Annotated in this window: 109 protein-coding genes, 1 pseudogene and 1 riboswitch (1 of these 111 only partly in view); of the genes and pseudogenes, 59 read left to right on the top strand and 51 right to left on the bottom strand. The window is 72.3% G+C overall.

Annotated features, from left to right (window positions below; genetic code table 11):
- Together IF00_RS0115775 and IF00_RS0115770 are read right to left on the bottom strand one after the other, a co-directional pair.
- Positions 1-1536, bottom strand: the 5' portion of a protein-coding gene (locus IF00_RS0115775; protein ID WP_030318513.1) for a M23 family metallopeptidase. Its footprint begins 156 nt before the window's first position; the window shows 1536 of its 1692 coding nt (coding positions 1-1536); the start codon lies at positions 1534-1536; its stop codon lies beyond the left edge, outside the window.
- A gap of 223 nt (positions 1537-1759) precedes the next feature.
- The gene (locus IF00_RS0115770) at positions 1760-2548 is read right to left on the bottom strand and encodes an esterase/lipase family protein (RefSeq protein WP_030318511.1); all 789 of its coding nucleotides are present in this window, start codon (positions 2546-2548) and stop codon (positions 1760-1762) included.
- 303 nt (positions 2549-2851) lie between these two features.
- Between IF00_RS0115770 and icmB the strand changes: the two genes are divergently transcribed.
- The gene (gene icmB / locus IF00_RS0115765) at positions 2852-3259 is read left to right on the top strand and encodes a coenzyme B12-dependent isobutyryl CoA mutase small subunit (protein ID WP_030318509.1); all 408 of its coding nucleotides are present in this window, start codon (positions 2852-2854) and stop codon (positions 3257-3259) included.
- A 99-nt stretch (positions 3260-3358) separates the two neighbouring features.
- Here icmB and IF00_RS0115760 read toward each other — a convergent pair whose 3' ends face one another.
- Together IF00_RS0115760 and IF00_RS0115755 are read right to left on the bottom strand one after the other, a co-directional pair.
- Entirely contained in the window at positions 3359-5047 is a 1689-nt protein-coding gene (locus IF00_RS0115760; RefSeq protein WP_030318507.1) for a DUF5691 domain-containing protein, read from the bottom strand.
- Between the two features lie 38 nt (positions 5048-5085).
- On the bottom strand, positions 5086-6432 hold the full coding sequence (locus IF00_RS0115755) for an SWIM zinc finger family protein (RefSeq protein ID WP_030318506.1): 1347 nt from the start codon (positions 6430-6432) through the stop codon (positions 5086-5088).
- A gap of 183 nt (positions 6433-6615) precedes the next feature.
- Here IF00_RS0115755 and IF00_RS0115750 point away from each other — a divergent pair, with 183 nt between their 5' ends.
- The 6 genes from IF00_RS0115750 (at position 6616) to sucD (ending at position 14574) form a co-directional block, all read left to right on the top strand.
- Positions 6616-7029: a hypothetical protein gene (locus IF00_RS0115750; RefSeq protein ID WP_030318504.1), complete on the top strand. Its 414-nt coding sequence runs from the start codon at positions 6616-6618 to the stop codon at positions 7027-7029.
- A 159-nt stretch (positions 7030-7188) separates the two neighbouring features.
- On the top strand, positions 7189-8346 hold the full coding sequence (locus tag IF00_RS0115745) for an ATP-binding protein (RefSeq protein ID WP_030318503.1): 1158 nt from the start codon (positions 7189-7191) through the stop codon (positions 8344-8346).
- The gene (locus tag IF00_RS0115740) at positions 8343-10703 is read left to right on the top strand and encodes a DUF5682 family protein (RefSeq protein ID WP_078944701.1); all 2361 of its coding nucleotides are present in this window, start codon (positions 8343-8345) and stop codon (positions 10701-10703) included. Before IF00_RS0115745 ends, IF00_RS0115740 begins: the two co-directional genes overlap by 4 nt.
- On the top strand, positions 10700-11911 hold the full coding sequence (locus tag IF00_RS0115735; protein WP_030318499.1) for a VWA domain-containing protein: 1212 nt from the start codon (positions 10700-10702) through the stop codon (positions 11909-11911). Before IF00_RS0115740 ends, IF00_RS0115735 begins: the two co-directional genes overlap by 4 nt.
- Before the next feature lie 580 nt (positions 11912-12491).
- On the top strand, positions 12492-13670 hold the full coding sequence (sucC, locus tag IF00_RS0115730; protein ID WP_030318498.1) for an ADP-forming succinate--CoA ligase subunit beta: 1179 nt from the start codon (positions 12492-12494) through the stop codon (positions 13668-13670).
- Positions 13671-13689: 19 nt separating this feature from the next.
- Entirely contained in the window at positions 13690-14574 is an 885-nt protein-coding gene (gene sucD / locus IF00_RS0115725) for a succinate--CoA ligase subunit alpha (protein WP_015035673.1), read from the top strand.
- 132 nt (positions 14575-14706) lie between these two features.
- Here sucD and IF00_RS0115720 read toward each other — a convergent pair whose 3' ends face one another.
- On the bottom strand, positions 14707-16065 hold the full coding sequence (locus IF00_RS0115720) for a transcriptional regulator (protein WP_030318495.1): 1359 nt from the start codon (positions 16063-16065) through the stop codon (positions 14707-14709).
- A gap of 119 nt (positions 16066-16184) precedes the next feature.
- Here IF00_RS0115720 and IF00_RS0115715 point away from each other — a divergent pair, with 119 nt between their 5' ends.
- Positions 16185-17735 (top strand): cell division protein PerM, encoded by a 1551-nt coding sequence (locus tag IF00_RS0115715; protein WP_051820282.1) that lies wholly within the window; start codon positions 16185-16187, stop codon positions 17733-17735.
- A gap of 15 nt (positions 17736-17750) precedes the next feature.
- Here the strand turns inward: IF00_RS0115715 and IF00_RS0115710 are convergent, their stop codons facing one another.
- Positions 17751-18521 (bottom strand): hypothetical protein, encoded by a 771-nt coding sequence (locus IF00_RS0115710; protein ID WP_030318491.1) that lies wholly within the window; start codon positions 18519-18521, stop codon positions 17751-17753.
- Between the two features lie 275 nt (positions 18522-18796).
- Here IF00_RS0115710 and purN point away from each other — a divergent pair, with 275 nt between their 5' ends.
- The 3 genes and pseudogenes from purN to IF00_RS43765 form a co-directional block, all read left to right on the top strand.
- Positions 18797-19426: a phosphoribosylglycinamide formyltransferase gene (purN, locus tag IF00_RS0115705; protein WP_030318490.1), complete on the top strand. Its 630-nt coding sequence runs from the start codon at positions 18797-18799 to the stop codon at positions 19424-19426.
- A complete protein-coding gene (gene purH / locus IF00_RS0115700) occupies positions 19401-20966 on the top strand; it encodes a bifunctional phosphoribosylaminoimidazolecarboxamide formyltransferase/IMP cyclohydrolase (RefSeq protein ID WP_030318489.1) in 1566 nt (521 codons plus the stop codon). Before purN ends, purH begins: the two co-directional genes overlap by 26 nt.
- Positions 20967-21164: 198 nt before the next feature.
- A pseudogene (locus IF00_RS43765) lies at positions 21165-22395 on the top strand (DUF2079 domain-containing protein); the annotation flags it as partial.
- A 122-nt stretch (positions 22396-22517) separates the two neighbouring features.
- Here IF00_RS43765 and IF00_RS0115680 read toward each other — a convergent pair.
- Positions 22518-23120: a hypothetical protein gene (locus IF00_RS0115680; protein WP_030318484.1), complete on the bottom strand. Its 603-nt coding sequence runs from the start codon at positions 23118-23120 to the stop codon at positions 22518-22520.
- Between the two features lie 250 nt (positions 23121-23370).
- Here IF00_RS0115680 and IF00_RS0115675 point away from each other — a divergent pair, with 250 nt between their 5' ends.
- The 5 genes from IF00_RS0115675 to IF00_RS0115655 all read left to right on the top strand — a co-directional run bounded on the left by IF00_RS0115675 (position 23371) and on the right by IF00_RS0115655 (position 27802).
- Entirely contained in the window at positions 23371-24231 is an 861-nt protein-coding gene (locus tag IF00_RS0115675) for a bifunctional methylenetetrahydrofolate dehydrogenase/methenyltetrahydrofolate cyclohydrolase (protein ID WP_030318483.1), read from the top strand.
- Positions 24232-24274: 43 nt separating this feature from the next.
- Positions 24275-24790, top strand: a complete 516-nt coding sequence (locus IF00_RS0115670) for a DUF3017 domain-containing protein (protein WP_425338330.1) — start codon at positions 24275-24277, stop codon at positions 24788-24790.
- Between the two features lie 246 nt (positions 24791-25036).
- The gene (locus tag IF00_RS0115665) at positions 25037-26089 is read left to right on the top strand and encodes a helix-turn-helix domain-containing protein (RefSeq protein ID WP_030318481.1); all 1053 of its coding nucleotides are present in this window, start codon (positions 25037-25039) and stop codon (positions 26087-26089) included.
- A gap of 200 nt (positions 26090-26289) precedes the next feature.
- Complete coding sequence (locus IF00_RS0115660; RefSeq protein ID WP_030318479.1) at positions 26290-27279, top strand: malate dehydrogenase; 990 nt, start codon at positions 26290-26292, stop codon at positions 27277-27279.
- Between the two features lie 112 nt (positions 27280-27391).
- The gene (locus IF00_RS0115655; RefSeq protein ID WP_245234541.1) at positions 27392-27802 is read left to right on the top strand and encodes a hypothetical protein; all 411 of its coding nucleotides are present in this window, start codon (positions 27392-27394) and stop codon (positions 27800-27802) included.
- Positions 27803-27870: 68 nt separating this feature from the next.
- Here the strand turns inward: IF00_RS0115655 and IF00_RS0115650 are convergent, their stop codons facing one another.
- Complete coding sequence (locus IF00_RS0115650; RefSeq protein ID WP_030318476.1) at positions 27871-28638, bottom strand: isocitrate lyase/PEP mutase family protein; 768 nt, start codon at positions 28636-28638, stop codon at positions 27871-27873.
- Entirely contained in the window at positions 28635-29150 is a 516-nt protein-coding gene (locus tag IF00_RS0115645) for a carboxymuconolactone decarboxylase family protein (RefSeq protein ID WP_030318474.1), read from the bottom strand. Before IF00_RS0115645 ends, IF00_RS0115650 begins: the two co-directional genes overlap by 4 nt.
- A gap of 46 nt (positions 29151-29196) precedes the next feature.
- On the opposite strand from IF00_RS0115645, the gene pdxR reads away from it, so the two are divergent.
- On the top strand, positions 29197-30684 hold the full coding sequence (gene pdxR, locus IF00_RS0115640; protein ID WP_030318473.1) for a MocR-like pyridoxine biosynthesis transcription factor PdxR: 1488 nt from the start codon (positions 29197-29199) through the stop codon (positions 30682-30684).
- Here the strand turns inward: pdxR and IF00_RS0115635 are convergent.
- On the bottom strand, positions 30681-31607 hold the full coding sequence (locus tag IF00_RS0115635) for a hypothetical protein (RefSeq protein ID WP_245234540.1): 927 nt from the start codon (positions 31605-31607) through the stop codon (positions 30681-30683). The two genes, pdxR and IF00_RS0115635, sit on opposite strands and share 4 nt — an antisense overlap.
- Before the next feature lie 91 nt (positions 31608-31698).
- On the opposite strand from IF00_RS0115635, the gene IF00_RS0115630 reads away from it, so the two are divergent.
- Positions 31699-31995: a hypothetical protein gene (locus tag IF00_RS0115630; RefSeq protein WP_030318469.1), complete on the top strand. Its 297-nt coding sequence runs from the start codon at positions 31699-31701 to the stop codon at positions 31993-31995.
- A gap of 14 nt (positions 31996-32009) precedes the next feature.
- Positions 32010-33194: a glutathionylspermidine synthase family protein gene (locus IF00_RS0115625; RefSeq protein ID WP_030318468.1), complete on the top strand. Its 1185-nt coding sequence runs from the start codon at positions 32010-32012 to the stop codon at positions 33192-33194.
- Between the two features lie 25 nt (positions 33195-33219).
- Here IF00_RS0115625 and IF00_RS0115620 read toward each other — a convergent pair whose 3' ends face one another.
- Both IF00_RS0115620 and rocD read right to left on the bottom strand, forming a co-directional pair.
- Positions 33220-33915 carry a polysaccharide deacetylase family protein gene (locus IF00_RS0115620; RefSeq protein ID WP_030318465.1) on the bottom strand — a complete coding sequence of 232 codons (696 nt, stop codon included), beginning with the start codon at positions 33913-33915 and terminating at the stop codon, positions 33220-33222.
- Between the two features lie 91 nt (positions 33916-34006).
- Positions 34007-35215, bottom strand: coding sequence for an ornithine--oxo-acid transaminase (gene rocD / locus IF00_RS0115615; RefSeq protein ID WP_030318463.1), 1209 nt, complete (start codon positions 35213-35215; stop codon positions 34007-34009).
- A 177-nt stretch (positions 35216-35392) separates the two neighbouring features.
- A riboswitch (ZMP/ZTP riboswitch) is annotated at positions 35393-35483 on the top strand.
- A 73-nt stretch (positions 35484-35556) separates the two neighbouring features.
- On the opposite strand from rocD, the gene IF00_RS0115610 reads away from it, so the two are divergent.
- Positions 35557-36837 (top strand): serine hydroxymethyltransferase, encoded by a 1281-nt coding sequence (locus tag IF00_RS0115610; RefSeq protein WP_030318461.1) that lies wholly within the window; start codon positions 35557-35559, stop codon positions 36835-36837.
- A gap of 21 nt (positions 36838-36858) precedes the next feature.
- Here IF00_RS0115610 and IF00_RS0115605 read toward each other — a convergent pair whose 3' ends face one another.
- Positions 36859-37656: a hypothetical protein gene (locus IF00_RS0115605; protein ID WP_030318459.1), complete on the bottom strand. Its 798-nt coding sequence runs from the start codon at positions 37654-37656 to the stop codon at positions 36859-36861.
- Positions 37649-38257: an RNA polymerase sigma factor gene (locus IF00_RS0115600; protein WP_030318457.1), complete on the bottom strand. Its 609-nt coding sequence runs from the start codon at positions 38255-38257 to the stop codon at positions 37649-37651. The genes IF00_RS0115605 and IF00_RS0115600 overlap by 8 nt, the downstream gene beginning before the upstream one ends.
- Before the next feature lie 56 nt (positions 38258-38313).
- Here IF00_RS0115600 and trpS point away from each other — a divergent pair, with 56 nt between their 5' ends.
- Together trpS and IF00_RS0115590 are read left to right on the top strand one after the other, a co-directional pair.
- Positions 38314-39327 (top strand): tryptophan--tRNA ligase, encoded by a 1014-nt coding sequence (gene trpS / locus IF00_RS0115595; RefSeq protein ID WP_030318455.1) that lies wholly within the window; start codon positions 38314-38316, stop codon positions 39325-39327.
- Positions 39328-39419: 92 nt separating this feature from the next.
- The gene (locus tag IF00_RS0115590; RefSeq protein ID WP_030318453.1) at positions 39420-40010 is read left to right on the top strand and encodes a 2'-5' RNA ligase family protein; all 591 of its coding nucleotides are present in this window, start codon (positions 39420-39422) and stop codon (positions 40008-40010) included.
- A gap of 62 nt (positions 40011-40072) precedes the next feature.
- Here the strand turns inward: IF00_RS0115590 and dprE2 are convergent, their stop codons facing one another.
- Positions 40073-40828: a decaprenylphospho-beta-D-erythro-pentofuranosid-2-ulose 2-reductase gene (gene dprE2, locus IF00_RS0115585; RefSeq protein WP_030318452.1), complete on the bottom strand. Its 756-nt coding sequence runs from the start codon at positions 40826-40828 to the stop codon at positions 40073-40075.
- A gap of 95 nt (positions 40829-40923) precedes the next feature.
- Positions 40924-41055 carry a hypothetical protein gene (locus tag IF00_RS47645; protein WP_280922613.1) on the bottom strand — a complete coding sequence of 44 codons (132 nt, stop codon included), beginning with the start codon at positions 41053-41055 and terminating at the stop codon, positions 40924-40926.
- Positions 41056-41288: 233 nt separating this feature from the next.
- Between IF00_RS47645 and IF00_RS0115580 the strand changes: the two genes are divergently transcribed.
- Positions 41289-42245, top strand: a complete 957-nt coding sequence (locus IF00_RS0115580) for a YihY/virulence factor BrkB family protein (protein ID WP_030318450.1) — start codon at positions 41289-41291, stop codon at positions 42243-42245.
- Here the strand turns inward: IF00_RS0115580 and IF00_RS0115575 are convergent.
- Positions 42169-43437, bottom strand: a complete 1269-nt coding sequence (locus IF00_RS0115575) for a D-alanyl-D-alanine carboxypeptidase family protein (RefSeq protein WP_030318449.1) — start codon at positions 43435-43437, stop codon at positions 42169-42171. The genes IF00_RS0115580 and IF00_RS0115575 overlap by 77 nt on opposite strands.
- Before the next feature lie 109 nt (positions 43438-43546).
- On the opposite strand from IF00_RS0115575, the gene IF00_RS0115570 reads away from it, so the two are divergent.
- From IF00_RS0115570 to IF00_RS0115560, 3 genes are all read left to right on the top strand, one after another.
- Complete coding sequence (locus IF00_RS0115570) at positions 43547-43792, top strand: SCO4848 family membrane protein (protein WP_030318447.1); 246 nt, start codon at positions 43547-43549, stop codon at positions 43790-43792.
- Between the two features lie 34 nt (positions 43793-43826).
- Positions 43827-45104, top strand: coding sequence for a metallophosphoesterase (locus IF00_RS0115565; RefSeq protein WP_030318444.1), 1278 nt, complete (start codon positions 43827-43829; stop codon positions 45102-45104).
- A gap of 192 nt (positions 45105-45296) precedes the next feature.
- Positions 45297-46850 carry an ABC transporter substrate-binding protein gene (locus tag IF00_RS0115560; protein WP_030318442.1) on the top strand — a complete coding sequence of 518 codons (1554 nt, stop codon included), beginning with the start codon at positions 45297-45299 and terminating at the stop codon, positions 46848-46850.
- A 61-nt stretch (positions 46851-46911) separates the two neighbouring features.
- On the opposite strand, the gene IF00_RS0115555 is transcribed toward IF00_RS0115560, so the two are convergent.
- The 3 genes from IF00_RS0115555 to IF00_RS0115545 are packed head-to-tail and all read right to left on the bottom strand — an operon-like array spanning position 46912 to position 48572.
- The gene (locus IF00_RS0115555) at positions 46912-47679 is read right to left on the bottom strand and encodes a TetR/AcrR family transcriptional regulator (protein WP_037638311.1); all 768 of its coding nucleotides are present in this window, start codon (positions 47677-47679) and stop codon (positions 46912-46914) included.
- A 10-nt stretch (positions 47680-47689) separates the two neighbouring features.
- On the bottom strand, positions 47690-48124 hold the full coding sequence (locus IF00_RS0115550; RefSeq protein WP_106975813.1) for a thiol-disulfide oxidoreductase DCC family protein: 435 nt from the start codon (positions 48122-48124) through the stop codon (positions 47690-47692).
- 13 nt (positions 48125-48137) lie between these two features.
- On the bottom strand, positions 48138-48572 hold the full coding sequence (locus IF00_RS0115545) for a hypothetical protein (RefSeq protein ID WP_030318437.1): 435 nt from the start codon (positions 48570-48572) through the stop codon (positions 48138-48140).
- A gap of 137 nt (positions 48573-48709) precedes the next feature.
- On the opposite strand from IF00_RS0115545, the gene IF00_RS0115540 reads away from it, so the two are divergent.
- Entirely contained in the window at positions 48710-49477 is a 768-nt protein-coding gene (locus IF00_RS0115540; protein WP_030318435.1) for an alpha/beta fold hydrolase, read from the top strand.
- Between the two features lie 10 nt (positions 49478-49487).
- On the opposite strand, the gene IF00_RS0115535 is transcribed toward IF00_RS0115540, so the two are convergent.
- Both IF00_RS0115535 and IF00_RS0115530 read right to left on the bottom strand, forming a co-directional pair.
- A complete protein-coding gene (locus tag IF00_RS0115535; protein ID WP_030318433.1) occupies positions 49488-50492 on the bottom strand; it encodes a hypothetical protein in 1005 nt (334 codons plus the stop codon).
- A 57-nt stretch (positions 50493-50549) separates the two neighbouring features.
- Positions 50550-51767 (bottom strand): MFS transporter, encoded by a 1218-nt coding sequence (locus IF00_RS0115530; protein ID WP_030318431.1) that lies wholly within the window; start codon positions 51765-51767, stop codon positions 50550-50552.
- 84 nt (positions 51768-51851) lie between these two features.
- Here IF00_RS0115530 and IF00_RS47640 point away from each other — a divergent pair, with 84 nt between their 5' ends.
- Positions 51852-52454 (top strand): MarR family winged helix-turn-helix transcriptional regulator, encoded by a 603-nt coding sequence (locus tag IF00_RS47640; protein WP_030318430.1) that lies wholly within the window; start codon positions 51852-51854, stop codon positions 52452-52454.
- A gap of 78 nt (positions 52455-52532) precedes the next feature.
- On the opposite strand, the gene IF00_RS0115520 is transcribed toward IF00_RS47640, so the two are convergent.
- The 6 genes from IF00_RS0115520 to IF00_RS0115495 form a co-directional block, all read right to left on the bottom strand.
- Entirely contained in the window at positions 52533-53045 is a 513-nt protein-coding gene (locus IF00_RS0115520) for a hypothetical protein (RefSeq protein WP_030318428.1), read from the bottom strand.
- Between the two features lie 111 nt (positions 53046-53156).
- Complete coding sequence (locus IF00_RS0115515) at positions 53157-53915, bottom strand: succinate dehydrogenase iron-sulfur subunit (RefSeq protein ID WP_030318427.1); 759 nt, start codon at positions 53913-53915, stop codon at positions 53157-53159.
- Complete coding sequence (gene sdhA / locus IF00_RS0115510) at positions 53915-55669, bottom strand: succinate dehydrogenase flavoprotein subunit (RefSeq protein WP_030318425.1); 1755 nt, start codon at positions 55667-55669, stop codon at positions 53915-53917. Before sdhA ends, IF00_RS0115515 begins: the two co-directional genes overlap by 1 nt.
- A gap of 25 nt (positions 55670-55694) precedes the next feature.
- Positions 55695-56174: a succinate dehydrogenase hydrophobic membrane anchor subunit gene (locus IF00_RS0115505; protein ID WP_030318423.1), complete on the bottom strand. Its 480-nt coding sequence runs from the start codon at positions 56172-56174 to the stop codon at positions 55695-55697.
- A gap of 8 nt (positions 56175-56182) precedes the next feature.
- Entirely contained in the window at positions 56183-56563 is a 381-nt protein-coding gene (gene sdhC / locus IF00_RS0115500; protein WP_015035721.1) for a succinate dehydrogenase, cytochrome b556 subunit, read from the bottom strand.
- A 192-nt stretch (positions 56564-56755) separates the two neighbouring features.
- A complete protein-coding gene (locus IF00_RS0115495; RefSeq protein ID WP_209439769.1) occupies positions 56756-57325 on the bottom strand; it encodes a 2-oxo-4-hydroxy-4-carboxy-5-ureidoimidazoline decarboxylase in 570 nt (189 codons plus the stop codon).
- A 228-nt stretch (positions 57326-57553) separates the two neighbouring features.
- Between IF00_RS0115495 and IF00_RS0115490 the strand changes: the two genes are divergently transcribed.
- The 5 genes from IF00_RS0115490 to IF00_RS0115470 all read left to right on the top strand — a co-directional run bounded on the left by IF00_RS0115490 (position 57554) and on the right by IF00_RS0115470 (position 63019).
- Positions 57554-59188, top strand: coding sequence for a beta-N-acetylhexosaminidase (locus tag IF00_RS0115490; RefSeq protein ID WP_030318419.1), 1635 nt, complete (start codon positions 57554-57556; stop codon positions 59186-59188).
- A 94-nt stretch (positions 59189-59282) separates the two neighbouring features.
- Positions 59283-59924, top strand: coding sequence for a DUF4328 domain-containing protein (locus IF00_RS0115485; protein WP_030318417.1), 642 nt, complete (start codon positions 59283-59285; stop codon positions 59922-59924).
- A gap of 66 nt (positions 59925-59990) precedes the next feature.
- Positions 59991-60572: a hypothetical protein gene (locus IF00_RS0115480; protein ID WP_030318415.1), complete on the top strand. Its 582-nt coding sequence runs from the start codon at positions 59991-59993 to the stop codon at positions 60570-60572.
- Positions 60573-61205: 633 nt separating this feature from the next.
- Complete coding sequence (locus IF00_RS0115475; protein ID WP_030318414.1) at positions 61206-61895, top strand: RNA polymerase sigma factor; 690 nt, start codon at positions 61206-61208, stop codon at positions 61893-61895.
- Positions 61895-63019: a hypothetical protein gene (locus IF00_RS0115470; RefSeq protein WP_051820280.1), complete on the top strand. Its 1125-nt coding sequence runs from the start codon at positions 61895-61897 to the stop codon at positions 63017-63019. Before IF00_RS0115475 ends, IF00_RS0115470 begins: the two co-directional genes overlap by 1 nt.
- A gap of 177 nt (positions 63020-63196) precedes the next feature.
- Here the strand turns inward: IF00_RS0115470 and IF00_RS0115465 are convergent, their stop codons facing one another.
- The gene (locus IF00_RS0115465; protein WP_030318410.1) at positions 63197-64099 is read right to left on the bottom strand and encodes a L,D-transpeptidase family protein; all 903 of its coding nucleotides are present in this window, start codon (positions 64097-64099) and stop codon (positions 63197-63199) included.
- Positions 64100-64222: 123 nt separating this feature from the next.
- Between IF00_RS0115465 and IF00_RS0115460 the strand changes: the two genes are divergently transcribed.
- From IF00_RS0115460 to IF00_RS0115450, 3 genes are all read left to right on the top strand, one after another.
- Positions 64223-65803, top strand: a complete 1581-nt coding sequence (locus IF00_RS0115460) for an acyl-CoA mutase large subunit family protein (protein ID WP_030318408.1) — start codon at positions 64223-64225, stop codon at positions 65801-65803.
- Between the two features lie 74 nt (positions 65804-65877).
- Entirely contained in the window at positions 65878-66543 is a 666-nt protein-coding gene (gene leuE, locus IF00_RS0115455; RefSeq protein WP_030318406.1) for a leucine efflux protein LeuE, read from the top strand.
- Between the two features lie 37 nt (positions 66544-66580).
- Entirely contained in the window at positions 66581-67402 is an 822-nt protein-coding gene (locus tag IF00_RS0115450; RefSeq protein ID WP_030318405.1) for a MerR family transcriptional regulator, read from the top strand.
- A 111-nt stretch (positions 67403-67513) separates the two neighbouring features.
- Here IF00_RS0115450 and IF00_RS0115445 read toward each other — a convergent pair whose 3' ends face one another.
- Both IF00_RS0115445 and IF00_RS0115440 read right to left on the bottom strand, forming a co-directional pair.
- Entirely contained in the window at positions 67514-68860 is a 1347-nt protein-coding gene (locus tag IF00_RS0115445) for a polysialyltransferase family glycosyltransferase (RefSeq protein WP_030318404.1), read from the bottom strand.
- Complete coding sequence (locus tag IF00_RS0115440; RefSeq protein WP_037638308.1) at positions 68857-69885, bottom strand: glycosyltransferase family 2 protein; 1029 nt, start codon at positions 69883-69885, stop codon at positions 68857-68859. Before IF00_RS0115440 ends, IF00_RS0115445 begins: the two co-directional genes overlap by 4 nt.
- Positions 69886-70104: 219 nt before the next feature.
- On the opposite strand from IF00_RS0115440, the gene IF00_RS0115435 reads away from it, so the two are divergent.
- The 11 genes from IF00_RS0115435 (at position 70105) to IF00_RS0115385 (ending at position 83373) form a co-directional block, all read left to right on the top strand.
- Complete coding sequence (locus tag IF00_RS0115435) at positions 70105-71394, top strand: DUF6716 putative glycosyltransferase (RefSeq protein WP_030318401.1); 1290 nt, start codon at positions 70105-70107, stop codon at positions 71392-71394.
- Positions 71394-72587: an acylneuraminate cytidylyltransferase gene (locus IF00_RS0115430; RefSeq protein WP_030318400.1), complete on the top strand. Its 1194-nt coding sequence runs from the start codon at positions 71394-71396 to the stop codon at positions 72585-72587. Before IF00_RS0115435 ends, IF00_RS0115430 begins: the two co-directional genes overlap by 1 nt.
- An 11-nt stretch (positions 72588-72598) precedes the next feature.
- Positions 72599-73492, top strand: a complete 894-nt coding sequence (locus tag IF00_RS0115425; RefSeq protein WP_030318398.1) for an N-acetylneuraminate synthase family protein — start codon at positions 72599-72601, stop codon at positions 73490-73492.
- Entirely contained in the window at positions 73489-74709 is a 1221-nt protein-coding gene (locus IF00_RS0115420) for a hypothetical protein (RefSeq protein ID WP_030318396.1), read from the top strand. Before IF00_RS0115425 ends, IF00_RS0115420 begins: the two co-directional genes overlap by 4 nt.
- A 116-nt stretch (positions 74710-74825) precedes the next feature.
- Positions 74826-76046, top strand: coding sequence for an amidohydrolase (locus tag IF00_RS0115415; protein WP_030318394.1), 1221 nt, complete (start codon positions 74826-74828; stop codon positions 76044-76046).
- A 303-nt stretch (positions 76047-76349) separates the two neighbouring features.
- Positions 76350-77408 carry a BMP family lipoprotein gene (locus tag IF00_RS0115410; protein WP_030318393.1) on the top strand — a complete coding sequence of 353 codons (1059 nt, stop codon included), beginning with the start codon at positions 76350-76352 and terminating at the stop codon, positions 77406-77408.
- A gap of 224 nt (positions 77409-77632) precedes the next feature.
- Positions 77633-79240, top strand: coding sequence for an ABC transporter ATP-binding protein (locus IF00_RS0115405; RefSeq protein WP_030318391.1), 1608 nt, complete (start codon positions 77633-77635; stop codon positions 79238-79240).
- On the top strand, positions 79237-80355 hold the full coding sequence (locus tag IF00_RS0115400; RefSeq protein ID WP_030318389.1) for an ABC transporter permease: 1119 nt from the start codon (positions 79237-79239) through the stop codon (positions 80353-80355). Before IF00_RS0115405 ends, IF00_RS0115400 begins: the two co-directional genes overlap by 4 nt.
- The gene (locus IF00_RS0115395; RefSeq protein WP_030318387.1) at positions 80352-81614 is read left to right on the top strand and encodes an ABC transporter permease; all 1263 of its coding nucleotides are present in this window, start codon (positions 80352-80354) and stop codon (positions 81612-81614) included. Before IF00_RS0115400 ends, IF00_RS0115395 begins: the two co-directional genes overlap by 4 nt.
- Positions 81611-82015 carry a cytidine deaminase gene (locus IF00_RS0115390; protein ID WP_030318385.1) on the top strand — a complete coding sequence of 135 codons (405 nt, stop codon included), beginning with the start codon at positions 81611-81613 and terminating at the stop codon, positions 82013-82015. Before IF00_RS0115395 ends, IF00_RS0115390 begins: the two co-directional genes overlap by 4 nt.
- An 80-nt stretch (positions 82016-82095) precedes the next feature.
- The gene (locus tag IF00_RS0115385) at positions 82096-83373 is read left to right on the top strand and encodes a thymidine phosphorylase (RefSeq protein ID WP_030318383.1); all 1278 of its coding nucleotides are present in this window, start codon (positions 82096-82098) and stop codon (positions 83371-83373) included.
- A gap of 92 nt (positions 83374-83465) precedes the next feature.
- Here the strand turns inward: IF00_RS0115385 and IF00_RS0115380 are convergent, their stop codons facing one another.
- Positions 83466-84116 carry an HAD family hydrolase gene (locus tag IF00_RS0115380; protein WP_030318381.1) on the bottom strand — a complete coding sequence of 217 codons (651 nt, stop codon included), beginning with the start codon at positions 84114-84116 and terminating at the stop codon, positions 83466-83468.
- Between the two features lie 65 nt (positions 84117-84181).
- Here IF00_RS0115380 and IF00_RS0115375 point away from each other — a divergent pair, with 65 nt between their 5' ends.
- Positions 84182-84457 (top strand): STAS domain-containing protein, encoded by a 276-nt coding sequence (locus IF00_RS0115375; protein WP_030318380.1) that lies wholly within the window; start codon positions 84182-84184, stop codon positions 84455-84457.
- On the opposite strand, the gene IF00_RS0115370 is transcribed toward IF00_RS0115375, so the two are convergent.
- The 3 genes from IF00_RS0115370 to IF00_RS0115360 form a co-directional block, all read right to left on the bottom strand.
- Positions 84454-85428, bottom strand: a complete 975-nt coding sequence (locus IF00_RS0115370; RefSeq protein ID WP_030318374.1) for a sigma-70 family RNA polymerase sigma factor — start codon at positions 85426-85428, stop codon at positions 84454-84456. The two genes, IF00_RS0115375 and IF00_RS0115370, sit on opposite strands and share 4 nt — an antisense overlap.
- Positions 85429-85512: 84 nt before the next feature.
- Positions 85513-86220, bottom strand: a complete 708-nt coding sequence (locus IF00_RS0115365; RefSeq protein ID WP_030318372.1) for a L,D-transpeptidase — start codon at positions 86218-86220, stop codon at positions 85513-85515.
- 78 nt (positions 86221-86298) lie between these two features.
- Positions 86299-87582, bottom strand: a complete 1284-nt coding sequence (locus tag IF00_RS0115360) for an MFS transporter (protein ID WP_030318371.1) — start codon at positions 87580-87582, stop codon at positions 86299-86301.
- 62 nt (positions 87583-87644) lie between these two features.
- Between IF00_RS0115360 and IF00_RS0115355 the strand changes: the two genes are divergently transcribed.
- Positions 87645-88658, top strand: a complete 1014-nt coding sequence (locus IF00_RS0115355) for a LysR family transcriptional regulator (protein WP_245234538.1) — start codon at positions 87645-87647, stop codon at positions 88656-88658.
- On the opposite strand, the gene IF00_RS0115350 is transcribed toward IF00_RS0115355, so the two are convergent.
- The 4 genes from IF00_RS0115350 to IF00_RS0115335 form a co-directional block, all read right to left on the bottom strand.
- On the bottom strand, positions 88644-89420 hold the full coding sequence (locus tag IF00_RS0115350; protein ID WP_030318368.1) for a dienelactone hydrolase family protein: 777 nt from the start codon (positions 89418-89420) through the stop codon (positions 88644-88646). The genes IF00_RS0115355 and IF00_RS0115350 overlap by 15 nt on opposite strands.
- A 92-nt stretch (positions 89421-89512) precedes the next feature.
- Complete coding sequence (locus IF00_RS0115345; protein ID WP_030318366.1) at positions 89513-90556, bottom strand: S66 family peptidase; 1044 nt, start codon at positions 90554-90556, stop codon at positions 89513-89515.
- A gap of 4 nt (positions 90557-90560) precedes the next feature.
- Positions 90561-91334, bottom strand: coding sequence for a GNAT family N-acetyltransferase (locus IF00_RS0115340; protein WP_030318364.1), 774 nt, complete (start codon positions 91332-91334; stop codon positions 90561-90563).
- A 219-nt stretch (positions 91335-91553) separates the two neighbouring features.
- On the bottom strand, positions 91554-91949 hold the full coding sequence (locus IF00_RS0115335; protein WP_030318362.1) for a hypothetical protein: 396 nt from the start codon (positions 91947-91949) through the stop codon (positions 91554-91556).
- Between the two features lie 277 nt (positions 91950-92226).
- On the opposite strand from IF00_RS0115335, the gene IF00_RS0115330 reads away from it, so the two are divergent.
- Both IF00_RS0115330 and IF00_RS0115325 read left to right on the top strand, forming a co-directional pair.
- A complete protein-coding gene (locus IF00_RS0115330; RefSeq protein WP_030318358.1) occupies positions 92227-93381 on the top strand; it encodes an adenosine deaminase in 1155 nt (384 codons plus the stop codon).
- Positions 93382-93556: 175 nt separating this feature from the next.
- Positions 93557-93922 carry a hypothetical protein gene (locus IF00_RS0115325; protein WP_030318356.1) on the top strand — a complete coding sequence of 122 codons (366 nt, stop codon included), beginning with the start codon at positions 93557-93559 and terminating at the stop codon, positions 93920-93922.
- A gap of 83 nt (positions 93923-94005) precedes the next feature.
- On the opposite strand, the gene IF00_RS0115320 is transcribed toward IF00_RS0115325, so the two are convergent.
- The 5 genes from IF00_RS0115320 to afsQ1 form a co-directional block, all read right to left on the bottom strand.
- Positions 94006-94206 (bottom strand): PspC domain-containing protein, encoded by a 201-nt coding sequence (locus tag IF00_RS0115320; RefSeq protein WP_030318354.1) that lies wholly within the window; start codon positions 94204-94206, stop codon positions 94006-94008.
- Between the two features lie 90 nt (positions 94207-94296).
- Positions 94297-94878, bottom strand: coding sequence for a VanZ family protein (locus IF00_RS0115315; protein WP_030318352.1), 582 nt, complete (start codon positions 94876-94878; stop codon positions 94297-94299).
- A 207-nt stretch (positions 94879-95085) separates the two neighbouring features.
- Complete coding sequence (locus IF00_RS0115310) at positions 95086-95694, bottom strand: hypothetical protein (protein ID WP_030318350.1); 609 nt, start codon at positions 95692-95694, stop codon at positions 95086-95088.
- Positions 95691-97220, bottom strand: coding sequence for a sensor histidine kinase (locus IF00_RS0115305; RefSeq protein ID WP_030318348.1), 1530 nt, complete (start codon positions 97218-97220; stop codon positions 95691-95693). Before IF00_RS0115305 ends, IF00_RS0115310 begins: the two co-directional genes overlap by 4 nt.
- Positions 97217-97894 (bottom strand): two-component system response regulator AfsQ1, encoded by a 678-nt coding sequence (afsQ1, locus tag IF00_RS0115300; protein ID WP_017239746.1) that lies wholly within the window; start codon positions 97892-97894, stop codon positions 97217-97219. Before afsQ1 ends, IF00_RS0115305 begins: the two co-directional genes overlap by 4 nt.
- A gap of 170 nt (positions 97895-98064) precedes the next feature.
- Here afsQ1 and IF00_RS0115295 point away from each other — a divergent pair, with 170 nt between their 5' ends.
- Positions 98065-98784: a SigE family RNA polymerase sigma factor gene (locus IF00_RS0115295; RefSeq protein ID WP_030318346.1), complete on the top strand. Its 720-nt coding sequence runs from the start codon at positions 98065-98067 to the stop codon at positions 98782-98784.
- A 144-nt stretch (positions 98785-98928) separates the two neighbouring features.
- On the opposite strand, the gene IF00_RS0115290 is transcribed toward IF00_RS0115295, so the two are convergent.
- A complete protein-coding gene (locus tag IF00_RS0115290) occupies positions 98929-99624 on the bottom strand; it encodes a uridine kinase family protein (RefSeq protein ID WP_078944699.1) in 696 nt (231 codons plus the stop codon).
- 60 nt (positions 99625-99684) lie between these two features.
- On the opposite strand from IF00_RS0115290, the gene IF00_RS0115285 reads away from it, so the two are divergent.
- Positions 99685-100083: a hypothetical protein gene (locus IF00_RS0115285; protein WP_030318342.1), complete on the top strand. Its 399-nt coding sequence runs from the start codon at positions 99685-99687 to the stop codon at positions 100081-100083.
- Here the strand turns inward: IF00_RS0115285 and IF00_RS0115280 are convergent.
- Positions 100016-101536 carry a DHA2 family efflux MFS transporter permease subunit gene (locus IF00_RS0115280; RefSeq protein WP_030318341.1) on the bottom strand — a complete coding sequence of 507 codons (1521 nt, stop codon included), beginning with the start codon at positions 101534-101536 and terminating at the stop codon, positions 100016-100018. The genes IF00_RS0115285 and IF00_RS0115280 overlap by 68 nt on opposite strands.
- 3 nt (positions 101537-101539) lie before the next feature.
- Positions 101540-102130 carry an NADPH-dependent FMN reductase gene (locus tag IF00_RS0115275; RefSeq protein ID WP_030318340.1) on the bottom strand — a complete coding sequence of 197 codons (591 nt, stop codon included), beginning with the start codon at positions 102128-102130 and terminating at the stop codon, positions 101540-101542.
- Positions 102131-102256: 126 nt separating this feature from the next.
- On the opposite strand from IF00_RS0115275, the gene IF00_RS0115270 reads away from it, so the two are divergent.
- Entirely contained in the window at positions 102257-102991 is a 735-nt protein-coding gene (locus IF00_RS0115270) for a TetR/AcrR family transcriptional regulator (protein WP_030318339.1), read from the top strand.
- Positions 102992-103033: 42 nt separating this feature from the next.
- Here IF00_RS0115270 and IF00_RS0115265 read toward each other — a convergent pair whose 3' ends face one another.
- From IF00_RS0115265 to deoC, 3 genes are read right to left on the bottom strand one after another with little or no spacing between them, the layout of a single operon-like run.
- Positions 103034-103930 carry an aldehyde dehydrogenase family protein gene (locus IF00_RS0115265; protein ID WP_030318337.1) on the bottom strand — a complete coding sequence of 299 codons (897 nt, stop codon included), beginning with the start codon at positions 103928-103930 and terminating at the stop codon, positions 103034-103036.
- Positions 103923-105359 carry an aldehyde dehydrogenase family protein gene (locus IF00_RS0115260; protein ID WP_030318335.1) on the bottom strand — a complete coding sequence of 479 codons (1437 nt, stop codon included), beginning with the start codon at positions 105357-105359 and terminating at the stop codon, positions 103923-103925. Before IF00_RS0115260 ends, IF00_RS0115265 begins: the two co-directional genes overlap by 8 nt.
- A gap of 5 nt (positions 105360-105364) precedes the next feature.
- A complete protein-coding gene (deoC, locus tag IF00_RS0115255) occupies positions 105365-106324 on the bottom strand; it encodes a deoxyribose-phosphate aldolase (protein ID WP_030318333.1) in 960 nt (319 codons plus the stop codon).
- 286 nt (positions 106325-106610) lie between these two features.
- Between deoC and IF00_RS42670 the strand changes: the two genes are divergently transcribed.
- From IF00_RS42670 to IF00_RS45020, 5 genes are all read left to right on the top strand, one after another.
- A complete protein-coding gene (locus IF00_RS42670; protein ID WP_030318332.1) occupies positions 106611-107945 on the top strand; it encodes a hypothetical protein in 1335 nt (444 codons plus the stop codon).
- Positions 107946-108126: 181 nt separating this feature from the next.
- Positions 108127-108774 (top strand): class F sortase, encoded by a 648-nt coding sequence (locus IF00_RS0115245; RefSeq protein ID WP_030318331.1) that lies wholly within the window; start codon positions 108127-108129, stop codon positions 108772-108774.
- A gap of 34 nt (positions 108775-108808) precedes the next feature.
- On the top strand, positions 108809-109555 hold the full coding sequence (locus tag IF00_RS0115240; protein ID WP_030318330.1) for a PH domain-containing protein: 747 nt from the start codon (positions 108809-108811) through the stop codon (positions 109553-109555).
- Between the two features lie 93 nt (positions 109556-109648).
- Positions 109649-110002: a DUF1508 domain-containing protein gene (locus tag IF00_RS0115235; protein ID WP_158710469.1), complete on the top strand. Its 354-nt coding sequence runs from the start codon at positions 109649-109651 to the stop codon at positions 110000-110002.
- Between the two features lie 78 nt (positions 110003-110080).
- Complete coding sequence (locus tag IF00_RS45020; protein ID WP_209439768.1) at positions 110081-110233, top strand: hypothetical protein; 153 nt, start codon at positions 110081-110083, stop codon at positions 110231-110233.
- 145 nt (positions 110234-110378) lie between these two features.
- On the opposite strand, the gene IF00_RS0115225 is transcribed toward IF00_RS45020, so the two are convergent.
- On the bottom strand, positions 110379-112031 hold the full coding sequence (locus tag IF00_RS0115225) for a phospho-sugar mutase (protein ID WP_030318328.1): 1653 nt from the start codon (positions 112029-112031) through the stop codon (positions 110379-110381).
- Between the last annotated feature and the right edge of the window lie 40 nt (positions 112032-112071).

Here is a 112071-nt window from a genome sequence, read left to right as displayed (position 1 = left end):
GCGGATCTTGGCGCTGCTGAGGTGGCAGTACCAGGTCTCGGTGCCGTCGGGCGCGGTCACGATCACCATGTTGCCGTAGGCGCTGTTGATCTGGGTGCGGACGGTGCCGTCCGTCGCGGCCATCACGGGCGTGCCGGTCTGCACGGGGAAGTCGATGCCGGTGTGCACGGACATCCAGTTGACGCCGGACTGGCCGAAGCGCGCGCTGAGCCGGTGGAGCTCCACCGGCAGCATGAACTTGGGACGCAGCGCCTCCTTGCGGGCCGCCTCCTCCTCGCGCTTCTTCTTGTCGGCCGCCTGGCGCGCCTTGAGGTCGATGCGCTCCTGGGTGCGGCTGGCGCGGTCGCCGAAGTCGCGGGCGTCGGCGCTGAGCGCGGCGAGCTGCGTGTCGAGCGCGTTGTTGGCGGCGACCTGCTTCACGGACGCCGGGTCGGCGGCGGCGAGCGCGGTCGTGTCCTCCTTCTTCGCGCCGTCGGTGCCGGCTCCGGTGAGCCCGCCGACGGAGGCGGCGGCGATGCCGGCGACTCCCATGACGCAGGCGGAGGGAACGGCGACGGTCAGCAGCGCGGAGCGCTTGGCGGGAGTACGGCGGCGGCCGCGGCTTCCGTTGGAGGAGCGGCGCACGGGGCGGCCGGCGAGGGGGGAGTCCGTACGGACCTCGACGGCGGGCTGGTCGTCGAAGCCGGCGGGGTCGGCGTCGTGGGCCTCGCGGGCCTCGTGACGGTCGCCGTCGTCCGCGTGGTCGTCGAGTTCGGCCCGGTCGTGGGCGGGCTCGGTGTCGTCGAGGTCCGCGCGGTCCTCGGCGGTGCCCGCCTCGGCCTCGGGGAGGTACTCGAACGCGAACTCCGCGGTGTGCTCGGGGCCCGGCGTGTACTGCTGGGGGACGACCGGTTCGGCTTCCGGGGCCGCCTGGTTCCACGCGGTGGCGTCGTAGGCGCCGGTGTCGGTCGCGAAGGCGGGGGCGGCCCACTGGCCGGTCGCGTCGTAGGACTCGTATCCGTACGCCCCCTGGGCGGCGTAGGCGCCCGCGTGGAGGGTCTCGTACTGGCCGGTGTGCTGGGCCTCGGTCCAGGCGGAGGCGTCCCACTGGCCGGTGGTGTCGTACGCGGGGTTGGTGCCGTGCTGGGTGGCCGTCGTGTCGTACTGCCCGGTCGTCGTCTCGTACTGACCGGTGGTGGTCCCGTAGGTGCCGGTGGTGTCGTAGGCGCCGGTGGTGTTCCACTGCCCGGTGGTGTCCCACTGACCGGTCGTGTCGTACTGGCCGGTGGCCTCGTACGACCCGGTGGGAGCGGCGTACTGCCCCGTCATGTCGTACTGGCCGGTCGTGTCGTACTGCGTGGCGTCGTACTGCCCGGTCGTTCCGTACTGCTCCGCCGTCCCGTACGTGCCGGTGACGTCGTATCCGCCGAGGGTCCACTGTCCGCTCTGGTCCGCCCCGCCGTCGCCGTAGGCGCCGAAGAGAGGGTCGGTGGCGAAACTGCCGGTGGGGTGGGCGCCGTCTCCGACGTACCCGGCGTGGGGGTGCTGGTCGTTCACCAACGTCTCTCTCGCCTCGGCAGCAGGACCAGTCCGGGGCGGGCCCGACGAGGGGTGTCCCGGGGGTAAGCAGTGGCGCGACTGTACCCGGCGGTATGCGCAGCCGACAATCTTCGGCGGTGTTCGAGGCCGTAGGAAACGGGCAATCGGCCGTGTTTCGCCAGCTCACGGAGAGAGCTTTGGCCTTGTGTTCGAGGAACGTTCGAAGAACGGTGTCGGAGTGTCACGCCACGGACGTGGCGCCCGGCTCCTCCTCACGCGCTCCCGGGGCCTCGGGACCGTCCGTGTCGAGGGCCTCCCGGACCCCGGTGGCCACCGTGGGGTGAACCGTCAGCGCGAGATGACCGATCCCGCTGACCCGCACGTTGTGCACGAGCAGGTCGGGGTGGTCGAGCCGCGCCGTCTCCACCGGAACCATGATCTGGTCCAGATCGCTCCAGAAACTCACGAACCGGGTCCGGCAGCCGGGCGACGGTCCGGCGAGCTCCCGCAGCACCTCCGAACCGGGCCGCATCTGCCGCACCAGCGGATGCGCGTCGGCGAGCGGGGCCACGCTCGTGCCGGAGTGAGGGGTGCCCAGCGTGACCAGGGTGTGTACCCCGCTGTCACCGCCGAGCCGCTGTACGTAATAACGGGCGATGAGCCCGCCCAGGCTGTGCCCGACGATGTCGACCTCGGCGTGTCCCGTCCGGGCGCGGATCTCGTCCACCCGGCGGCCGAGCAGCTCGGCGGCGGCCCGCAGGTCGCACGTGAGAGGTGAGTAATTGAGGGACTCGACGCAGTCACGGCCGTTCCGGGTGAGGGAGCGGCGCAGGACGACGAAGACCGAGCGGTTGTCGACGAAACCGTGCAGCAGGACGACCGGGCGCCGGCCGGGGGTGACCGACGGGGGAGGGGTGGGCGCGAGGCGCTCGGCCACGATCCCGGAGGGGTAGAGGACGAGATGCCCGGTGAGGATCGCGAGCTCCAGGGCGGTGGCCTTCATCAGGGCGGTGACCTTGGTGAACTCCATGGACGACCTCCCGTACGGCACGCGGGGCCGAACGGTACGCCGGTCCGCCGCGCCTCCGTGCCGCACGGACGGCGGCACGGAGGCGCGGCGACCTCGTCGCGGCTCCCTTCGCGACCGTGCCCCGCTTGCGGCTGGTGGGCCCAGGAGGAGGGCCCGAAAGCGGGGTACGACGCAGAGCGAACATGTCCCACGTGTGATTTCCCCCTCGCTCGCCGTCGCGAAACAGGCGGGTGCGGGATGCTGGGGATAACGTTCGTTCACGTCCCCGGCAAAGGCGCGCGGGGGTCGCATGTGGAGGCAGTGATGGGTGTGACCGGTCCGATCCGCGTGGTGGTTGCCAAGCCGGGTCTCGACGGCCACGATCGCGGGGCCAAGGTGATCGCACGGGCACTCCGCGACGCCGGTATGGAGGTCATCTACACCGGCCTCCACCAGACGCCCGAGCAGATCGTCGACACCGCGATCCAGGAGGACGCCGACGCGATCGGCCTGTCGATCCTCTCGGGCGCGCACAACACGCTGTTCGTGAAGGTCCTGGAGCTCCTCAAGGACCGTGACGCCGAGGACATCAAGGTCTTCGGCGGCGGCATCATCCCCGAAGGGGACATCGCGCCGCTGAAGGAGAAGGGCGTGGCGGAGATCTTCACGCCGGGCGCGACGACCGCCTCCATCGTCGACTGGGTGAACGCGAACGTCCGCGTCGCCGCGTAATCCGTTTCGGCGATACGCGCCTCAGGCTTCGAAGGGCCCTTCCGTACGGGAGGGCCCTTCGGCTTGCCGGGATCCGTGGGCATGCCGGGTCCTCGCGTTCTACCGAGCCGGTGCCGTGAGTTCGGCTCTCATCGCCTCGCGCAACCGCAGCGTGGAGACCAGGCGCTGGAACGCCTCGGACCAATAGCCGCCCGCACCGGGGGAGATGTCCTCCGCCTCCTCGGGCCGGGCCGTCAGGGACTCCAGCTGCCGGGCCGCCTCCGGGGCGAGGCAGCGCTCCGCCAGCCCCATCACCCCGCTGAAGCTCCACGGGTAACTGCCCGCCTCCCGCGCGATGTCGAGAGCGTCGATCACCGCCCCGCCGAGCGGCTCCGCCCACGGCACCTCGCAGACACCGAGCAGCTGGAACGCCTCCGACAAGCCGTGGGCGGCGATGAACGACCCGACCCAGCAAGCCCGTTCCTCCGGCGGCAGCGTCGACAGGAGCTGGGCCCGCTCGGCCAGCGACGACGTGCCGGGGCCCGTCGCGGGCGGGGTGGCCGGAGAGCCGAGCAGGGCACGCGACCAGGCCGCGTCCCGCTGCCGTACGGCCGCCCGGCACCAGGCCGCGTGCAGCTCGGCCTGCCAGTCGTCGGCGACCGGCAGCGCCACGATCTCCTCCGGGGCGCGCCCCCCGAACCTCGGCGGCCAGCAGGACAGCGGTGCGGCCTCGACGAGCTGGCCCAGCCACCAGGACCGCTCGCCCCGTCCGGCGGGCGGCGTCGCCGCGAGGCCGTCCCGCTGCATGGCCGAGTCGCACTCGTGCGGGGCCTCCACGGTGATCGTGGGCGACTCCGCCGTCCGGTCGAGACCGACGCAGGTGACCGCGCGGCCCGCCATCCGGCCCGCGAGCGCCGAGGCAGGCAGGGCCGAGAGCAGTTCGGCGGCGGTCGCGCGGACGTTGCGGCTGCGGTCACCGAGGGCCTCCTCCAGGAACTCCTCGTCCGTGCCGGACAGGCCGGTCCGCAGCGAGTCGAGGAACATCAGGCGGTCCTCCGCCCGTTCGGCGGACCAGGTGGACGCGAGGAGGGTGAGACCGGCCGCCGGATCCTCCGTCCGTACGGCGCCGAGCAGGGCGACCCGCTCGGCGAACAGGCCCTCGTCCCACAGGGCGCGCACACCGTCCTGGTCCCCCGGGTCCGGGAGGGAGCTGCCCGCGCCCGCGCCGCGCAGGGCGAACCGCCACTCGGGTTTGAGCCGGGCCAGCCACAGGCCGCGCGGCCCGGCGAGCCGAAGGGCCTGGGGCCGCAGGTCGGTGCGGGCCCGGGCCGCGTCGAGGAGGGCCGGCAGGGCGGCGGCCGGTGCCTGGTACCCGCGCTCGTTGGCGAGGGCAAGCCACTGGGGGAGGAGTTCGGTCAGGTCGGGCGCGGCCCCGCGCCGTCCGGCGGGCGAGGGCGCGGTGCGGCCGGCGAGCAGCTGGTCGAGCCGCCGCCGCGCTGCCCCGGGCAGGGGCAGGCGGTGGTCCTCGGGTGCGGGCTCCGGTGGCGGCGCGGCGGGCCCGGGCCGCAGTCCCGCCCTGCGCCGTACGGTGTGCAGCGCGGCCGCGTCGAGCAGGGCGCCCGGCAGATCGGTGCCCGGTAGGCCGGCGAGCCGGGCGGGCACCCGGCGGTCCGTACCGAGCAGGGCCGAGGTGACGAGCTCCTCCCAGACGCCGTCCTCTCCGCCTTCGGTCCCGCGGGCGTGGTCATCACGGACGCCGTCCTCCGTGAGAGGAGCGCCGGCCGTGGGGATCGTCGTGTCCGTCTCCATCGGGTTCCTCCGGTCGGACGGTGTTCCGTGGGCGGGGGTCATATGAGAGGGACCGTTTCTCCCGGGGTCTGCGGGGACCAGGCGGCGAGCGGGGTGAAGCCCCGGTGCCCGCACTCCCCGAAGACGGTCACCGGGGCCCCGCCGGACAGGGCGACCAGGCGCCAGAGCCCGGGACGGGACTGGGCGGCGGGGGTCAGTGGCAGCGCCTCCCGGCCGTCCGCGTCGGCGAGCTGCCAGCCGTACTCCGCGCGCGCGGGGACGACCCCGCTCAACGTCACGGGCCAGGAGTCCAGCCACGGATCCTCGCGCAGCGCCCGGCCGTACGCGTCGAGGGCCGCGCCCACCGGTCCGCCCGGCGGCGCGGCGGCGGGGCCCTCGACCGGGACGAACTGCTCGCCGGGCTCCGCGCGCAGTTGGCCGGAGCCCGCGTGCGGGGTCAGCTCGCCGTCGAGCACCGCGCCCACGGGGAGCGCCAGTCGGGGAGCCCGCCCCGCCGCGCCGAAGGACAGCAGGAGCGCCGTGCGCCCGCTCGCCGCGCCGTGCAGCCAGATGCGCCGGGTGGTCAGCCGGGCGTCGGCCGCGTCGTACTGCGCGAGTACGAGCCAGTGGTCGCGCACCGGGACGCCGTCGACCGGGGCGGGGAGACCGACCCGGGTCCGTACGGTCGTCGCGAACGGCGCGGGCAGCCGGTCGGCGGTGAGCCAGGCACGGTCGAGGAGGTGGGCCAGCGCGCACTCCTCCAGGAGTCGCACCGGCCAGCCGGGCCCCGAGCCCGGTATCGCCCCCAACTCCCTGACCCGGCCCGCGAGTCCCGGCGCCTGTGCGTCGACCATCCGGGCCGCCGTCTCCTCCCACAGCCCGTACCCCCGCTGCTCGGCCGCCGCCAGGCCGCCGCGCAGCAGGTCGGCGAGCCGCTGCTCCAACTCCTCGGCGCCCGAGGTGATCCGGGCGGCTCTGCGCTCGGCCCTGCGGCGCGCCGCCTCGGGATCCGCCGGGCCGTCGGCGTCGCCGCCCCCCGTCTGCCGGGCCGCGCTCCCGGCCCGTGCGCGGCGCGCCGCGAGCCACCGCCCGGCCCAGTCGGGCGCGGCGGTCTCCTCGCTCTCCGTACCGTCCGAGGCCTGGAGCAGCAGCAGGCCGAGCGCGTGCTTGCACGGGAACTTACGGCTGGGGCACTCGCACAGGTATGCGGGCCCCGTCGTGTCGACCACCGTCCGGTACGGCACGCGGCCGCTGCCCTTGCAGAGGCCCCAGACCGCGCCCTCGCCGCTGCCTCTGCCCGACCACGGTCCGGCCGTGCCGAGCTTGCTTCCCGCTCTGCGCGAGGCGTCGTCAGGAGCCAGTGCCAGCACCTGCTCAGCCGTCCAGCGCACCCCCATGGCATTCATGTCCTCGACGGTAGAGGCCGCCACTGACAACGCCTGAGGTCCGGGAGTCCGTGCTCGGGAGGAGGTCGGGAAGGGGCCGGGAGGAAGTCGGGAGGAGGCCGGGAGGGGAAGCCGCTTTACCCTTCCTTTACCATTCTCCTGGCGGGATCAACCGACTCGCCCGAACGTCCAGGGGGAACCCGTATGAAGCGCACCGCCCGCACCGCCGTCTCGGCCCTCGCCGTCGCCGGCCTCGCCCTCGGCCTCGGCGCCTGTTCCGAGGCTGCCGAGAAGGCCGTCGACCAGGTCGACAAGTCCGTGACCGAGACCTACGAGGTCACGTACGAGGTCACCGGCACGGGCATCGAGTCCATCGACTACCACGCGGGCGACGGCACCGCGATGGCGCCGAAGATCGAGTCGGAGAAGAAGCCGGCCACGCCGTGGAAGAAGACCGTGAAGCTGAAGGGCATCATGCCGCCGGCCGTCATGCCGGTCTCGCTCACCCCCGCCGACCTCACCTGCAAGGTCGTCTACCAGGGCAAGGTCATCAAGGAGGCCAAGGCCGAGCAGGCCATGGCCGGTGGCTGTGTCGCCGTCTCCCCGGTCGTCGGCTGACCCGGCGGGCCGGCTTTCGGACCGGCCTTCCCGGGCTGACCCTCCCTCAGCCCTCCGTCGACCCCCCCCAACAGCCCCTGACCAGCGGTGACATCCGATTGTCAGTGGCATGGTGCACGGTGGATCCCACAGCAGATCGAACGATCTGGAGGGGGATCCATGCCCGTGCCCGAAACCATCGCGCAGCCCCGTTCCGGTGTCGAGACGGACACCGGACCGGGAAGGCCGCAGACCGTGACCGAGGTCCTGCGGCCGCACGCCGAGCACGCCTTCGCCGACGAACTCGCCGCGCTCGCCGCCGCCGACGACCGGCCCCGACCCGCCCGCTGGCGCCTCTCGCCGTGGGCCGTCTCCACCTATCTCCTCGGCGGCACCCTCCCCGACGGGACGGTGATCACGCCCAAGTACGTGGGCCCGCGCCGCATCGTCGAGGTCGCCGTCACCACCCTCGCCACCGACCGGGCACTGCTCCTGCTCGGCGTGCCCGGGACCGCCAAGACCTGGGTCTCCGAGCACCTCGCCGCCGCCGTCAGCGGCGACTCGACCCTCCTCGTCCAGGGCACCGCCGGCACCCCCGAGGAGGCCATCAGGTACGGCTGGAACTACGCCCGGCTGCTCGCCCACGGCCCCAGCAGGGACGCCCTCGTGCCCAGCCCCGTGATGCGGGCGATGGCGCAGGGCATGACCGCGCGCGTGGAGGAACTCACCCGTATCCCCGCCGACGTGCAGGACACGCTCATCACGATCCTGTCCGAGAAGACCCTCCCTCTCCCCGAGCTCGGCCAGGAGGTGCAGGCCGTCCCCGGCTTCAACCTGATCGCCACGGCCAACGACCGGGACCGGGGCGTCAACGAACTCTCCAGTGCGCTGCGCCGCCGCTTCAACACGGTGGTCCTGCCCCTGCCCGCGACCCCCGAGGCCGAGGTCGACATCGTCGCCCGTCGTGTCGAGCAGCTCGGGCGCTCCCTGGCCCTGCCGTCCGTCCCGGACGGCGTCGACGAGATCCGCCGGGTCGTCACCGTCTTCCGCGAACTGCGGGACGGCGTCACCACCGACGGCCGGACGCGGGTCAAGTCCCCCTCGGGGACGCTCTCCACGGCCGAGGCGATCTCCGTCGTCACCGGCGGCCTGGCGCTCGCCGCCCACTTCGGTGACGGGGTCCTGCGCCCGGCGGACATCGCGGCGGGCATCCTCGGCGCCGTCGTCCGCGACCCGGCGGCCGACCGGGTCGTCTGGCAGGAGTACCTGGAGACGGTGATCAGGGAGAGAGACGGCTGGAAGGACTTCTACCGCGCCTGCCGCGAGGTGAGCGGATGACATCCGCCTCCACGGCCGGGGCCACCTCCACTGCCAGCTCCACTCCCACTCCCACTCCCACTCCCCGTTCCCCTTCCAACTCCTCGCCCGGCCACGGCCTTCCCGGCGGGCCGCTCGTGCTCGGGGTGCGGCACCACGGGCCAGGGTCCGCGCGGGGAGTGCGGGCCGCGCTGGAGGCGGCGGAGCCCGCCGTCGTGCTCGTCGAAGGCCCCGCCGAGGCCGACGCGCTCGTGGAGCTCGCCGGGGACCCCGACATGCGGCCGCCGGTCGCGCTGCTCGCCCACGCCGTGGACGACCCGGGGCGGGCCTCGTTCTGGCCGATGGCCGCGTTCTCGCCCGAGTGGGTCGCGATCCGCTGGGCCCTCGACCGGGGCGCCGCCGTCCGGTTCATCGACCTGCCCGCCGCGCACAGCCTGGCCGCCGCCGACCCCACCTGGGACGACGGGGAGGAAGAGGTCTCCGGCAGCGGCCTGCGGATCGACCCGGTCGCCGAACTCGCCCGGGTCGCCGGGTACGAGGACGCCGAGCGCTGGTGGGAGGACGTCGTCGAACTGCGCGGCGACGACGACCCCATCGCCCCCTTCCAGGCCCTCGCCGAGGCGATGGGCGCGCTCCGCGAGGCGTACGGCCACGGCGGGCATCCCCGTGACCTCGTCCGCGAGGCCCATATGCGGATCCGGCTGCGCGCCGCCCGCAAGGAGTTCGGCGACGCCGTCGCCGTCGTCTGCGGCGCCTGGCACGTCCCCGCCCTCACCCGGAAGACCACCGTCGCCGCCGACCGGGCCCTGCTCAAGGGGCTGCCCAAGGTGAAGACCGAGACGACCTGGGTCCCCTGGACCCACCGCAGGCTCGCCCGCCGCTCGGGATACGGCGCGGGGATCGAGGCGCCCGGCTGGTACGCACATCTCTTCGCCGCCCCCGACCGGCCCGTCGAGCGGTGGATGACCAAGGTCGCAGGACTCCTCAGGGCCGAGGACCACCTCGTCTCCTCCGCCCACGTCATCGAGGCCGTCCGGCTCGCCGAGACCCTCGCCGCCCTGCGCGGCCGCCCGCTGCCCGGCCTCGACGAGACGACCGACGCCGTCCGCGCCGTGCTCTGCGAGGGCTCCGACGTGCCGCTCGACCTCGTCCGGGACCGCCTCGTCGTCGGCGACGTCCTCGGAGGGGTCCCGGCCGGCGCCCCCGCCGTGCCCCTCCAGCGCGATCTGGCCCGCCGTCAGCGCACCCTGCGCCTCAAGCCCGAGGCCACCGAGCGCGAGCTCGATCTCGACCTCCGCAAGGACACGGACGGGGAGCGCAGCCGGCTGCTGCACCGGCTGCGCCTCCTCGGCGTCGGCTGGGGCGAGCCGGCCACCGGCCGGTCCGGCACCGGCACCTTCCGGGAGGCCTGGCGGCTGTGCTGGGAGCCAGAGCTGCACGTCCAGGTCGCCGAGGCCGGCGTCTGGGGCACCACCGTCGAGTCCGCCGCCACGGCCCGGGCCAGGTCCCGGGCCCTGGGGTCCGAGGCCCTCGCCGACATCACGGCCCTCGCCGAGCAGTGCCTGCTCGCCGGACTCACCGACGCGCTCCCCGTCGTCATGCGGGCGCTCGCCGACCGGGCCGCGCTCGACACCGACGTCGCCCATCTCGCCCAGGCCCTCCCCGCCCTCGCCCGCTCCCTGCGCTACGGCGATGTCCGGGGCACCGAGACGGCGGCGCTCGCCGAGGTGGCCGCCGGCCTCGCCGAACGGATCTGCGTCGGCCTGCCGCCCGCCTGCGCGGGACTCGACACCGACGCGGCCGCCGCCATGCGCGAGCGGATCGACGAGGTGCACCAGGCGCTCGCACTGCTCCCCGGGGCGGACGGACTGGCCGACCGCTGGGCCGGCGTCCTGCGCAGGCTCGCCGACCGCGACCGGATCCCGGGCATCCTCAGGGGACGCGCCGCCCGGCTCCTCCTGGACGAGGGCCGGATCGCCGAGGACGAGGCCGCCCTCCTCATGAGCCGCGCCCTCTCGCCCGGCACTCCGCCGTCCGACGCCGCCGCCTGGATCGACGGCTTCGTCGGCGGGGCCTCGGGCGGCGGACTGCTCCTGGTCCACGACGAGCGCCTCCTCGGACTGGTCGACGACTGGCTGACGGGCGTTCCGGCGGAGGCGTTCACGGATGTCCTGCCGCTGCTGCGGCGCACCTTCTCCGGATACGAACCGGGTGTACGCCGCTCCCTCGGCGAGCTGGTCGCTCGCGGCTCGCGGGCCGGCGGCCCGGGGCGCGCCACCCCCGGCGTCCCCGGCTTCGCGCCCACCCCCGACCGGGACCGGGCGGACGCCGTCCTGCCCCTCCTCCATCTCGTCCTCGGCACGGAGGCCCTCGTATGAGCACCGGCACGACCACCGACGTGACCACCGGCCCGGCCGGCGACACGAAGACGGGGGCGGCGGCGGACGACGAGCGGCTGCGCCGCTGGCGGCTCGTCCTCGGCGGCGCGGAGGCGGACGGCACCGGCCGCACGCTCACCGGCACCGACGCCGCCATGGACGGAGCCCTCACCGCCCTCTACGGCCGCAGGAACCAGGGCGGCGACCGCACCGGACGGGACCGCTCGGCCGGCCTCGGGGCCTCCGCGCCCTCCGTCGCCCGCTGGCTCGGCGACATCCGCACCTACTTCCCCAGCTCCGTCGTCCAGGTCATGCAGCGCGACGCGATCGACCGCCTCGGCCTCGCCACCCTGCTCCTGGAGCCGGAGATGCTGGAGGCCGTCGAGGCGGACGTCCATCTCGTCGGCACCCTCCTCTCCCTCCACAAGGCCATGCCCGAGACGACCAGGGAGACCGCGCGGGCTGTCGTGCGCAAGGTCGTCGACGACCTGGAGAAGCGCCTCGCCACCCGCACCCGGGCGACCCTCACCGGCGCCCTCGACCGCTCCGCCCGGATCAGCCGCCCCCGCCACCGGGACATCGACTGGGACCGGACGATCCGCGCCAACCTCAAGAACTATCTGCCCGAGCACAGCACGGTGGTTCCCGAGCGGCTGATCGGCCACGGGCGTGCCTCGCAGGCGATACGGAAGGAGGTCGTGCTCTGCATCGACCAGTCGGGCTCCATGGCCGCCTCCGTCGTCTACGCCTCCGTCTTCGGGGCCGTACTCGCCTCCATGCGGTCGATCGCCACCCGGCTCGTCGTCTTCGACACCACCGTCGTGGACCTGACCGACCGGCTCGACGACCCCGTCGACGTCCTCTTCGGCACCCAGCTCGGCGGCGGCACCGACATCAACCGCGCCCTCGCCCACTGCCAGTCGAAGATCACCCGCCCCGCCGACACCGTCGTCGTCCTCATCAGCGATCTGTACGAGGGAGGCATCCGCGACGAGATGCTGAAGCGGGTCGCGGCGATGAAGGCCTCCGGCGTGCAGTTCGTCGCCCTGCTCGCCCTCTCGGACGAGGGCGCCCCGGCGTACGACCGCGACCACGCGGCGGCGCTCGCCGCGCTCGGCGCCCCGGCCTTCGCCTGCACCCCCGACCTGTTCCCGGAGATCATGGCCGCCGCTCTGGAGAAGCGCCCGCTGCCGATACCCGCGGCCTGACCGGCTCCACGCCCGGGCCCCCCACGCCCGGCCCCGCGTCCGGGCCCCTCACGCCCGGCCCCGCGTCCGGGCCCGCCACGCCCGGCCACGCGCCCGGACCCCACACGACCGGGCCGCACGCGCTCTGCCCGACGCGCCCGGCCGGCTGCTCCCCGGCCCCGGCGCTCCCGTCCGGCCAGGTGGCGCGGATACGGAATTCGTCGTCGCCGGACCACCCGCACGGGTGCTCCGGGCCTCACTGAGTCCCATATCACATACGTCTCGAAACAGCCCTCACCCACACGCCCGGCGCGTCGTGAGGGGCCGGGAGGCCAGGCCCCGCCTGCCGCGCACCGTGCACACCGCCCCTCCGCACCCCCCGCGCCCGACCCCGTGGCCCCTACACCCTGTGACCTGTATCACCGCTCTGTTGTGATCTGCGATTTAGGGACCCACGGCCCTCGGCGATAACCTGCGAGACGGACATGCCGCGTCCACGGTCACCGTGTGCGCCTCCCTTGTGACAGTGCAGTCACGTTGCCCTTCGCGGCACGCCCACGCAGACAACGAACCGCGATCATCAGAAAAGGGACGGACGCGCGTGGACCTGTTCGAGTACCAGGCGAGGGACCTCTTCGCCAAGCACGGTGTACCGGTGCTGGCCGGTGAAGTCATCGACACGCCTGAGGCGGCGCGCGAGGCCACCGAGCGTCTTGGCGGCAAGTCGGTCGTCAAGGCGCAGGTGAAGGTCGGTGGCCGCGGCAAGGCCGGCGGCGTGAAGCTGGCCGCCGACGCGGACGAGGCCGTCGCCCGCGCGACGGACATCCTCGGGATGGACATCAAGGGCCACACGGTCCACAAGGTGATGATCGCCGAGCTGTCCCCGGAGATCGAGGCGGAGTACTACGTCTCGTACCTCCTCGACCGAACCAACCGCACCTTCCTGGCCATGGCCTCGGTGCAGGGCGGCATGGACATCGAGGAGGTCGCGGAGAAGACCCCCGAGGCCCTCGCGAAGGTCCCGGTCAACGCCGTCGACGGCGTGAACATCGAGAAGGCCCGCGAGATCGTGGCCCTGGCGAAGTTCCCGGCCGACGTGGCCGAGGGCGTCGCCGAGGCGATGGTGACCCTGTGGGACACCTTCGTCGCCGAGGACGCGCTCCTCGTCGAGGTCAACCCGCTGGTGAAGACCAAGGACGGTCGCATCCTGGCGCTGGACGGCAAGGTCTCGCTCGACGAGAACGCCGACTTCCGTCAGCCCGAGCACGAGGCGCTCGAGGACAAGGCCGCAGCCAACCCGCTCGAGGCTGCCGCCAAGGCCAAGAACCTCAACTACGTCAAGCTCGAGGGCGAGGTCGGCATCATCGGTAACGGTGCCGGTCTGGTCATGTCGACCCTGGACGTCGTCGCGTACGCCGGTGAGAACCACGGCGGCGTGAAGCCGGCCAACTTCCTCGACATCGGTGGCGGCGCCTCCGCCGAGGTCATGGCGAACGGCCTGGAGATCATCCTGGGCGACCCGGACGTCAAGTCCGTCTTCGTCAACGTCTTCGGTGGCATCACCGCCTGTGACGAGGTCGCCAACGGCATCGTCCAGGCTCTGGAGCTCCTCGCCTCCAAGGGCGAAGAGGTCACCAAGCCGCTGGTCGTGCGCCTCGACGGCAACAACGCGGAGCTGGGTCGCAAGATCCTGTCGGACGCGAACCACCCGCTCGTGCAGCGCGTGGACACCATGGACGGCGCGGCCGACAAGGCCGCCGAGCTCGCGGCTGCGAAGTAAGGGACGAGGTCAGAACACCATGGCTATCTTCCTGACCAAGGACAGCAAGGTCATCGTCCAGGGCATGACCGGTGCCACGGGCATGAAGCACACCAAGCTCATGCTGGGTGACGGCACCAACATCGTCGGCGGCGTGAACCCGCGCAAGGCCGGCACGACCGTCGACTTCGACGGCACCGAGGTCCCGGTCTTCGGCTCCGTCGCCGAGGCGATGAAGGAGACCGGCGCCAACGTCTCGGTCCTCTTCGTGCCGCCGGCCTTCGCGAAGGCCGCCGTGGTCGAGGCGATCGACGCCGAGATCCCGCTGGCCGTCGTCATCACCGAGGGCATCGCCGTCCACGACTCCGCCGCCTTCTGGGCGTACGCGCAGGCGAAGGGCAACAAGACCCGCATCATCGGCCCGAACTGCCCCGGTCTCATCACCCCGGGCCAGTCCAACGCCGGCATCATCCCGGGCGACATCACGAAGCCGGGCCGCATCGGCCTGGTCTCGAAGTCCGGCACGCTGACGTACCAGATGATGTACGAGCTCCGTGACATCGGCTTCTCGTCCGCCGTCGGCATCGGTGGCGACCCGGTCATCGGCACCACGCACATCGACGCCCTCGCGGCGTTCGAGGCGGACCCCGACACCGACCTGATCGTCATGATCGGTGAGATCGGCGGCGACGCCGAGGAGCGTGCGGCCGACTTCATCAAGGCCAACGTCACCAAGCCGGTCGTCGGCTACGTCGCGGGCTTCACCGCGCCCGAGGGCAAGACCATGGGCCACGCCGGCGCCATCGTCTCCGGCTCCTCCGGCACCGCCCAGGCGAAGAAGGAGGCCCTTGAGGCCGCCGGCGTCAAGGTCGGCAAGACGCCGACCGAGACGGCCAAGCTGGCGCGCGCCATTCTGGCCGGCTGAGCACAGCCTCACGGGCTGAAGCTGCCGGCAGCCGCGGGATTCCGCGGCCGCCGTAAACGAGAGGGCCCCGCCCTCGCCCGGGTGACCGGGCGGGGCGGGGCCCTCTCGTATGCGGCGGCGGTCGCCCGGTCGTCATTCGGCGGCCGGGATCAGCCGCTCCGGGCCCGGGTTCGGTTCGGAGCGCAGTCTGTCGCGGAGCTCCAGGTCCTCCGGGCGGAGCTTCTGCGGGCCGCCGCGGACCGGAACGCCGTTGACGGTCTCGCCGGGGGCGTTCACCGGGATGTAGCGGGTCGGCGCGGTCGCCGCCGTGAGGCCCGTGACACCGATGAGGACCGCCGTCACCGCCAGCACCGCGCGTGTCCACGTCCGTGTCCGGCGCTCGCTGCCGCTCCGGACCGTGCGGGCCGCCGGGAGGGCCGTCGTGGGCGCCTCCGTGACCAGCGCGCCGAGCCGATCGTGCAGGGCGTCGGGGTCGGTGAGTCCGGGGACCCGCTTCGCGAGGACCGTACGGGCGTGCAGCAGTCGGTTGGCCGCGGCGGGGGTGCTCGCCTCGGTCTCGGCGGCCGTCTCCGGCAGGTCGAGCCCGAGCCCGTCGTAGAGCAGCACGGTACGGCGGTACGGCGCCGGCAGTTCGAGGAGCGCGGTGAGCAGGGCCCGTCGGCCGGCCTCGGGGGGCGGGGCGTCCGGGTGCTTGTGGGTACGCCGCAGCCGGTGCCAGGGGGAGAGGGCGTACTCGTACGCCGTCGCCCGCACCCAGCCCACCGGGTCCGCGTCGACGGCGACCTCAGGCCAGTGCTCCCAGGCGCGGTGGAAGGCGTGCTCGACCGACTCCCGGGAGAGCCGCCGCCGGCCGGTCAGCAGATACGTCTGGTGGACGAGACCGGGCGCCGCGTGCGCGTACAGCGCGTCGAACGCCTCCTCGGGGGTGAGCCCCGGCACGGCGGGGGGCCCGGGGGGCGGCTCCTCCGCGACCCACGGGGCCTCGGCCGCGACCGGTTTCAGCCGTTCCTGTGGCTTCGGGGTGCCTTTGCGGGCCGGGCCCGCGGCGATGGCCGGGGAAGGGGAGGGGGCCTTCGGCGGCTTGGCGGCCCGCTTGGCCGCGGCCTTGGGGCGGACGTGCGCCGCGGGGGCGGGTGCCTGTCCCTGTGTTCTCGCCGGGGCTTGCGGCCGTGCGGGTGACGATGGCCCGTACCACGGCTTCGGGTACTGCTCCGAAGGGTGCGAGGGGTCCGAGGGGGCAGCGGGTGCCGCCTCCGCGGAGATCGGCGCGTCGTCCGGCCCGGACGTGCCGAGCAGCTTCGCGTACGCCTCGAGCTTGCGGCCCCGTGGTGCCGAACGCCCGGTCTCCCATGCCCTGACCGTGGCCTTCGTGACGCCCATGGCCTCGGCGACCTGCTCCTCGCTCAGGGCGAGGGCCTCACGCAACCTGCGCCGCTCCTTCGGGGGCGGCAGGGTGGCGGAGGATGCGGAATCCGCGGTGCTCCGGCTCATCGGCGTCGACCTCCCGCAGAGCTGCTGTGGGCGGAAAAGTACATAAACGTATATTGAGCGACACAGCGGAGGTTTGCCTGTTACGCGGCAAAAGCGCGTGTCGTTGGCAGCATGACCCCGTGACCCATGTGACCGAGACCGCGCACCCCCTGGTCCACGGCCGCCGCTCCGCCGCGCTAGCCACCGCCTGCGTCCGGGGCGGGGTCGCCGCCGGACTCGGACTCGGCGCCCTCGCGGTCCTCGTGACCGCCGGCTGGATCAGCTCCCCGTACCCCGACAGCGGCCCCGGCGGCGCCCTGCATCTGGCCGCCGGGCTCTGGCTGCTCGCGCACGGCGTGGACCTCGTCCGTACGGACACCCTGTCCGGACTGCCCGCGCCCCTCGGCATCGTGCCGATGCTCCTGGCCGTCCTGCCCGTCTGGCTCGTCCACCGGGCCGTCCGCGACACCCTCGACGTGGCCGACGGAAGCGACCGGCGGCCTCCCTCCGCGAGCGGCGCGGTCTGCGCCGTGGCCGGCGGGTACCTCCTGGTCGCCGCCGCGGTCGTGGTCTACAGCGAGAGCGGCCCGCTGCCCGCGGAGCTGCTCGGCGCCGGGCTCTGGCTGCCCGCCGTCGTGGTCGGCGCGGCCGGCACGGGCGTCTGGACGGCGTTCGGACGCCCTCTCCCCGAACAGCCCCAGACGGCCGCGGCCCTGCGGGCGGCCGGGCTCGGGCTCGTCACGCTGCTCGGCGGGGGCGCGGTCGTCGCGGCGGTCTCGCTGGCCTGGCACGCGGGCGAGGCGCAGGCCGCGTACGCGGGTCTCGCCGGGGAGTGGTCGGGGCGGGCGGCGGTGCTGCTGCTGGTTCTCGCGCTGCTGCCGAACATGGCCGTCTGGGGAGCCGCGTACGGACTCGGGCCTGGCTTCACCCTCGGCACGGGCGCGTTCGCGACCCCGCTGGGCCTTGCCGGTGACCCGGCCGCGCCGCCCTTCCCGCTGCTCGCCGCGCTGCCCGACGACGGGCGCGGCGGCTGGATCCACTGGGCGGCCGCGGCGGCCCCGCTCGCCGCCGTGCTGCTCCAGGGCGGCCGGGTGGGCCGCTCGGCGCGGACCTGGACGGCCCGGGACACGGCGCTGACGGCGCTGGGCACGGCCTGGGTCTGCGGTGCGGTGGTCGCCGTCCTCTCGGCCGCGGCGGGCGGCCCGCTCGGCACGGCCCGGCTGTCGGCGTTCGGCCCGGTGTGGTGGCAGACGGGCTCGGCGACGGTCCTGTGGGGTGCCTGTGTCGGGGTGCCGGTGGCCCTGGGCGTACGGGCCTGGGGCCGCCGCATCCCGCGCGCGAAGCCCCTGCCGGCGGAGGCTTCGGCGGCGCCGGTGCAGGCGGTGGCCGCCGAGCGCACGGAGTCCGAGGCCCGCCCCGCCCCCGCGGCGGGCCTCGTACCTCCGCCGGCCCCGTCCACCCCGGACGGCCCGGAAGGCGAGAAGGCCCAGCCGAAAACGCCCCCGAAGGCCCCCGCCGGGAGAACGGCCGGTGCGAAGGCGGCCGTCGCCGCCCCCGGGTTCGACGACGATCCGCCGTACGACGCCTACGACCCGTACGGTGACTCCGCCTTCGAGCCCTACGACTACCTCCCGGCGGCCTGGGAACCGGGCGCGCCCCCGCTCCCGCCCCCGGCGCCGTCCGCCGACTAGGCGATGACCGTCGCGCTACTCCCGGACCCCGAAGCCCGCGCGCAGCGGCTTCGGAAGGAGGTCGTTGCAGGCCAGCTGGCCGGCGTGGGTGAGGGCGTCGTCACGGCACTCGTAGAAGTCGCTGTAGACGAGCTGCATGGTGAAGCCCACGGCGACGATCATCAGGGCCACGCTCGCCGCGACCAGGCCGCTGATCGCGGCCGTCCGCATCGAGCGGAGCGGGGCCGCCGTGGCGCCCTGCCCCGAAGGCCGGCCGGGCTGCCCCGGCGCCTGGCCCGCGGGCCGGGACGCCGGCCCGGCCGGCGACTGTGAGGTCGGCGACAGCTCGTCGGCCGGCTTCGGCTTGGCGCGCAGCGAGCTGATCGCCCAGTAGGCGCCCAGGGCGCCGAGCAGCAGCGCCAGTTCCGGGATCTCGAAGATGGCGAAGAAGAAGGCCCACATGCCGGCGAGGATCGCGTACCGTGCGCGGCGCTGCGCCGGGTCCGTCGGGTCCCAGCGGAGTCCGCGTCCTCCGGTGCCGCCCTGGCCGGGCCCACCCTGTCCGGGTCCGCCCTCCGGGCCTCCCTGGCCGCCGCCCTGGCCCTCGGGCCCACGGCCGAAGCCGTCGTTCGAGCGGCCCGGCTGGCGCGGGCTCCAGCGGCCGTCCGACGGCCCCGACGACCCGGAGCCCCCGGACGATTCGTCGTCCGAGCCCTCCGGTCGCCGCGGCTGCCACGGCTGATCCGGCCTGCCCTCGGGCGGCGGCGCGAACGGGTTGTTGTCGTCCGTGGACTGGCGTTCCGGCATCTGCTGAACGTCTTCCCTCTGTCGTCGCGACCACGGCCGCACCCGTGGTCTCCGCTGCTGTCTCGTGTGCCGCCGTTCGTGTCTTCGACCGGTGCTGGTCGGGTGCGCGTCCGGCGTCGGACCTTGACGCTACCGCCCTGCTCCGCCCCCGTCCCGTGGGGGCCGTCCGGTGTGCCGGTATCGTTGCTGACGGTCGAGCCATTCGTAGGGTTCCCCGTATCGAGCGGCACGATTCGTTCGTACGACCGTACAAACACCACGGAAAGAGTGACCCAGTGGCTGCCGCCCGCCTCGTCGTCCTGGTCTCCGGTTCCGGTACCAATCTGCAGGCCCTCCTCGACGGCATCGCCGCGGACCCCGAGGGCTACGGCGCGGAGATCGTCGCCGTCGGCGCCGACCGCGACGGCATCGCAGGTCTGGAGCGCGCCGAGCGCGCCGGACTGCCGACCTTCGTCTGCCGGGTCAAGGACCACGCCACCCGCGAGGAGTGGGACCGCGCCCTCGCCGAGGCCACCGCCGCGTACGAGCCGGATCTCGTCGTCTCGGCCGGCTTCATGAAGATCGTCGGCAAGGAGTTCCTCGCCCGCTTCGGCGGCCGGGTCGTCAACACCCACCCGGCTCTGCTGCCCAGTTTTCCCGGTGCCCACGGGGTGCGTGACGCCCTCGCCTACGGCGCGAAGGTCACCGGGTGCACCGTCCACTTCGTCGACGACGGTGTCGACACCGGCCCGATCATCGCCCAGGGCGTGGTCGAGGTGCGGGACGAGGACGATGAAGCCGCTCTGCACGAGCGCATCAAGGAAGTCGAGCGCTCACTGCTCGTCGACGTCGTGGGGCGCCTCGCCCGGCACGGCTATCGCATTGAGGGACGAAAGGTTCATGTCGGTGAACACGGACACGGTTAAGCCCATCCGCCGCGCGCTGGTCAGCGTCTACGACAAGACGGGGCTCGAGGAGCTGGCCCGCGGTCTGCACCAGGCCGGTGTCGAGCTCGTCTCCACCGGCTCCACGGCCGGGAAGATCGCCGCCGCCGGTGTGCCGGTCACCAAGGTCGAGGAGCTGACCGGCTTCCCCGAGTGCCTGGACGGCCGCGTCAAGACCCTCCACCCGCGCGTGCACGCCGGCATCCTCGCCGACCTGCGCCTTGAGTCGCACCGCGAGCAGCTCGCCGAGCTCGGGGTGGAGCCCTTCGACCTGGTCGTCGTGAACCTCTACCCGTTCAAGGAGACCGTCGCCTCCGGCGCCACTCCCGACGAGTGCGTCGAGCAGATCGACATCGGCGGCCCGTCGATGGTGCGCGCGGCGGCCAAGAACCACCCGTCCGTGGCGATCGTGACCAGCCCCGAGCGGTACGCCGACGTCCTCGCGGCCGTCCAGGCCGGCGGCTTCGACCTGACCGCCCGCAAGCGGCTCGCGGCCGAGGCCTTCCAGCACACCGCCGCGTACGACGTGGCCGTCGCCTCCTGGTTCGCCGACGACTACGCGGCCGCCGACGAGTCGGGCTTCCCCGACTTCCTGGGCGCCACGTACGAGCGGAGCAACGTCCTGCGGTACGGCGAGAACCCCCACCAGGGCGCCGCGCTGTACGTCGACGGCACGGGCGGCCTCGCCGAGGCCGAGCAGCTGCACGGCAAGGAGATGTCGTACAACAACTACACGGACACCGACGCCGCGCGCCGGGCCGCGTACGACCACACCGAGCCCTGCGTCGCGATCATCAAGCACGCCAACCCGTGCGGCATCGCGATCGGCGCCGACGTCGCCGAGGCCCACCGCAAGGCGCACGCCTGCGACCCGCTGTCCGCTTTCGGCGGCGTCATCGCCGTCAACCGCCCCGTCTCGGTCGCGATGGCCGAGCAGGTCGCGGAGATCTTCACCGAGGTCATCGTCGCCCCGGCGTACGAGGACGGGGCCGTCGAGGTCCTCGCCAAGAAGAAGAACATCCGCGTGCTCAAGGCCGAGGGCGCCCCGAGCAACCCGGTCGAGGTCAAGCCGATCGACGGCGGCGCGCTCCTCCAGGTCACCGACCGCCTCCAGGCCGAGGGCGACGACCCGGCGAACTGGACCCTGGCGACGGGCGAGGCCCTGTCCGCCGAGGAGCTCGCCGAGCTCGCCTTCGCCTGGAAGGCCTGCCGCGCGGTCAAGTCCAACGCGATCCTGCTCTCCAAGGACGGCGCCTCGGTCGGCGTCGGCATGGGCCAGGTCAACCGCGTCGACTCCGCGAAGCTCGCGGTCGAGCGGGCCGGCGAGGAGCGGGCGCGCGGCTCCTACGCCGCCTCGGACGCCTTCTTCCCCTTCCCGGACGGCCTGGAGATCCTCACCGCGGCCGGCGTGAAGGCGGTCGTGCAGCCCGGCGGCTCAATGCGGGACGAGCTGGTGACCGAGGCCGCGAAGAAGGCGGGCGTGACGATGTACTTCACGGGGACGCGCCACTTCTTCCACTGAGCCGTGGCAGCGACGGGCGGCCCGCAGACACCCTTCCCGGGCGTCGGCGGGCCGCCCGTCGGCGTCGGCCGGGGCCGGCGGCCCACCCACCAGGTGCGGCTGGACACCCGGTGACCCCGTGCGGCGGCGGATCCGCCGATCGAGTGGATTCTGGTCTAATGGGTTGCTCTTTTGTCGACCACTGGTGGTGGGGGCGTGGTGTTGGACGTACAGAACAGGTCCGCCGAGGAGGCCGACACCGGCACTCCGGGCGCCACCGGCACCGAGTCGCCGGACGGCCTCGCGCCGGCCCCGCTCCGCCCGTACCTGATCCTCGCGGGCGTCCTGTGCGGCCTGTACTTCCTCTACTCCTGGGTGCAGTACGCGCACTTCCGCACCCCGTCCTGGGACCTCGGGATCTTCGGGCAGTCCGTCCGGGCGTACGCCGAGTTCCGGGCCCCGGTCGTCGACATCAAGGGCCCCGGCTTCCATATACTCGGCGACCACTTCAGCCCCGTCACGGCGCTCCTCGCGCCGCTGTACTGGGTCTGGTCCTCGCCGGTCTCACTGCTCTTCGCCCAGGCCGCGCTCTTCGCCCTCGGTGCCGTCGTCGTCGGCCGCACCACCCAGCAGATCCTCGGCAGCCGGGCCGCCGGCATCGGCCTCGCACTCGCGTACGGGCTCTCCTGGGGGCTCCAGGAAGCCGTCAAGTCCGACTTCCACGAGATCGCCTTCGCCGTCCCGATGCTCGCCCTGACCTGCCGGGCCCTGCTCCTCGGGCGCTGGACAGCGGCCGCCGCCTGGGCCGCCCCGCTCGTCCTGGTCAAGGAGGACATGGGCCTGACCGTCTCGATGGTCGGCGTGGTCCTCTTCCTGAAGGGGCAGAAGCGACTCGGCGCGGCCCTGGCGGGCTTCGGCGCGGCGGCGTTCGCGCTGACCGTCCTCGTCCTGATCCCGGCGGCGAGCCGGGTCGGCGAGTACGACTACTGGTCGAAGATCGAGAAGACCGGGCAGGGCACCGAGACCTCCTTCGGGCAGGTCATCGGTGACGCGCTCACCTCGGGCGAGCGCTGGGAGATGGTGGTCTTCCTGCTCGCGATCACCGGCTTCCTCGCCCTGCGCTCCCCGCTGATCCTGCTCGTGCTGCCCACGCTCGGCTGGCGCTTCCTCTCCCAGGACCCCAACCACTGGGGCATGCACTGGCACTACAGCGCCATCCTGATGCCGGTGGTCGTACGGGAAGGTCGTCATCCCGGTGGCGACGGCGGTCGCCCTGGTGCTCGCCGCGAACCTGCCGCTGCGGGAGCTGACGAAGCCGGAGACGTACCGGACGGACATCCGGGCCGAGCAGGCGAGGGCGGCGGTCGGCGCGGTGCCGGAGGGCGCGAGCGTGGAGGCGGACGTCTCGCTCCTCGCCCACCTCACGGCGGACCACCGGGTCTACTGGGTCCGGTACGTCTCCGGCTTCGTCAGCTCCCGCAGCGGCAGGTTCGCGGCGAGCACCAGGGCGACCGCCGTCGCCACCGGGATGACGACCTTCCCGTACGAAACCGGCCCCCAGCCATGTGTGGATCAGTACTGCTGCTTGTTGCGGTTGAACCAGGCCGAGCCGTCCGACTTCGCCACGAAGACGATGACCAGGACGGCCAGGGCGAGGCCCACGATGCCCAGGGGCAGCGAGAAGAGGCTGAACAGCACGCTGATCGAGGAGTAGACGATCGTGCCGACCCGGACGCCGTTGCCGCCGGAGCGGAACTTGGCGGCGAGCACCATGCCGACGGCGGCGAAGATCAGCGAGAAGACGCCGAGGCCGATCAGGATGCCCTGGCCCAGGTCGGCGAAGGCATCGACGTCGGCGGACGAGGCGCCGGACTTCTCCAGCTCGCTGTCGAGCGCGAAGGACATGCCGATCACGGCGAGGCCGCCGATGACGTTGAACGCGGCGCTGATCCACATCATGACGCGCGCGGCCTTCACACCACCGGGCATGTCCATGGCCACGCCCGGGTAGCCGCCCCCGCCGTACGGGGAGACCGGCGGAGCCGCCGGGTAGCCGTAGCCCTGCTGCGGCGGCACGCCCTGGGGGGCCTGCTGCGGGTAGCCGTAACCGGGCTGCTGGCCCTGCGGCTGGCCCTGCGGCTGGCCGTACGGGTTGTTCGGGTCACCGAAGCTCATCGCGGGTTTCCTCCGTGAATTTCCATGTGCGGGGACGACGCGGCCCGCGCGGAGGACTTTTCACGGGATGTGAGCGGATTCCCCCCGGCACTTTCCGCGGTACTTCGCCGATCATCGTGGTCGCAACGTCGACTTTTTGTCCAGTCGATACGCATCGGAGTTGTGCAAGTGCAACCCGTCGCTCCGTGTGATCGGCCGCCCGGCACGAGCGAATTGGAACAAGGCGGGGGTCATCCGGGAGGATGTCTCCATGAGCGCCCAGATTCTCGATGGCAAGGCCACCGCAGCCGCGATCAAGTCCGATCTGACCGTCCGTGTGGCGGCCCTCAAGGAGCGGGGCGTCACACCCGGACTCGGCACCGTCCTGGTCGGCGACGACCCGGCGAGCCACAAGTACGTGGCCGGCAAGCACCGCGACTGCGCGCAGGTCGGCCTCGCCTCGATCCAGCGCACGCTGCCCGCCACCGCCACCCAGGAGGAGATCGAGGCGGTCGTACGGGAGCTCAACGAGGACCCGGCCTGCACCGGCTACATCGTGCAGCTCCCGCTCCCCAAGGGCATCGACGAGAACCGCATCCTGGAGCTGATGGACCCGGCCAAGGACGCCGACGGTCTGCACCCGACCAACCTCGGCCGGCTCGTCCTCAACGAGCCCGCCCCGCTGCCCTGCACGCCGAACGGCGTCATCACGCTGCTCCGCGCGCACGGCGTGGAGATCAACGGCGCGGAGGTCGTGGTCGTCGGCCGCGGTGTCACCATCGGCCGCCCGATGCCGCTCATCCTCACCCGCCGCTCCGAGAACGCGACCGTGACCCAGTGCCACACCGGTACCCGGGACCTCTCGGCGCACCTGCGGAACGCCGACATCATCGTCGCGGCGGCCGGTGTCCCGCACCTGATCAAGCCCGAGGACGTGAAGCCGGGCGCGGCCGTCCTCGACGTGGGCGTCTCCCGCAACGGCGAGGGCAAGATCGTCGGCGATGTGCACCCGGGCGTCTCCGAGGTGGCCGGCTGGATCTCCCCGAACCCCGGCGGCGTCGGCCCGATGACCCGCGCCCAGCTCCTCGTCAACGTCGTCGAGGCCGCCGAGCGCGCGGCCGCGGCGCTCTGACGTGACCCCCGGGACCCCGGGCACAGCCGGGACCCCGGACGGGGTGGCCGACGGCCCCTCGAAGAACGGGAGCGCCCGGGCGTCGGGCGCGCGCGCCTCGGGCTCCGGCGCTGCGACCGGGGGTGCCCCGGCCGGTGGTACGTCGACCGGGGGTGCCCCGGCCTGGAAGCGGCCCGCGCCCAGCCTCACCACCGACACCGCGCGGCCCGAGGGCGGCGGCCGGGCGGCCTCCGGCGACGCCCCGGCGCCTGCCCGGCAGTGGCCGCTGCTCACCGTGCTCGGCCTTGCCGGGATCGGTCTGCTCGTGGTCGGGACGGACGTCGTCCCGCAGTCGTTCCGCATCGGCACGATGCTGGTCGGCGCGGCGCTGCTCGTGGGCGCCGCGCTGCGCCGGGTGCTGCCCTCGGTGGGCATGCTCGCCGTACGGTCCCGTTTCACGGACATGATCACGTACGGGGTCATGGGTGGCCTGATCGTGCTGCTCGCGCTCATGGTGCAGCCGTCGCCCTGGCTGAGGATCCCGTTCCTGGAGGACGTCCTCCATCTGACGGTCACATGACGGTCGCCTGAGGTCCGGACGACCCGGACGGCAGGTGGCGCGGCGCCCGCCCTCTCCCCCGTGGGAGGGCGGGCGCCGCTGCGAACAAGGGTCATGTACGTGCCAAGGTTGGTTCAAGGGCCGACAGGTCCCTGTGGCACGGAAGTGACCATTCCGGTACCTCGGCCGCGCATCCGGGGCGCGCATCGCCCCCGGACCTGCCATCCTTCGGTGGAGCAGGGGAGGCACGGGACAAGGGGGACCGCCATGCCTGGCTGGAAGGCGCTGCCGGAGGAACTCGATCCGGACGTCCGTGCGTTCACGGAACGCCTCCGTCGCCTCATCGACCGCAGCGGCCTCGGCGTCACGGCCGTCGCCGAGCGCACCGGGCACGAACGGTCCGCCTGGAACACGTACCTGAACGCCCGTCGGCCCGTCCCCCGGAGCGCCGTCGTGGCCCTCGCCGAGGTGACCGGCAGCGACCCGGCGGCCCTCGCGACCGACTGGGAGCGCGCGGAGCGCGCCTGGGCCCGCACCGCCGCGCCGGTCGAGGGTGGCGAGCGCGAGTCCGGGGACGGCGGCCACCGCAGCGGTCCCGGCGGTGACGACCGCACCCTGCAGATCCGGCGCGTGGACGGGCCCCGCCCCGCAGCGCCGCCGCCGGCCCCGGGCACGCCGGCCTCGACAAGCCCGCCCGCCCCCGGCGCTCCCGCTCCCGGCGCCCCCGTGCCCCCGCCCCGCGACCCCGTCCCCACCCCCGACGCATCTCCCGGGCGCACCCCCGACTCCCGCCGCCGCAAGGTCCTGCTCTCCGCCACCGGTGTCATCGGCGCGCTGCTCGTCGTCACCGCCGCCCTGCTCCTCGTCGACCTCGGTGGTTCCGGGAGCCGGGGCGAGGGCGACAAGGCGGCCGCCCCGCCCACCATGACCGCCCCGCCCACCACCCAGCGCGCCAGCCTGCCCCCGGGAGTGCGGTGCGCGGGACCGGACTGCACGGGCCAGGACCCGGAGGCCATGGGATGCGGCGGCCCCCTCGCCACCACCGTCGCCCGCGCCGTCGTCGGCGCCGCGCAGGTCGAGGTCCGCTACAGCGAGACCTGCGGGGCGGCCTGGGCCCGGCTCACCGGCGGCGCGCCCCGGGACACCGTGACGATCCGCGCCGGGGACGCCGAGCGGCGGGCGACCGTCGCCGCCGGCACCGACACGGTGGCGAAGGAGACCGACGCGTACACGCCGATGGTCGCCGTCACCTCGCGCACGGCCGCACGGGCCTGCGGGCAGCTCGCCGACGGCGCCGAAGGGTGCACCACCAGCCCGTGAACGCGCACGCGGACGGGTGACCGCGGCCGCGCGGACGGGCGGCAGTGAGCCGGACCACAAGGGGGTGGGGATTCAGCGGGGTCCGGGTCGGATAGCCTGACCGCTGGATATCTCTTCATGTCGAGACACCGATCGATCAAGAGAGCTATCCCGCACCAGGGGCAGGGACCCCCACCGCCAGCTGTCTTACGGAGATCGCCATGACCCGCACTCCCGTGAATGTCACCGTGACCGGCGCGGCCGGCCAGATCGGCTACGCGCTGCTCTTCCGCATCGCCTCCGGCCACCTGCTCGGCGCGGACGTGCCGGTCAAGCTGCGCCTCCTCGAGATCCCGCAGGGCGTGAAGGCCGCCGAGGGCACCGCCATGGAGCTCGACGACTGCGCCTTCCCGCTGCTCAAGGGCATCGACATCTTCGACGACCCGAACAAGGGCTTCGAGGGCGCCAACATCGGCCTGCTCGTGGGCGCCCGCCCGCGCGGCCCGGGCATGGAGCGCGGCGACCTGCTCGCCGCCAACGGCGGCATCTTCAAGCCGCAGGGTCAGGCCATCAACGCCCACGCCGCGGACGACATCAAGGTCCTCGTCGTCGGCAACCCGGCCAACACCAACGCCCTGATCGCCCAGCAGTCCGCCCCGGACGTGCCGGCCGAGCGCTTCACCGCCATGACCCGCCTGGACCACAACCGCGCGCTGACGCAGCTGGCCCAGAAGACCGGCGCCTCGGTCGAGGACATCAAGCGCCTCACCATCTGGGGCAACCACTCGGCGACCCAGTACCCGGACATCTTCCACGCGGAGGTCGCCGGCAAGAACGCCGCCGAGGTCGTCAACGACGAGGCCTGGCTGGCCGACACCTTCATCCCGACCGTCGCCAAGCGCGGCGCCGCGATCATCGACGCCCGTGGCGCCTCCTCCGCCGCCTCGGCCGCGAACGCCGCCATCGACCACGTCCACACCTGGGTCAACGGCACCGCCGCGGGCAACTGGACCTCCATGGGCATCCCGTCGGACGGCTCGTACGGCGTCCCGGAGGGTCTCATCTCCTCCTTCCCCGTCACCTGCACGGACGGCACGTACGAGATCGTCCAGGGCCTGGAGATCAACGACTTCTCGCGCGGCCGGATCGACGCCTCGGTGAAGGAGCTCTCCGAGGAGCGCGACGCGGTCCGCGAGCTCGGCCTCATCTGAGTCCCGGCTCCACGCGCCCGGCGCCCCCGAACCGTACGACCGACCGTACGGCTCGGGGGCGCCGTTTCTCATGCTCCGGAACGGGCCCCGAGCCGGCCGTAGGCTGGGGTGGTTGAACACCGGAGGCATCGGCGGCATCGGAGGAATCGTGACCGGGACCGGGGACACGGCGGGCGGCATCCACGTCACCAACGCCGGGGGCAACGTCACCATCGGCGACCACAACACCGTCACCAGCACGGTGTACGGGGCCCCGGCGGCCCGTGACCCGCAGCAGGAGGAGCTCCTCCGGGCCATCCGCCGGCTCCGTGCCGACCTCGCCGGGGTCGTCCCCACGGAGCAGACGGCCGTCCTGGACGGCGAACTCTCCGACGCCGAGGACGAGATCGAGAGCACGGGCCGCGCGGACGCGAGCCGGCTCACCCGGGTGCGCCGCGCTCTCACGGACGCGGGCGCGGTGACCGGGATCCTCGCCTCGGGCGTGGCCGTCGGACAGGCGGCAGGCGCGCTGCTCGGCGGCTGAGACGCGCGGGGCGCCGCACGGCGCCGAGGTGAGCGAAGTGCCGGCGCTGCGGCCGGGACGGGGAGGTCTCAACCCCTCGCGTTCTCGCGGATCCCCGTCGCCAGTGCGGCCAGGTCGTCCCGCGCGCGCAGGAGCAGGCCGGGGCCGAAGGTGATCCGGGTCGCGCCGAGCCGGCCGAGTTCGGCGAAGGCCGGGCCGCCGTGCGGGGCGGCCAGTGCGTTGAGCGGGAGGCCGCCCAGGGCGGCGCGCAGGGCCGGGAGGTCCGCGGCCGGGGCGGCGATCGGGTAGACGCAGTCCGCCCCGGCCTCCGCGTAGAGCAGGGCGCGGGCGATCGCCGCCTCCAGCGGTCCGGACGTCCCGCGGATGTACGTGTCCACGCGCGCGTTGACGAAGAGTTCGGGTCCCGCTGCGGCCCGTACCTCCGCCAGCCACTCGGCGTGCGCCCGCGGGTCCTTGAGCTCACCGCTCGGCCCGGTGTCCTCCAGGTTCACGCCGACGGCCCCGGACTCCCGTACGCGTTCCACCAGTTCGGGTGCCGGCAGCCCGTAGCCGCCCTCCAGGTCCGCCGTCACGGGCACGGAGACGGCCCGGACGATCCGGGTCACGGCGGCGAACATCTCCGCCGCGGGGGTCGCCCCGTCCTCGTACCCGAGGGAGTCCGCGATCGCGGCGCTCGGCGTCGCGAGCGCCGGGAACCCGGCCGCCTCGAAGGCGCGGGCGCTGACCGCGTCCCACGGGCCGGGCAGCACCAGCGGATCGCCGGCCGCCCGGTCCCGGTGGAGGCCGCGCAGGACCTGTGCCGCCGAACCCCCGGGCCCGCTCCCGGTGGTGCTCACGCGCTGCGCGGGGTGTAGTGGCCGGGCGTCATCCGGGTGGTGACGGCGATCCGGTTCCACGCGTTGATCACGACGATCGCGCCGATGACACGGGCGAGCTCGGTCTCGTCGAAGTGCTTCGCGGCGCGCGCGTACACCTCGTCGGGGACGAAGCCGTCGGTGAGGACGGTGACGGACTCGGTCAGCGCGAGGGCGGCGAGTTCCCGCTCGGTGTAGAAGTGCCGGGACTCCTCCCAGGCGGAGAGCTGCACGATCCGCTCGACGGTCTCGCCCTCGGCCAGCGCGTCCTTGGAGTGCATGTCGATGCAGAAGGCGCAGTGGTTGATCTGCGAGGCCCGGATCTTGATCAGGTGGTACAGGGTCGGGTCGATGTCCTTCGCAGCCGCCGTCTCCAGGCGCAGCATCGCCCGGTAGAACTCGGGGACGCGCTCGGCGAGGGGGAGGCGCGGGGCGTGCTCGTGGGCGTACTCGGTCGGCGCTGTGATGTCGAGGGTGTTCGTGTGCGTGGTCATGTCTTCACCGTACGAGCGAGGTGGCTCAGGAGTATGGTCCATTCGTATGGCGAACGAGTGGGCCACTTTCGGGGCCGATCTCCATCTGGAACTGCGCGGTCCGCGGCTGCGGGCCGGGCTCATGGACGCGCTCCGCGAGGCGGTGCGCAGCGGGCGCCTGGAAGCGGGCAGCAGGCTGCCGTCCTCCCGGTCGCTCGCCGTGGACCTCGGCATGGCCCGCAACACCGTGGCCGACGCCTACGCCGAACTCGTCGCCGAGGGCTGGCTCACGGCCCGGCAGGGCTCCGGCACCCGGGTCGCCCGCCGTGCCGAGCCCCGCCGTGCCGAGCCCCGTCGGGCGGAGCATCGCCGTGCCGAGCCCCGTCACCCCGAGGCCCGACCCGCCACCGTCCCCGCCGCCTCTCCCGCGCGCGCCCTGCCCCGGCCCTCGACGCCCGCGCACAACCTGAAGGCCGGCACCCCCGACCTGGCGTCCTTCCCGCGCGCCGAGTGGCTCAAGGCGTACCGGCGGGCGCTCACCGCGGCCCCCAACGAGGCCTTCGGGTACGGCGATCCGCGCGGCCGGATCGAACTGCGTACCGTCCTCGCCGAGTACCTGGCCCGCGCGCGGGGCGTGTACGCCCGGCCCGAACGGATCGTCGTCTGCGCGGGATTCGTGCACGGTCTGATGCTGATCGGACAGGTGCTGCGGAGCCGGGGCGTCCGGGACGTCGCGATCGAGTCGTACGGGCTCGGCCTCCACGCGGGTCTCCTCACCGGCTCGGGCCTCGGCACCCCGGTCCTGCCCTTCGACGAACGCGGCACCCGTGTCGAGGAGTCCGGCCCCCTCGGCTCGGTCGGAGCCGTCCTGATGACGGCCGCCCACCAGTTCCCGCTGGGCGGCGCACTGCCCCCGGACCGGCGTGCCGAGGTCGTCGACTGGGCGCGGGCCTCGGGCGGCTTCGTCCTGGAGGACGACTACGACGGGGAGTTCCGGTACGACCGGCAGCCGGTGGGCGCCCTCCAGGGCCTCGATCCCGAGCGGGTCGTCTACCTCGGCACCGCGAGCAAGTCCCTCGCCCCGGGGCTGCGGCTCGCGTGGATGGTGCTGCCCGAGAGCCTGGTCGGCGAGGTGGTGGCGGCGAAGGGGGTCGTGGACTGGGTGTCCAGCGCGCCGGACCAGCTGGCGTTCGCGGAGTTCCTGAGTTCGGGGGCGTACGACCGGCACGTACGGGCGATGCGGCTGCGCTACCGGCGGCGCCGGGACCAGCTGGTGGCGGCCGTGGCCGCGCACTCGCCGGAGACGAGGGTCAGCGGGATCGCCGCCGGCCTCCACGCCGTCCTGGCCCTGCCGCCCGGCACGGAGCAGGACGTGCTGCGGGCCGCCGCCTGGAACGGCCTCGCGGTCCAGGGCGTGAACCAGTTCCGCCGCCCGACGGTGCCGGCGACCCTGGACGGCCTGGTCGTCGGCTACGCGACACCCCCGGACAGCGCCTGGCAGGGCGCACTCCAGGCCCTGTGCCGGGTGCTGCCCCAGGCGCCCGGGGGCGCCTAGGAGGCATCCCGGCCCGGACCCGCGCCCGGACCCGCGCCCGTACCGGAGCCCGGCCCTGAGGCCCCGCCCACCCTCGATCCCGCCGCCCCCGCCTCCGCCGTCCGCCCGCTCGCGTCCACCTCCGGCGGTTCGCCGAAGCGGGCCAGGGTCAGGGAGCCCGCCACGGCGATCGCGAAGCCGGTGACCGCGAGCCAGCCGAGGCCCTCCCGGGTGGTGTCACCGAGCCAGGCCACCCCGATGATCGCGGGGCCGACCGTCTCGCCGAGCACCGCGCCCGCCGTCGCCGTCGTCACCGAGCCGCGCTGGAGCGCCGAGGTCAGCAGCACGAACGCCGCCCCGCCGCCCACCAGGAGCGCGTACCAGACCGGATCGGCGAAATCGATGCCGTCGATCAGCCGGACCGCCACCTCCACCACCCCGAAGCCGAAGCCCGCCCCCAGGCCGAGGACGAGGGCGCGGGGCTTCGCCGGCAGCCGGCCGCCCACGACGCCGAGCAGCAGCACCCCGAAGGCGCTCGCGAGCAGCGCCCAGGGCAGCCACTCGGGGCCGTCCTGGTGGCCCTCCTTCCCGGAGGCGAGGGCCAGCAGCGCGAGTCCGGCGCAGACCACGCCCACCGCCGTCCACTCCACCCGGCTGAGCCGCACCCGCAGCACCCGGGAGGCGATGACCGCCGTGACCGCCAGACTCGCCGCGAGGGCCGCGCCGACCACGTAGATGGGCAGGGTCCGCAGGGCCACGATCTGGAGGCCGAAGCCGAGGCCGTCCATGCTGAGGCCGGCGATGTACCGCCACTGCCGCAGCGCCCGCCACATCAGCGCGATGTCGACTCCGCCACCGGTCCCCGGTGTCGTGGCGCGGGCCGCCATCGCCTGGAGAACGGAGGCCGCGCCGAAGCAGACGGACGAGGCGAGCGCACAAATCATCCCGAGTAGCACGAAATGACTCTAGGCGCTGCGGCTGGAATTGACCGGCCTACACTGTGCGGTCGCGACTGCGAAGGGGAGGGCCAGGGACATGCGGAGGCTGAGGTCGAGCACGGTGGTGCTCGGCGGGATGGGTGTGCTCGCGGCGACGATCACCGCGTGCGGCTCCGACCCGGACAAGCGGTGTGTGGACCCGGTGACCCGGGAGACGCTGCCCAGCTACGAGTGCGAGAGCGGCGGCGGCGACGACGACAACGGCGGCACCACCCACCGTGGCTCGTACTACTACGGCGGCTCCATACGTGACAACCGTGTCAGCGGCGGCAGCTTCGACAAGAAGGCCGTCGACACCGGCGGCTTCGGCTGCTCCGGTTCCGGCGGCGGCTGAGAGAGGTCCGGCACATGCGACGGCACACCATCGAGCCCCGGCCCGGCTGGCAGGAGACGGTGGAGGAGCAGGGGCTCGTCTACCCGCTGACCCGCTACCCGGACGGTTCGCTGCGTCCGTACTGGGACGAGAGCGCGTACTACTCGTTCAGCCTGCCCGAGGTCGAGGCCCTTGAGGAGGTCGTGGAGGAGCTGCACGCGATGTGCCTCGCGGCGGCCGCGCACATCGTCGAGCGGGACCGGTTCGCCGAGCTGGGGATCACCGATCCGAAGCTCGCCTCCCTGGTCGCGGAGTCCTGGCGACGGCGCGCCGAACTCCCCTCCCTCTACGGGCGGTTCGACCTGCGGTACGACGGCACCGGCCCGGCCAAGATGCTGGAGTACAACGCCGACACCCCCACCTCGCTCGTGGAGGCCGCGAGCCCGCAGTGGTTCTGGATGGAGGAACGGTTCCCCGGCGCCGACCAGTGGAACTCCCTCCACGAACGGCTCGTCGACGCGTGGCGGAAGCAGGCCCGTCTGCTGCCGCCCGGTCCCCTCCACTTCGTGCACTCGGACGGCGACGAGCTCGGCGAGGACCTGATGACGGTCGCGTATCTGCGCGAGACCGCCCAGCAGGCCGGGCTGGAGACCGAGGCGCTCTCCGTCGAACGGATCGGCTGGGACCGGCTCTCGCGCCGCTTCGTGGACGACCGGCTTCGGTTCATCCGCAGCTGCTTCAAGCTCTACCCGTGGGAGTGGCTGACCACCGACCGCTTCGGCCGGCACGTGCTGGACACCCTCGACAACGGCGGCGGCACCGGCACCACCTGCTGGATCGAGCCCGCCTGGAAGATGCTGCTCTCCAACAAGGCGCTCCTGGCGATCCTGTGGGAGCTGTACCCCGGCCACCCCAACCTGCTGCCCGCCTACCTCGACGGACCGCGGGAACTCGCCACGACCGCCGGCTGGGTCGCCAAGCCGCTGCTCGGCCGCGAGGGCGCGGGCGTCACCCTGCACGAGGCCGGTACGGAGCCGTTCGTACGGGACGGGGAGCCCTGCTGCTACCAGGAGCTGGCCCCGCTGCCCGACTTCGACGGCAACCGGGTGGTGCTCGGCGCGTGGGTCGTCGAGGACGAGGCCGCGGGACTCGGCATCCGGGAGTCGTCGAGCCTCGTCACCGACGAGTACGCCCGCTTCCTGCCGCACGTGATCCTGTAGAGGGCCCGCCCTCCGGCCGCCCCCGCTACTCGGGGAGGTACTCCCTGAGCGGCGCCGGCCTCAGCCCCGCGGCCTCGGCCGCCGCCAGGGCCCGCGTCAGATCCTGCTCCAGGGTCTCGTTGAAGTGCAGCAGGATGATGTCGCCGGCCCTGAGGGCCGGCGTCGGCGGGGTCCACTGGCCCCAGGTGGTGAGGTCGTACGTCCAGGTCACCAGCGCCTTCGCCCCGCAGGCGCGGGCGGTGGCCAGGGTGGTGGCGTCGTACACGCCGTACGGCGGGCGGAGCAGCCGCGGGCCGTCGCCGAACTGCGCGAGGTTCCGGTCGCGCGCCCCGCAGACCTCCGCCTTCTGGCCCGCGGCGTCGAGGGTGGTCAGGTCCGGGTGGTCGACCGTGTGGTTCTCGACGCGGGAGGGGCCCTGGTTCAGCAGGGTGTGGAAGTAACCGGAGTCGTACGAGTAGGCGCCGGGCAGCAGGAAGAGCGAGGCGGGCACCCGGCGGTCGAGCAGCAGCTTCGCCGCGGCGGGGTCGTGGAACCAGCCGTCGTCGATGGTGATGAAGACGACCGGGTCGGTGGTCTCGATGTGCGAGACCACCGGGACGGGCTCGGGCCAGGCCGCCCTCGGGGCGGCGTGCGCGGGTCCCGTGACCGCGCCGAGGAGCGCGAGGGGGACGACGGCGGCGAGCGCGGCACGCACGGCGTGACGCAGACGGGGTCTCGGCATGGCGGCATCATTGGCCTAGACCAACTGCCGTGTCAATGGTCCGAGTTGCCCCGGCCCGGCCCGTGGTCGCCGTCCCCTCGAACGGACGTCGTCACTCCTCCGACAGCACGCCCCTCAGCTGTTCGAGACCCCAGTCCAGGTCCTCCTTGGAGATGACCAGCGGCGGCGCGATCCGGATCGTCGAGCCGTGGGTGTCCTTCACCAGGACACCCCGCGCCATCAGCTTCTCGGAGATCTCCCGGCCCGTGCCGTGCGACGGCGCGATGTCCACCCCGGCCCAGAGCCCGCGACCGCGCACCGCCTCCACCGCCCCGCCGCCCACGAGCAGCCCCAGTTCCGCGTGCAGGTGCTCGCCCAGCTCCGTCGCCCGCTCCTGGTACTCGCCCGTCCGCAGCATCGCGATCACCTCAAGGGCCACCGCGCAGGCCAGCGGGTTCCCGCCGAACGTCGACCCGTGCTCACCCGGCCGGAACACCCCGAGCACATCCCGGTCGGCGACCACCGCCGACACCGGCACCACCCCGCCGCCCAGCGCCTTCCCGAGGATGTACACGTCCGGCACCACGTTCTCGTGCTCGCACGCGAACGTCCGGCCCGTCCGGCCCAGACCCGACTGGATCTCGTCCGCCATGAACAGCACGTTCCGACGGCGGGTCAGCTCCCGCACCCCCGCCAGATAGCCCGCCGGCGGGACCAGGACCCCCGCCTCGCCCTGGATCGGTTCGAGCAGTACCGCCACCGTGTTCTCGGTGACCGCCGCCTCCATCGCCGTCAGGTCCCCGTACGGCACGATCTCGAACCCCGGCGTGTACGGACCGAAGTGGTCCCGCGCCTCGTGGTCCGTGGAGAAGCTGACGATCGTCGTCGTCCTGCCGTGGAAGTTGTTCGCCGCCACCACGATCTTCGCGTGCCCGTCCGGCACGCCCTTCACCTCGTACCCCCACTTCCGGGCGGTCTTCACGGCCGTCTCGATCGCCTCCGCGCCGGTGTTCATCGGCAGCACCGCCTCCTTCCCGCACAGCTCGGCGAGCCGGGTGCAGAACTCGGCGAACCGGTCGTGGTGGAAGGCGCGCGACGTCAGCGTCACCCGCTCCAGCTGGGCCTTCGCCGCGTCGATCAGGCGCCGGTTGCCGTGCCCGAAGTTGAGCGCCGAGTAACCGGCGAGCATGTCGAGATAGCGGCGCCCCTCGACATCGGTCATCCAGGCGCCGTCCGCCGAAGCGACGACGACCGGCAGGGGGTGGTAGTTGTGAGCGCTGTGCGCCTCCGCCGAAGCGATCGCGTCTTCTGTGCTCGACACGGGATCTCCGTTCGTCCTGCGGCTCGGGGGGTGACCCCGACGAGGGGATGTGGCCCCTGTTTCTATCGTCGCTCGGATGCCGGACCGGGAAACCTCGCGCGCGGCGCGCCCTTCGCGGGTCTCCTGCCGGTCGGGCCCGGCTCACGGCCCGACCGGCAGGACGCCCGCTACTCTGAAGACACGCACGGCGACTGGCGCACGGGGAAGCGACCCCGGGGGAGCCGTGCGCGGCAGACCACACGAGACGCCGCCCGCCTGGGCGTCACGGGACCGAAGTCCCGCGTGGCGCCGCGCCTCTCACGCAGTGCCCGGGGACCAGCCGACGCCCGGAGGACTCCACCATGACCACGCCGCAGCAGCACCAGTACACGCACCCCGCGCTCGCCGCCGCCGACCCCGAGCTCGCCGCCCTCGTCGGTGCCGAGGAACGCCTCCAGGCCGCGACCCTGCGCCTCATCCCCAGCGAGAACTACGTCTCCGCCGCCGTCCTCGAAGCCTCCGGCACCGTCCTCCAGAACAAGTACAGCGAGGGCTACCCCGGCCGCCGCTACTACGAGGGCCAGCAGAACATCGACCAGGTCGAGACCCTCGCCGTCGAGCGCGCCAAGGCCGTCTTCGGCGTCGACCACGCCAACGTCCAGCCCTACTCCGGCTCCCCGGCCAACCTCGCCGTCTACCTCGCCTTCGCCGAGCCCGGCGACACGGTCATGGGCATGGCCCTGCCCATGGGCGGCCACCTCACCCACGGCTGGGGCGTCTCCGCCACCGGCAAGTGGTTCCGCGGCGTCCAGTACGGCGTCCGCCAGGACACGGGCCTCATCGACTTCGACGAGGTCCGCGAGCTCGCCCTCAAGGAACGCCCCAAGGTGATCTTCTGCGGTGGCACCGCGCTGCCCCGCACGATCGACTTCGCCGCCTTCGGCGAGATCGCCCGCGAGGCCGGTGCCGTGCTCGTCGCCGACGTCGCCCACATCGCCGGCCTGATCGCGGGCGGCGCCCACCCGTCCCCGGTCCCACACGTGGACGTCATCTCCACGACCACCCACAAGACCCTGCGCGGCCCGCGCGGCGCCATGCTGATGTCCCGCGAGGAGCACGCCAAGGCCCTCGACAAAGCCGTCTTCCCCGGCCTCCAGGGCGGCCCGCACAACCAGACCACCGCCGCCATCGCCGTCGCCCTCCGCGAGGCGTCCCTGCCCTCCTTCCGCGACTACGCCCACGCCGTCGTCGCCAACGCCAAGGCCCTCGCCGACGCACTCCTCGCCCGCGGCTTCGACCTCGTCTCCGGCGGCACCGACAACCACCTGATCCTGATGGACCTCACCCCCAAGCAGGTCCCGGGCAAGATCGCCGCGAAGGCCCTCGACCGGGCGGGCATCGTCGTCAACTACAACACCGTCCCCTACGACCCCCGGAAGCCGTTCGACCCCTCGGGCATCCGTATCGGCACCCCCTCCCTCACCTCCCGCGGACTCGCCACGGAACACATGGACCAGGTCGCCGAGTGGATCGACCGCGGTGTCGCGGCCGCGGGCGCGGGCGACGAGCAGGCCCTCGCCGCCGTCCGCGCGGAGGTCGCCGACCTGCTGACCGCCTTCCCGGCCCCGGGCCTCCCGGTCTGACCCCGGGGCGGGGCCCGGCCGTCAGCCGCCGACCGACTCCGCCGTCCGCCGAGCCTCCTCACGGTCCGGTATGCCCTCCAGACGGAAGGTGAGCGCGCCCCCGTTCCTCGTCCAGAGGAGCGTGGGGCCCGCCGTGCGGACCTCATGGGTCCAGGCGGTGCCCGTCCCGTCCGTCATCGGGAACGTCAGCAGATGCGGGGCCGCGAACCAGTACCCCTGCGCGCCGTCCGGGAGATCGACCCACTCCGGCTGTGTCCGCACCTGCTTGGCGAAGCCGATGTCCAGCCGGGCCGGGAACTCGTCCAGCCGGACCGTCCGCTCCCCGTCGTGCCAGCACAGACTGATCACCGCCCGGCCCCGCTCGGCCGACCCCGTCACCGCCATCGCGTCCGGCGCCCCGAGCGCCCTCGGTATCAGCGGCTCGAAGCCCGCGAGCCGCCCGGCCTCCGCCGGCGGCACGGGCTCCGGGCACCCCGGCACCGCGCCCCCGGCCGGGACGTGCCGCCCGTCCGGGTCGTACCGCACGGCGACCCCGCCGAAGCCGAACCACTCCGCCACCGCCGCCCGCACCGGCGGGGTGAGCACCAGGACGATCAGCACCCCGGTCAGGCCCGCCACCAGCGCCCGCCACCGTGCCCGCGCCCAGCCCCGTACCGACGCCCACCCGTCCCGTCGACGGCGGACCGGCACCGGCGTCGGCACCTGCTCGGCGAGGAGCTGGGCGAGCACGCGCTCGGCCATCGACTCCCCGTCCACGTCCGGCACCCGCAGCCGCCGTCCCAGCTCCCTCAGCTCGTCCGGCAGACCCTCGTCAGCCACGCCCCTCACCTCCCTCCGGTCCCTCCGTCAGGCTCTCCCCGAGCACCCGCCCCAGCTTCCTCAGCGCACGGTTCAGCCGGGACTTCACCGTCCCCCTCGGCCAGCCGAGCGCCTGCGCCGTCTCCGTCTCGTCCAGCTCCAGGAGATAGCGGTGGATCACCACCTGCCGGTGGTCCTCGCTCAGTCCGTCGAGCGCGTCCAGGAGCCTTCTGCTCCGCTCCCGCTCCACCGCCGCGACCGCCGGGTCGGCCGACTCCGGTATCCGCGGCTCGCCCCCGAGCAGGCCCGCCTCCCGGTCGGCGACGGCCCGCTGACGGCCCGCCGACCGCACTGTGTTCCTGGTCTCATTGACGACGATCCGCAGCAGCCACGGCCGGAACGCCGAGCCGTCCTTGAAACGCCCGAGCGAGCGGTACGCCTTGAAGAAGGCCTGCTGCACCACGTCCTCGGCCTCCGGGCCCGCGCCGCACGCCACCGCGGCTCTCAGCGCGACCGCCGTGTGGGCGCGGACCAGCGCCGCGTACGCCTCCGGCTCCCCGGCGCGGACCCGTGCGATCACCGCGGCCTCGTCGTCGACCAGGCCCCCCTCCCGCGTCCTCACACTCTTGATACACCGGCAGTCCGGGATCGGTTCCCACACCTGAGAGAATGATGTGCATGGCCTCTGACAGTCCCCGCGTGCTCTCCGGAATCCAGCCCACGGCAGGCTCGTTCCACCTCGGCAACTACCTCGGCGCCGTCCGCCAGTGGGTCGCCCTCCAGGAGACCCACGACGCCTTCTACATGGTCGTCGACCTGCACGCGATCACGGTCCCGCAGGACCCCGCCGAGCTGCGCGCCAACACCCGGCTCGCCGCGGCCCAGCTGCTCGCCGCCGGTCTCGACCCCGAGCGCTGCACCCTGTTCGTCCAGAGCCACGTCCCCGAGCACGCCCAGCTCGGCTGGGTCATGAACTGCCTCACCGGCTTCGGCGAGGCCTCCCGCATGACCCAGTTCAAGGACAAGTCCGCCAAGCAGGGCGCCGACCGCGCCACCGTCGGCCTCTTCACGTACCCGATCCTGCAGGTCGCGGACATCCTGCTCTACCAGGCCAACCAGGTCCCGGTCGGCGAGGACCAGCGCCAGCACATCGAGCTGACCCGTGACCTCGCGGAGCGCTTCAACGGCCGCTTCGGCGAGACGTTCACCATCCCGGCGCCGTACATCCTCAAGGAGACGGCGAAGATCTACGACCTCCAGGACCCGGCGATCAAGATGAGCAAGTCGGCGTCCACGCCGAAGGGCCTCATCAACCTCCTGGACGACCCGAAGACCACCGCGAAGAAGGTCAAGAGCGCGGTCACCGACACCGAGACGGTGATCCGTTTCGACCCGGAGAACAAGGCCGGCGTCTCCAACCTGCTCACCATCATGTCCACGCTCACCTCCACCTCCGTCGAGGACCTGGAGAAGAGCTACGAGGGCAAGATGTACGGCGCGCTGAAGACGGACCTCGCCGAGGTCATGGTGGACTTCGTCACGCCGTTCCGGACCCGCACCCAGGAATACCTGGACGACCCGGAGACGCTGGACTCTGTCCTGGCCAAGGGAGCCGAGAAGGCCCGCGCGGTCGCCGCCGAGACGCTGGCGCAGACGTACGAGCGCATCGGCTTCCTGCCGGCCAAGCACTGAGACCGAGGACCCTGGCCCAAAGGGCGGTGCAGGCCGCACACTGGCGGCTGCACCACCCGCACACAAGTCGACCGACGACGGAGGAGAACGACGTGGGGACCGTAACGCTCGGCGTTTCGATCGCGGTCCCGGAGCCCTACGGCAGCCTGCTCCAGGAGCGGCGCGCCGGCTTCGGGGACCCTGCCGCGTACGGCATTCCCACGCACGTCACCCTGGTCCCGCCGACGGAGGTCGCCGAGGAGCGGCTGCCGGAGATCGAGGCGCACCTCGCGGGTGTCGCCGCCGACCACCAGCCGTTCCCCGTGCGCCTCAAGGGCACCGGGACCTTCCGCCCGCTCTCCCCGGTCGTCTTCGTGAAGCTGAAGGAGGGCGTGCCGCTCTGCAACCGGCTCCAGCACCGGATCCGGGACGAGGCGGGCCCCCTCGCGCGCGAGCTCCAGTTCCCGTACCACCCGCACGTCACCGTGGCGCACGGCATCTCCGAGGAGGGGATGGACCGGGCGTTCGAGGAGCTCGCCGGGTACGAGGCGGCCTGGACCTGCCGCTCGTTCGCGCTGTACGAGCAGGGCTCGGACGGGGTCTGGCGGAAGCTGTACGACTACGAGTTCGGCAGCGGCCGCCCGATCTCGGCGGTCCCCGCGCAGGGCGGCAGCCCCGTGGACACACCGACGCCCACGGCCTAGAGCCGGACTCGGGTACGCCGTACCGGCGCACGGCCGTGCGCCGGTACTCGGCGTTCGGTACGTCACACCGGAAGGCGCCGGAACAGCGGCCTCGGCACGTGCCGTACCGCCGCCATCACCATCCGCAGCGCACCCGGCACCCACACCGTCTCCGAGCGCCGCCGCAGCCCCAGCTCGATCGCGCTCGCGACCGCCTCCGGCGTGGTCGCCAGCGGCGCCTCCGCGAGCCCGGCCGTCATCTTCGAGCGGACGAACCCGGGCCGCACGACCATGACGTGCACCCCGGTGCCGTGCAGCGCGTCCCCGAGGCCCTGGGCGAAGGCGTCGAGCCCCGCCTTGGACGAGCCGTAGATGAAGTCGGCGCGGCGGGCCCGCTCGCCCGCCACCGACGAGAGCACCACCAGCGAGCCGTGTCCCTGTGCCTGGAGCGAGGCGGCGCACACCAGGCCGGCCGAGACCGCTCCCGTGTAGTTGGTCTGCGCGACCCGGACGGCGGCGACCGGGTCGGACTCGTCGCGCGCCTGGTCGCCGAGGACCCCGAAGGCCATCAGCACCATGTCGATGGCACCCTCGGTGAAGATCTTCCCCAGCCGCTCCTCGTGCGACTCGGTGTCGAGCGCGTCGAAGGGGACGGTGTGCACGTCCGCGCCCAGGGCCCGCAGGGAGTCCGCCGCCGCGGCGAGCGCGGGGGAGGGGCGTCCGGCCAGCCAGATGGTCCGGGTGCGGCGGGCGATCAGCCGGCGTGCGGTGGCGAGCCCGATCTCGGAGGTGCCGCCGAGGACGAGCAGGGACTGCGGGGCGCCGAAGGCGTCCTTCATGGGGGCTCCTAGAGGTCGAGGCGGCGGGAGAGGTCCGAGGGGGAGGGGGACCGGACGGTCACGTAGCGGGTGCCGGGGGACCCGGTCCGGGCCGGTCATGCCGAGGACGGCGTCGGCGACCTCGGCGTGACCGCGGGGCCGCCGCACGCGCGCGGGGGTCGGTGCGGTGCGCCCCAGCCGGTGATCGCTTCGCGGTCGTCGTCCAGGACGTGGGTCTCGACAGCCATGAGGGTGACCGTATAGCCGCGTCTGTCGCTTATGCCGGTATTGCAGAGCGGTTCGTCGAAATGGGTGATCAAAGGAGTGTCGGAAAAGAATCCCGAAGCCCTCGACGGACGGCGCCGCACGGGGTGCCGCTCGCGGCGTGCGGGATGTCGCTCGCGGGTACGCGAGCCCCGGCGGGGGATTCTCGTACTGCGCTCTCCGCGCACCCGAACGGATCGAGGGGCAGACGTACGACATGGACTGGCTGACCAAGCTCCCCGTCATCGGCCCCTGGGCCGCCCGGCTCATGCGGACCCATGCCTGGCGCTCGTACGAGACCCTCGACGCGGCCCACTGGACCCGGCTCGCCGCCGCGATCACCTTCCTGTCCTTCCTCGCCCTCTTCCCGCTGATCACGGTCGCCGCGGCGGTCGGGGCCGCGCTCCTCAGCAAGGACCAGCTCGACAAGATCGAGGAGAAGATCAGCGACCAGGTGCCCGGCATCTCCGACCAGCTCAACATCAGCGGTCTGGTCGACAACGCCGGCACCGTCGGGCTCGTCGCCGGCGCGATCCTGCTGCTCACCGGCATCAGCTGGATCGGGGCCATGCGGGAGTGCCTGCGCGCCGTGTGGGGCCTCGACGACGTCGAGGGCAACCCGATCCTGCTCAAGGGCAAGGACGCGCTCATCCTCATCGGCCTCGGCGGCGTGGCCCTCGCCTCGCTCGCCGCGTCCTGGCTCGGCTCCACCGCCGTCGGCTGGAGTGCCGACCGGGTCGGGATCTCCAGCGAGGGGGCGGGCGGCTACCTCCTGCAGGCGGCCGCCGTCCTGGTCGCCGTCGTCGCCGACTTCCTGATCCTGCTGTACGTCCTGACGCTGCTGCCCGACGTGCACCCGCCGCGCCGCCGGCTCGTCGTGGCGGCGCTGATGGGCGCGGTCGGCTTCGAGCTGCTGAAGCTGCTGCTCGGCGGCTACATGAGGGGCGTCGCCTCGAAGTCGATGTACGGGGCGTTCGGCGTGCCGGTCGCCCTGCTGCTCTGGATCAACTTCACCGCGAAGCTGCTGCTGTTCTGCGCCGCGTGGACGGCCACGGGTTCCCGAGAGGAGTCCGCGGCCGACGACCGGTCCGAGTCGACTACGGATTCACATCCGGGTTCCGGCGGGAACGGCGACGACGTCCCGCCGCCCCGGCCAGCGGCCAGCGGCGGTTGACCAGGAAGACGGCACCGGCGAGGAGCACGAGGACCCCGCCGGCCACGCCGAGCGCGATCCCGATGCCACCGGACCGCTCGTCGGAGGCCGCCCGGACGGTGTCGTCCGGGGCGTTCTTGCCGGGCGCCGGGGCGGCACCGTCGTCCGGGGCGGTCGTCTCGGTACGGGCGGACAGCGGCGGCACCAGCTCGCCGACCGGGGTGACCTTCCCGGCCGCGGCGAAGCCCCAGTCGAGCAGCCGGGCGGTCTCGCGGTAGACCGCGTGCTGCTCCTTCGACGAGGGGTTCATCACGGTGACGAGCAGCACCTTGCCGTTGCGCTCCGCGACACCTGTGAAGGTGGCACCCGCGTGCGTGGTGTTGCCGTTCTTGACTCCGGCGATGCCCTGGTACGGGGCGACGCCGAGGTCACCGGTGAGCAGCCGGTTGGTGTTCTGGATCTCGAAGGTCTCGCGCTTCTTGCCCGGCTTCTGTTCGCCGGGGAAGGCGGCGCGGGGCGTGGCGGCGTACTCGCGGAAGGCCGGCTTCTGCATGCCGCTGCGGGCGATCAGTGTCAGGTCGTACGCGGAGGAGACCTGGCCGGGGGCGTCGTAGCCGTCCGGGGAGACCACGTGCGTGTCGAGCGCCTGGAGCTCGGCCGCGTGGTCGTTCATCTCCTTCACGGTCTGGCGCAGACCGCTGTTCATGCTGGTCAGGACGTGCACGGCGTCGTTGCCCGAGCGGAGGAAGACCCCGAGCCACAGGTCGTGGACGGTGTAGGTCTGCTTCTCCTTGATGCCGACCAGGCTGGAGCCGGCTCCTATCCCGGCCAGGTCGGCGTTGGTGACGAGGTGCTTGAGCCGGGCGTCGGGGAACTTCGGCAGCAGGGTGTCCGCGAAGAGCATCTTGAGGGTCGAGGCCGGGGCCAGCGGCCAGTGCGCGTTGTGCGCGGCGAGGATCTGGCCGCTCTCGGCGTCCGCGACGATCCAGGAGCGTCCGGACAGCTCCTTCGGCAGCACCGGGGCGCCGGGCCCCAGCTGCACCTGGGTACCGGGGTTGCCGAGCAGCGGTCCTCCGAGCGAGGACATCGCGTTCGGGGGCTTGGGCTGCTTGTCCTTCTCGTCCTGTGTGTCCGCGTGCGCGGGCACGGCGACGACGAGTGGCAGGAACACAGCAGCAGTGACCGCCCAAGCGGTCTTCTTCGAAGCAGACACGGTCGTGAACGTACAGGTACGGAACAAGGATCCGAACCCCGGCTGGCGGTTCGGCCGGGCTCGTCCACCCGTCCGCGGGGCCAGTGGGACGGACGGTGATACTGGGGTCATGAAGTTCAGCCGTCGCGTCTCCTGGTTCCTGCTCGCGTTCGGGGTGTGGAGCTGGTTCATCTGGATCACTTTCGTCAAGAACCTGTGGAACGACGGGAGCGGCCTCGCGTTCGACGAGGCCGGTGACCCGACGGCCTACTTCTGGGTTCATCTGCTGCTTGCCGTCACGTCCTTTGTCCTGGGGACGGTGATCGGAGTGCTCGGGTTGCGTGGGGTGCGCGCCGCGCGCCGCGACATCGGTTAGAACCGCGCGAGCGGTAGAAGAGGGGTTCCGGGGCGTGGTCGTCTTCCTGCTGGTTCTGATCGTGGTGCTCGCGCTGCTCGGCGCCGTGCACTGGTACGTGTGGCGGCGCCTCGTGCGTGACGTCACGACGCGGGGGAGCCTGCCGCGCCGCCTGGGCACGGCCGCCGTCGTGGTACTGCCGCTGCTGTCGTTCGCGGCCCTCTCCTCGTCCCGCGCCGGCGCCCCGTTCGTGCTCCAGCAGGTGGTCGCCTGGCCCGGCTTCCTGTGGCTCGCGCTGCTGCTGTACGTGACCCTCGCCCTGGCCGCCGGCGAGGCGGTCAGGCCCCTCCTGCTCCGCCGGCTCGACCGCCGCGCGCGGGCCGAGGCACCCGCGGCGGCGCCGGTGGCGGCGCCCGTACCGGTGCCGGTCCCGGAACACGCGCCCGCCGCCCCCGAGGAGCCGGCCGACGCGACCCCGCAGTCCGCGCCCACGACCCCCGCCGAGGTCTCCCGGCGGCTCTTCGTCTCCCGGGTCGTCGGCGGTGCCGCGGCCGCCGCCGCCGTCGGGACCGTCGGCTACGGCACGTACGGCGTGCTGCGCGGCCCCAAGGTCAAGCGGGTCACCGTCCCGCTCGCCAAGATCCCGCGCGCGGCCCACGGCTACCGCATCGCCGTCGTCTCCGACATCCACCTCGGGCCGATCCTCGGCCGCGCCCACACCCAGCGCATCGTCGACACGATCAACGCCACCCAGCCCGATCTGATCGCGGTCGTCGGCGACCTCGTCGACGGCACCGTCGAGAACCTCGGCTCCGCCGCCGAGCCCCTCGCGCGGCTCCGTGCCCGCCACGGCTCCTTCTTCGTGACCGGCAACCACGAGTACTTCTCGGGCGCGGACGCCTGGGTCGACCACGTCCGCGAGCTCGGGCTGCGCCCGCTGCGCAACGAGCGGGTGGAGGTCGCGGCCGGCTTCGACCTCGCCGGCGTCGACGACATCGCGGGCGAGAGCGAGGGACAGGGCCCGGACTTCGGACGGGCGCTCGGCGACCGCGACCGGGCCCGCGCCGCGGTGCTCCTCGCGCACCAGCCGATCGTCGTCCACGACGCCGTCCGTCACGGCGTGGACCTCCAGCTCTCCGGCCACACCCACGGCGGTCAGCTCTGGCCCGGCAACTACCTCGCCGAACTGGCCAATCCGACCGTCGCCGGGCTCGAACGGTACGGAGACACCCAGCTGTACGTCTCGCGTGGCGCGGGCGCCTGGGGTCCGCCGGTCCGGGTCGGGGCGCCCTCGGACATCACCCTCGTCGAACTCGCTTCGAAACAGGCGTAATCGGGGCGAGGTCACTCCGCGCACCGAGCCCGATACGTGCTGCTCATCGACTTAAATTCGCATTTCCCGGACATATGCCTGTGGTGTGAAAGTTTTCTCTTCCACTTGTGAAATACGTGTGATGGGATGACGCCATCGCGACGTTTCCGGGGGCCGTCGCAGCTGGGGTGGACGAATAAAGGAAGCACGGCAATGCGGTCGACGGTCCGTCTGCGGATCCTCATCACTTGTGGAGTACTGGTGGCCGCCGGAGTGGGGGGCTGGCAACTCCTGCCCTCCGACGGCGGCCGGACCGATCCGATCAGCGTCGGCACAACCGACGAGGTCACTTCACTGGACCCGGCCGGCGCGTACGACGCCGGTTCCTGGGCCATGTACAGCAACGTCTTCCAGTCGTTGCTGACGTTCAAGCCGGGGTTCACGACCCCCGTTCCCGACGCGGCGGAGAGCTGCAAGTTCGAGGGCTCGAAGCTCACGACCTATCAGTGCACCCTCCGCGACGACCTCTCGTTCGCCAACGGGCGCAAGATCACGGCCGAGGACGTCAAGTACTCGTTCGAGCGGATGCTGCGGATCAAGACGGACGTCGGTCCGCAGCCCCTCTTCCCGACCCTGAAGAGCGTCTCGGCCCAGGGCCGTCAGGTCACCTTCCATCTGAGCAGCCGGGACGCGACGTTCCCGCTGAAGGTGGCCACGGGCGCGGGTTCGATCGTCGACAAGGACCGCTACCCGGCGAACACGCTGCGCGCGGACTCGGCGGTCGACGGCTCGGGGCCGTACGTCCTCAAGGAGTACAAGCCGGGCGAGTCCGCGCTCCTGGAGCCGAACCCGAACTACCACGGCGCCATCACCAAGGGCGGCGGCCCGGTGCTCGTGAAGTACTACGGCCAGTCCGCCGACCTCGCCGACGCCTGGAAGGCGAAGCAGGTCGAGGTGACGCACCGGCAGCTGCCGCCGGAGTTCATCTCGGCCCTGCAGCCCGAGGACGGGACCCGGGTCACCGAGGCGGAGAGCGCCGAGATCCGCAACCTCAACTTCAACGTGCGGCCCGGCTCGCCCATGGCCGGCAAGGCCGTCCGGCAGGCCGTCGCCGCGGTCCTCGACCGCCCGGCGATCACCACCGGCGCCTACAAGGGCACGGTCGAGCCGTTGTACTCGCTCATCCCGCAGGGCTTCGTCGGGCACAGCACCGCGTTCTACGACGTCACTCCGGCGCCCGACGCCAAGAAGGCGAAGAAGATCCTGAAGGACGCCGGCATCAAGACCCCGGTGAAGTTCACCTTCGGCTACCGCGCGGACGCCACGTACGGCGCCGAGACCGCCGAGATCAAGCGCCAGCTGGAGGAGACCGGCCTCTTCGAGGTCGAGACCGTCGAGGTCAAGTGGACGGAGTTCCAGAAGCAGTACGCGAAGGGAACCTTCGACGCGTACACCGTCGGCTGGCTGCCGGACTTCCCCGACTCCGACAGCTTCACCGCGCCGCTCGTCGGCACCGCGAACACCCTGCACAACGGGTTCTCCAGCAAGCGGATCGACGAACTGATCTCCTCGACACAGCAGTTCAGCGACCGCTCCCGGGCGACCTCCGACTTCAAGGCGATCCAGAGCGAGGTCGCGTCCGACGTGCCGCTCGTCCCGCTGTGGCAGAAGAAGGACTACGTCCTCGCCACCGAGGCGGTCACCGGCTCCCAGTACCTGACGGACGGTACGGGCATCTGGCGCCTGTGGGAGCTCCGCTGGATCTAGGTCCCGGCCGCGACCCTGGATCCAGGTGCCGGGTCCGCGACCCCGGATCCAGGTCCCGGGTCTACGACTCCGGTGTCCCGTCCGGCTCCGGCGGCTTCGGACTCGCCCTCTTCTTGGGCTTTCCCGAGGCCGCCATTCCGGCTGCGGTGGGCATGAAGTCGGAGAGCAGCTCGTGCGTCTCCTTGACCAGCGGGCGCAGGATCCGGAAGCGGGAGAGCGAGATCGCGCGGGCGGTGACCGGCGCGAGCCGCTCGACCAGCCGGCGGCTGTTGGCCGCGCCCTCGGAGCGGTCGTACACCCAGAAGAGGACCAGACCCATCTGCTGGAGCCACAGCAACTGCGGGAGAGCTTCCCTGAGTTCCGGGTCGACCTTCACGGAGGCGCCGGAGATGACCCGCCGGTGGACCTCGATCGCGGCCTCGCGCGGGCCCTCCGACTCGGGCGAGAAGGGGCTGAGCGGGCTGTCCGGGTCGGCGGCGTTCTTGAAGAACTGCGACGCGAACTCGTGGTACGGCTCCGCGATGTCGAGCCAGCCGAGGTAGACCCCCCGGATCCGGGCCGTGAGGTCCTTCTCGCCACCGGTCAGGATGGGCTCGACGGCGGTCTGGTGCTCCTCGGCGATCCGGTCGTAGAAGCCCTGGACGAGGTGTTCCTTGGACGAGAAGTAGTAGTACGCGTTCCCCACGGAGACCCCGGCCTCCTGGGCGATGGCCCGCATCGTCGTCTTGTCGTAACCGCGCTCCTTGAACAGCCGGAGCGCGGTTTCGAGGATGAGCGTGCGGGTCTGCTCGCTCTTCGGGGCCTTCTTGTCTTCCTTCACGTCCGTCACACGGACGAGCCTAGCCGGGCGGACCGGGCACTTCGCAGCGCCCGTCCTCGCAGTGCCCGGCCTCGGACGGCCCGGCTTCGTGGTCCGGCCCCTTGAGGGCCTCGCGCCACTTCGCCGCCCCCAGGACGGTCATCCGGGCGAAGGGCAGGCCGGCCGGGGTGGCCAGCCAGTGGGCCTTGGCCCGGTGGTCGGCGAGCGCCCAGAGGCAGACGATCCAGGCGGAGGTCTCCCGGTAGACCTGGCCCCGGTCCCCGACCACGGTGATCTCCCGCAGGGTCGCGGTGTGGTCGAGCTCCGGGAAGCGGCGCCGGGCCTCCTGCGACCCGGCCGGTACGAGGTCGAGCGGGACGAGCTGCCGCTGGCGCAACAGCCAGTGCCTGAGGTGCACACAGAGAGGGCAGTCCGCGTCGTACAGCACGGTCAGACGTCCCACGGGGGTCGGCACGGCGGCGCCCCTCTCAGTGCTGGGGCGCGGGCGGGGTCCAGGGGCCGCCCTTGGGGGTCGCGGTCCAGCCCTGCGGCCCGACCGGCGGTACCTGCTCGCGCTCCATGACCCCGCGGCGCCGGATCTTGTTGAGGACGTAGACGTTCCCGAGGTGCATGACGCCGAGGACGAGCAGGACGACCCCGAGCTTCACGGAGAGGGCCTCGAAGAGCGCGCGGGCGTCGAGGACGGCTTCGTCCTGGCTCAGGTAGAGGGCGACGAAGCCGAAGTTGACGAGGTAGAAGCCGACCACCAGGAGGTGGTTGACGGCCTCGGCGAGCTTTTCGTTCCCGTGCAGGACGTCCGCGAGGAAGATCCTTCCGTTACGGCTGAGTGTGCGGGCGACCCAGATGGTCAGGGCCACGCTGATCAGCAGGTAGACGATGTACGCGACGACAGTGAGGTCCATGCCCCACCCTCCCTTGAACACGTTCAAAAGCTGTTGGTCATGACTGTAGACCTCTCTTTGAACGTGTTCAAGTCGTGTGCGGGGACGTATGGAAACCCACTCGCCACACGCCGGACCCGACGCCTAGGGTCAGCCGGATGACGCTCTCTCATGACCTGGCGGGCCAGGGCCCCTCGACCGTTCTCCTGCTGCACTCCGGGGTCTGCGACCGCCGGATGTGGGACGGCCAGTTCCACGCCCTCGCGGAGGCCGGCCACCGGGTCGTCCGCTGCGACCTCCGCGGCTTCGGCGACACCCCCGTCGACGCCGCGCACACCCACGCCGACGACGTGCGCGAGCTCCTCGACCACCTCGGCGTCGAGCGGGCGGCCGTCGTCGGTTCCTCCTTCGGCGGCCGGGTCGCCCTGGAACTCGCCGTCCGCCACCCCGCGCACGTGTCCGCCCTCGCCCTGCTCGCCTCCGGCATCCCCGGCTTCACGCCCGGCGACGAGCTGCGCGCCTGGGGCGGCCGCGAGGACGAGCTGCTCGAAGCGGGCGACCTCGACGCGGCCGTCGAGCTCAACGTCGACACCTGGCTCGGCCCCGAGGCCGGCCCCGAGGTCCGCGCGCTCGTCCGGGAGATGCAGCGGCACGCCTTCGAGGTCCAGCTCGCCGTCCCCGAGGAGTTCCACCCGGTCACGCCCGAGGTCACCGCCGACGACCTCGCCGGGATCGAGGTCCCCGCCCTCGTCGCCGTGGGCGCCCACGACCTCCCCGACTTCCGGGCGGTCGCCGACGACCTCACCCGCCTCCTGCCCGGCGCCCGCCGTGTCGACCTGGACTGGGCCGGGCACCTCCCCGCCCTGGAGCGCCCGGACGAGACGGCCCGGCTGCTCGCCGCCTTCCTGGCGGAGGCGGGACGCTAGCCCCCCGCTGTCAGCGACCGGCCGGGGCCGCCACGGCTTCGAGGGCCCTGGCGATCTCCTTGGCCAGGGCGCGGTTGCGGACCGTCCCCGCCAGCCTGCCGAGCCGTCGCGCGGCCTCCTCGCGCCGGCCGCCCTCACAGGCGCCGAGCACGGCGACGGCGGCGGTGGCGAGGGGCCGGCTGCGACAGGCGGTGCCCGAGCCTCCCGCGCCCGTCCCCGCGTGCAGCGCGACCGCACCCACGAGCGGGACGACCCAGTCGGCGTCGATGTCGAGTGCCGACCAGAGCAGCCCGCGGGCCAGGGACGTGTTGGTGTCCCCGGCGACGTCCCGTCTGACCATGACCAGCGGGGCGAGGTCGCTCACACGGTGCTCGGGCTGCGCGGCGACGCCCTCCAGGAGCCGCCGCACCAGCTCCTCCCCGCGCCCCGCCCCCGCGAGCAGGGCCGCCGCGCGCCGCCGCCACGCGCGCGTGGGGCGCGTTCTGTCCAGGAGTGCGCAGTGTCCGAGGAGAAGGGCCGCGCCGGGACCCGTGAGCAGGTCGCCGTGGGCGGCGCGCATCGCCGGGCCGTACGCGTCGAGCCCGTCGAGGAGATGGTGGGGGAGCCTGCCGGGCACGATCGCCGGCTCCCGCCGCAGCAGCGCGTCCATCCGGTCCCGCAGCGCCGCGAGTTCGTCGCCCCGCCCGAGGGACGGCGAGTCGGCCGACCGGCGCAGTGAGCCGACCCGTGCCCGGTCGAACTCCTCGGCCTGCTCTGCCGCCGCGAGGGCGACCGGCACCAAGGCCAGAAAGGCGCCCTGGAGTTCGTGCGGCGCGACCAGGGCGTCCTTCCCGACGAGCCGCGCCAGCAGGACGTCCGACTCCGCCGTCGTCCAGCCCAGCTCCCGCCCGGACAGCTCCGCGAGGGCCGCGACCGCCTCGTGCTCCGCGCCCCGGCAGACCCGCAGATGGAGCGCGAGCGCGGTCTCCCGGCGCTTCCGCGCGTCCGGGGCGCTGCCCGGTCCCGTGTTCCCCATGCGTACGACGCTAGAGGACGCCGCTGCCGCGGGCGCTGCCACCGTCCCCGCCGGGGCTCAGCGGAAGCGCCGCACCCCCGGCACGAGCGCCGTCGCGGCGCAGCAGCCGCCCACGGCGACGGCCGCGACGAGCAGCGGCACCTCCGGCCCCCAGGCCGAGGCCGCGAGCGGCGCCAGCGCGTACCCCAGGGGCATCGCGGCCAGCGAGAGCAGCCAGTCGTACGAGGTGACCCGGGCCAGCGCGTGGGCGGGTACGGCCCGCTGGACGGCGGTCTCCCAGACGGGGGAGAGGAAGCCGAGGCCCGCCTGTGCGATCCCGTAGGCCGCGATCGTCAGCGGCGCGGGCGCGGCGACCGCGAGCAGGACCAGCGGCAGCGCGTACGTGGCGAGCCCGAGGTTCGCCGTGAGGACCGGGCGCCGGGGCGTGACCCGGTCGGCGAGCAGCGCACCGAGGAGGAAGCCGACGGCGCCGACCTGGAGCAGTACGACCCAGGTGGTGCCGCCGCCGAGCCGCTGCACGGCGATGGCGGGTCCGAGGGTCATCAGGACGGCCGCGGCGCCGTTCCAGGCGCTGTGGCCGATCAGGCTGGTCCAGTACCAGTCGCGGGACCTTACCTCCTGCCAGCCCTCCGCCAGGTCGGCGCGGAGCGAGCGGCGCGGGATCGGTACCCGCTTCACCTTCACGGCCGTCAGCATGAGCGCGCTGACGGCGAAGGTCGCCGCGTCGAGGACGAACGCCCAGCCGGGGCCCACGGTCAGGACGAGGGTGCCGGCGAGTGCGGGGCCGCCGAGCCGGCTGGCGCTCTTGGCGACGCTCATCGCGGCGTTGGCCCGGTGCAGCGACTCGGCCGCCACCGTCCCCTTCACCAGCGGCGCGTTGGTCGGCATGGCGAAGGCCCCGGCCGCGCCGCCGAGCGCCTCGGCGACCGCCAGGACGGCCAGGCTGGGCGTACCGCCGAGGAGTTGGACCCCGACGACCAGCTGGGTGCCGCAGCGTAGGAGATCCGTGGTGAGCGCGACGGTACGGGCGTCGAACCGGTCGCCGACCACCCCGCCGAGCGGCAGCAGGAGCAGTTTGGGCACCATCGCGCAGCCGAGGACCAGGGCCAGGGCCGAGGTGGATCCGGTGGCTTCCAGGACGGCGAGGGCGAGGGCGGCGGGGATGGCGGCGTCGCCCAGGAGGGAGAGGAACCGGCCGGTGAAGAGCAGCCGGAAGGAGCGGGTGCGCAGGGGGTGCGGGACGGGCGGCGGCGCCGTGGTGGTGGCAGCGGTCATGACCCAAGATTATTTCGGTACCGAATAATTCGTCAACGAAATACTTCTCGGGTGGGTTCCCGCCCGCCGACGTACGATCACCCCATGGCGCAACCCGAGGAACGGCGTACTCCGAGCGAACCGCGGACCCCCAGCGAGCCGAGTGCCGCGCGTGAGCCGAGTGCTGCCCATGAGGCGAGTGCCGCGCGTGACTGGACCGACGAGCACGTCGCCCGCTGGCAGCCCGTCCTGCCCGACCTCGACCCCGTCGTCGAAGGCGCCGTCACCCGGATGAAGAAGCTCTCCGTCCACCTCCGCCGGGTCAGGGAGCAGTCCCTCGTCGACTTCGACCTGGAGCGCCACGAGTTCGACACCCTGCACAAGATCGCCGGCCGGGGCGGCAGCGCCGCGCCCTCCGAGCTCGCCCAGGACCTCGACCTGGCCCCCGCCTCCGTCTCCGGCCGCCTCGACGCCCTGGAGAAGCGCGGTTTCGTCCGCCGTACCCAGTCCACCACCGACCGCCGCCGGGTCGTCGTCGAACTCACCGAAGCCGGCCGTGAGACCTGGCTCGGCGCCATGGACGTCCTCGGCCACGAGGAGTACCGCCTGCTCGGCGTCCTCTCCCCGCAGGAGCGCGTCCTCCTCAACGCCATGCTCCGGCGCGTCATGGTCGAGGCGGAGTCGACGGAGCCGACCCGCCACTGGTAGCCCCCAGGCCCCCGTCGGGGACGGTCCCGGACACGAAGAAAGGGCGCCCGCGGGCGCCCCCTCATCGAGGACGAACGCTCACATGCTGAGCGAACGCGCGTAGTTGAGCTGGCCCATCACCCAGTGGATGGTGTCCGGTCCGCGCGCCGGGATCATCGTCGCGTGGTGCTTGCCGCCGCTGGTCACCGTGACCTGGATGAAGCCGGTGGTCGTCTTCTCCTTCATCAGGAGGAACAGCAGGCCCAGCAGGCAGAAGATGAAGAAGATGACCGCGAGCACGATCGCGACGGTGGGCATCTTCTCCTCGGTCCGCGACATGTCCATCGCGTTCCACACCGAGCCCTTGAGCGGCATCGCGCCGGCCGGCGTGATGATCTGGTCGCCCACCACGGTGATGTCACCGAGGCTCAGCAGCGGCGTGCCGCCGCCCTGCGGCACGCCGGGCACCTGCTGCGGCGGCACCGGCACCCCGCCCGGCAGGGTCGGCTGGTACGCCGGAGGGTGCGGGTACCCGTAGGCGGGCTGGCCCGGCTGCTGCTGCCCGGGGCCCCACTCGTACTCCTCCGACCGGTAAGGGTTCGGCTCGCTCATCAGTCCCCGTCCTTCGCAAAGAAAAAGCCCGCTCCTGCACGCCGCAGCGTACAGAAGCGGGCCGGAACACCGAACCATGAGCCGGGAAACCCGGCCCCCGGAAACCAGTGATCAGAAGCGACGCGTGATCAGCGCGCGCTTCACTTCCTGGATCGCCTTGGTGACCTCGATGCCACGCGGGCAGGCGTCCGTGCAGTTGAACGTCGTGCGGCAACGCCACACGCCGTCCTTGTCGTTCAGGATCTCCAGGCGCTGCTCGCCGGCCTCGTCACGCGAGTCGAAGATGAAGCGGTGCGCGTTGACGATCGCGGCCGGACCGAAGTACTGGCCGTCGTTCCAGAAGACCGGGCAGGACGACGTGCACGCGGCGCACAGGATGCACTTGGTGGTGTCGTCGAAGCGCTCGCGGTCCTCGGCGGACTGCAGACGCTCGCGCGTCGGCTCGTTGCCCTTGGTGACCAGGAACGGCATGACGTCCCGGTACGCCTGGAAGAACGGCTCCATGTCGACCACGAGGTCCTTGAGGACCGTGAGGCCCTTGATGGCCTCGACCGTGATCGGCTTCTCGGGGTTGATGTCCTTGATCAGCGTCTTGCAGGCGAGCCTGTTCTTGCCGTTGATCCGCATCGCGTCCGAGCCGCAGATGCCGTGCGCGCACGAGCGACGGAAGGTCAGCGTGCCGTCGACGTCCCACTTGATCTTGTGGAGGGCGTCGAGCACACGCTCCTTCGGGTCGATCTCGATCTGGAAGTCCTCCCAGACCGACGCGTCCGACACCTCGGGGTTGAAGCGGCGGATCCGCATCGTGACCGTGATGTACGGGGAGGCGGCGGACTCCGCCTCGACCTTGTCCAGTACGGGGGTAGCCATCAGTACTTACGCTCCATCGGCTGGTAGCGGGTCTGGACGACCGGCTTGTAGTCGAGACGGACGGTCTCGGAGCCGTCCTCGCCGACCTCGCGGTACGCCATGGTGTGGCGCATGAAGTTGACGTCGTCGCGGTTCGGGTAGTCCTCGCGGTAGTGACCGCCGCGGGACTCCTTGCGCGCCAGGGCCGAGACGGCCATGACCTCGGCCAGTTCGAGCAGGTTGCCCAGCTCGATGGCCTCCAGGAGGTCCGTGTTGAAGCGCTTGCCCTTGTCCTGGATGGACACGTTCTCGTAGCGCTCGCGCAGCTCGGCGATCTTCTCGACGGCCGTCTTGATGGTCTGCTCCGTACGGAACACCATCACGTTGGCGTCCATCGTCTCCTGGAGCTCACGACGGATGTCGGCCACCCGCTCGTTGCCCGTGGAGTTGCGCAGCTTCTCGATCTGCGCGACGACCAGCGACTCCGGGTTCTCCGGAAGCTCGACGAAGTCGTGCTTGGCGGAGTACTCGGCGGCGGCGATGCCGGACCGCTTGCCGAAGACGTTGATGTCGAGCAGCGAGTTGGTGCCCAGACGGTTGGCGCCGTGCACGGAGACACAGGCGACCTCGCCGGCCGCGTACAGGCCCGGGACGACGGTGGTGTTGTCCGCGAGGACCTCACCCTCGACGTTGGTCGGGATGCCGCCCATGGCGTAGTGCGCGGTGGGCTGGATCGGGATCGGGTCCGTGTACGGCTCGATGCCGAGGTACGTACGGGCGAACTCGGTGATGTCCGGGAGCTTGGCGTCGAGCTGCTCCGGCGGAAGGTGCGTCAGGTCCAGGTAGACGTGGTCGCCCTCGGGACCGCAGCCGCGGCCCTCGCGGATCTCCGTGTAGATGGAGCGGGAGACGACGTCACGGGACGCGAGGTCCTTCATGACCGGCGCGTACTTCTCCATGAAGCGCTCGCCGTCCTTGTTGCGGAGGATGCCGCCCTCACCGCGGGCGCCCTCCGTCAGCAGGATGCCCATGCGCCAGATGCCCGTCGGGTGGAACTGGAAGAACTCCATGTCCTCCAGCGGCAGACCGCGCCGGTAGCAGGCCGCCTGGCCGTCACCCGTCAGCGTGTGCGCGTTGGAGGTCACCTTGAAGAACTTGCCCGTGCCGCCGGAGGCGTAGATCACGGCCTTGGCCTGGAAGATGTGGATCTCGCCGGTGGCCAGCTCGTACGCGACCACACCGGCGGACTTCTTGACGCCGTCGACCTCGGTGATCAGCTGGTCCAGGACGTAGAACTCGTTGAAGAACTCCACGCCCTCCTTGACGCAGTTCTGGTACAGCGTCTGGAGGATCATGTGGCCGGTGCGGTCCGCGGCGTAGCAGGACCGGCGGACCGGGGCCTCGCCGTGGTTGCGGGAGTGACCGCCGAAGCGGCGCTGGTCGATGGTGCCGTTCGGGGTCCGGTTGAACGGCAGGCCCATCTTCTCCAGGTCGAGGACGGCGTCGATGGCCTCCTTCGCCAGGATCTCGGCGGCGTCCTGGTCGACCAGGTAGTCACCGCCCTTGACCGTGTCGAAGGTGTGCCACTCCCAGTTGTCCTCCTCCACGTTCGCCAGCGCGGCGGCCATGCCGCCCTGCGCGGCGCCCGTGTGGGACCGGGTGGGGTAGAGCTTCGTCAGCACGGCGGTGCGGCTGCGCTTCGTCGACTCGATGGCGGCGCGCATGCCGGCGCCACCGGCGCCGACGATGACGGTGTCGTACTTGTGGATCTTCATGACGTGGATTACCTCAGCCCCGTGCCTAGCGGATGTTCGGGTCGAAGGTGAAGATCACCAGCGTGCCCAGAAGGATGGTGAACACCGTGGCGGTGTACAGCAGGCCCTTGAGCCACAGGCGCGTGTTGGCCCGCTCCGCGTAGTCGTTGATGACGGTACGGAGGCCGTTGGCGCCGTGCAGCATGGCGAGCCAGAGCATCAGCAGGTCCCAGACCTGCCAGAACGGGGACGCCCAGCGGCCGGCCACGAAGGCGAAGCCGATCTTGGAGACGCCGCCGTCCAGGAAGAGCTGGATCAGCAGGTGGCCGAGGACCAGGACGACGAGGACCACGCCCGAGAGGCGCATGAAGAGCCACGCGGCCATCTCGAAGTTGCCGCGGGTCGCGCGCGGGGTCTTGCCCGTGCGCTTGCGGGGGGCCTCGATGTACGGCGCGGGGTTGTCCACGTCGTAGTGGGCGCCGCCCTCGACGGGACCGATCGCGGTGGAGGTGGTGTCAGCAGACATATCTGGCGTCAGCTCCCGAACAGTTCACGTGCGGCGTGGCCGAGGACGGGGTACAGCGAGCCCGCCATCAGCACGACCCAGATGCCCACGACGGTCCAGAGCATCTGCTTCTGGTAGCGCGGGCCCTTGGACCAGAAGTCCACGGCGATGACACGGAGACCGTTCAGCGCGTGGAAGAGGATGGCAGCGACGAGGCCGTACTCGAGGAGAGCGACGATCGGCGTCTTGTAGGTCGCGACGACCTCGTCGTACGCCTCGGGAGAGACGCGGACGAGAGCGGTGTCCAGCACGTGTACGAACAGGAAGAAGAAGATGAGGACGCCGGTGACTCGATGAGCCACCCAGCTCCACATTCCTTCCCGGCCGCGGTACAGCGTTCCAGCCGGCACGGAAAAACCCTCCGGGAGCGGGGATCAGGGTCGGCCGGCTTCTCTGTCGGTCTGACCCGGCCGGGTACGGTCCACCGGCCCCGGTCATCGTAGCGACGACTTGTCGGTTCGCTCGCGCGGGGTCCATCGGTGTGATCAAACAGGCACGGACGGACTATCGCACAGGCCGGAATCGCCGCATTCCGGACGGATTCACGGCCCGGAGTGTCGCGGTGTGAGGGCTTCCGCGAGTCGGAATGCCAGCCGGGCGCGGGCGAGCCGCCTCAGTTCGTCGGCGGCGACCACGCGTTCCTCCTCCGGTTCGTTGCCGAGACGTGACCGAATGCCTGCCAATACCTGGTCGAGACGCTCTCCGGGCCGCACTCCGTCGAGGCTGATCACGAACGCGTGTCCGAAGCTGCTCTCGTACGCGGCGTGGGCGGCCCGCAGCGCGGTCCGCGCGGCCGGCGGGGCGTCGGGGTGCGGCAGGGCCGAGGACTCGGCGGCAAGGGCCTCGTCGAGGTCGGCGCGGCTCAGGTCGTACCCGGCCTCGTCGGCGGCGGCGAGCAGCGCGTCGACGGTGGGGTACGGACGGTGCGCCGCCACCCGTTCGGCCCAGCGGAGGCTGTGGCAGCACGACAGGAGCAGGGCCTCGGCCTCGGCGGGCGAGGCGGCGTTGAAGCCCGCGAGGCCGCGGAGGGAGGGCCCCTGGTTCTGGGCGGGTATGGCAGGCGTGTCCGTGGAGCCCGGCTTGCGGCAGGGGACGTGGGTGTCGCTGGTCAGCGTGGGCTCCGGTACTCCGGGACGGGTGGGGCGATCCGCGCGTGGGACGGGCGCGATGGGGTGGGTGTGACGCAACGTTACCGACGGGACGGGGGAAGTGTCCGACGGATGCGCGAATTTCACCCGGAAGGGAGAGTTTCGGAACAGGTGATGGACGCATGCGTTCCGGTCGCGTCGTCGTCGTGTCCCCCGATTGGCCGGACCGCCCGCCGTACGGGAGGATTCCGAATGATGCGGTACTCCATACGAGGGCCCCACAAGGGCCCGGCACTCCTGGCGACGGCGGTGGCACTGGCCACCGTGGCGGCCTGCTCCGGCGGATCACCTTCCGGCTCGGGCACGTCCTCCGCCCCTTCCGGCACGGCCTCCGGCACGTCCGCCGGCGTGGCGCCCACCAGCGCGCCGCCCAGCCCGACGCCCACCCCGACCCGGACCTACCCGCTCTCCACCGCGCCCCGCACGGTCCCCGCGGTCCGCGACCACGAGGCCGCCCGCGGACCCGGCTGGAAGCCCGCGGCCCCCGCCGGGGTCGTCGTCGCGGCGAACAGCACGGGCCTCGCCGACGAGGGGAGGCTCCTCGCCGGGGAGCTCGGCATCCCGTACCGCGGCACCGTCGCCGCCGGGCCCGGGGACGTCGAGCTGGCGCTCGGCGGGACCGGAGCCCGCGAGTCGTACACCCTGACCGTCCGTGACAACCGGGTCCGGATCACCGGCCCCGACGAGGCCGGGGTCTTCTACGGCACCCGCACCCTCAAGCAGTCGGTGAAGGGCACCGGCGCGATGCCCGAGGGCGTCGTCACCGACGCGCCCGCGAAGCCCCAGCGGGGGCTGAACGTCGACATCGCCCGCAAGTACTTCGGCGCCGGCTGGATCGAGGACCGGCTCCGCGAGATGGCCGACCTCAAGCTCAACCAGTTCGGTCTGCACTTCTCCGACGACCAGGGCTTCCGGATCGCCTCGGACTCCCACCCCGAGATCGTCTCCGCCCAGCACCTCACCAAGGCCGAGGTGCGCCGGATCCTCGCCCTCGCGCAGAGCCTGCACATCACCGTCGTGCCCGAGATCGACTCGCCCGGACACCTCGGCGCCGTCCTGCGCGCCCACCCGGACCTCCAGCTGCGCAACGTCCAGGGGACCCCGCGGCAGGGCGCCATCGACATCTCCAAGCCGGCCTCGGCGCGGATCGTCGACGATCTGCTGCGCGAGTACTCCGCGCTCTTCCCCGGCGGCTGGTTCCACGTCGGCGCCGACGAGTACCAGGCGCTGACCGTCCGCAGCCCCTCCGCCTCGTACCCGCAGCTGGCCACGGCGGCCCGGCAGAAGTACGGGCCCCAGGCCGGCGTCCAGGACCTCGCGGAGGGCTGGCTGAACGACCGCGCCGCCGTCGTCCGCGAGGCCGGGAAGACGGCCAAGGCCTGGAACGACGGCTTCTTCCGCGGCGGCGTCGTCACCGCCGACAAGCGCATCGAGGTCGAGTACTGGACCGGCAAGGAGATCGGCGCGCGTCCGCCCGCCGAGTACCTGGCCGAGGGCCGCAAGGTCGTGAACCTCAACGACGAGTACCTGTACTACGTCCTCGGCGAGCCCAACCAGTTCACGTACCCCACGGGCCGCCGCATCTACGAGCAGTGGACCCCCCTGGTCCTGCGCGGCACGACCCCGGTCGCCGCCCGGTACGCCCCCCAGATCCTGGGCGCCCGGCTCGCGGTCTGGTGCGACCTGTCGGCGGCCCAGACCCAGACCCAGGTGGCGAACGGCATCCGCATGCCCCTGAATGCCCTCGCCCAGAAGGTCTGGGACGCCAAGACACCGACCCTGACGTGGGAACAGTTCAGGACGCTGGCGACGCAGGTACGCGGCTGACCTGCTGCTTTTCTGTGGACGCATGGCCTCCGGGTCGCGTACGTTCCCCCGGCGGCGGCCACCGGGCCGCCGCACGTTCCTTGGGGGGAACCACGTGCTCACGCTCCAGAATCCGAACGGCCTCTCGCGCGCCGTCGTGGCCCTGCTCGCGGGAAACATCGTCTTCGACGTCCCGCTCGCGCTGATCGACATCCGCAGCCTCGCGGCCGGAGACACGGACCTCTCCGACCCGGCCGTCATCGGATCGGTCGACCTGAACGAGGCCTACGTCGTGTCGTTCCTGGTGTACCTGGCGACCGTGGTCGTCTTCATCGTCTGGTTCCACCGGCTGAGGACGAACGCCGAGGTCTGGGCCGCGGACCTGCAGAGCAGGAAGCCGGGCTGGGCCATCGGCGGCTGGTTCGTCCCGATCGGCAACTGGTGGATTCCCCGGGGAATCGCCGCCGACATCTGGCGGGCCAGCCGCACGGAGCCGTACGCCGCCGACGGCAAGGGGGAGCTGACACTGCTCAACGGCTGGTGGGTGTGCTTCATCGGCGGTTCCATGGCGGACTGGATCTCCATGCAGCTGTACAAGCGGGCCGAGACCGTCGAGGCCTACGACACCGCGACCGTCTGGTCCCTCGCGGGCTACGCCCTCGGCATCGTCGCCGCCGTCCTCGCGATCCTCTTCGTGCGCCGTCTGACCTCTATGCAGCACACCAAGGCCACTGGCATGATTCCGGCCGCGCAGTGACGAAAAAGCGCCGTATGGCGCAGTAGGGGAAGTACTGCGTCCGCATCGGGTGGCAAGGAGGCGTCCATGACGTCGGCGACGGGCCGGAGCCTGCTGGAACTGATCGACGGGGCCGACGAGCGAGGACTGGCCGCGGCCGGTCTCGCCTGCCTCGACCGCTGCCTCCCGCTGCTCCCCGGTGACCGGGGTGACGCCCTGCGCCCCGTGTGGGCCGCCGTCGCGCGCGGCGACGGCGAGGCCTGGGGCGAGGCCGTCGCGAAGGCCCGGGTCGAGCTGGACGTCGAGCTCGGCGGCGAGCCGGGCGCCGACGGCGCGGACGCCGGGGCCGTACGCGGCATGCTCGCCTTCGCCCCGGCGACCTGGACGGCCGACGCCCTGCGCGCCTGGGCCGCCGCATGCTCCGTCACCGCCCTCGCCCTGCACGGGCGGTACGACGCCGCCGACGTGCCCGACGGACTCGTCGAGCGCTGCCGGGCCGGCGACGCGGACGGCGCGGGCCCGCTGCTCGCGGGAGAGCTCCGCCGCCAGCAGGCCGTCCTCGACTCCGCCGCACACGGCCCGACCGGCCTGCGCCGGGCCCGTGAACTCTCCGTCGAGGGCGGCCGGGTGCTGCGCGCGGTCGTCTCCCGCCGGGCCCGCACCGCCTGAGGCGCTCCCAGGAGGCCGCCTCCGGAGCCCGGATCGTCGCCGAGGCGATCGTCTCGGCGACCTGCCGCTCGGGCCTTCTTCGCCGCCGCGTCGTACGGGACGACCGCGGGCGTCTCGGCTGCTGCCGGCGGCAGGGTCGCCGTGACGGCCTCCCGCAGCCGCTCCGGTGTCACGCCCTGCGAGGCGATCCAGAACCCCGCGAGCCCTCGGGCACGGCCGGCAGGCCGAGCGCCACGTGGCCGGGGGCGATCTCGTCGTTCCCGAGCTCTTCGCCTCGTTGCGGGAGGAGTCAGTGACCGGTTGACGCCCTGGGGGAGAGGTGGCGGGACGAGGAGGAAGAAGGGAGACGGCCGGGGTCGCCACCCCCCACAGGAGAGACCCCGGCCGTCGTCCACGGAGCCGCAGCACGGCTCCGTACTCCATTCAGCGCCGGGAGTGCGGTTTGTGTCACACCGCGACCGCGCCGGAGGCATCCCGCGCACCGCCGCCCGAAGGTTGCAGGTTGTACAAAGAGCCCGGACCGCGTGGACGCGACGCCGTGACACGACGTAGCGTGCAGATGCGCGAGGCAGCGTGGCGGTGGTGACCAGCCGCGATGAAGCGACGACGCGACCGACGAACAGGGTTTGGGGAGTGCTGGGGGACGACGCGGAGCTGACGGCCGCGGTGCTCGCTGCGCAGGACGGGGACGAGAACGCGTTCCGTACTGTGTATCGCGCCGTGCATCCACGGTTGCTCGGCTACATACGCACACTGGTCGGCGACACCGAGGCGGAGGACGTCGCCTCGGAGGCCTGGCTCCAGATAGCCCGCGACCTCGACCGCTTCGACGGCGACGCGGACCGCTTCCGCGGCTGGGCGGCCCGGATCGCCCGCAACCGCGCCCTCGACCACGTCCGCATGCGTGGCAGGCGCCCCGCCGTCGGCGCCGACGAGACCGAGCTGACCGACAAGCCCGCCGCGTCCGACACCGCGGGCGAAGCCCTGGAGGCACTGGCCACCGGCCACACCATGCAGCTGATCGCCCAGCTTCCGCAGGACCAGGCCGAGGCCGTCGTCCTGCGCGTCGTCGTCGGCCTCGACGCCAAGACCGCTGCCGACACCCTGGGGAAACGCCCCGGAGCCGTCCGCACGGCGGCCCACCGCGGCCTCAAGAAGCTGGCCGAACTCCTCGGTGTCGACGGCGAGACCGCCGGACCCGACGGCGCCGGCGAGGCCGTCGTCCCGCTGGACGGTGTGCCTCCGCAACGCGGGCGCGTGCCGGGGCCCGTGGCCCCGGGCGGTGTGACGCAATCGCGTCCGCGTACGCAGAAGGACATGTGATGGCCGACGAGCGGTACCAGTGGCTCGACCAGGAGGCCGCGGAGCGGCTGCTCCGCGGCGAGCCGGTCGATGCCGTCGACGACCACGCGCGTTCCCGGGCCGAGCGCCTGGCCGAAGCCCTCGACGCGGCCCGCACCCCGGCCGTCCCCCCGGCCGCGCGCACCGAACTGCCGGGCGAGGCCGCCGCGCTCGCCGCCTTCCGCAAGGCGCACGCCGAGCGCGCCGCCGCCCCTGCCGCGGCGGCCGCCGTGAGCCGCACCGAACAGGCCGAACTCGGCCGGGTGCGGCTCGCCCCCGTGCCCGCCCCCCGCCCCCGCTGGGGACGCTCGTTCCGGTACGGACTCGCCGCCGCGGTCGCCGCCGTCACCGTCGGAGGGGTCGCCGTCGCCGCGGGAACGGGTGTGCTGCCCCTGGTGGGTCCCGCGCCCGCCAGCTCCGTCACGGCGGGGGAGAACGCCGACCCGCTCGTCTCGGAGGACCCCGGCATACGCAAGGACCCCGAGGCGCCCCCGACGGAACCGGACGACGGCGGTGACCGCACACCCGGCGCGTCCCCCTCGGCCGGCATCGGCACCACCCCGCCGTCCACCGGAGCCCCCGACGGGCACGGGACGGGCACTCAGGGCCCGGGCAGCCAGGAGCCGGGCACGGGCACACCGGGCTCCGGCACGGCCACCGACCCGGGCGGACCGGGCAGGGAGTCCGGCGGTACGGACGGCGCCACGGGCGGCGACCCGAGCACCGCCACGGCCCGGGAGAAGATCCTCAAGGCCTGCCGGGAGTTCCGCTCGGGAAAGCTCGATGCCACCGGCCGCAAGGGGCTCACGAGCGTCCTGCGCGACGGCGAGACCCTGCGCCGCTACTGCGACCGGATCCTCGGCGGCGCCACGACCGCGCCCGAGGACGACGGCAGCGGCAAGGACGGCTCGAAGGACGAGTCCGATGACGACCCCAAGGGTGACGGGACCGGCGACGGACGGAACGGCGGCCGTGACGGCTGGAGCGGCGACAGCGGCCCGGACCGCCGCGACACGGCCCGGTCCTCGGCCCCCGACGCCGCCGGGCTCACCGCCGTACTGCCCCTCGGGATCGGCGTCGACGCGCGCGTTCCGCTCCCGGTGTAACACTTCCGGACCGGTCGGCGCAGTACTGAGTGAGCCGACTGGTCATCGGCCGCGCAGTGAGCCGGGGTTCCCCCCGTACCTACGGCTCCGCGCACATGGCGCGGGTGGGACACGTTCCCCCGGTCCCACCCGCGCCCTCTCTTCCCCTCCCGGATCACCGGTGGAGGGGGTCCCCGGTCACCAGTGGACGACGACCTTGTCGCCGACCTTCACCTGGTCGAAGAGGGCCGTGAGCTTGGCCCGGTCCCGGACGTTGACGCAGCCGTGCGAGGCCCCGTTGTAGCCGCGCGCCGCGAAGTCCGACGAGTAGTGCACCGCCTGGCCGCGGCTGAAGTACATCGAGAGCGGCATCGGCGTGTGGTAGAGCCGCGACCAGTCCTGCCGGACCTTGCGCTCCACGGTGAAGGTGCCCTCGCGGGTCGGGGTGTTCTCCGAGCCGAAGCGGACGTCCATCGACGAGACGACCTTGCCGTCGATCATCCAGGCGAGGGTCCGGCTCTCCTTGCTGATGCACAGCACCCGGCCGGTCATGCACCGCGCGTCGGGGGTGTCCAGCTGGTTGGTCGTCGACGGCTTCAGCTCGTCCGCGGTCGGCTTCCGGCTCGCTCCGAGCAGCCGCTGCCAGGTCGCCTCGTCGACGGAACCCGTCCGGGGCAGACCCTGCTTCTTCTGGAAGGCCTTCACCGAGCCGGCCGTCATCGTCCCGTAGAAACCGGTGGGCGCCCGGTCGAAGTACCCGAGCTGCCGCAGCCGCGCCTGGAGCTCACGGACCTGCTCGGTCTCGTCCCCGTCGTCCATCAGGGCCTTGGGCTTCGCCGTCCCGGAAGGCGTCCCTGAGGGCGTCCCTGAGGGCGTCTCCGTGGGCGCGTCGGTGGGCGTCGCAGCGGTGTCCGAGGGGGACGGGGGCTTGCCGTCGTCCGTGGGGGCGTCGGTCGGCGCGGAGGCCGAGGACGCCGGTGCGTTCGACGGGCTCCCGGAGCCGCCTCCGGAGCCGGCCGCCTGGGCCGTACAACCGGCGGCGAGGGCCACCGAGGCCGCTGCCAGAACCACTCTGCGTATGACGGAAGAAGACCGCTTCATTTCTGCCCCCCGGGACGATTCGTATGTACCTAGGGATGCTTCCCGCGCGTGTGTGGTTGCGCGCGCAGGTCACGATCCGCGCATGCTGTGAGCAGGGGGCCATCTCACCGGGAGGCACAGCCAATGGCGCGCGAGTCGGAGTCGGGACTGCCCATCGATCCGGTCTACGGACCGGAGGCGCTGGAGGGCTGGGATCCGGCGGAGAGGCTGGGCGAGCCGGGCGCGTACCCCTTCACCCGCGGGGTGTACCCGTCGATGTACACCGGCCGGCCGTGGACGATGCGCCAATACGCGGGCTTCGGCACCGCGGTGGAGTCCAACGCCCGGTACAGGCAGCTGATCGCCAACGGCACCATGGGCCTCTCCGTCGCCTTCGACCTGCCGACGCAGATGGGCCACGACTCGGACGCGCCGATCGCCTCGGGCGAGGTCGGCAAGGTCGGGGTGGCGATCGACTCGGTCGAGGACATGCGGATCCTGTTCGACGGCATCCCGCTGGACAAGGTCTCCACGTCGATGACGATCAACGCCCCCGCCGCCCTCCTGCTGCTGATGTACCAGCTGGTCGGCGAGGAGCAGGGGGTCCCGGCGGACCGGCTGACCGGCACGATCCAGAACGACGTCCTGAAGGAGTACATCGCCCGCGGCACCTACATCTTCCCGCCCAAGCCCTCCCTCCGGCTGATCGCGGACATCTTCAAGTACTGCCGGGCGGAGATCCCGAAGTGGAACACGATCTCGATCTCCGGCTATCACATGGCGGAGGCGGGTGCCTCGCCCGCGCAGGAGATCGCGTTCACCCTGGCCGACGGCATCGCGTACGTGCGGACCGCCGTCGCGGCGGGGATGGACGTCGACGACTTCGCCCCCCGGCTCTCCTTCTTCTTCGTGGCCCGTACGACGCTCCTCGAGGAGGTCGCGAAGTTCCGGGCTGCCCGCAGGATCTGGGCACGGGTCATGAGGGACGAGTTCGGCGCGAAGAACCCCAAGTCGCTGATGCTCCGCTTCCACACCCAGACCGCGGGGGTGCAGCTGACCGCCCAGCAGCCCGAGGTCAACCTCGTCCGCGTCGCCGTGCAGGGCCTCGCCGCCGTGCTCGGCGGGACGCAGTCGCTGCACACCAACTCCTTCGACGAGGCGATCGCCCTGCCGACGGACAAGTCCGCCCGCCTGGCCCTGCGCACCCAGCAGGTCCTGGCGTACGAGACGGACGTGACCGCGACCGTGGACCCGTTCGCCGGCTCGTACGTCGTGGAGAGCATGACCGACGACGTCGAGGCGGCCGCCCTGGAGCTGATGGGCCGGGTCGAGGAGATGGGCGGCGCGGTGAGCGCCATCGAGCGCGGCTTCCAGAAGGGCGAGATCGAGCGCTCGGCGTACAGGATCGCGCAGGAGACCGACAGCGGCGAACGGGTCGTCGTCGGCGTCAACCGGTACACGGTCGACGTCGAGGAGCCGTACGAGCCACTGCGCGTCGACCCGGCGATCGAGGCCCAGCAGGCCGAGCGGCTCGCCGCCCTGCGCGCCGGGCGCGACCGGGCGGCGGTGGAGGCGGCCCTCGCGGAGCTGAGGAAGGCGGCCGGGGGCACGGACAACGTCCTCTACCCGATGAAGGACGCCCTCAGGGCCCGCGCCACCGTCGGCGAGGTCTGCGACGCGCTGCGCGAGGTCTGGGGCACGTACGTCCCGACCGACGCATTCTGATCCGCCGCGTTCCGATCTTCCGCGATACGAAACACACAGGCGGAGTGTCGTACTGACATGCGACACTCCGCTTCATGCTGGGTGTCACCGATCTTCCGACCTATCTCGTGGGTCTCGTCCTCATCATCCTCCTGCCGGGGCCGAACTCGCTGTACGTGCTGTCCGTCGCCGCCCGCAAGGGCACCAGGACCGGATACAAGGCCGCCGCCGGCGTCTTCACCGGCGACGCCGTCCTGATGACGCTGGCCGCGCTCGGCGCGGCCTCCCTCCTCCAGACCACCCCCCTGCTCTTCATGATCGTGAAGTACGCGGGCGCGGGCTATCTGGCCTGGATGGCGTACGGGATGCTGCGCTCGGCCCGGGAGATGTGGCGCTCGCGCGGCCAGGTGGCGGAGACGGCGGCCGACGGGGCCGAGGAGACGCAGGCCGGTCCGGGGGAGAACCCGTACCGCAGGGCGCTCGTCATCAGCCTCTTCAACCCGAAGGCGATCCTCTTCCTCATCTCCTTCTTCGTGCAGTTCGTGGACCCGGCGTACGCCTACCCGGCCCTCTCCTTCCTGGTGCTCGGCACCCTCCTCGAGATCGGCAGCTTCCTCTACCTGACGATGCTGATATTCGGCGGCACCCGGCTCGCCGCCGCGTTCCGCCGCCGCCGGCGGCTCTCCGCGGGAGCCACCTCCGCCGCCGGAGCCCTCTTCCTCGGCTTCGCCGCGAAGCTCTCCCTCAGCAGCGCCGCTTGACCCTCACACCGTGTGAGGGCGTTCCGTAGGGGGCGTCATGTTCACCATCGGAGACTTCGCCCGGCACGGGCGGGTGTCGGTCCGGATGCTGCGCCACTACGACGCCATCGGGCTGCTGCGCCCGGCCCGGGTCGACCCGCACACGGGCTACCGCTTCTACACGGCGGACCAGCTCGCCCTGCTCAACCGTGTCATCGCGCTCAAGGACCTCGGTTTCACCCTCGAACAGGTGGGGGCGATCCTCGACGAGAAGTTCGACGCGGACGAGCTGCGGGGCATGCTGCGTCTGCGCCAGGCCGAGCTGGAAGCGGCCATGGCGGAGGCGCGGGCACGGCTCGCCCAGGTCGGCGCGCGGCTCCGGGCCATCGAGAGCGAGGGACGCATGTCCACTCAGGACGTCGTCGTCAAGAAGATCCCCGCCGTCCGGATCGCCGAGCTGAGCGCGGTGGCCGCGAGCTTCGGCCCGCAGCACATCAGCCCGGTCATCGGGCCCCTGTACGACGAGCTGTGCGGCCGTCTGGAGGCCGCCGGCCTCACCGGATTCGGTCCCGGGATCGCGTACTACGAGGACGCGGGCAAGGGCGACGGATCGGTTCTCGTGCACGCCGGCATGACCGTCCCGGAGGGCACGGCCGTGGAGGGCGTCGAGGTGCACGTGCTGCGCGGCATCGAAGAGGCGGCGACCGTCGTCCACCGGGGCTCGATGGACACCATCCTGCCGACCGCGCAGACCCTGGCCCGCTGGATCGAGGCCAACGGGTACGAGACGCGGCACTACGCGCGCGAGCTGTACCTGGAGTGCCCCGAGGACCGCTCCCAGTGGGTGACGGAGATCCAGGAGGAGATCGTCCGCGCCTGACGCCGGACCCCCCTCCGCGTTCGTGCCCGCGGGCCCGGGCCCCCCGCACGGGGCCCGGGCCCGCCGGCTCGTGGCGCGGCGGCCTCCGCCGCGGAAGCCGCCGCGTGGCCGTTACCTCTTCAGCGCCTTGCGCAGTCGCAGCGCGCGCCGCGCCAGGCGGCGGACCCTCGGGTGCCGGGGGAGCGGGATGCCGCCGGGCAGGTTCAGGACGGTGAGGCGGCGGCGGGTGAAGTGGTGCCGGGTGCGCTCGGCGAACGGCCCCGAAAGGTGCCGTACCGCCGACTCCCGCAGCTCCGGCCGGATCTTCGGCTGCATGGCGAAGCCGACCGCCGCGACGAGGTCGTTCAGCCGGCCCGTCGCGATCGTGCCGTCGTCCTCGGCGCCGCAGTCCGCACCGTCGTCATCGCCGGCCTCCAGGGGCGGCACGACGGCGTCCACGACGGTGAGCGGGATGCGGTTGCTGTTCTGGAACGGGCTGAGCCGCTCGAGGAGGCCGCGCGTCCCGACCCGGGCGACCGGCAGTCCGTAGAAGGTCCGCGCGGTGAGCAGGGCCGTGGAGAAGCAGCCGACGACGAGGACGGGCCGCAGCTCGCGGTAGAGCACCTCGGCGAGCACCGGCCGGTCCTCGACGGTCAGCTCGGCGCCGAGCGCCGCAGCCTCCCGGGCCAGCGCCTTCGACCAGGTGTCGGGGGCCGTCGGGTGCGGCTTGAAGACGAGCCGCCGGTGGCCCCGGGCGACCGCGCCCCGGACCATGCGCAGGTGCAGCGCCTCCTCCTCGGCGACGGTCAGCAGGTCGAGCGCCGCCAGGTACTGGCCGAGGAGCAGCACGGGCCCGTCCTCGGATGCGGCCGTGGCGGCGGGCCCGGCCAGTTCGGCGACGCACGTGAGGAACGCCTCCGTCGGGACGGCCTCCGGCACCGCCCCGAACTCGCCGAGCAGCAGCGGCGCGAGGCCGGGCACGAGGTCCAGGTGGAGCAGCCGGTCGACCCGCCCGCCGATCAGCGGATCGATCTTGTTGCGGGTCGGCCCGTAGCTCATCAGACCGTCCGCGTAGACGGTGATGGGCGCGTCGGGCAGCAGCTGGGCGATGGCCAGCGCGGGTGTCACCTGGATCGATTCCAGGGCGAGTTCGACGCGGTCGTCGCCGAGGTCCCAGATCCTGCGCAGATGGCGCTGGAGGAGCGGCAGGTCGCTCGCCCGGGGGGTCCAGCCGCCCGGGTGGAGCGGGGAGATCGTCTCGTTCCACGACAGGACGGAGTCGAAGCGGCCACGGAGCCGCTCGAAGCCCTCGGCCCGGTCGAGGGGCGGGGTCGTCTCCGGCACGGCCGCGTTGTTGGTGACGAGGAGGATGCGGCGGTCGGCGGGGCCGAAGCCGCCGCTGTCCAGGGCGGCGGCGATCGTCGCCGCGCCGTAGAGGGTGGAGGCGCAGAAGATCTGGGTGGTCCTGCGGGTGCTCACGCGGCCACCTCCGCGGGGGCCGGGCCGGCACCGGTGCCCGGGCCCGCGCCCGGTGTCGGCGGTGGTGAGGGCCGGCGCCGCCGCAGTCTGCGCAGCATGGTCGCGCGGTCCCCGCCCATCGCGGTGAGGGCCTCGTCGAGGACGTCCTGCGGCATGCGCCGCAGCGCGCCCGCGCTCATCGCCTTCAGCTGACGGGCGACCTCCGGCTCGAAGCGTTCGATCGATCCGATGTGATGGGAAATCACCGCGCAATAGGTGCGCACGGCCTTCGGGAGAAGGAGTTCGGCGTCCGTGTCCTTTGCGGTCTCCTCGATCACCTGGTCGAAAGCGCGGATGAAATCCAATTGCCGTATGTCGCCGATCTGGGTGAGTGAGGTCGCCACTCCGCGCCGGTAGAAGACGCCGAGTTCTCCGATCGCGGCGAAGGTTTTAGCCTCGCGGTGCAGTCGCCAGATCCACGGCCGGTCCTCGGCGGTCCGCAGTCCGTGCGTGAAGTGCAGCAGGCCGCGGTCGAGGAGCCGTCGGTGGTAGACCCCCGCCCAGGCGTACGGGTAGTCGACCGAGGTCGTCCGGTGTGAGGGCAGGATCGCGTCCCGCGGGTCCAGGACCTCGCCGCGCCGGGGGACCGGAGCGCGGCGGATGCCGCGGTTCCTGCCGGTGACGGAGACGTGGTCGGTGCGCAGGAAGTCGCAGCCGAGGCCCTCGGCTGCGGAGACCAGGCGGGAGTAGTAGCCGGGGGCGAGCCAGTCGTCCCCGTCGAGGAAGGTGAGGTACTCGCCGCGAGCGGCGTCGAGACCGGTGTTCCGGGCGGTGGCGAGGCCCCCGTTGTGCTCGTGCCTGATCAGGACGGCACCCGGGATCTCGCGCGCGGCCCGCTCGAGGATCTCCGGGGTCCCGTCCGACGAGCAGTCGTCGACAAGCAGGAACTCGAAGTCCTCCCGGGCGTTGGCCCGCAGGCTCGTGAGGGTGTCGGGGGCGTATGTCTGCACGTTGAAGAACGGCACGACGACGGAGAGCTTGACCACGCGGTTGACGCTAGGTGCCGTCCCGGCATTCCCACCGACCGTCGGGCATCTCTTCGGTGAACACGAAGCGGCGGGCCGATTAACCGCCTTTACCGGCAGGGAAAATCAGCCCTGATACGTCCGGTTCACGACCCACTTCAGCGGGAGGAGAGGCTCTGTTCACCGTTTGTTGTGTCTCAGTTGGGCCGAAAAGCGGAATGCCCTTCTAGCGTCCTCGGCGTGCCAGCAAGTACCAGAGAAGCGGTACGGGTCGCCGTACTCGCCGATTCCGACACCCGGTGGAAATGGGGCGCCCTCACGGCGCGCCGCATCACCACGGCGACCGCCGAACCCACCGGATTCGTCCTGCGCGGACGGGCAACCCCCACCGAACGCCAGCTCGCCGAGACCGGGGTGTCCACCACCACCCCGCGCGAGGTGACCGGTGCGGAGTTCCTGCGCGCGGTACGGGACGCGGAGACGCGCGGCGAGGGATACGACGTCGTCGTCCTCGCTCTCGTCGGCGGCACCGTGCGGGCCGTCCTGCAGGGTCTCGCCGACCTGGCACTCGAACGGCGTCCCGTGGTCGTCACCGGCTATGTCGGCGTCGTCTACGAGAAGCTGACCGACGGTCTGCTGCTGCGCCACGGCGCCGACGTCGTCCTCGCCAACTCCCGTCACGACGCGGAGCGTTTCCGCGCCGTGTACGAAGGAGTGGGCGCCGGGGCCGACTCGGTCGTCGAGGCGGCACTGCCCTTCCTGGGCGGCGCCCCGCACACCCCGGAAGCCGGCCGCGACACCCTGGTGTTCGCCGCCCAGCCGTCCGTGCCGGTCACCCGGACCGAACGCGCCTACGTACTGCGGCGGCTGATCGAGCACGCCCGGCTCCACCCGGGCCGCGAGGTGCTCCTCAAGCTTCGCTCCAAGCCGGGCGAACACACCACGCACCTGGAGGAGTACCCGTTCCAGAAGCTGGTCCGCGAGCTCGACCCGCCGGCCAACTTCACGCTCGTGTACGGGCACATGGGCGAGGTCCTCGACCGTACCGACCTGCTGGTGACCGTCTCCTCGACGGCCGCCCTCGAAGCCCTCCACCGGCGCATCCCCACCGCGATCCTCACCGACCTCGGGGTCCGCGAGGCGCTCGGCAACCACCACTTCGTCGGCTCCGGTCTGCTCGCCTCCTTCGACCGGCTCGACAAGGGGCTCGCCCCGACGCCGGACGACACCTGGCTCGCCCGGCAGGGCGTCGCCTCCGACAGGCCGTACGACGCGGCCTTCGACGCGGCCCGCGACCGGGTCACCGAGCTCCTGGCACTCCCGGCGCTCCCCCCGATCACCCCCTACTACACAACGGAGACGGCGCCCGGCTACCTGCCCGGGATCCTCGCTCGCCACCGCCTGGACGTCACTGCCCCGGAGCCCCGCGAAAGCGGCCTCCGCAGGGTCGTCCGGGAGGCCGCGCGGGGCGCGTACCGCCACGGTGTGCAGCGCGTCGCGCCCGTCATCCGCCGTCTGGGAGAACTCTGATGACCACCACCGTGCTCGCCGTGATCCCCGCGAGGGGCGGTTCGAAGGGCGTGCCCGCCAAGAATCTCGCCCCGGTGGCCGGAGTACCCCTGGTCGCCCGCGCCGTCCGGGCCTGCCTCGGCGCCCGTCCCGTCACCCACGTGGTGGTCTCCACCGACGACGCCGGCATCGCGGCCGCCGCCCGCACCGCGGGGGCCGAGGCGGTGCAGCGCCCCGCCGAGATCGCCGGCGACACCGCCACCAGCGAGGCCGCGGTCCTGCACGCCATGGACGCCTTCGAGACCGCCCACGGGCGCCCGGCCGACGTGGTCCTCCTCGTCCAGTGCACCAGCCCGTTCCTCAGCTCCGCGGAGGTCGCCGAGACCGTCGAGCGCATCACCTCCGGTGCCGCCGACACGGCCTTCACCGCCGCCCCGTCGCACGGCTTCCTCTGGCGCGTGCCCACCGACGGCTCGGAGGACGGTGCCACCGGCGTCAACCACGACAAGGCGCACCGTCCCCGCCGCCAGGACCGGGAGCCCGAGTACCTGGAGACCGGCGCCGTCTACGCGATGGACGCGGCCGGCTTCCGCAGCCACAAGCACCGCTTCTTCGGCCGTACCGCACTCGTCGTCACCGACCCCGCCCGGGTCCTGGAGATCGACGACCCGCACGACCTGGCCCGCGCCCGCGCCCTCGCCCCGCTCCTCGACACCCCGGCCACCCCCGGCTTCGCGGACGTCGACGCCGTCGTCCTCGACTTCGACGGCACGCAGACCGACGACCGGGTCCACCTGGACGCCGAGGGACGCGAGTTCGTCTCCGCGCACCGCGGCGACGGCCTCGGCATCGCCGCCCTGCGCCGCGCCGGACTGCCCGTCCTCATCCTCTCCACCGAGCAGAACGCCGTCGTCGCCGCCCGCGCCCGCAAGCTCAAGATCCCCGTCCTGCACGGCATCGACCGCAAGGACCGGGCCCTCAAGGAGTGGTGCGAGGCCGAGGGCATCGACCCGCAGCGCGTGCTCTACGCCGGAAACGACGTCAACGACCTTCCCTGCTTCCACCTCGTCGGCTGGCCCGTCGCGGTGAGCAGCGCCCACGACTCCGTACGGGCCGCTGCCCGCGCGGTCACCGTCACCCCGGGCGGCTCGGGGGCGATCCGCGAGATCGCCGCCTGGCTCCTCGGCCCCGAGCTCGACACCCCCAACTCCTAAGGACCGGCACCATGAACACCCGTATCCGCACCCTCGGCGACAAGACCGCAGGACCGGGCCACTCCGTCTACATCACCGGCGAGATCGGCATCAACCACAACGGCGACCTCGACAACGCGTTCGCGCTGATCGACGTGGCCGCCGAAGCCGGCTGCGACGCGGTCAAGTTCCAGAAGCGCACCCCCGAGATCTGCACCCCGCGCGACCAGTGGGACATCGAGCGGGACACCCCCTGGGGCCGGATGACGTACATCGACTACCGTCACCGCGTCGAGTTCGACGAGACCCAGTACCGCGCCATCGACGAGCACTGCAAGAAGCGCGGCATCGACTGGTTCGCCTCCCCGTGGGACACCGAGGCCGTCGCCTTCCTGGAGAAGTTCGACGTCCCGGCCCACAAGGTCGCCTCGGCCTCCCTCACCGACGACGAGCTGCTGCGCTCGCTGCGCGCCACCGGCCGCACGGTCATCCTCTCCACCGGCATGTCGACGCCGGCGCAGATCCGTCACGCCGTCGAGGTCCTCGGGAGCGCGAACATCCTGCTCTGCCACGCCACCTCGACCTACCCGGCCAAGGCCGAGGAGCTCAACCTGCGCGTCATCCAGACGCTGCAGGAGGAGTACCCGAACGTCCCGATCGGCTACTCCGGCCACGAGACGGGCCTCCAGACCACGCTGGCCGCCGTCGCCCTCGGCGCCACCTTCGTCGAGCGTCACATCACCCTCGACCGCGCCATGTGGGGCTCCGACCAGGCCGCCTCCGTCGAGCCCCAGGGCCTGCAGCGCCTGGTCCGCGACATCCGCACGATCGAGGCCGCCCTCGGTGACGGCGTCAAGAAGGTCTACGAGTCGGAGCTCGGCCCGATGAAGAAGCTCCGCCGGGTCCAGGGCCTCGTCGCCGCATGACCGGGCAGCTGGCGTTCGTCGAGAGCCCGGTCCAGCTCCTCAACGTCCTGGAATGGGCGCACACCCGGGCTCCCGCCACGGGTGCGCCCTCCGCGGCACCCGCCGGCACGCACGGCACGGCGGACGCCGTGCCCGCCGGCGCGGGCACCGCGGCGCCCGGCTCCGCGGACGCCGGTGCGTCCGCGGGGGCGCCCCGCTCGACGGACGCCGCCCAGGGTGCGGCACGGCCCGCACCCGCCCTGACGGTCGTCGTCCTCTCGCCGACCGACCCCATGTCGCGGGGCCAGCTGCGCCGGATGGCCCAGCTGGCCCGCGACGAGGGCCTCACCGTGCACTGGCAGGAGGCCCGCGGTGGCCGGGGCGCGCTCGTCCGCACGCTGCGGGAGCTCGCCCGGCCGCTGCGCTCCGCGGAGCGGGTGATCATCGGGGATCCGTTCTCCCGGTACGTCCAGCTCCTCCTCACCCTCTTCGCCCCCCGGCACCTGACCGTCGTCGACGACGGCACCGCCACCATGGAGTACGCCGCCCAGATCGGCCGCGGTGAGCGCCTGGTGCGCTGGCACCGCAGGAGCAGCGGCCTCGACCCGCGCGAGCTGGTGCTCGCCCCGGTGACCCTGCTCGCCAAGAAGCGCCTCGCCCCGACCTCCGGCCGTTCGGTCGAGATCTTCACCTCGCTGCCCGTCGAGGTCCCCGAGGGCGTCACGGTCAGCGAGAACTCCTACGCCTGGACCCGGGCCCGCTTCGGCCCGCCGCTGCTCACGGGCGGCGCGGACCTGGTGGGGACCTCGCTGGTGGAGACGGGGGTGGTGGACGCCGGTCACTACGACCGGGTGGTGGCGGAACTCGCCCGCACCCACGGCGCCACCCGCTATTTCGCGCACCGCAGGGAGAGCGCCGAGAAGCTGCACCGGATCGCGGTCGAGACGGGCCTCCAGGTGGTCCGTCCGGAGCTGCCCCTGGAGCTGATCGCCCGCCGTGGCCCCATCGGGCGTACGGTCGTCAGTTTTCCGTCCACGGTCGTGCACACCCTGCCGCTGGCCCTGGCCGGCACCGGGGTGAAGGTCGCGGTCTGCGAGATCTCGTCCGAGTGGCTGAGGGCCACCGCCTCCCCGCGGGCCCGGGGTTTCCTGTCCGGGGTGACGGGGACGGCGGCCCACGAGGTCGACCGGCTCACCTCGCGGGCGGCGACCCCGGCCGATCGGCTCGAATTCGGCTGAGCGTACCCATATGGAACGGGCTTCATGCCTGCCGAACCGAGATTCTTTCCCCTAACGGGCTGAACTTTTTGTGATCAACGGGCAGTTGACCTCTCCGGAGGCCTACCCTTCAAAGGGTGAACCAGTTGAAGTCCCGTGAGCCAGGCTCCGTCACCCTGCCCGGAACGCTGTCCGAACCCCTGCGCGTCGAACTGATCGCCTTCCGCAGGGACTTGCACATGCACCCGGAGCTCGGGAACCAGGAGTTCCGTACGACCGCCGCGCTCAAGGCCCGCCTGGAGGCGGCCGGCCTCGCGCCGAAGGTCCTGCCGGGCGGCACCGGGCTCATCTGTGACATCGGCACCCCGGATCCCGCGCGGCCGATGCTCGCGATCCGCGCCGACCTCGACGCGCTGCCCATCCCCGACGTCAAGACCGTCGCCTACCACTCCACGGTGGCCAACCGCGCCCACGCCTGCGGACACGACGTCCACACCACGACCGTCCTCGGTGCCGGACTCGTCCTCGCCGAGCTCGACCGGCAGGGCCTCCTCCCGGCGGCCGTGCGGCTGCTCTTCCAGCCCGCCGAGGAGGTGCTCCCCGGCGGCGCCGCCGATGCCATCGAGGCCGGCGTCCTGGACGGGGTCGGCCGGATCATCGCGGTGCACTGCGACCCCAGGGTGGACGCGGGGAAGATCGGGCTCCGCCCCGGCCCCATCACCTCCGCCTGCGACCGTCTGGAGGTCACCCTCGACGGGCCCGGCGGTCACACCGCCCGTCCGCACCTCACGACCGACCTCGTCACCGCCGCCGCCCGGGTCGCCGTCGACGTCCCCGCCGTCCTGTCCCGCCGCGTGGACGCCCGCTCGGGGCTCTCGGTCACCTGGGGCCGTATCGAGTCCGGCCACGCCTGCAACGTCATCCCGCAGCACGCCGAGCTCTCCGGCACCGTCCGCTGCCTCGACCTGCCCACCTGGCGGGAGGCGCCCGACCTGGTGCACGCGGCCATCGACGAGATCGCGACCCTGCACCGGGCCAAGTCGACCGTCACCTACGTGCGCGGTGTCCCCCCGGTCGTCAACGACCCGGCCGTCACCGAGCTGCTCCAGGCCGCGATGACCGCCCGCCGCGGACCGTACGCGATCGAGGACACCGAGCAGAGCCTCGGCGGCGAGGACTTCTCCTGGTACCTGGAGCACGTGCCCGGCGCCATGGCCCGCCTCGGCGTCCGTACCCCCGGCGACACCCGTGTCCGCGACCTCCACGCCGGCGACTTCGACGTGGACGAGAGCTGCATCGAGGCAGCGGTGGAGCTCTTCACGGCGGCGGCGCTGCTCGACGCGGCACCAAAGCGCTGATTTCAGGCCAAACGGCGGCCCTGATTCCGGCCGGACGGTCCTTCATCCGTCCGGCCGACCGCCGTCCCCCCTTCGGTCCAACGCCCCGGCGTGGCGCCCCCGGACCCCCTTCCCGCCGCCCGGACCCGGAGATATAACCGGCGGTACCGGGCCGAACGCCCCCGGTCGCCTCGACTGGCCGGTTCGCGACGATCCGATAACGACTCATGAACGGGTCTTTAACTGACATCTACGCGCGTTACGATCGCCGCGAAACCAGCGCCGGAAGAGGCGCTTTCGGTCAGTCTTGAAGGGACCCTCCTCTTGCGCCGGATCACCAGGATCACGACCGTGGGCATCGCCTCCGCGGCGCTCGCCCTCTCCGCCACCGCGTGTGGCAAGTCTTCGACGGACTCCGGCTCCAGCCCGAGCTCCAGCGCGAAGGCGACGAAGGCTGCCATCGCGTACGACATCGGCGGCCGTGGCGACCAGTCGTTCAACGACGCCGCCTACGCGGGCCTCAAGAAGGCCGAGGACGAGCTCGGCGTCAAGGGCGCCGAGGCCGAGCCCTCCGAGGGTGAGGGCGACGCCGACAAGGTGCAGCGCCTGACCGCTCTCGCCCGCGCCGGGAACAACCCGGTCATCGGCGTCGGCTTCGCCTACGCCCCGGCCATCGAGAAGGTCGCCAAGGCCTACCCGAAGACCACCTTCGGCCTCATCGACGACACGTCGAAGACCGGCCCGAACATCGCCAACCTCGTCTTCAACGAGGAGCAGGGCTCCTACCTGGCCGGCGTCGCCGCCGCCAAGGTCTCCAAGACCGGCACGGTCGGCTTCATCGGCGGTGTCGAGGTTCCGCTGATCAAGAAGTTCGAGGCGGGCTTCGCCCAGGGCGTCAAGGACACCAACCCCAACGCGAAGGTGCTCGTCCAGTACCTGACCCAGCCGCCGAACTTCGACGGTTTCTCGAAGCCCGACCTCGGCAAGGCCGCCGCGCAGGGTCAGATCGACAAGGGCGCCGACGTGATCTACGCCGCCGCCGGTCTGGCCGGCTCCGGCGCGATCGAGGCCGCCTCGACCGCCGGCAAGTGGGCGATCGGTGTCGACTCCGACCAGTACAACCAGGCGGGTCTGGCCTCGTACAAGGACCACATCCTGACCTCGGTCACCAAGGACGTCTCGGACTCCGTCTTCAACGTGATCAAGTCGGTCCAGGACGGCAAGCCGCAGTCCGGTGAGGTCCGCTACGGCCTCGCCACGGACGGTGTCGGCCTGGCCGACTCCAACCCGGCGTACGTGAAGATGACCGATGTCACCGCCGCCGTGGCGAAGGCGAAGAAGGACATCGTCGACGGCAAGATCACGGTCAAGACCGCTCCGTAAGGACAAGCAGGTCAATGACCTGAGCCCGCGGGCCCGGATCGGTGGCACTCGCCATCGCACCGGGCCCCGGGCCCATTCCCGTACGGGTTTTCATTTTTCGGCAGCGCTACGCGTGTAGATGTCTCCCTGGCACGATAACTTCGCCCCGCCCTGCCCTCCCCGCTCCCACTCCTTCCGGCCAAGGAGAGTGCGTCATCAACGCGTCCAGCCCCCCTGCCGTAGAACTGCACGGCATCACCAAGCGATTCCCCGGCGTCGTCGCCAACAAGGACATCGCCATCACGGTCCGAAAGGGCACCGTGCACGCCCTCATCGGCGAGAACGGCGCCGGCAAGTCGACCCTCATGAAGATCCTCTACGGCATGCAGAAGCCGGACGAGGGCACCATCGCCGTCGACGGCGAGCAGGTCACCTTCTCCAGCCCCGGTGACGCCATCGCGCGCGGCATCGGCATGGTGCACCAGCACTTCATGCTCGCCGACAACCTCACCGTCCTGGAGAACGTCGTCCTCGGCGGCGAGAAGCTCTACGGCATCGGCGCCAAGGCGCGGAAGAAGATCCTCGAGATCTCCGACGCGTACGGCCTCGGGGTCCGCCCCGACGCACTGGTCGAGGACCTCGGCGTCGCCGACCGGCAGCGCGTGGAGATCCTCAAGGTCCTCTTCCGCGGCGCCAAGATCCTCATCCTCGACGAGCCGACCGCCGTGCTCGTCCCGCAGGAGGTCGACGCGCTCTTCGACAACCTGCGCGAGCTCAAGGCCGAGGGTCTGACCGTCATCTTCATCTCGCACAAGCTGGGCGAGGTCCTGAAGGTCGCGGACGACATCACGGTCATCCGCCGGGGCACCACGGTCGGCACCGCCGACCCGAAGACCGCCACCACCAAGCAGCTCGCCGAGCTGATGGTCGGCAGCGAGCTGCCCTCCCCGGAGACCCGTGAGTCCACGGTCACCGAGGTCCCGATGCTCACGGTCGAGAACCTGACGCTGAGCGAGAGCGGAGTCGCGGCCGCGCCGCTGACCACCGCCGCCCCGGCCGACCCGTCGAGCGCGGCGACCGTCCACGAGGAGGCCGTGGGCGGCCGCAAGCTCCTGGACGACATCTCCCTCACGATCCACAAGGGCGAGATCCTCGGGATCGCCGGTGTCGAGGGCAACGGCCAGACCGAGCTCATCGAGGCCCTCATGGGCATGTCCACCCCCGACGCGGGCGTCATCTCGCTCGACGGCCAGGACATCTCCAAGGTCTCCGTGCGCAAGCGCCGCGAGGGCGGCATCGGCTACATCCCCGAGGACCGGCACCGCCACGGCCTGCTTCTGGAGGCCCCCCTCTGGGAGAACCGCATCCTCGGCCACGTCACCGAGGCGCCCAACTCCAAGCGCGGCGTCCTCGACCCGAAGGCGGCCCGCAAGGACACCGAGCGGATCGTGCGCGAGTACGACGTGCGCACCCCCGGCATCGACGTCACCGCGGCCTCCCTCTCCGGCGGCAACCAGCAGAAGCTGATCGTCGGCCGCGAGATGAGCCACAGCCCCAAGTTCCTGATCGCCGCCCACCCCACCCGCGGTGTGGACGTCGGCGCGCAGGCGCAGATCTGGGACGCGATCCGGGACGCGCGCCGCGAGGGCCTGGCGGTGCTGCTGATCTCCGCCGACCTCGACGAGCTGATCGGTCTCTCCGACACCCTCCGGGTCATGTACCGCGGCAAGCTCGTCGCGGACGCCGACCCCGCCACCATCACGCCCGAGCAGCTCGGCTCCGCCATGACCGGCGCGGCAAGCGGCCAGCTCGAAGGCGACGCAGAGCAGCCCGAAGACGGTGACGCCCGATGATGAAGATCGACAAGGACAAGCTGATCCTGGGCGCGGCGGGACCGGTGCTCGCCCTGGTCTCCTCGTTCGTGCTCACCGTGCTGGTGCTGCTCGCGACGGGCCTCGACCCGATCGAGCCGATCCGGCTGATGATCGACAACGCCGGCTTCGCCGACATCCAGGTCCTGATCATCAATCAGACCGGGATCTACTATCTGGCAGCCCTGGCCGTGGCCATCGGCTTCCGGATGAACCTCTTCAACATCGGCGTCGACGGCCAGTACCGGCTCGCGGCGATGGTCTCGGCCCTCGTCGGTGCCTCGATCGAGCTGCCCGGCCCGCTGCACATCCTGGTGATCGTGATCGTCGCGATGCTCACCGGCGCCTTCTGGGCCGGCATCGCCGGCATCCTGAAGACCACCCGCGGTGTCTCGGAGGTCGTCTCGACGATCATGCTGAACGCCATCGCGACCTCGCTGGTGGCCTGGCTGATCCTGCCGAAGAACTTCGGCGTCCAGCCCGAGGGCTCGAACAACCTCACCACCGGTGAGATCTCCGAGTCCGGCTGGTTCCCCGGCATCGACATGGGCGAGGGCAACGGAGTCATCTACGGCTTCACGTTCGTCGCGCTCGCCCTGGGCGTCGTCTACTGGTTCGTCCTCAACCGCACCCGGTTCGGCTTCGACCTGCGCGCCACCGGCGCCAGCGAGTCCGCCGCCCAGGCCAGCGGCGTCGACGCCAAGAAGATGGTCCTCACCGCGATGCTGCTCTCGGGCGCGCTGGCCGGTCTCTCCGGCATGCCGACGCTGCTCGGCGAGTCCCACACGTACAGCCTCGACTTCCCCGTCGGCGTCGGCTTCACCGCCATCACCATCGCCCTGCTCGGCCGGAACCACCCGGTCGGCATCCTCTTCGCGGCCCTGCTCTTCGCGTTCCTGGACAAGGCGTCCAGCAACCTCGACGTGTACGGGTACCCGAAGGAGATCACCAAGATCATGCAGGGCATCATCGTGATCGCGGTCGTCGTCTCCTACGAGCTCGTCCGCCGTTACGGCCTCCGCCGCCAGCAGCAGAAGGTCGGCGAGGAACTCGCCGCCGGCGGCGCCATCAAGACCGACAAGGAGGTCTCGGCATGAGCACCGGCACTGTCACCAAGCCGAGCGCCGCGCCCAAGGGCGGCGGACGCCGCAAGCTCACCCTGCCGTGGATCATGCTGATCGTCGCGGCCGGTCTCCTGCTCTTCTCCCTCGTCCGGGCCGTCTCCGGGGCCAACGACCTCACCTCGGTGGGTCAGGTCTCGGGCGCGCTCAAGCTCGCCGTGCCGATCGGCCTCGCCGGTCTCGGCGGTCTGTGGGCCGAGCGCGCGGGCGTCGTCAACATCGGCCTCGAAGGCATGATGGTGCTCGGCACCTGGTTCGGCGCCTGGGCCGGATACCAGTGGGGCCCCTGGGTGGGTGTCCTCGTCGGTCTCCTCGGCGGCGCACTCGGCGGTCTGCTGCACGCGATCATCACCGTCACGTTCAACGTGAACCACATCGTCTCCGGTGTGGCGATCAACATCCTCGCGGTCGGCTTCACCCAGTACCTGTCGAACTTCACGTTCGCCGAGGCCGAGGGCGGCTCCTCCAAGCAGTCCCCCCGCGTCGACCAGATCTACGAGATCACGGTGCCGGGTCTCTCGGAGTGGCTGACCGATCTCCAGGGCAAGCACTGGTTCTTCATCTCGGACCTGGCGGGCATCCTCGGTGGCCTGGTCACCAACCTGTCGCTGCTGACGCTCGTCGCCCTGCTGCTGGTCCCGGCCACCTGGTGGCTGCTGTGGCGCACGGCCTTCGGTCTGCGCCTGCGCTCCTGCGGTGAGAACCCGGTCGCCGCCGAGTCCCTCGGCGTGAACGTCTACAAGTACAAGTACATCGCCGTCACCGCCTCCGGCGCCCTCGCCGGTCTCGGTGGCGCGTTCCTCGCGATCGTCTCCACCGGCATCTACCAGGAAGGCCAGACCGGCGGCCGCGGCTACATCGGTCTCGCCGCGATGATCTTCGGCAACTGGATGCCCGGCGGCATGGCGCTCGGCGCCGGCCTCTTCGGCTTCACCGACAGCCTCAAGCTGCGCGGCGGCGCCGAGAACGTCCACGCGCTGCTCCTGCTCGTCGCCCTCCTCCTGGTGATCGCCGCCCTGTGGCAGCTGTACAAGAAGAAGTACGTCGCCGGAGCGCTCTCCGCGTTCTTCGGCGTCGGCTTCTTCCTCTGGTACGTGCTGACCGACGAGGTCCCGAGCCAGTTCGTCGACGCGGCCCCGTACATCACCACGCTGCTCGTGCTCGCCCTGTCGGCGCAGCGCCTGCGGATGCCGAAGGCGGACGGCCTGCCGTACCGCAAGGGCCAGGGCAAGTGACGACCGCCCTCTCCGAGGCCGACTGGGAGGCCCTGCGGGTCACGGCGCGCGAGGCCATGGCCCGTGCGTACGCCCCGTACTCGGGCTTCCCGGTCGGTGCGGCGGCCCGCGTCGAGGACGGGCGGACGGTCTCCGGCTGCAACGTGGAGAACGCCTCGTACGGCCTCAGCCTGTGCGCCGAGTGCGGGCTCGTCTCGGAACTGCAGGCGACCGGCGGCGGGCGCCTCACGCACTTCGTGTGCGTGGACGGCCACGGCGAGTGCCTGGTGCCGTGCGGCCGCTGCCGGCAGCTGCTGTACGAGTTCGGGGGCCCCGAGCTCGTACTGGAGACGCCTGCCGGGTTCCTGACGCTCGCCGAGATGCTGCCGCAGGCATTCGGCCCGGACCACCTCGCGAAGTAAACCTCGGAGCGGCCCTTCCGGCACGATGGGAAGGGCCGCTCCTCCTTTCCCCCTCTATGCGCGTAGAAAGAGGCACCACCATGGACGTCATCTCCGTCATCCGCACGAAGCGGGACAAGGGCGAGCTGAGCCCGGAGCAGATCGACTGGGTCATCGACGCCTACACCCGCGGTGCGGTCGCCGACGAGCAGATGTCCGCCCTGGCCATGGCCATCCTGCTGAACGGCATGAACCGCGCGGAGATCGCCCGCTGGACGGCGGCGATGATCGCGAGCGGCGAGCGCATGGAGTTCTCCTCCCTCTCGCGCCCGACCGCCGACAAGCACTCCACCGGCGGCGTCGGCGACAAGATCACCCTCCCGCTCGCCCCGCTCGTCGCCGCCTGCGGCGCGGCCGTCCCGCAGCTCTCCGGCCGCGGCCTCGGACACACCGGTGGCACGCTCGACAAGCTGGAGTCCATCCCGGGCTGGCGCGCGCTGCTCTCCAACGAGGAGATGCTGCACGTCCTCGACACCACCGGCGCGGTCATCTGCGCGGCCGGCGACGGCCTGGCCCCGGCGGACAAGAAGCTGTACGCGCTGCGCGACGTCACCGGCACCGTGGAGGCGATCCCCCTCATCGCCTCCTCGATCATGTCGAAGAAGATCGCCGAGGGCACCGGCTCCCTCGTCCTCGACGTCAAGGTCGGCACCGGCGCCTTCATGAAGAACATCGAGGACGCCCGTGAGCTGGCCTCCACGATGGTCGGCCTCGGCACCGACAGCGGCGTGAAGACGGTCGCGCTGCTCACCGACATGTCCACCCCGCTCGGCCTCACCGCCGGCAACGCCCTGGAGGTCCGCGAGTCGGTCGAGGTCCTCGCCGGCGGCGGCCCTGCGGACGTCGTCGAGCTGACGATCGCGCTGGCCCGCGAGATGCTCGAAGCGGCCGGCATCAAGGACGCCGACCCGGCGAAGGCACTGGCCGACGGCTCGGCGATGGACCACTGGCGCCGGATGATCGCGGCCCAGGGCGGCGACCCGGACGCGGCCCTCCCGGTCGCCCGCGAGCAGCACGTCGTCACGGCCCCGTCCTCCGGCGTCCTGACCCGCCTCGACGCCTACGACATCGGCATCGCCGCCTGGCGCCTGGGTGCGGGCCGGGCCCGCAAGGAGGACCCGGTGCAGGCCGGCGCGGGCGTCGAGATCCACGCCAAGCCGGGCGACACGGTCACGGCGGGCCAGCCGCTCGTCACCCTCCACACGGACACCCCGGAGAAGTTCGACTACGCCCTGGGCTCCCTCGACGGCGCCTGGGACATCGCCCCCGCGGGCACGGCCTTCACCCCGAACCCGATCGTCCTGGACCGCATCGCGTAAGGCCAGGCCCTCGGCGTGTGCCCCTGACGCGTTCAGGCGAACGGGACCGGTGGACCCCCACCGGTCCCGTTCGGCGTGCCGGGAGCGCCGACCTACCGGCCCAGCAGTCCCGGCAGTTCCCGCATGTCGTCGAAGACCACCGTGCGCGGGCCCGTCAGGCGGTCCGGTGCGGTCAGGCCGCCGGTGTAGCCGAAGGCGCGCATACCGGCCGCCCGGGCCGCCCGGACGCCGTACGGGCTGTCCTCGACCACCGCGCAGCGCTCCGGCGGGGCGCCCATCACGGCGGCCGCGTGGAGGAAGAGGTCCGGGGCCGGCTTGCCGCGGGCGACGTCGCGGGCGCTGAACATGCGGCCCTCGAAGCGGTCCAGGAGGCCCGCGCGCCCGAGGTTCTTCCGGATGGAGGCGTGGCTGCCGTTGGAGGCGAGGCAGTAGGGGACGGCCAGCGCGTCCAGCACGTCCGTGACGCCCTCCACGGCCGTCAGTTCCGCGTCCAGGGCGTCCTCGTACCGCTGCTTGAAGGGGGTCTGCCAGTCGGGCTCCAGCGGGCGGCCCCGGCGCTCCTCCACGATCGCGGTGAGCATGTCGTGCGAGGAGCCGACGAAGTACTCGACCATCTCCGCCTCGGTGAACTCCGCTCCGAGGGTCGCGAACACCTCCCGGTCCACGCGGCAGTAGATGCGCTCGCTGTCCACCAGGACGCCGTCGCAGTCGAAGATCACCAGTTCGGCGGGCTCAAGAGTCATGATCCAGACCCTACGGGCGAAGTGATCGCCGATGAGTTCTGGTCCGAGAGCCGGTCTCAAGCCGTGTGGACACCAGTCGACCGCTCGTCGTGACCCTGACCGCCCGCCCCACCGGGGACGAGGTGGCACGTCTCTGTGCCGAGCTCGGGGCCGCGCCACCCGGGGACGTGGTCTGCGAGGTCGGCGCGCTCGCGGCCGCCGACCTCGCCGCCGTCGACGCCCTCGCCCGGCTGAAACTCGCCGCAGGGCGCAGCGGGCACCGGATCCGGTTCCACGGAGCGGGGCCCGACCTGCGGGCCCTGCTCCTGCTCACCGGTCTCGGTGGGACTCTGGGCCTCTAGGCCTCCAGCCGGGCCGGCAGGTCGAAGAGCGGGAACCAGCGCTCGGTGTCCAGGAAGAAGTCCATCCCGGCGACCTTGCCGTCGCGGAGCTCCAGGACGATGAGCGCCCATGGGCTGAAACCGCCCGTCGACGGGTCGGGGTGGTACTGGGCGAAGGCCGGGGAGCCGTTCGCCACGGTCGGCACCAGCTTCGAGCCGGCGCACACCTCGCCGACGCCCAGCATCCAGCCGACGATGTCGTCGTGCCCCTGGAGCCAGAGGTCGTACGGCGGCATGGACATGGTCGCGTCCTCGTGGAGGAGCGCGGTCAGCGCCTTCATGTCGTATCCCTCGAAAGCGGCGACGTAGCGCTCAAGGAGCGCCTTCTGCTCCTCGTCGAGGGGGTTCGCGGTGTCGGAGGCGGCCGGCGCCTGCTCGGCCAGCGTCGCGCGGGCCCGCTGGAGGGCGCTGTTGACCGAGGCGACGGAGGTGTCGAGGAGTTCGGCGACCTCGCTCGCCTTCCAGGCGAGCACCTCGCGCAGGATGAGCACCGCCCGCTGCTTGGGCGGCAGATGCTGGAGCGCGGCCACGAACGCGAGCCGTACGGTCTCCCGGGAGACGGCCGTCTCCGCCGGGTCGGCGACCGAGGGCAGCACCCGCCCGTCGGGAACGGGCTCCAGCCAGGTGATCTCCGGCTGCTTGACGAGCTGCGCCTGCGCGACCGGCGTCGGCGAGGTCAGGTCCATCGGCCGTGCCCTCCGGTTGCCCGCGTTCAGCGCGTCCAGACAGACGTTGGTGGCGATCCGGTAGAGCCAGGACCGCAGCGAGGAGCGCCCCTCGAAGGAGTCGATGGCCTTCCAGGCCCGCACCATGGTGTCCTGCACCGCGTCCTCCGCCTCGAAGGAGGATCCGAGCATCCGATAGCAGTAACCGGTCAGCTCCCGGCGGTACATGTCGAGTTGGTCGGTCGTCGCGGTCGCGGCGTCGCTCATCGGGTCCACACCCCACTCACCCCTCACCGGCACCCGTTCGGTGCCGGTGAGAGGGAAGCTACCGCAGTGGACTGACAGCCGGGGTCAGGTTCCCGGCTTGCGTCCGTAGACGAAGACGTCGTCGCCGTTCCGGAGCAGGTTCCAGTACACCTTGGCGTCCCTCGACGTCATGTTGACGCAGCCGCCCGAACCCGGCGGGTTCCACATGGACTTGGTCGTCGAGTGGAAGGCCTGCCCGCCGTCGAAGAACTGCGAGTACGGCATGGAGACGTGGTAGAGCGTCGACCAGTGGTTGATGCTCCGCCAGTAGATCTTCTTCGCGCCCGTACGGGTCTCGGTGCCGTCCTTGCCCGTACGGACCGGCACGGGACCGTACTTGAGGCGCGCGCCGTCCTGGATCCAGGTCAGCTGGCGGGTCAGGTCGACGCAGGCGATCCGGCCCTTGTTGGTCGGACACTTGCGGTCCTTGTTGGGGTTGGTCCCCGCCGCCCTCTGCTGGAGCATCGTGTTCATCGTGCGCCAGGTGATCGTCCCCGCGTACCCGGCGGCCGGGGTGATCCCGTGCTTGGCCTGGAACGCCTGGATGGCCTTGCAGTCGGCGAGCGACTGGCGCCCGTCGACCGGGCGGCCGAGGAACTTCTCCACCTGCTTCTGGTACGGGCCCGTCGTCACGTTGCAGGACGCCGCCTGAGCCGGAGCCGCACCGAGCGCGATCGTCATCGGCAGCACCAGCGAGGTGAGGCCTGCCGCGATGCCGGCTCTTCTGGCTATTCGGCCCGTGATTCTCTTCATGATCGTCAACTCCCCCTTGAGTCCTGTCTCTCAGGACGTCCGGGGGAGCGACTCAGTTGCAGCGGATTCGGCCGGAAATCAGCAGGACGCCGCGAGCCGCCCCTGCCGTGCCTCCACGCGCGCGCTGTGGCTGCCGTACAGCGTCACCGAGACGACACCGAGGACCGCGACGAGACCGATCAGGACCGTGCCCGCCCACCCGCCCGCGTGGAACGCGATCGCGCCGAGCGTGCCGCCGACGCTGCTGCCCAGGTAGTACGCGGACTGGTAGAGCGCCGAGGCCTGCGCGCGGCCCGTCGTGGCCGTACGGCTCACCGAGGAGGAGGCGACCGCGTGGCCCGCGAAGAACCCGGCCGTGATCAGGACGAGGCCCGCGAGGACCGCCGGCAGCGCGTCGGAGAGCGAGAGCAGCAGGCCCGCGGCGGTGGTGGACACCGCCAGGTAGAGCGCCCCGCGCCGGCCGAGCCGGCCGACGAGCCGGCCCGCGGCGGCGGAGGAGACCGTGCCGACCAGGTAGATCAGGAAGATCGAGCCGATCACGCCCTGCGGCAGCGAGAACGGGGCCTCGACCAGGCGGTAGCCGATCACGGTGTACACCGCGCCGAACACCGTCATGAAGAGGGCGCCGATCGCGTAGAGACGCATCAGCAGCGGGTCCGCGAGGTGCGTCCGCACGGTCCGGGCGAGCGCCTTCGGGTTGAGCGTGCCGGGTGTGAAGTGCCGTGCCTTCGGCAGCAGCGCCCGGAAGGCCAGTACGCACAGCAGGGAGGTCAGGCCGACGGCGGCCAGACCCGCCCGCCAGCCCCACATCTGGGCCACCCAGCCGGTCACCAGACGGCCGCTCATGCCGCCGATCGAGTTGCCCGCCACGAACAGGCCGATCGCGGCGATCAGCGCCTTGGGGCGGACCTCCTCGGCGAGGAAGGCCATCGCGGAGGCCGGCAGCCCGGCGAGCGCGGCGCCCTGGATCGCGCGGAGGGCGATCAGGGACTCCAGGTTCGGGGCGAGCGGCACGAGGAGCGCGATGCCGACCGCGACCGACAGGGAGGCGATCATCATCGTGCGCCGGCCGAAGCGTTCCGAGAGGGCGCTGAGCGGGAGGACACACAGGGCGAGGGCGCCGGTCGCGGCCGAGACCGTCCAGGAGGCGGCGGAGGCGGTGGCGCCGAACTCGGCCGAGATGGCCGGGAGGAGGGCCTGCGTGGAGTAGAGGAGCGCGAAGGCGGCGAGGCCGGCGGCGAAGAGCGCGAGGCTCATGCGGCGGTAACCGGAGGTGCCGGGGGCGAGGCGGGTGTCGGCAGGGGCGGGGCGGGTGGCGGCGGACGCGTGGGTGGCGGCCGCCTTGGTACTGGCGGAAGGCATGTCTCGAACGTAGGACGCCCTGCTTCATGCGTCCAATGCACGGAACTGCTGTAATCGTTCCCATGGTGCATGAGTACAGGTCACAGCTTCGCCTGTCACCGAACAGTAACGAAGAAGACATGGGACTGCTGCTCGCGCCGCGGCTCGCGTACTTCGCCGCGGTCGCCCGGCACGAGCATGTGACCAGGGCCGCGGTCGAGATGGGCGTCCCGCAGTCCACCCTCTCCCGCGCCATGGTCCGGCTCGAACAGGACCTCGGCGTCACGCTCTTCGCCCGTCGCGGCCGCACGGTCTCCCTCACCCCCGCCGGGCGCCGCTTCCTCGCCGCGGCCGAGCGGGCCCTCGCCGAGGTCGAGCGGGCCGCCGACACCGTACGGGCCGACGCCGACCCCACCGCGGGCCGCGTCGCCTTCGGCTTCCTCCACACGATGGGCTCCGAGACCGTTCCCGGTCTCATCCGCGCCTTCCGTGTCGACCACCCGGGGATCCGCTTCACCCTCGTCCAGAACTACGGCGAGGCCATGATCGAACGGCTCCGGGCCGGCGACCTCGACCTCTGTCTGACCTCGCCGGTGCCGGACGCCCCCGACCTGGTCGCCCGGCGCCTCGACGAGCAGCGGCTCCGGCTCGTCGTCCCCGACGACCACCGGCTGGCCGGCCGCAAACGCGTCCGCCTCGCCGAGGCCGCCGACGAGACCTTCGTGACCCTCGAACCGGGATACGGGCTCCGCCGCATCACCGACGACCTCTGCGCGGACGCCGGCTTCAAGCCCCGGATCGCCTTCGAGGGCGAGGAGGCCGAGACCCTGCGCGGCCTGGTCGCCGCCGGCCTCGGCGTCGCCCTGCTGCCCCCGCCGGCCGTGCCGCGCCCCGGCGTCGTCGAACTCACCGTCACCGCCCCGCGCGCGGTCCGCGAGATCGGCGTCGCGTGGCTGGACGGCCACCCGGACACGGCCCCCGTGGCCGCCTTCAAGAAGTTCCTGCTCGGCAGGCGCGGCCACCTGCTCCCGAAGGAGCCCGCGGCGCCCCTCCTCCCGGCGGAGGCCGACGCGCGGGAGTCCTCACCTCCGGAGTGAGCCCCCGAAGCCCGCCGCGAGCGGCATCCGCAGGCCCAGCGGCGGGGGAGCGGCCATCGCGTCGGCCACCGGACGGGCGACCGGCCGGGCGAAGAGCGCACCGAGGACGAAGTCGGCGGCGAGGGCCCGCACCTCGTCCGCGTACTGCCGCAGCGCGTGACCGTCCGAGTGCACCTCGAACCGGCAGGTGTCTCGGTTCGCCTTCTTCGCCCTCTCGGCGTACCGGAACGACAACTCCGGGTCCGTACGCGCGTCGTTCGTGCCGTGCACGAGCAGCACCCGGCGGCCCACCAGCTGCCGTACGGCCTCCGGCTCCGCCGCCACGTCGTCCTCCGGCAGCCATGGGGCGAGCGCGAGGACCGCGCCGACCGCGGCGTGCCCGGCGGCCCGCAGCGCCGCCCTGCCGCCGAGGCCGTGGCCGATGAGGCAGACCGGGACGTCGCCGTAGCGCCGTACGGCCTCCGCGACGGCCCACGAGGCGTCCGCCGCGAGGTTCGCGTCGGCGCCGTTCCAGCCGCGCCCCCGGTAGCGCACCACATGGGCGACGAGCCCCTCGGACCGGCCCGCCCGGACGAGTCGGCGTCCGAGCGGCAGCATCGCCGCGTGCGCCGGCATGGAGGCGCCCCGCCCCGACACCGGCTCGCCGTCCGGGAGGAGCAGCACCACGCCGCCCACCGCCGCCGACGTGCGGGAACCTCCAACAGGCCGACCGAGCCGGGGTCTCCGGGCGTCGGGCGGCCCCACGAGTGCGAAGTGCGCCATGACAGAACAGTCTCAGAAGGAGAGGTGTACGCCAGTGGTACGCGCGGTCTCTGTTACGTATCGTCCGGCGGGGCACCTCGCCCGGCCGGATGTCAGTACGTGACGGTGATGCGCCGCGCCGGACCGTCGACGCGGATCAGGCCACCGCACGGGAGCACCAGTTGCGGGTCGGTGTGTCCGAAGTCGACGTCGAAGACCGCCGTCGTCTCGGGCGCGTACTCGCCCAACGCCCGCAGCACGGCCTCGCGTTGGGCCTTCCGGTACGCGGCTCGGGCCGGTGCGTCCAGCGGCTGCTCGAAGCTCCAGCTCTTGGCCCGGGCCACCAGGACGGCCGGAAACTGCCGCAGCAGCCCGCGCTCTCCCATGTTCCGCAGGATCCGGTACACCTCACCGGCGCCCGGCATCTCCTCGGAGGTCTCCAGGAAGAGCACCTGCCCGGCGTACTCCTCGACCGGCCGGATCTCCCGGTCCGCCATCAGCATCCAGGCCAGGATCTCCAGGCAGCCGCCCCAGCCGGTCCCGGTGACGACCCGGTCGGCGTTGTGCCAGAACCAGCCCTCGGCAGGCTCCATCAACGGTTCGCTCGCGAAGGTCTCCGGCGTCTCCCACGGCCTGTTGATGTCGCCGACGGCCGCCGACGGCGACAGCTCGTACGGGCCGGAGCCGAGCAGAGCGGCCCGCAGCGAGTCCGTCGTCCGCGGGTGGAGCGCCCCGGGCCGGCCGAGCTCCACCATCACCGAGCCGCCGTGATAGCTCACGATGCCGAGGTTGCGCAGGAAGAGCAGGAGGTTGGTGTTGTCGCTGTACCCGAAGAACGGCTTGGGGTGGGCGCGGATCAGCTCCCGGTCCAGATGGGGAAGCACGGTGATCTGGTCCTCGCCGCCGATGCTCGCGATGACGGCCTTGATCTCCGGGTCGGCGAACGCGGCGTTCAGGTCGGCGGCGCGCTCCCGGGGCGTCGAGCCCCAGCGGCGGGTGGTCGGGTACTCGACCGGGATCAGGCCGAACTCGTCCCGCAGCCGGTCGAGACCCAGCTCGTAGGGCAGCGGGAGGAGCCCCGGCAGGCCGCTCGACGGAGAGACGATCGCGACCTTGTCGCCGGGTCGCGGCTTGGGCGGGTGAACGGGGGTCGACATGCGGCTACGCCCTCTCGAAGCAGTGGATGGTGTCGACGACGGCGAAGCCCTTCCGCCCGTACCAGCGGTGCGGCCACGCCGCCTCGTTCGCGGTCAGGAAGCGGAGGTCGCAGCCCGCCTCGGCCGCCAGGTGCAGCGCCGTGTCGAGGACCCGTCCGGCGTGGCCCTGCCCGAGGTGCGCCTCGGCGGTGACGAGGTCCTCGATTCCGGCGATGCCGGCCGCCGGGTCGAGATACAGGTCGACCCACGATGCCACCTCGCCGTCCTGGGTGTGCACGGCGAGGAACCGTACGTCCTCGGCGGCCCCGAGCCGGGCGGCTCGTCGCTCCACCAGGTGGTGGACCTCCTCGTCGGACACCCCCGGCAGGAACCGGCGCCAGGCCTCCGAGGCCGGCGCGCGCAGCTCGTCGAGACCCACGCTCCGGGCCCCGCCGTGCGCCGGGACCGGGCCGGTGTGGCGCATGAGGTACGTGGCCGCATGGGCGTATCCGGCCCGTTCCAGCGGGCCCCGGCAGGCGGCCGCGACCTCGTCGTCGATGACGTACACGAGCCGGTGCGGGAGATGGCCGAGAAGCTCCTCGGCCCGCGCGGGCAGCGCCTCGGGGTCGGTCGAGCCGTCGACCAGCAGGTGGTTGTTGCCCCGGGAGTGCGTGTACCGGTCGTCGAGTGCGGCGAAGCCACCGGGGAAGTCGACGACGCGGTTCGCCTGACGACGGTGGAAGTCGGACAGGAAGCCGTGGATGCGCGGCAGTTCGGAGTCGGTCGGTCGAGAGGTCATTCCGGCAGCCTAGGAGCCGCCCGGTCGACGTGCCGGGTGGTTTTCGCCCGCGAGGGCACAGCGGTGCACTCGCGGGAGAGTCCGTCGTCTTTGTCCGGGCCGGCGGCCCGCGTGGCGGGGGGAACGGCCGCCGCACGGGCCGCCGGTCGACTTCAGCGGCGGTCGCGTGCCCCGCTGTTCACGCCCGTCGGTGGCCGGGCGAGTGCTTCCGGGCGGGTGTTACCGGGTGGGCTTGGCCAGAGCGGTCTTGCCGGTGGCGCCCTTGGTGCTGGTGGTGGCAGGCGTGGTGGTGGCACCCTTGGCGGCGGTGGTCGCACCGGTGGCGGTGCGGCCGAGGAGCCCGGTCGGACCGACGAGCCCGGTCGGGCCGAGGAGCCCCGACGGGCCGAGGAGCCCGGTCGGGCCGAGGAGCCCGTTCTCGCCGCTGAGAGAGATGTCCCCCAGGAGCTCCGGAGCGTAGTTCACCTCCTGGGAGCAGGAGCCGAACGTGCTGTTCTGGCAGCTGTGGTCGAGGCTCTGGTTCGACTGGTCGGTGTCGGCCTGCGAGGTGCCCATCATGCCGAGCGACAGGGCGCCCGCCGAGAGTGCGACGAGCAGTCCACGGATGTAGCGCATGCCACGCCCTTTCCTGGTCCGGCGGGTATCGGCTCCCGCCGTGATCGACTCACGTAACCGCGAGCCGGCCGGACCCGGCGCACCCGGAGAAGCCGGTGTCGTCTCAACAGGCCAATAAGTCGTATACGCGAAGGTCTGAACGCGGGGGTCCGAACGCGGGCTCCGCCTCCTCGGCGTGCCGGTGACGCGGCATCAGAGCACGTGCGGGTGGGGGAGATCGGACGCGGACCCCGCGCCACGGGGCGCGCTCTACGCGCGTAGGGGCTAGCATGCGGAAATGACGAGCCAGACTGCCAGCGTCCCCTCCGCGGACCAGATCCGCCGTGCCCCGAAGGTGCTGCTCCACGACCACCTCGACGGCGGACTGCGCCCCGGCACGATCATCGAACTCGCCCGGGAGCAGGGCTATCGGCAGCTCCCCGAGACGGAGCCCGACAAGCTCGGCATCTGGTTCCGCGAAGCCGCCGACTCCGGGTCCCTCGAGCGGTACCTGGAGACCTTCGCGCACACCTGCGCCGTCATGCAGACGCGCGACGCCCTCTTCCGTGTCGCCGCCGAGTGCGCGGTCGACCTCGCCGAGGACGGTGTCGTGTACGCGGAGGTGCGCTACGCGCCCGAGCAGCACCTGGAGGCCGGCCTCACCCTGGAGGAGGTCGTCGAGGCCGTCAACGAGGGCTTCCGCGAGGGCGAACGACAGGCCAGGGCCAACGGGCACCGCATCCGGGTCGGCGCCCTGCTCACCGCGATGCGGCACGCCGCCCGCGCGCTGGAGATCGCCGAGCTCGCCAACCGCTACCGCGACACCGGCGTCGTCGGCTTCGACATCGCGGGCGCCGAGGCCGGCTACCCGCCCACCCGCCACCTCGACGCCTTCGAGTACCTCAAGCGGGAGAACAACCACTTCACGATCCACGCGGGCGAGGCCTTCGGGCTGCCCTCGATCTGGCAGGCGCTCCAGTGGTGCGGCGCCGACCGGCTCGGGCACGGCGTCCGGATCATCGACGACATCGAGGTCGCCGACGACGGTTCGGTGACCCTCGGCCGGCTCGCCGCCTATGTCCGTGACAAGCGGATCCCGCTGGAGATGTGCCCCTCCTCCAACCTCCAGACCGGCGCCGCGGCCTCCTTCGCCGAGCACCCCATCGGTCTGCTCCGCAAGCTGCACTTCCGGGCCACGGTCAACACCGACAACCGGCTCATGAGCGGGACCAGCATGAGCCGTGAATTCGAGCTGCTGACCGAAGCATTCGATTACACGCTCGACGACATGCAGTGGTTCACGGTCAATGCGATGAAATCAGCGTTCATTCCTTTCGATGAACGCCTGGCCATGATCAACGAGGTCATCAAGCCCGGATATGCCGAGCTGAAGTCCGAATGGCTGTTCCAGCAGACCGCCACGACCAGCGACTCTTCCCGTACGGCGGGCTGAACGGCACCCCGTCAAGGGGGACAGGGCGGCCGGGAAAAGCACGACACCCGGCCGCTTTCCGGTGTTTGCGGACGGGTCGATCACTGGTTAGGTTGCAGAGCCGCTCTGCATTCCAACAGGATTTCCCCGCCCGGCTTTCCCGGAAGCCCCCGGATTCCACAAGGAAGATTTTCAGATGAAGCAGTCTGCCGCCAAGAAGCTCGGTGTCGCCGCTCTCGGTGCCGCTTTCGCCGCTGCCGCCGCCGGCACGGCCTCCGCCGCCCCGGTCGCGCCCGCCACCCCCGACGCGCTCGGCCTGGTGACCCAGACCGTGCCGCTGGGTGACGACCTCACCAAGCTCCCCGACGGCGCGGCCGAGTCCCTCGGTGCCGGCCAGGGCGCCCTCGGCCAGGGTCTCGACCAGGGCGTGAAGACCCTCCCGGCCGCCGCCGGACAGGCCACCCAGAGCCTCCCGCTCGACGCCGCCGCCGGTGGCCTCGGCGCCACCCCGCTGGGCGGCCTCCTCGGCGGCCTGCCGCTGCAGGGCCTGCCGCTCGGCTGACCCCGGGGCCGTACACGGCTCTCCGTACGCCGAAGGGGCGCGCACCCGGTCTCCCGGGCACGCGCCCCTTCGGCGTACGTGCGTCACCAGGCCGTGGTGGCCTTCCGCTCGTCCGGCATGAAGATCCACAGGCCGATGTAGATCAGGAACTGCGGGCCGGGCAGCAGGCACGAGACCAGGAAGATCAGACGCATCGTGTTCGCGGAGATGCCGAAGCGCCGGGCCAGGCCCGCGCACACTCCGCCGATCACGCGTCCGTCACGGGGGCGGGTCAGTGCGGCCATGGTGGGCTCCTTCGGAGTCGGTCCGGGAGCCGCTCCGTCGGGCTCCCGATGACTCCATGGTGCCGCCGGAGGGCCGTCCGGGGCGTCGGTCTACCGGGCGATCGGGACCCTGGGAATCGTCGGGGTCGCACCCTGAGACCCCTCGTTCCGCAGCAGGGCGGAACCCCGACCCGGCCTGCTCCCCGCGGAGGAGTCCGTCCGCCCCTCGTCCGACCTGCGGCGCAGCCAGGTGCGGCCGGCCGGGACGAAGAGGAGATGCGCGAGCGCGACCCCGGCGGTGTTCAGGAGGACCGAGTCCACGTCCACGACCTGACCGGGCACCGCGGTCTGCAGGAGCTCCACGGCGAGGGACACCAGCGCGCCGGCGGCGGTCGTACGGGTGAGGGAGGCCCACCCGGAGACATGGAGCCGCCCGTCGGCCATCGGGAGCAGGATCCCGAGCGGGGCGAGGAGCAGCAGCCCCTCGCCGATCAGCCGGGCGGCCTCGGCGGTGCCGAGGGCGAGGTCGGCGCGGAGGCCGTCGAAGGGGACGACGTTCGGCGCGGTCACCCAGGCGACGTCCCGTGGACGCAGGCCGACCCAGGCGACGAGCAGCAGATGCGCGAGGACGAGGGCGAACCCTGCCACGCGGACGACCACGGCGGCACTGCCGCCCGAACCTTGACGCTGCACGCCCCCCAAGACGCCCCGAACGGCGACATCGGTTCCGCCGAACCACACGGGACCCCGAGCGTGGCCGATCGCCCCGCCGGTCGTCACCCACCCGCACGTGCCACGCCCGCACCCCGGTCACCCGCCACGGGGCTGCGCCCGCCACCACCGCCACCTCCGTGCGGGCTGCGCCCGCCACCACCGCCCTCCCATGGGAGCGGCGGGGCGTCAGGGAGTTGTCGGGGCTGTGGGCGGGGTGGATTCCGGGCGTTCGCGGAGTTCGGTCGTGCAGCGGTAGCGCTTCGGGGCGTACGCGCCCGGGCCGCCGAGCAGGACCGTCTGCTCCCCCGCCCCCGCAGAGCTCGCCGCGAAGGTACAGACCAGCTGCGAAAGGGCCGTCGGCGCCAGGTCCTCCGGCTGACGGCTGAGCCTCAGCGTGCCCGCCGGGTCGCCCTTGTAGCCGCCGTTCACCACCAGCGGGCCGCGGACCGCCGTCGTGAACCCGGCCCGCTGCTCGCTCTCCGAGGGCTCGGCCATCAGCTGCGAGAGCAGCCCCGACGCCGTGCGCACCGGGTCGCCGCCCGCCTTCTCCTCCGGCAGCGAGCGTCGGTCGACCGCCTCCAGCTGTGAGCCGCAGACCAGGAACACCCGGACCGGCAGGCCCTGCACCGCCGAGCCCGTCGTCCCCTCCTGCGTCATGCTGCACGGGACCCGGGACGGGGCCGCGCCGGCGTCCACCGGAACCGATGTCGTCCTGATCCCGCAGCCGGTGGCCAGCGCGGTGAGCGCGACGAGCCCGGCCACCACGGCCGTACGCCCCACAGTGCGGCGTCTCACGCTTCCTCCACCTCGCCCTGGCTGCTGCGGGTCTGCACCTCGCGGGTGATCCCCGACGCGTCGAGCGGCAGCCGCAGCACGAACACCGCGCCGTCCACCGCACCGTCCTCGCCGACAGAGTTGGCGGCGGTGATCGAACCGCCGTGGATCAGCGCGTTCTCCATGGCGATCGACAGGCCGAGACCGCTTCCTTCAGACCGCGGCCGGGACGCGCTCGCCTTGTAGAAGCGGTCGAAGACGTGCGGCAGCACCTCTTCGGGGATGCCGGGGCCGTGGTCCCGTACCGCGATGACCAATTCGTCGTCCTCGGTGCGCACCGAGACCCGGACCGGGGAACCGCCGTGCTTCAGCGCGTTCCCGATCAGGTTCGCCAGGATCACGTCGAGCCGGCGCGGATCGAGCGGCGCCACGATGCCGCGCTCGGCGTCGAGGTCGACCGCGTCGAGCCACGCGCGCGCGTCGATGCACGCGGTGATCTGGTCGGCGATGTCCACCTCGTCGAGGACGAGCCGGGCGGTGCCCGCGTCGAAGCGGGTCACTTCCATGAGGTTCTCGACCAGGTCGTTGAGCCTCCGGGTCTCGCTGACCACCAGGGCGACCGCGGGGGCGATCATGGGGTCGAGGGAGTCCTGCTCGTCCTCCAGAACCTCCGTGACGGCGGTGAGTGCGGTCAGCGGGGTCCGCAGCTCGTGCGACATGTCGGCGACGAACCGCCGGGAGGACTCCTCGCGGGCGCTCATGTCCGCGACCTTCTTCTGCAGGGACTCGGCCGCGCTGTTGAACGTCCTGGTGAGATCGGCCAGTTCGTCGGCGCCGGTGACCCGGAGCCGGGTGTCGAGCTTGCCCTCGCCGAGCTGCTTGGCCGCCTCGCCGAGCCGGTGCACCGGACGCAGCACGGTCGTCGCCGCGACCTGCGCGAGCAGCACGGATCCGGCCACCGCGAGCGCGGTCGCGATTCCGAGCGACCAGGCCAGCGAGTTCAGGTCGGCCTTCTCCGCGGCCAGCGACTTGAACATGTAGCCGGCGGGCCCGCCGCCGTCGATCCGCGTCCCGCCGACCAGGTACGGCGTCCCGTTCCGCTCCGTACGCTGCCAGAACAGGTGGTACGGGTACGGGTTGGCCTCGGTCACCGGGCGCTCGGTGTCCACGGCCTCGCGCAGCGAGCGCGGCACGTCGGCCAGGGTGAAGTCGTCCGGGTCCGAGGCGCCGACGATCGGCTTGCCGGCGTCCCGCTCGCCGAGCAGCAGTACCTGGTAGTTGGCGCTGCCCGTCGCCATCAGTTCGGCCGTCCGCCGCAGATCCTCCTGCGTGGGCCTCAGCGGCAGCGTCGCCGCCCGGTTCTGCATCTCCTGCCGGAAGTCGTTGAGCGCCCCGTCCTGGGTACGCGTCAGCACCGCCTCGCGGTTCAGCCAGTACGCGATGCCGGAGGCGGCGACGGCCGCGGTGAGCGCGACCAGGGCGAAGACGACGACAAGACGCAGCCGCAGGCTGGAGAGACGCAGCCGCGTGACGATCCCCTTGCTCACGCAGGAACGTCCAGCCGGTAGCCGACCCCGCGCACGGTGCGGATGAGCGTCGGCGAGGACGGGACGTCCTCCACCTTGGCGCGCAGCCGCTGCACGCAGGCGTCGACGAGCCGCGAGTCGCCCAGGTAGTCGTGCTCCCACACGAGCCGCAGCAACTGCTGCCGGGAGAGCGCCTGTCCGGGCCGGCGGCTCAGCTCCAGGAGCAGCCGCAGCTCGGTCGGGGTGAGCTGGAGGTCCTCGCCGTTCTTGGTGACCGTCATCGCCGAGCGGTCGATCACCAGTGAGCCGTAGGTCGCCGAGTCCGTCGACTCCCGCTCACCGCGCCGCAGTACGGCCCGGATCCGGGCGTCGAGGACGCGGCCCTGCACCGGCTTGACGACATAGTCGTCGGCTCCGGACTCCAGGCCCACGACCACGTCGATGTCGTCGCTGCGCGCGGTCAGCAGGATGATCGGCAACTGGTCCGTGCGGCGGATGCGCCGGCAGACCTCGAAGCCGTCGATGCCGGGCAGCATGACGTCGAGCACGACCAGGTCCGGCCGCTGCTCGCGCAACAGCTGGAGGCCGTCCTCACCGGTCGCGGCAGTGGCCACCCGGTGGCCCTGCCGCGACAGGGAGAGTTCGAGGGCCGTGCGGATGGCGTCGTCGTCCTCGATCAGCAACAGAAAAGGCACGGGCAACATTCTGTCGCATTCGGCCGTCCGAGTTCGACCGCTGGGAGGCGCGCTTCTGACCCGGGCCCTGTGACACGCCTGTGACAGTCGGCGGACAACGCCATGAAGTCCGATGGGCAAGCTTCTTGGCACACGGACCGAAACACACTCCAACCGACGGGGGGCGCCGGATGAACGCACTGCACAGCACCACCTCAAGCGCAGTAGTCACGCGTCTCCACGACGTCGTACGGAGCACGGAGAAGTCCGGCGCGGTGAACGGGCGGGGGTGCGTTCGCAGCGTCGGGCGTCAGCGCAAGGCGCCGTACATGGTGGCCATTGCTGACGGGGGAGCGGCGTACGGGGAGGTCACGGGGGAGCGCAACTGTTCGGAAGCCGAGTTCACGGCTTACGTCCAGGAGCGTCGTGCCTCCCTGTACGCCACCGCCTACCACCTCACCGGTGACCGGTTCGAGGCCGAGGACCTGCTCCAGAGCGCGCTGTTCTCCACGTACCGCGCCTGGGAGCGGATCAGTGACAAGGCCGCGGTCGGCGGGTACCTCCGCCGCACCATGACCAATCTGCACATCAGCGCCTGGCGCCGGCGCAAGCTCAACGAGTACCCGACCGAGGAGCTCCCGGAGACGGTGGGCGAGACGGACGCGATGCGCGGCACGGAGCTGCGCGCGGTGCTGTGGCAGGCGCTGGCCCGGCTGCCCGAGCTCCAGCGGACGATGCTGGTGCTGCGCTACTACGAGGGCCGTACCGATCCGGAGATCGCGGAGATCCTGGACATCAGTGTCGGCACGGTGAAGTCGAGCATCTGGCGGTCGCTGCGGCGACTGCGCGAGGACGAGGTGCTCAGCTTCGGCCGTGACGAGGAGGAGTCCTTCGGCGAGCTGGTGGCCTGAAGGCTGGGGGGAAAGACCCACGGGGGCTACGGGGGAAACGAAGCCGTCGGGGGAGCACGGGGGAACCGTACGGGGGTACGGGGAATGGCGACGCGGGTCGTACGGGCTGGGGGGCTCGTACGACCCGCGTCGTGTTTTCTGCTGTCAGCTCGCCGCGGGCGTCTTGTGGCGGCCCGCTGCCGCAGCTGCCAGGCGGCCCAGGGCCTCCGGCTTGGCGCAGGGGTGGGCGCCCAGTTCCGACTGGCGGGCGACGATCGCACGCTCCGCCCGCATCAGACGCCAGCCGCGGCGCAGCAGGAACGGGACCGACTTGCGGCCCTCGCGCAGGTCGCGGGCGAGCCGGCGGCGGAAGGTCGTCGAGGGGCGGCCGCGCAGGCAGAGCGCGTCGGCGAGGACGTCGAGCTCACGGCAGCGGGCCACGATCTCGGCCGCGAAGATCCCCTCCGCCACGAACAGCGGCGTCCGCCCGATGTCCAGCCGCTCGCGGTCCACCCGCGAGCTGGTGGCGAGGTCGTACACGGGGACGTCGGTCCGCCCCGTACGGCACAGTTCGACGATGGCGGCGACGGCCGTGTCCGCGTCCCAGGACCCCGGGGAGTCCCAGTCGATGTCCGAGCTGCCCTCGACAAGAGGGAGGGTCGGGTCGTCGGCCTCCTTGTAGAAGTCGTCGAGGCGCAGGACCGGGAGACCGGTGACGGCGGCGAGGGACGACTTGCCGGAGCCTGAGGGGCCCGCGAGCAGGACGACACGGGTCGGGATCGGTTGGGAACTCACGGGACACCAGTGTGAAGCATTCCCCCGTGCAGGGGACCCCCGAGGAAGCCCGTTGGTATCGAGCATCACACCTCAACTACTGTCGGTGTCCGATCGATTACCCGTGGAATGCTCGGAAGGATCACCATGGCGCGTCACGCAGAACCCCGGAGCCCCCGTCGCAGCGCCCTGCTCGCGGCAGGCCTCACCGTCACGGCGGCGGGCGCGGCGGTGCTCGGCGCCGGCGCGTCGGCGCAGGCCGTGGCCCCGGTGCCGCTGCCCGTCGACTCGCTGACCAGGACGGACGCCACCGCGGCCGGTGCGGGTGCGCTGTCCGGTGTCACCCACGGGATCGGCCCGCTGACCCGGCTCCAGCTCGACCCGCTGGCCAACACCGGCGTCGACCCGCTCGACAACGGCCTCGGCACCCAGGTCGCCGACTTCAAGCCGGTGGGCACCAACCTGGTGACCGACCACGTCACGAAGGGCGGGGCAGTGGCCGATCTGCCGGTGGCCGGTCCTCTGACGCGGGGGCTTCTTCCGTAACGGAGCCGGTCTCGGGCCGCAGCGGCGCGTCCCGTACGAGCCAGGCCGCGGCGAAGGCCAGGGCGGCGAGCAGCGCCGTGCCGAGCAGCACCCCGTGCACCCCGCTCGTCACCGCCGCCCCCAGGCCCTCCCGTACCGGCTCCGGCAGGCGCAGGGCCTGCGCCGGGGTCAGGTGGGTGTCGGCCCCGCCGAGACGCGCGGTGAACACCGCGCCGAGGACGGCCACGCCGAGCGAGCCGCCGAGCGTCCGCACGAGTGTGACGGTGCCGCTCGCCGCGCCCATGTCGCGCGGCTCGGCGCCGTACATCGTGACGAGCAGCGTGGCCTGCATGAGGAAGCCCATGCCCGCGCCGACGACCACGGTGAGCCCGGAGGCGACGGCGACGGGGGTGTCCACGTCGAGGAGCAGCAGGACGAGTGCGCCCGCCGTCATCAGCGCACCTCCGAGGATCGGGTACATGCGGTAGCGGCCGGTACGGGCGATGATCCGGCCCGAGGCCAGCTGTGCGGCGACCATGGCGAGCATCAGCGGGAGCAGCAGCAGTCCGCTCGCCGTGGACGACTGTCCGCGGGCGAACTGCAGGTACTGCGGGAGATAGTTCAGGGCGGCGATCATGCCCGCGCCGACCAGGAAGCTCAGGATCTGCGCCAGGGTGAAGTTGCGTGTGCGGAAGAGCCGGGGCGGGATCACGGGCTCCTCGGCCCGCCGCTCGACCCTGACGAACCAGGCGAGCGCCACGACCGCGATCGTGCCCAGGGCCAGGATCCGGGGCGAGGTCCAGGCGTGGGCGGTGCCGGCCCAGCCGGCGAGCAGGGTCAGCGCCAGGACCCCGGCGGTCAGCAGCAGGGCTCCCGCCCAGTCGACGCGGGCCCGGACCCGCGGGGTCCGTACGCGCAGGCTGAGCGAGACGATCAGCAGGGCGGCGAGGCCGACGGGCAGGTTGACGTAGAAGGCCCAGCGCCAGTTCAGATGGTCGGTGAGGAGGCCGCCGACGAGCGGGCCGCCGGCGAAGGCCACCGGCAGCATCGCCCCGGTGACGGCCTGGACCCGGGCGCTGTCCTTCGGTGCGACCAGGGTGCCGATGAGGGCGAAGGCGCCGACCATCAGGCCTCCGGCGCCGACGCCCTGGAGGGCGCGGAAGGCGATGAGCTGCCCCATGCTCTGCGCGAGGCCGGAGAGGACCGACCCGGCGAGGAAGACACCGACGGCGGAGAGGTAGCCGCCCTTGCGGCCGTAGAGGTCGCCGAGCTTGCCCCAGAGCGGGGTGGCGACGGCGGCGGTGAGGAGATAGGCGGTGACGACCCAGGGCAGCCGTTCGAGGCCGCCGAGTTCGCCCGCGATGGTCGGGAGCGCGGTGCCGACGATCGTGCCGTCGAGCGTCGCGAGGACGATGCCGAGCATGAGCCCGGTGACGCCCAGGTAGGGGATGCGCCTCTCTTGAGGGGGCGTCACGGCTCAGGCCGCGTAGGGCTTGTGGGCGCGGGCGGCGCGCAGTGCCTCGCCCCACCAGACGAGTTGGTCGAGCATCGCCTTCGCCGCGGTGTCGGCGGCGGGGTCAACGGCCCGGCCGCTCTCGTCGAACTTCCCCCAGACGCCCTGGAGTCCGACCGTCTCGCGGATGGTGACGGCGTGCAGCTCGGCGAAGACGCCGCGCAGGTGTTCGACGGCGCGCAGTCCGGCGGAGAAGCCGCCGTAGGCGACGAAGCCGACGGGCTTGGCCTGCCATTCCCTGCCGTGCCAGTCGATCGCGTTCTTCAGGGAGGCCGGGTAGCTGTGGTTGTACTCGGGGGTCACCACGACGAAGGCGTCGGCGGCGGCCAGACGCGGTGACACGGCGGCGAGCAGGGCGCGGTCCTCGGCGTGCTCGGGGGCCTGGCCGAGGTGCGGGAAGACGGTCGGCAGCGGGGTCTCGGCCAGGTCGATCAGGTCGGCGGTCAGATCGGGGCGTTCGGCGGCGTGGGTGAGCAGCCAGTTCGCGACGACGGGGCCGAGGCGGCCGTCGCGGGTCGAGCCCTGGATCACGGCGATGTGGAGCGGAGCGGTCACGGGTCCCCCTGGACGGTGATGTGCGCGACGGGATGTGTACGGCGTATACCGATCGGTGTACAACGTACACGCCGATGTGTACGGCGTCCACAACGCATACGCTGTACGCGAGAGAAGGAGGTCCGAGTGGCGAAGAAGGACGAGACGGACGAGGTCTCGCTGTGGGAGCGCCTGGAGCGGCCCGCGGCGGCACCGCGGGCGTCCCTCAGCGCGGGGAGGATCGCCGACGTCGCGATCGGCATCGCGGACCGCGAGGGTTTCGCCGCCGTGACGATGCGGAAGGTCGCCACCGAACTGGGCGTCGCGCCCATGGCCGCCTACCGGCACGTCAACGGCAAGGACGAGCTGTGGGCGCTCATGATCGACCGGGTGTCCGGCGAGCTGGCGCCGGTGGACGAGATCTCGGGCTGGCGGGAGACGCTCCGCGCGTACGCGCTGCGCACCCGGGAGATGATGCTGCGCCACCCCTGGCTGGCCCACATGCCGGCGCCGCTCTTCGCGCTCACCCCGACCCGGATGGCGGCGGCCGAGCACCAGCTGGCCTCGCTCGACGGGCTCGGGCTCGACGCCGACACGATGATGGCCGCGTTCCGGGCGGTCAACGCGTACGTCCACGGGGCCACCCAGTCCGAGGCCGCGCTGCGCCGGTACATGGAGGAACAGGGCTGGCAGAGCGCCGACGAGACGCGGCGGGGACTCGCCCCGCAGATGTCGTACCTGATGGAGACCGGGCGCTACCCGACCTACCGGCGCTACACCCGGGGCGCGGCGCGCAAGGACGACGCGGCCTGGCAGTTCGAGACGGGACTCGACTGCGTGCTCGACGGCGTGGCGGGGCTCGTGGAACGCGGCCGGGCATGACGAAAGGCCCCCGGGATCACCCCGGGGGCCTGCCGGACCGAACTAGTACGAGGAGCCGCTCGCGCCCAGCGAACCCGTCGGGTGCCAGACCGTCTTCGTCTCCAGGAACGCCGTCATGCGGTCCGTGCCCGGGGACTCCGCGAAGTCCTCCGTGCGCGGGCGCAGGACGCGCTTCAGGTTGTCCGCCGCCGCGATCTCCAGGTCGCGGGCCAGGTCGCCCTCGGTCGCGCCCGTCAGGTCGATCGCGTTGACGTCCTGGTGGGCCGCCAGGTGCGGGCCCATCTCCGCGGCCTTGCCCGAGAGGATGTTGACGACACCGCCCGGCAGGTCGGAGGTGGCGAGCACCTCGCCCAGGGAGAGGGCCGGGAGCGGGGACTTCTCCGAGGCGATGACGACCGCCGTGTTGCCCGTGGCGATCACCGGGGCGATCACCGAGACCAGGCCGAGGAACGACGAGTCCTGCGGGGCCACGACCGTGACGACACCGGTCGGCTCGGGCGTGGAGAGGTTGAAGTACGGACCCGCGACCGGATTCGCACCGCCCACGACCTGGGCGATCTTGTCCGTCCAGCCCGCGTACCAGACCCAGCGGTCGATCGCCGCGTCGACGACCACGGCGGCCTTCGACTTCGACAGGCCCTCCGCGTCCGCGACCTCGCGGACGAACTGGTCCCGGCGGCCCTCCAGCATCTCGGCGACGCGGTAGAGGATCTGACCGCGGTTGTACGCGGTCGCGCCCGCCCAGCCGCCGAACGCCTTGCGGGCGGCGACGACCGCGTCACGGGCGTCCTTGCGGGAGGAGAGAGGAGCGTTCGCCAGCCACTTGCCCTTGGAGTCCGACACCTCGTACACCCGGCCGCTCTCGGAGCGGGGGAACTTGCCCCCGACGTACAGCTTGTAGGTCTTGAAGACGTTCAGGCGCGTCTGCTGCTCAGACATCGAGGTAGGCCTCCAGACCGTGACGGCCACCCTCGCGGCCGAAGCCCGACTCCTTGTATCCGCCGAACGGCGAGGTCGGGTCGAACTTGTTGAACGTGTTGGCCCAGACGACGCCGGCGCGGAGCTTGTTGGCGACCGCCAGGATGCGGGAGCCCTTCTCCGACCAGATGCCGGCGGAGAGGCCGTACTGGCTGTTGTTGGCCTTCGCGACGGCCTCGTCGGGCGTACGGAAGGTCAGCACCGACAGGACCGGGCCGAAGATCTCGTCGCGGGCCACGGTGTGCGCCTGCGTGACGTTCGTGAAGAGCGTCGGGGCGAACCAGTAACCGGCCTCGGGGATGTCGCAGGCGGCGGTCCAGCGCTCGGCGCCCTCCGCCTCGCCCTGCTCCACCAGCGAGGTGATCCGCGCCAGCTGCTCCGAGGAGTTGATGGCGCCGATGTCGGTGTTCTTGTCCAGCGGGTCGCCGAGGCGGAGGGTGCTCAGACGGCGCTTCAGGCTGTCGAGCAGCTCGTCCTGGATCGACTCCTGGACGAGGAGGCGCGAGCCCGCGCAGCAGACCTGGCCCTGGTTGAAGAAGATGCCGTTGACGATTCCCTCGACGGCCTGGTCGATGGGGGCGTCGTCGAAGACGATGTTGGCGCCCTTGCCGCCCAGCTCCAGGGTGACCTTCTTGTCGGTACCGGCGATCGACCGCGCGATGGCCTTGCCGACGGCCGTCGAACCGGTGAAGGCGACCTTGTTCACGTCCGGGTGCGCGACCAGTGCGGCGCCCGTCTCCCCGTACCCGGGAAGGATGTTGACGACGCCCTTCGGCAGCCCGGCCTGGCGGCAGATGTCCGCGAAGAACAGGGCGGTCAGCGGGGTCGTCTCGGCCGGCTTCAGGACGACCGTGTTGCCGGTCGCGAGCGCCGGGGCGATCTTCCACGCCAGCATGAGCAGCGGGAAGTTCCACGGGATGACCTGGCCGGCCACGCCCAGCGGCTTCGGGTTCGCCCCGTAGCCCGCGTGGTCGAGCTTGTCGGCCCAGCCCGCGTAGTAGAAGAAGTGCGCGGCGACCAGCGGGAGGTCCGCGTCGCGCGTCTCCTTGATCGGCTTGCCGTTGTCCAGCGTCTCCAGGACGGCCAGCTCACGGCTGCGCTCCTGGATGATCCGGGCGATGCGGAACAGGTACTTGGCGCGCTCGGAGCCGGGCAGTGCCGACCACTTCTCGAACGCCTTCCGGGCCGCCTTCACCGCACGGTCGACGTCCTCGGTGCCCGCCTGGGCGATCTCCGAGAGGACCTCCTCGGTGGCGGGGGAGACGGTCTTGAAGACCTTGCCGTCGGCCGCCTCGACGAACTCGCCGTCGATGAAGAGGCCGTAGTTGGGGGCGATGTCGACGACGGACCGGGACTCGGGCGCCGGTGCGTACTCGAATGCAGATGCCATGTTGATCAGTCCACCGTCACGTAATCGGGGCCGGAGTAACGGCCGGTCGCCAGCTTCTGGCGCTGCATCAGCAGGTCGTTGAGCAGGCTGGAGGCGCCGAAGCGGAACCAGTGGTTGTCCAGCCAGTCCTCACCCACGGTCTCGTTGACGAGAACCAGGAACTTGATCGCTTCCTTGGTGTTGCGGATGCCGCCGGCCGGCTTCACGCCGATCTGCACGCCGGTCTGGGCGCGGAAGTCGCGCACGGCCTCCAGCATGAGCAGGGTGTTGGCCGGGGTGGCGTTGACCGCGACCTTGCCGGTCGAGGTCTTGATGAAGTCCGCGCCGGCCATCATGCCGAGCCAGGAGGCACGGCGGATGTTGTCGTACGTGGACAGCTCGCCGGTCTCGAAGATCACCTTGAGGCGGGCGCGGTCGCCGCACTCCGCCTTGATCGCGGCGATCTGCTCGAAGACCTGGAGGTAGTGGCCGGCGAGGAAGGCGCCACGGTCGATGACCATGTCGATCTCGTCGGCGCCCGCGGCGATGGCGTCCGCCGTGTCGGCGAGCTTCACGGGGAGCGCGGCGCGGCCGGCCGGGAAGGCCGTGGCGACCGAGGCGACCTTGACGCCGGAGCCCGCGAGGGCGGCCTTGGCGGTGGCCACCATGTCCGGATAGACACAGACGGCGGCGGTCGTCGGGGTCGTGCGGTCGGTCGGATCGGGACGGACGGCCTTGGCGGCGAGCGCCCGGACCTTGCCCGGGGTGTCCGCGCCTTCGAGCGTCGTCAGGTCGATCATGGAAATGGCCAGGTCGATGGCGTACGCCTTGGACGTGGTCTTGATCGAGCGGGTGCCGAGGGACGCGGCGCGCGCCTCCAGGCCGACGGCGTCGACGCCGGGCAGCCCGTGGAGGAAGCGGCGCAGCGCACCGTCGGACGCGGTCACGTCGGCGAATGCGGATGCTGCGGATGCAGTGGTGGGCATGGTCACCAGTCGAGCATATCTACGCGCGTAGCGACCTGTACAGGGGACGGGCTTCGCAGAGCCCGAGGTCACAGGCGGCCGGTCGGCGTGGTGCCCCGCTCCGGGCCGTGGTGACGGGGCCGGTGACTCCTGTCACAGGCCCGTGACATGGAGTGGACAACTCCCGAATGCAAGATCCATAGATTCTTCCTCAGCAGCCGGCCAGACCTCGCCGAACCCCCGAACGGACTGAGAAAAAGCGGCATGCGACTCACTCGTCCACCTGCCTGATTCTCCAGGAGTCGTTATGCGCACCGCCCTTCGCACCGCCGTCACCACCGCCCTCGTCGCGGGTGTCGCCCTCACCCCCGCCGTGGCGGCGGGCACCGCCTTCGCCGCCGACGGACCGGTCACCGCCGCGCCGGCGGCCACCTCGCCGGCGAAGTCCGGCGTGAGGTCCGCCGACGTCAAGCCGTCCGACGAGGTTCCGGCCGAGGCCGGCACGGACGCCCCGGACGCGGTGGGCACCGGGAAGGACGCGCAGGGCGCGAAGACCCCGGAGGCCGGGAACACCACGAAGACCCCGGAGGCCGGGGCCACCGAGGCTTCCGCGAAGGGCGCCCTCGTCCGTACCGAGACCCTCATGACCGGCACCGTCGCCAAGATCTACAAGGTCAAGGAGCAGAACCACCGCGCCGAGCTGTTCCGCGAGGGCCACCCGGTCGGCGTCCTGGAGGCGATCACCCGCTCCGCCGCCGGCCAGGACAACGGCGAGTTCTTCGTCCTCAACCCGGACGGCACCACCCACAACTGGACCGGCAACATCGCCGGCCCCAAGCCCGGCTCCTACCGGCTCGCCGACGGGACCGTCCTCCAGCTCGCCAGCAAGGACGGCCGCTTCGGCCTCCAGCTGATCGAGAACGGCAAGGGGCGCGGCTACACCTACGTGACCGGCGGCCGCTCCGTCTGGACTTTCGGCAGGGCCGTCGTCGTCCTGGAGCAGGACGGCCAGTTCGCCGCGTACATCCCCGGTTCGTCGAAGCAGGGCGCCCCGCAGCCGGTCGCCACGGGCGGCGGGCAGACCAAGCCGTCCACCGAGCCCACCACCGGCGGGTCCGCCGTCGTCCTCGGCGCATGCACGGTCAGCCGGACGGTCGCCATCGGCGCGGGCACGAAGGCCGAGCTGTTCATGACCCGCCAGGGTCCGCTGGCCGAGTTCAGCACCGCCGACGACAACGGCCAGGACCAGGTCTTCGCGATGGTCGACCGGGCGCACCCGTCGCTGCCGAAGAGCGTCGGCATCGTCGGCCGGATCATCGACCCGCAGAGCGCCACGCCGTCGCTCTACACCCAGGTCGAGGGCGGCCCGGATGCCAAGGGCGCCACCCACGCCTTCCCGAAGCTGCCGAAGGGCTGCACCTTCGAGACGGCCCCGGGCGCCACGACGAACGGCACCGGCACCGGGATCACCACCAACACCGGTCAGACCTCCGTCATCCCCAAGGGCGCGGTCGCCGCGGGTGCCGAGCTCGGCACCGAGGACGGCAGCAACGCCCTGCTCGCGGCCGGTGCCGGGGCCTCGCTCGCGGCCGCCGGTCTGGGCTTCGTGGTCCTGCGCCGCCGGTCCGCCGCCCGCGTCTGACCCGGACTCGGCGCCACCCGCCGCGCACCCACCGCACCCCGCACCACCCGCACCACCCCGACTCCCTGCCCCTTGACCCGAGCGGGAGCGACACCCCACCCCCCGGCCGGTCGCCGCGTCCTGCGGCGGCCGGCCGGACCCCGTCCGTCGCCCGCCGTCCACGTCTGCCCGGAGCCCGCCCGTGAACCGCCGCCGTCACTCCGCCCGTATCGCCCCCGTCCTCCTGTGCGCCGTCATCGCCGCGCTCACCGGCTGTTCGGCCGGGGACGGGCAGCAGGCCGCCACCCCGCCCGCGCGGATCTCCGAGGCCACCGCCGCCCCCACGCCGACCGCGAGCTCCGCTCCCGTCCGCCCGCTCGCCCGTTCCCTGCCCGTGCGGGTCCGGATCCCCGCCGCCGGGGTGGACACCGGTCCCACCGGGCCCGTTCTGGAGCTCGGGCTCGCCGCCGACGGCACCGTCGAGGTGCCCTCGGTCGCGGACGCCGACCGGATCGGCTGGTACGACAAGGGCGTCACGCCCGGGCAGACCGGCCCCGCCGTCCTCATCGGGCACTTCGACACCGCCCGCGGCCCCGCCGTACTGAAGAACGTCTCCGAGGTCGCGGTCGGCGACGAGATCACCGTGACCCGGGCCGACGGCACCACCGCGGTCTTCCGGGTCAGGGAGCTGGAGCAGGTCGACAAGGACGCCTTCCCGACGGCCAAGGTGTACGGCGACACCGACCGTCCCGAGCTGCGCCTCATCACCTGCGGCGGCGAGCTGGTCGACGGCCACCGCCCCGACAACATCATTCTGTACGCGGATCTCGTGGCCACGCGGGCCGCCTGAGCCCCCACCACCCCACTGAGGCACAATCGGCCCCATGACGACCCCCGAGCCGACCCCCGAGCCCAGCCACGAGCCGAGCCGCGAGTCGACCCCCGAGCAGCCGGCCGCCGGGAAGAAGCCCGCGGGGCGGAAGCCCGCCGGGCAGAAGTCCGCAGGGCGGCAGTCCACCGGTCAGGAGTCCCCCGACCGGGTCTTCCGGTCGCCGCTCGGGATCGCGAGCGGGGTGTTCCTGCTGATCCTCGCGGCCCTGTTCGCCGGTGACGTGCTGTTCCGTGGCGAGGGCCGGTCGCCCTGGCTCGCGCTCGCGGGCCTCCTCCTCGCCGTGCCGCTGATCGTCGCCTTCACCATCCGGCCCGCCGTCTACGCCGACGACGACCGGCTCCGGATCCGCAACCCGTTCCGGTCGATCACGCTGCCCTGGTCGACGGTCGCCGACATCCGCGCCGGCTACTCCAGCGAGGTCTTCACCCAGGACGGCGCCAAGTACCAGCTGTGGGCCATCCCCGTCTCGCTGCGCCAGCGCAAGAAGGCGGCTCGCCGCGCCTCCCGCGCCTCCCAGGACGACCCGCACGGCCGTACCTCGGTCACCGCCGACGTACGGGACAGCGCGTCGCGCACCGCGCCCACCGACCAGACCGTCGCCGATCTGCGCGAGCTCGCCGAGCGCCGCGCCGGCACTCCGGGCGCGCGGGGCGAGGTGCGGGTGCGCTGGGCGTACGAGATCGTCGGCCCCGCGGCGGCCGGGCTGCTGCTCCTGGTGATCCTTCTCGCGACGGGCTGAGCCTTCGCGGAATCGCCACGTCCGCAGCCGGTGCGGGGCGCTGATCCGGTCAGACCGTCCTGGTCACCCTGGGGCGTGGCCAAGGACACCGGTGTGTCCGGAACGCGCTGTCCGGTCGACATGGGCGCCGACGGTCGCCACGGATGGCGACTCGTCGCGCAGAACGGGAGGGTCGTCGCGCGTTCAGGGCTCTGTTACGACGACCACGCCCGGTGCCGGGAGGGCTTCACGGCCCTCTGCGCCGGGCACGCGGACATGGCCGGCGGTGTGCAGCACACGGTCGGCGGCAACGGCTGGGTGTGGTTGCTGCGCGACGCCGAGGGACGTACCACCGCCCTCTCGGGACGCTCCTACGAGCGCCGTTCCACCTGCCGTACCGCCTATGCCCGGTCCCGTGCGCTGATCGCCGCCGAGGGGTCCAGATGGGCCTCGACCGCCCTACGGTGAACGGAAGTTGCCCCGCGCACGCCCCTCGTTCACATCGCGGGGAACACATGTCCACCGGGCGGGACTTACGTCCTTCCCGTGACGACCGAGACCCTCTCCGACTCCTGCGCCTTCTTCCTCGCCGAGCAGGGCACCCCCGGCGTGATCGTCGAGCAGGGGCCCACCGGGACCGTGTCCGACTCCCCGGACGACCCGCGCACCGCCGACCACGTCAACGGCCGCTTCGGCTGACGGGCGGGGAGGGCACGCCCCGGGCGTACGCCCCCGGCGTGCGGGAGCCGTCTGACGTCACCTGCCGCACAGGGTTCACCCGGACGGCCGAGGGGCCGGTACGGAGACTCCGTACCGGCCCCTCGGCCATGGCCCTCGCGGCGGATCAGAGTCCGGCCGAGGCCGACAGGTCCCGCTTGATCGCCACCAGCACCTCGTGGGCCGTCGCCCGCGCCGGGGCGAGGTCGACCGCCGCGGCGACCGGCACCACGACCTCCAGGTAGCACTTGAGCTTGGGCTCCGTGCCGCTCGGGCGGACGATCACCCGGGCCTTGTAGTCGCCCTCCAGGTGGTAGCGCAGCCCGTCCGTCGGGGGCAGCGACTCCGTGCCCTTCGTCAGGTCCTCCGCCGACACGACCGTCAGACCGGCGAGCGAGACCGGCGGCCGCTCACGCAGCGCCGCCATGGCGTTCGCGATGACGCTCAGGTCCTCGACCCGCACCGACAGCTGGTCCGTGGCGTGCAGCCCGTGCGCGATCGCCAGGTCGTCGAGCAGGTCGGTCAGCGTCCGGCCCTGCTCCTTGAGGACCGACGCCAGCTCGGTCACGAGCAGCGCCGCCGTGATGCCGTCCTTGTCGCGGACGCCCTCAGGGTCGACGCAGTAGCCGAGCGCCTCCTCGTAGCCGTACCGCAGGCCGTCGACGCGGGCGATCCACTTGAAGCCGGTCAGCGTCTCCTCGTAGCCGACGCCCGCGGCCTCCGCGATCCGGCCGAGCAGCGAGGACGACACGATCGACTCGGCGAACACGCCCGTCGCGCCCTTGTGCACCAGGTGCGCGGCGAGCAGCGCGCCCACCTCGTCGCCGCGGAGCATCCGCCAGCCGCCCACGACGGCCGCGTCGGGCACGGCGACGGCGCAGCGGTCGGCGTCCGGGTCGTTGGCGATGATCAGGTCGGGGTCCACGGCCCGGGCCGCCTCGAAGGCGAGGTCCATGGCACCCGGCTCCTCCGGGTTCGGGAACGCGACCGTCGGGAACGCCGGGTCCGGTTCGGCCTGCGCCGCGACGAGCGCGGGCGGCGGGAAGCCGGCCCGGGCGAACGCTGCCGTCAGGACGTCCTTGCCGACGCCGTGCATGGCCGTGTAGACGGTCCGCGCGGTGCGGGGGGACCCGGAGGTCAGGACGGCGTCCGTACGCTCCAGGTAGGCGTTCAGGACCTCGTCGCCGAGGGTCTCCCAGCCGGCCTCCGGTCGGGGTACGTCGTGCAGCGAGCGGATCGCGTCGATCTCGGCGGCGATCTCCGCGTCGGCGGGCGGCACGATCTGCGAGCCGTCGCCCAGGTAGACCTTGTAGCCGTTGTCGCGCGGCGGGTTGTGGCTCGCGGTCACCTCGACACCGGCGACGGCACCCAGATGCCTTATGGCGTACGCGAGGACGGGCGTCGGCAGCGGGCGGGGGAGGAGCGCGGCGCGCAGCCCGGCGCCGGTCATCACGGCGGCGGTGTCGCGCGCGAAGTCGGCCGACTTGTAGCGGGCGTCGTAGCCGATGACGACGAGACCGCCCTCCTGCCCCTTCGCCCTGAGGTACGCGGCGAGGCCGGCGGCGGCGCGGATGACGACCGAGCGGTTCATCCGCATGGGCCCGGCGCCCAGCTCACCGCGGAGCCCGGCGGTGCCGAACTGCAGCGTGCCGGCGAAACGGGCGGCGAGCTCGTCGCTCGCGCCGCGGTCGAGGAGCGCGGCGAGCTCCTCCCGGGTCTCCGGGTCGGGGTCCTCGGCGAGCCATGCCTGGGCCTGGGCGAGGAGATCGTCCTGCGTCACGGTGTGCCTTTCGGGGAGTCGGCGGGGGTGGGTGCGGGTG

It is taken from the genome of Streptomyces flavochromogenes, assembly GCF_000717595.1.
GTDB classification, from domain to species: domain Bacteria; phylum Actinomycetota; class Actinomycetes; order Streptomycetales; family Streptomycetaceae; genus Streptomyces; species Streptomyces flavochromogenes.
The sequence above is the reverse complement of the archived record's forward strand: the minus strand, read 5'-3'. Positions and strand labels throughout refer to the sequence as shown.

What these genes read in the sequence shown, in the direction of transcription:
- IF00_RS0115770 (WP_030318511.1), bottom strand. Translation starts at nt 2,548, where the DNA reads ATGGAGTTCACCAAGGTCACCGCCCTGATGAAGGCCACCGCCCTGGAG.
- icmB (WP_030318509.1), top strand. Translation starts at nt 2,852, where the DNA reads ATGGGTGTGACCGGTCCGATCCGCGTGGTGGTTGCCAAGCCGGGTCTC.
- IF00_RS0115760 (WP_030318507.1), bottom strand. Translation starts at nt 5,047, where the DNA reads ATGGAGACGGACACGACGATCCCCACGGCCGGCGCTCCTCTCACGGAG.
- IF00_RS0115755 (WP_030318506.1), bottom strand. Translation starts at nt 6,432, where the DNA reads ATGAATGCCATGGGGGTGCGCTGGACGGCTGAGCAGGTGCTGGCACTG.
- IF00_RS0115750 (WP_030318504.1), top strand. Translation starts at nt 6,616, where the DNA reads ATGAAGCGCACCGCCCGCACCGCCGTCTCGGCCCTCGCCGTCGCCGGC.
- IF00_RS0115745 (WP_030318503.1), top strand. Translation starts at nt 7,189, where the DNA reads ATGCCCGTGCCCGAAACCATCGCGCAGCCCCGTTCCGGTGTCGAGACG.
- IF00_RS0115740 (WP_078944701.1), top strand. Translation starts at nt 8,343, where the DNA reads ATGACATCCGCCTCCACGGCCGGGGCCACCTCCACTGCCAGCTCCACT.
- IF00_RS0115735 (WP_030318499.1), top strand. Translation starts at nt 10,700, where the DNA reads ATGAGCACCGGCACGACCACCGACGTGACCACCGGCCCGGCCGGCGAC.
- sucD (WP_015035673.1), top strand. Translation starts at nt 13,690, where the DNA reads ATGGCTATCTTCCTGACCAAGGACAGCAAGGTCATCGTCCAGGGCATG.
- IF00_RS0115720 (WP_030318495.1), bottom strand. Translation starts at nt 16,065, where the DNA reads ATGAGCCGGAGCACCGCGGATTCCGCATCCTCCGCCACCCTGCCGCCC.
- IF00_RS0115710 (WP_030318491.1), bottom strand. Translation starts at nt 18,521, where the DNA reads ATGCCGGAACGCCAGTCCACGGACGACAACAACCCGTTCGCGCCGCCG.
- purH (WP_030318489.1), top strand. Translation starts at nt 19,401, where the DNA reads ATGTCGGTGAACACGGACACGGTTAAGCCCATCCGCCGCGCGCTGGTC.
- IF00_RS0115680 (WP_030318484.1), bottom strand. Translation starts at nt 23,120, where the DNA reads ATGAGCTTCGGTGACCCGAACAACCCGTACGGCCAGCCGCAGGGCCAG.
- IF00_RS0115675 (WP_030318483.1), top strand. Translation starts at nt 23,371, where the DNA reads ATGAGCGCCCAGATTCTCGATGGCAAGGCCACCGCAGCCGCGATCAAG.
- IF00_RS0115665 (WP_030318481.1), top strand. Translation starts at nt 25,037, where the DNA reads ATGCCTGGCTGGAAGGCGCTGCCGGAGGAACTCGATCCGGACGTCCGT.
- IF00_RS0115660 (WP_030318479.1), top strand. Translation starts at nt 26,290, where the DNA reads ATGACCCGCACTCCCGTGAATGTCACCGTGACCGGCGCGGCCGGCCAG.
- IF00_RS0115645 (WP_030318474.1), bottom strand. Translation starts at nt 29,150, where the DNA reads ATGACCACGCACACGAACACCCTCGACATCACAGCGCCGACCGAGTAC.
- pdxR (WP_030318473.1), top strand. Translation starts at nt 29,197, where the DNA reads ATGGCGAACGAGTGGGCCACTTTCGGGGCCGATCTCCATCTGGAACTG.
- IF00_RS0115635 (WP_245234540.1), bottom strand. Translation starts at nt 31,607, where the DNA reads ATGATTTGTGCGCTCGCCTCGTCCGTCTGCTTCGGCGCGGCCTCCGTT.
- IF00_RS0115630 (WP_030318469.1), top strand. Translation starts at nt 31,699, where the DNA reads ATGCGGAGGCTGAGGTCGAGCACGGTGGTGCTCGGCGGGATGGGTGTG.
- IF00_RS0115625 (WP_030318468.1), top strand. Translation starts at nt 32,010, where the DNA reads ATGCGACGGCACACCATCGAGCCCCGGCCCGGCTGGCAGGAGACGGTG.
- IF00_RS0115620 (WP_030318465.1), bottom strand. Translation starts at nt 33,915, where the DNA reads ATGCCGAGACCCCGTCTGCGTCACGCCGTGCGTGCCGCGCTCGCCGCC.
- IF00_RS0115610 (WP_030318461.1), top strand. Translation starts at nt 35,557, where the DNA reads ATGACCACGCCGCAGCAGCACCAGTACACGCACCCCGCGCTCGCCGCC.
- trpS (WP_030318455.1), top strand. Translation starts at nt 38,314, where the DNA reads ATGGCCTCTGACAGTCCCCGCGTGCTCTCCGGAATCCAGCCCACGGCA.
- dprE2 (WP_030318452.1), bottom strand. Translation starts at nt 40,828, where the DNA reads ATGAAGGACGCCTTCGGCGCCCCGCAGTCCCTGCTCGTCCTCGGCGGC.
- IF00_RS47645 (WP_280922613.1), bottom strand. Translation starts at nt 41,055, where the DNA reads ATGGCTGTCGAGACCCACGTCCTGGACGACGACCGCGAAGCGATCACC.
- IF00_RS0115580 (WP_030318450.1), top strand. Translation starts at nt 41,289, where the DNA reads ATGGACTGGCTGACCAAGCTCCCCGTCATCGGCCCCTGGGCCGCCCGG.
- IF00_RS0115570 (WP_030318447.1), top strand. Translation starts at nt 43,547, where the DNA reads ATGAAGTTCAGCCGTCGCGTCTCCTGGTTCCTGCTCGCGTTCGGGGTG.
- IF00_RS0115560 (WP_030318442.1), top strand. Translation starts at nt 45,297, where the DNA reads ATGCGGTCGACGGTCCGTCTGCGGATCCTCATCACTTGTGGAGTACTG.
- IF00_RS0115545 (WP_030318437.1), bottom strand. Translation starts at nt 48,572, where the DNA reads ATGGACCTCACTGTCGTCGCGTACATCGTCTACCTGCTGATCAGCGTG.
- IF00_RS0115540 (WP_030318435.1), top strand. Translation starts at nt 48,710, where the DNA reads ATGACGCTCTCTCATGACCTGGCGGGCCAGGGCCCCTCGACCGTTCTC.
- IF00_RS0115535 (WP_030318433.1), bottom strand. Translation starts at nt 50,492, where the DNA reads ATGGGGAACACGGGACCGGGCAGCGCCCCGGACGCGCGGAAGCGCCGG.
- IF00_RS0115530 (WP_030318431.1), bottom strand. Translation starts at nt 51,767, where the DNA reads ATGACCGCTGCCACCACCACGGCGCCGCCGCCCGTCCCGCACCCCCTG.
- IF00_RS47640 (WP_030318430.1), top strand. Translation starts at nt 51,852, where the DNA reads ATGGCGCAACCCGAGGAACGGCGTACTCCGAGCGAACCGCGGACCCCC.
- IF00_RS0115520 (WP_030318428.1), bottom strand. Translation starts at nt 53,045, where the DNA reads ATGAGCGAGCCGAACCCTTACCGGTCGGAGGAGTACGAGTGGGGCCCC.
- IF00_RS0115515 (WP_030318427.1), bottom strand. Translation starts at nt 53,915, where the DNA reads ATGGCTACCCCCGTACTGGACAAGGTCGAGGCGGAGTCCGCCGCCTCC.
- sdhA (WP_030318425.1), bottom strand. Translation starts at nt 55,669, where the DNA reads ATGAAGATCCACAAGTACGACACCGTCATCGTCGGCGCCGGTGGCGCC.
- IF00_RS0115505 (WP_030318423.1), bottom strand. Translation starts at nt 56,174, where the DNA reads ATGTCTGCTGACACCACCTCCACCGCGATCGGTCCCGTCGAGGGCGGC.
- IF00_RS0115490 (WP_030318419.1), top strand. Translation starts at nt 57,554, where the DNA reads ATGATGCGGTACTCCATACGAGGGCCCCACAAGGGCCCGGCACTCCTG.
- IF00_RS0115480 (WP_030318415.1), top strand. Translation starts at nt 59,991, where the DNA reads ATGACGTCGGCGACGGGCCGGAGCCTGCTGGAACTGATCGACGGGGCC.
- IF00_RS0115470 (WP_051820280.1), top strand. Translation starts at nt 61,895, where the DNA reads ATGGCCGACGAGCGGTACCAGTGGCTCGACCAGGAGGCCGCGGAGCGG.
- IF00_RS0115465 (WP_030318410.1), bottom strand. Translation starts at nt 64,099, where the DNA reads ATGAAGCGGTCTTCTTCCGTCATACGCAGAGTGGTTCTGGCAGCGGCC.
- IF00_RS0115460 (WP_030318408.1), top strand. Translation starts at nt 64,223, where the DNA reads ATGGCGCGCGAGTCGGAGTCGGGACTGCCCATCGATCCGGTCTACGGA.
- leuE (WP_030318406.1), top strand. Translation starts at nt 65,878, where the DNA reads ATGCTGGGTGTCACCGATCTTCCGACCTATCTCGTGGGTCTCGTCCTC.
- IF00_RS0115450 (WP_030318405.1), top strand. Translation starts at nt 66,581, where the DNA reads ATGTTCACCATCGGAGACTTCGCCCGGCACGGGCGGGTGTCGGTCCGG.
- IF00_RS0115430 (WP_030318400.1), top strand. Translation starts at nt 71,394, where the DNA reads ATGACCACCACCGTGCTCGCCGTGATCCCCGCGAGGGGCGGTTCGAAG.
- IF00_RS0115425 (WP_030318398.1), top strand. Translation starts at nt 72,599, where the DNA reads ATGAACACCCGTATCCGCACCCTCGGCGACAAGACCGCAGGACCGGGC.
- IF00_RS0115420 (WP_030318396.1), top strand. Translation starts at nt 73,489, where the DNA reads ATGACCGGGCAGCTGGCGTTCGTCGAGAGCCCGGTCCAGCTCCTCAAC.
- IF00_RS0115400 (WP_030318389.1), top strand. Translation starts at nt 79,237, where the DNA reads ATGATGAAGATCGACAAGGACAAGCTGATCCTGGGCGCGGCGGGACCG.
- IF00_RS0115395 (WP_030318387.1), top strand. Translation starts at nt 80,352, where the DNA reads ATGAGCACCGGCACTGTCACCAAGCCGAGCGCCGCGCCCAAGGGCGGC.
- IF00_RS0115385 (WP_030318383.1), top strand. Translation starts at nt 82,096, where the DNA reads ATGGACGTCATCTCCGTCATCCGCACGAAGCGGGACAAGGGCGAGCTG.
- IF00_RS0115380 (WP_030318381.1), bottom strand. Translation starts at nt 84,116, where the DNA reads ATGACTCTTGAGCCCGCCGAACTGGTGATCTTCGACTGCGACGGCGTC.
- IF00_RS0115370 (WP_030318374.1), bottom strand. Translation starts at nt 85,428, where the DNA reads ATGAGCGACGCCGCGACCGCGACGACCGACCAACTCGACATGTACCGC.
- IF00_RS0115365 (WP_030318372.1), bottom strand. Translation starts at nt 86,220, where the DNA reads ATGAAGAGAATCACGGGCCGAATAGCCAGAAGAGCCGGCATCGCGGCA.
- IF00_RS0115360 (WP_030318371.1), bottom strand. Translation starts at nt 87,582, where the DNA reads ATGCCTTCCGCCAGTACCAAGGCGGCCGCCACCCACGCGTCCGCCGCC.
- IF00_RS0115355 (WP_245234538.1), top strand. Translation starts at nt 87,645, where the DNA reads ATGGTGCATGAGTACAGGTCACAGCTTCGCCTGTCACCGAACAGTAAC.
- IF00_RS0115350 (WP_030318368.1), bottom strand. Translation starts at nt 89,420, where the DNA reads ATGGCGCACTTCGCACTCGTGGGGCCGCCCGACGCCCGGAGACCCCGG.
- IF00_RS0115345 (WP_030318366.1), bottom strand. Translation starts at nt 90,556, where the DNA reads ATGTCGACCCCCGTTCACCCGCCCAAGCCGCGACCCGGCGACAAGGTC.
- IF00_RS0115340 (WP_030318364.1), bottom strand. Translation starts at nt 91,334, where the DNA reads ATGACCTCTCGACCGACCGACTCCGAACTGCCGCGCATCCACGGCTTC.
- IF00_RS0115335 (WP_030318362.1), bottom strand. Translation starts at nt 91,949, where the DNA reads ATGCGCTACATCCGTGGACTGCTCGTCGCACTCTCGGCGGGCGCCCTG.
- IF00_RS0115330 (WP_030318358.1), top strand. Translation starts at nt 92,227, where the DNA reads ATGACGAGCCAGACTGCCAGCGTCCCCTCCGCGGACCAGATCCGCCGT.
- IF00_RS0115325 (WP_030318356.1), top strand. Translation starts at nt 93,557, where the DNA reads ATGAAGCAGTCTGCCGCCAAGAAGCTCGGTGTCGCCGCTCTCGGTGCC.
- IF00_RS0115320 (WP_030318354.1), bottom strand. Translation starts at nt 94,206, where the DNA reads ATGGCCGCACTGACCCGCCCCCGTGACGGACGCGTGATCGGCGGAGTG.
- IF00_RS0115295 (WP_030318346.1), top strand. Translation starts at nt 98,065, where the DNA reads ATGAACGCACTGCACAGCACCACCTCAAGCGCAGTAGTCACGCGTCTC.
- IF00_RS0115290 (WP_078944699.1), bottom strand. Translation starts at nt 99,624, where the DNA reads ATGCTCGATACCAACGGGCTTCCTCGGGGGTCCCCTGCACGGGGGAAT.
- IF00_RS0115285 (WP_030318342.1), top strand. Translation starts at nt 99,685, where the DNA reads ATGGCGCGTCACGCAGAACCCCGGAGCCCCCGTCGCAGCGCCCTGCTC.
- IF00_RS0115265 (WP_030318337.1), bottom strand. Translation starts at nt 103,930, where the DNA reads ATGTCTGAGCAGCAGACGCGCCTGAACGTCTTCAAGACCTACAAGCTG.
- IF00_RS0115260 (WP_030318335.1), bottom strand. Translation starts at nt 105,359, where the DNA reads ATGGCATCTGCATTCGAGTACGCACCGGCGCCCGAGTCCCGGTCCGTC.
- deoC (WP_030318333.1), bottom strand. Translation starts at nt 106,324, where the DNA reads ATGCCCACCACTGCATCCGCAGCATCCGCATTCGCCGACGTGACCGCG.
- IF00_RS42670 (WP_030318332.1), top strand. Translation starts at nt 106,611, where the DNA reads ATGCGCACCGCCCTTCGCACCGCCGTCACCACCGCCCTCGTCGCGGGT.
- IF00_RS0115240 (WP_030318330.1), top strand. Translation starts at nt 108,809, where the DNA reads ATGACGACCCCCGAGCCGACCCCCGAGCCCAGCCACGAGCCGAGCCGC.